100 protein-coding genes and 1 pseudogene (2 of these 101 cut by a window edge) are annotated in these 115,343 nt (G+C 62.3%); 51 read left to right on the top strand and 50 right to left on the bottom strand.

The annotated features are described in order from the left end of the window. Both VOM14_RS11355 and VOM14_RS11350 read left to right on the top strand, forming a co-directional pair. A protein-coding gene (locus VOM14_RS11355; RefSeq protein ID WP_327628800.1) for an O-antigen ligase family protein crosses the window boundary here: on the top strand, nt 1-658 show its 3' portion. The gene continues 590 nt to the left of window position 1, outside the view; the window shows 658 of its 1,248 coding nt (coding positions 591-1,248); its start codon lies beyond the left edge, outside the window; its stop codon occupies nt 656-658. A 138-nt stretch (nt 659-796) separates the two neighbouring features. Then, a complete protein-coding gene (locus tag VOM14_RS11350; RefSeq protein ID WP_327628799.1) occupies nt 797-1,432 on the top strand; it encodes a phosphatase PAP2 family protein in 636 nt (211 codons plus the stop codon). On the opposite strand, the gene VOM14_RS11345 is transcribed toward VOM14_RS11350, so the two are convergent. From VOM14_RS11345 to VOM14_RS11320, 6 genes are read right to left on the bottom strand one after another with little or no spacing between them, the layout of a single operon-like run. Continuing rightward, entirely contained in the window at nt 1,408-2,595 is a 1,188-nt protein-coding gene (locus tag VOM14_RS11345) for a glycosyltransferase family 4 protein (RefSeq protein WP_327628798.1), read from the bottom strand. The genes VOM14_RS11350 and VOM14_RS11345 overlap by 25 nt on opposite strands. A 52-nt stretch (nt 2,596-2,647) precedes the next feature. Then, on the bottom strand, nt 2,648-3,952 hold the full coding sequence (locus VOM14_RS11340) for a lipopolysaccharide biosynthesis protein (RefSeq protein ID WP_327628797.1): 1,305 nt from the start codon (nt 3,950-3,952) through the stop codon (nt 2,648-2,650). 29 nt (nt 3,953-3,981) lie between these two features. Then, nucleotides 3,982-4,992, bottom strand: a complete 1,011-nt coding sequence (locus VOM14_RS11335) for a glycosyltransferase family 2 protein (protein WP_327628796.1) — start codon at nt 4,990-4,992, stop codon at nt 3,982-3,984. Nucleotides 4,993-5,032: 40 nt separating this feature from the next. Further along, nucleotides 5,033-6,475: a hypothetical protein gene (locus VOM14_RS11330; protein ID WP_327628795.1), complete on the bottom strand. Its 1,443-nt coding sequence runs from the start codon at nt 6,473-6,475 to the stop codon at nt 5,033-5,035. A gap of 21 nt (nt 6,476-6,496) precedes the next feature. Continuing rightward, nucleotides 6,497-7,612 carry a glycosyltransferase family 4 protein gene (locus tag VOM14_RS11325; protein WP_327628794.1) on the bottom strand — a complete coding sequence of 372 codons (1,116 nt, stop codon included), beginning with the start codon at nt 7,610-7,612 and terminating at the stop codon, nt 6,497-6,499. 46 nt (nt 7,613-7,658) lie between these two features. Further along, a complete protein-coding gene (locus tag VOM14_RS11320; RefSeq protein WP_327628793.1) occupies nt 7,659-9,908 on the bottom strand; it encodes a polysaccharide biosynthesis tyrosine autokinase in 2,250 nt (749 codons plus the stop codon). Nucleotides 9,909-11,106: 1,198 nt separating this feature from the next. Between VOM14_RS11320 and VOM14_RS11315 the strand changes: the two genes are divergently transcribed. Together VOM14_RS11315 and VOM14_RS11310 are read left to right on the top strand one after the other, a co-directional pair. Then, a complete protein-coding gene (locus VOM14_RS11315; protein ID WP_327629069.1) occupies nt 11,107-11,988 on the top strand; it encodes a GlxA family transcriptional regulator in 882 nt (293 codons plus the stop codon). 111 nt (nt 11,989-12,099) lie between these two features. Beyond that, nucleotides 12,100-13,119, top strand: a complete 1,020-nt coding sequence (locus tag VOM14_RS11310; RefSeq protein WP_327629068.1) for an ATP-grasp fold amidoligase family protein — start codon at nt 12,100-12,102, stop codon at nt 13,117-13,119. A 201-nt stretch (nt 13,120-13,320) separates the two neighbouring features. On the opposite strand, the gene VOM14_RS11305 is transcribed toward VOM14_RS11310, so the two are convergent. Then, complete coding sequence (locus VOM14_RS11305) at nt 13,321-14,883, bottom strand: hypothetical protein (RefSeq protein ID WP_327628792.1); 1,563 nt, start codon at nt 14,881-14,883, stop codon at nt 13,321-13,323. Between the two features lie 629 nt (nt 14,884-15,512). Here VOM14_RS11305 and VOM14_RS11300 point away from each other — a divergent pair. Continuing rightward, the gene (locus VOM14_RS11300) at nt 15,513-15,908 is read left to right on the top strand and encodes a hypothetical protein (RefSeq protein WP_327628791.1); all 396 of its coding nucleotides are present in this window, start codon (nt 15,513-15,515) and stop codon (nt 15,906-15,908) included. Nucleotides 15,909-16,081: 173 nt separating this feature from the next. Here VOM14_RS11300 and cyoD read toward each other — a convergent pair whose 3' ends face one another. The 8 genes from cyoD to araD form a co-directional block, all read right to left on the bottom strand. Further along, nucleotides 16,082-16,414, bottom strand: a complete 333-nt coding sequence (cyoD, locus tag VOM14_RS11295) for a cytochrome o ubiquinol oxidase subunit IV (RefSeq protein ID WP_327628790.1) — start codon at nt 16,412-16,414, stop codon at nt 16,082-16,084. Then, nucleotides 16,415-17,023 carry a cytochrome o ubiquinol oxidase subunit III gene (cyoC, locus tag VOM14_RS11290; protein WP_327628789.1) on the bottom strand — a complete coding sequence of 203 codons (609 nt, stop codon included), beginning with the start codon at nt 17,021-17,023 and terminating at the stop codon, nt 16,415-16,417. A gap of 3 nt (nt 17,024-17,026) precedes the next feature. Beyond that, nucleotides 17,027-19,033 carry a cytochrome o ubiquinol oxidase subunit I gene (cyoB, locus tag VOM14_RS11285; protein WP_327628788.1) on the bottom strand — a complete coding sequence of 669 codons (2,007 nt, stop codon included), beginning with the start codon at nt 19,031-19,033 and terminating at the stop codon, nt 17,027-17,029. Between the two features lie 3 nt (nt 19,034-19,036). Beyond that, complete coding sequence (cyoA, locus tag VOM14_RS11280) at nt 19,037-19,930, bottom strand: ubiquinol oxidase subunit II (protein WP_327628787.1); 894 nt, start codon at nt 19,928-19,930, stop codon at nt 19,037-19,039. Nucleotides 19,931-20,229: 299 nt separating this feature from the next. Beyond that, the gene (locus tag VOM14_RS11275; protein ID WP_442955533.1) at nt 20,230-21,342 is read right to left on the bottom strand and encodes a LacI family DNA-binding transcriptional regulator; all 1,113 of its coding nucleotides are present in this window, start codon (nt 21,340-21,342) and stop codon (nt 20,230-20,232) included. 74 nt (nt 21,343-21,416) lie between these two features. Further along, complete coding sequence (locus VOM14_RS11270) at nt 21,417-22,745, bottom strand: MFS transporter (RefSeq protein WP_327628786.1); 1,329 nt, start codon at nt 22,743-22,745, stop codon at nt 21,417-21,419. A 106-nt stretch (nt 22,746-22,851) separates the two neighbouring features. Continuing rightward, nucleotides 22,852-23,586 (bottom strand): ribonuclease activity regulator RraA, encoded by a 735-nt coding sequence (locus VOM14_RS11265; RefSeq protein WP_327628785.1) that lies wholly within the window; start codon nt 23,584-23,586, stop codon nt 22,852-22,854. A gap of 20 nt (nt 23,587-23,606) precedes the next feature. Next, complete coding sequence (araD, locus tag VOM14_RS11260) at nt 23,607-25,448, bottom strand: L-arabinonate dehydratase (protein ID WP_327628784.1); 1,842 nt, start codon at nt 25,446-25,448, stop codon at nt 23,607-23,609. 208 nt (nt 25,449-25,656) lie between these two features. On the opposite strand from araD, the gene VOM14_RS11255 reads away from it, so the two are divergent. Genes VOM14_RS11255 through VOM14_RS11240 form a run of 4 tightly spaced genes read left to right on the top strand, consistent with a single transcriptional unit; the run spans nt 25,657 to nt 29,159 of the window. Next, a complete protein-coding gene (locus VOM14_RS11255) occupies nt 25,657-26,433 on the top strand; it encodes an IclR family transcriptional regulator (RefSeq protein WP_327628783.1) in 777 nt (258 codons plus the stop codon). 52 nt (nt 26,434-26,485) lie between these two features. Further along, complete coding sequence (locus VOM14_RS11250) at nt 26,486-27,511, top strand: amidohydrolase family protein (protein WP_327628782.1); 1,026 nt, start codon at nt 26,486-26,488, stop codon at nt 27,509-27,511. 2 nt (nt 27,512-27,513) lie between these two features. Beyond that, nucleotides 27,514-28,197, top strand: coding sequence for a 4-carboxy-4-hydroxy-2-oxoadipate aldolase/oxaloacetate decarboxylase (ligK, locus tag VOM14_RS11245; protein ID WP_327628781.1), 684 nt, complete (start codon nt 27,514-27,516; stop codon nt 28,195-28,197). 59 nt (nt 28,198-28,256) lie between these two features. Then, on the top strand, nt 28,257-29,159 hold the full coding sequence (locus VOM14_RS11240) for an NAD(P)-dependent oxidoreductase (protein WP_327628780.1): 903 nt from the start codon (nt 28,257-28,259) through the stop codon (nt 29,157-29,159). 109 nt (nt 29,160-29,268) lie between these two features. Here VOM14_RS11240 and VOM14_RS11235 read toward each other — a convergent pair whose 3' ends face one another. Continuing rightward, nucleotides 29,269-30,189, bottom strand: a complete 921-nt coding sequence (locus VOM14_RS11235; protein ID WP_327628779.1) for a LysR family transcriptional regulator — start codon at nt 30,187-30,189, stop codon at nt 29,269-29,271. Between the two features lie 148 nt (nt 30,190-30,337). On the opposite strand from VOM14_RS11235, the gene VOM14_RS11230 reads away from it, so the two are divergent. The 5 genes from VOM14_RS11230 (at nt 30,338) to VOM14_RS11210 (ending at nt 36,905) form a co-directional block, all read left to right on the top strand. Next, nucleotides 30,338-31,726 carry a M20 family metallopeptidase gene (locus VOM14_RS11230; protein ID WP_327628778.1) on the top strand — a complete coding sequence of 463 codons (1,389 nt, stop codon included), beginning with the start codon at nt 30,338-30,340 and terminating at the stop codon, nt 31,724-31,726. A 52-nt stretch (nt 31,727-31,778) separates the two neighbouring features. Further along, on the top strand, nt 31,779-33,095 hold the full coding sequence (locus tag VOM14_RS11225; protein WP_327628777.1) for an MFS transporter: 1,317 nt from the start codon (nt 31,779-31,781) through the stop codon (nt 33,093-33,095). Between the two features lie 39 nt (nt 33,096-33,134). Then, nucleotides 33,135-34,301: an aminotransferase class V-fold PLP-dependent enzyme gene (locus tag VOM14_RS11220; protein ID WP_327628776.1), complete on the top strand. Its 1,167-nt coding sequence runs from the start codon at nt 33,135-33,137 to the stop codon at nt 34,299-34,301. 132 nt (nt 34,302-34,433) lie between these two features. Next, nucleotides 34,434-35,561 (top strand): cupin domain-containing protein, encoded by a 1,128-nt coding sequence (locus VOM14_RS11215; protein WP_327628775.1) that lies wholly within the window; start codon nt 34,434-34,436, stop codon nt 35,559-35,561. Between the two features lie 162 nt (nt 35,562-35,723). After that, nucleotides 35,724-36,905 (top strand): porin, encoded by a 1,182-nt coding sequence (locus VOM14_RS11210; RefSeq protein WP_327628774.1) that lies wholly within the window; start codon nt 35,724-35,726, stop codon nt 36,903-36,905. Between the two features lie 49 nt (nt 36,906-36,954). On the opposite strand, the gene VOM14_RS11205 is transcribed toward VOM14_RS11210, so the two are convergent. The 7 genes and pseudogenes from VOM14_RS11205 to VOM14_RS11175 form a co-directional block, all read right to left on the bottom strand. Next, complete coding sequence (locus tag VOM14_RS11205; RefSeq protein ID WP_327628773.1) at nt 36,955-38,661, bottom strand: hypothetical protein; 1,707 nt, start codon at nt 38,659-38,661, stop codon at nt 36,955-36,957. Between the two features lie 426 nt (nt 38,662-39,087). Beyond that, nucleotides 39,088-40,236: a DUF1501 domain-containing protein gene (locus VOM14_RS11200; protein WP_327628772.1), complete on the bottom strand. Its 1,149-nt coding sequence runs from the start codon at nt 40,234-40,236 to the stop codon at nt 39,088-39,090. Nucleotides 40,237-40,241: 5 nt separating this feature from the next. Beyond that, nucleotides 40,242-41,723, bottom strand: a complete 1,482-nt coding sequence (locus VOM14_RS11195; RefSeq protein ID WP_327628771.1) for a DUF1800 domain-containing protein — start codon at nt 41,721-41,723, stop codon at nt 40,242-40,244. A 72-nt stretch (nt 41,724-41,795) separates the two neighbouring features. Beyond that, entirely contained in the window at nt 41,796-42,308 is a 513-nt protein-coding gene (locus VOM14_RS11190; protein ID WP_327628770.1) for a periplasmic heavy metal sensor, read from the bottom strand. After that, a complete protein-coding gene (locus tag VOM14_RS11185; protein ID WP_327628769.1) occupies nt 42,305-42,724 on the bottom strand; it encodes a hypothetical protein in 420 nt (139 codons plus the stop codon). The genes VOM14_RS11190 and VOM14_RS11185 overlap by 4 nt, the downstream gene beginning before the upstream one ends. Beyond that, a pseudogene (locus tag VOM14_RS11180) lies at nt 42,721-43,305 on the bottom strand (RNA polymerase sigma factor); the annotation flags it as partial. The gene VOM14_RS11185 and the pseudogene VOM14_RS11180, both read right to left, overlap by 4 nt. 262 nt (nt 43,306-43,567) lie before the next feature. Further along, nucleotides 43,568-43,888: a YXWGXW repeat-containing protein gene (locus VOM14_RS11175; protein WP_327628768.1), complete on the bottom strand. Its 321-nt coding sequence runs from the start codon at nt 43,886-43,888 to the stop codon at nt 43,568-43,570. A gap of 359 nt (nt 43,889-44,247) precedes the next feature. On the opposite strand from VOM14_RS11175, the gene VOM14_RS11170 reads away from it, so the two are divergent. Then, on the top strand, nt 44,248-46,719 hold the full coding sequence (locus VOM14_RS11170; protein WP_327628767.1) for a two-partner secretion domain-containing protein: 2,472 nt from the start codon (nt 44,248-44,250) through the stop codon (nt 46,717-46,719). A gap of 411 nt (nt 46,720-47,130) precedes the next feature. Next, a complete protein-coding gene (locus VOM14_RS11165; RefSeq protein WP_327628766.1) occupies nt 47,131-47,721 on the top strand; it encodes a dimethylsulfonioproprionate lyase family protein in 591 nt (196 codons plus the stop codon). Between the two features lie 48 nt (nt 47,722-47,769). Here the strand turns inward: VOM14_RS11165 and VOM14_RS11160 are convergent, their stop codons facing one another. Both VOM14_RS11160 and VOM14_RS11155 read right to left on the bottom strand, forming a co-directional pair. After that, complete coding sequence (locus VOM14_RS11160) at nt 47,770-48,549, bottom strand: SDR family NAD(P)-dependent oxidoreductase (RefSeq protein WP_327628765.1); 780 nt, start codon at nt 48,547-48,549, stop codon at nt 47,770-47,772. Between the two features lie 321 nt (nt 48,550-48,870). Next, nucleotides 48,871-49,860, bottom strand: a complete 990-nt coding sequence (locus VOM14_RS11155) for a chemotaxis protein CheB (RefSeq protein WP_327629066.1) — start codon at nt 49,858-49,860, stop codon at nt 48,871-48,873. Between the two features lie 98 nt (nt 49,861-49,958). Here VOM14_RS11155 and VOM14_RS11150 point away from each other — a divergent pair, with 98 nt between their 5' ends. Further along, nucleotides 49,959-50,207, top strand: a complete 249-nt coding sequence (locus VOM14_RS11150; RefSeq protein ID WP_327628764.1) for a hypothetical protein — start codon at nt 49,959-49,961, stop codon at nt 50,205-50,207. Between the two features lie 65 nt (nt 50,208-50,272). Here the strand turns inward: VOM14_RS11150 and VOM14_RS11145 are convergent, their stop codons facing one another. The 3 genes from VOM14_RS11145 to VOM14_RS11135 all read right to left on the bottom strand — a co-directional run bounded on the left by VOM14_RS11145 (nt 50,273) and on the right by VOM14_RS11135 (nt 57,629). Further along, on the bottom strand, nt 50,273-54,442 hold the full coding sequence (locus VOM14_RS11145) for a CheR family methyltransferase (RefSeq protein ID WP_327628763.1): 4,170 nt from the start codon (nt 54,440-54,442) through the stop codon (nt 50,273-50,275). A 503-nt stretch (nt 54,443-54,945) separates the two neighbouring features. Continuing rightward, nucleotides 54,946-56,190: a metal-dependent hydrolase family protein gene (locus tag VOM14_RS11140; protein WP_327628762.1), complete on the bottom strand. Its 1,245-nt coding sequence runs from the start codon at nt 56,188-56,190 to the stop codon at nt 54,946-54,948. 71 nt (nt 56,191-56,261) lie between these two features. Continuing rightward, on the bottom strand, nt 56,262-57,629 hold the full coding sequence (locus tag VOM14_RS11135) for an MFS transporter (RefSeq protein WP_327628761.1): 1,368 nt from the start codon (nt 57,627-57,629) through the stop codon (nt 56,262-56,264). Between the two features lie 322 nt (nt 57,630-57,951). On the opposite strand from VOM14_RS11135, the gene VOM14_RS11130 reads away from it, so the two are divergent. Both VOM14_RS11130 and VOM14_RS11125 read left to right on the top strand, forming a co-directional pair. Beyond that, nucleotides 57,952-58,269 (top strand): ArsR/SmtB family transcription factor, encoded by a 318-nt coding sequence (locus tag VOM14_RS11130; protein ID WP_013591875.1) that lies wholly within the window; start codon nt 57,952-57,954, stop codon nt 58,267-58,269. Between the two features lie 93 nt (nt 58,270-58,362). Then, complete coding sequence (locus VOM14_RS11125) at nt 58,363-59,424, top strand: alkene reductase (protein WP_327628760.1); 1,062 nt, start codon at nt 58,363-58,365, stop codon at nt 59,422-59,424. Nucleotides 59,425-59,542: 118 nt separating this feature from the next. Here the strand turns inward: VOM14_RS11125 and VOM14_RS11120 are convergent, their stop codons facing one another. The 3 genes from VOM14_RS11120 to VOM14_RS11110 all read right to left on the bottom strand — a co-directional run bounded on the left by VOM14_RS11120 (nt 59,543) and on the right by VOM14_RS11110 (nt 60,964). After that, nucleotides 59,543-60,070, bottom strand: a complete 528-nt coding sequence (locus VOM14_RS11120) for a GNAT family N-acetyltransferase (RefSeq protein WP_327628759.1) — start codon at nt 60,068-60,070, stop codon at nt 59,543-59,545. Nucleotides 60,071-60,185: 115 nt separating this feature from the next. Next, nucleotides 60,186-60,446 carry a hypothetical protein gene (locus VOM14_RS11115; protein WP_327628758.1) on the bottom strand — a complete coding sequence of 87 codons (261 nt, stop codon included), beginning with the start codon at nt 60,444-60,446 and terminating at the stop codon, nt 60,186-60,188. Nucleotides 60,447-60,742: 296 nt separating this feature from the next. Then, the gene (locus VOM14_RS11110; protein WP_327628757.1) at nt 60,743-60,964 is read right to left on the bottom strand and encodes a DUF2795 domain-containing protein; all 222 of its coding nucleotides are present in this window, start codon (nt 60,962-60,964) and stop codon (nt 60,743-60,745) included. A 200-nt stretch (nt 60,965-61,164) separates the two neighbouring features. Here VOM14_RS11110 and VOM14_RS11105 point away from each other — a divergent pair, with 200 nt between their 5' ends. The 3 genes from VOM14_RS11105 to VOM14_RS11095 all read left to right on the top strand — a co-directional run bounded on the left by VOM14_RS11105 (nt 61,165) and on the right by VOM14_RS11095 (nt 64,224). Continuing rightward, the gene (locus VOM14_RS11105) at nt 61,165-63,333 is read left to right on the top strand and encodes an ATP-binding protein (RefSeq protein ID WP_327628756.1); all 2,169 of its coding nucleotides are present in this window, start codon (nt 61,165-61,167) and stop codon (nt 63,331-63,333) included. A 50-nt stretch (nt 63,334-63,383) separates the two neighbouring features. Beyond that, nucleotides 63,384-63,599 (top strand): FmdB family zinc ribbon protein, encoded by a 216-nt coding sequence (locus tag VOM14_RS11100; RefSeq protein ID WP_327628755.1) that lies wholly within the window; start codon nt 63,384-63,386, stop codon nt 63,597-63,599. Between the two features lie 103 nt (nt 63,600-63,702). Beyond that, a complete protein-coding gene (locus tag VOM14_RS11095) occupies nt 63,703-64,224 on the top strand; it encodes a low affinity iron permease family protein (RefSeq protein ID WP_327628754.1) in 522 nt (173 codons plus the stop codon). A 20-nt stretch (nt 64,225-64,244) separates the two neighbouring features. Here the strand turns inward: VOM14_RS11095 and VOM14_RS11090 are convergent, their stop codons facing one another. The 5 genes from VOM14_RS11090 to VOM14_RS11070 all read right to left on the bottom strand — a co-directional run bounded on the left by VOM14_RS11090 (nt 64,245) and on the right by VOM14_RS11070 (nt 66,227). Next, the gene (locus VOM14_RS11090; protein ID WP_327628753.1) at nt 64,245-64,871 is read right to left on the bottom strand and encodes a ParB/Srx family N-terminal domain-containing protein; all 627 of its coding nucleotides are present in this window, start codon (nt 64,869-64,871) and stop codon (nt 64,245-64,247) included. A gap of 26 nt (nt 64,872-64,897) precedes the next feature. Continuing rightward, complete coding sequence (locus VOM14_RS11085; protein ID WP_327628752.1) at nt 64,898-65,191, bottom strand: DUF6723 family protein; 294 nt, start codon at nt 65,189-65,191, stop codon at nt 64,898-64,900. Nucleotides 65,192-65,359: 168 nt separating this feature from the next. Beyond that, the gene (locus VOM14_RS11080) at nt 65,360-65,485 is read right to left on the bottom strand and encodes a hypothetical protein (RefSeq protein WP_327628751.1); all 126 of its coding nucleotides are present in this window, start codon (nt 65,483-65,485) and stop codon (nt 65,360-65,362) included. Nucleotides 65,486-65,591: 106 nt separating this feature from the next. Further along, nucleotides 65,592-66,017 carry a GFA family protein gene (locus VOM14_RS11075; protein ID WP_327628750.1) on the bottom strand — a complete coding sequence of 142 codons (426 nt, stop codon included), beginning with the start codon at nt 66,015-66,017 and terminating at the stop codon, nt 65,592-65,594. Nucleotides 66,018-66,074: 57 nt separating this feature from the next. Further along, nucleotides 66,075-66,227, bottom strand: a complete 153-nt coding sequence (locus VOM14_RS11070) for a DUF6496 domain-containing protein (RefSeq protein WP_228881016.1) — start codon at nt 66,225-66,227, stop codon at nt 66,075-66,077. Nucleotides 66,228-66,695: 468 nt separating this feature from the next. Between VOM14_RS11070 and VOM14_RS11065 the strand changes: the two genes are divergently transcribed. Both VOM14_RS11065 and VOM14_RS11060 read left to right on the top strand, forming a co-directional pair. After that, nucleotides 66,696-67,775 (top strand): glycosyltransferase family 4 protein, encoded by a 1,080-nt coding sequence (locus VOM14_RS11065; RefSeq protein WP_327628749.1) that lies wholly within the window; start codon nt 66,696-66,698, stop codon nt 67,773-67,775. A gap of 179 nt (nt 67,776-67,954) precedes the next feature. Beyond that, on the top strand, nt 67,955-68,236 hold the full coding sequence (locus tag VOM14_RS11060) for a hypothetical protein (protein ID WP_327628748.1): 282 nt from the start codon (nt 67,955-67,957) through the stop codon (nt 68,234-68,236). A 20-nt stretch (nt 68,237-68,256) separates the two neighbouring features. Here VOM14_RS11060 and VOM14_RS11055 read toward each other — a convergent pair whose 3' ends face one another. Together VOM14_RS11055 and VOM14_RS11050 are read right to left on the bottom strand one after the other, a co-directional pair. Beyond that, nucleotides 68,257-70,602, bottom strand: coding sequence for a PAS domain S-box protein (locus VOM14_RS11055; protein ID WP_327628747.1), 2,346 nt, complete (start codon nt 70,600-70,602; stop codon nt 68,257-68,259). 428 nt (nt 70,603-71,030) lie between these two features. Continuing rightward, complete coding sequence (locus VOM14_RS11050; RefSeq protein ID WP_327628746.1) at nt 71,031-71,540, bottom strand: GNAT family N-acetyltransferase; 510 nt, start codon at nt 71,538-71,540, stop codon at nt 71,031-71,033. Nucleotides 71,541-71,828: 288 nt separating this feature from the next. On the opposite strand from VOM14_RS11050, the gene VOM14_RS11045 reads away from it, so the two are divergent. The 3 genes from VOM14_RS11045 to VOM14_RS11035 all read left to right on the top strand — a co-directional run bounded on the left by VOM14_RS11045 (nt 71,829) and on the right by VOM14_RS11035 (nt 75,101). Then, a complete protein-coding gene (locus VOM14_RS11045) occupies nt 71,829-72,353 on the top strand; it encodes a CinA family protein (protein ID WP_327628745.1) in 525 nt (174 codons plus the stop codon). Between the two features lie 47 nt (nt 72,354-72,400). Then, nucleotides 72,401-74,449, top strand: coding sequence for an NAD(+) synthase (locus tag VOM14_RS11040; protein ID WP_327628744.1), 2,049 nt, complete (start codon nt 72,401-72,403; stop codon nt 74,447-74,449). Nucleotides 74,450-74,513: 64 nt separating this feature from the next. Continuing rightward, nucleotides 74,514-75,101, top strand: coding sequence for a hemerythrin domain-containing protein (locus VOM14_RS11035; RefSeq protein WP_327628743.1), 588 nt, complete (start codon nt 74,514-74,516; stop codon nt 75,099-75,101). Nucleotides 75,102-75,171: 70 nt separating this feature from the next. Here the strand turns inward: VOM14_RS11035 and VOM14_RS11030 are convergent, their stop codons facing one another. Beyond that, complete coding sequence (locus VOM14_RS11030) at nt 75,172-77,478, bottom strand: FdhF/YdeP family oxidoreductase (RefSeq protein WP_327628742.1); 2,307 nt, start codon at nt 77,476-77,478, stop codon at nt 75,172-75,174. A 197-nt stretch (nt 77,479-77,675) separates the two neighbouring features. On the opposite strand from VOM14_RS11030, the gene VOM14_RS11025 reads away from it, so the two are divergent. The 3 genes from VOM14_RS11025 to VOM14_RS11015 are packed head-to-tail and all read left to right on the top strand — an operon-like array spanning nt 77,676 to nt 80,230. Then, complete coding sequence (locus tag VOM14_RS11025; protein WP_327628741.1) at nt 77,676-79,124, top strand: cytochrome ubiquinol oxidase subunit I; 1,449 nt, start codon at nt 77,676-77,678, stop codon at nt 79,122-79,124. Beyond that, a complete protein-coding gene (cydB, locus tag VOM14_RS11020; protein ID WP_327628740.1) occupies nt 79,105-80,121 on the top strand; it encodes a cytochrome d ubiquinol oxidase subunit II in 1,017 nt (338 codons plus the stop codon). The genes VOM14_RS11025 and cydB overlap by 20 nt, the downstream gene beginning before the upstream one ends. A 1-nt stretch (nt 80,122) precedes the next feature. Continuing rightward, nucleotides 80,123-80,230, top strand: coding sequence for a DUF2474 family protein (locus VOM14_RS11015; RefSeq protein ID WP_327628739.1), 108 nt, complete (start codon nt 80,123-80,125; stop codon nt 80,228-80,230). A 168-nt stretch (nt 80,231-80,398) separates the two neighbouring features. Here VOM14_RS11015 and VOM14_RS11010 read toward each other — a convergent pair whose 3' ends face one another. Continuing rightward, the gene (locus VOM14_RS11010) at nt 80,399-83,086 is read right to left on the bottom strand and encodes a glucose/quinate/shikimate family membrane-bound PQQ-dependent dehydrogenase (RefSeq protein WP_327628738.1); all 2,688 of its coding nucleotides are present in this window, start codon (nt 83,084-83,086) and stop codon (nt 80,399-80,401) included. Between the two features lie 154 nt (nt 83,087-83,240). Between VOM14_RS11010 and VOM14_RS11005 the strand changes: the two genes are divergently transcribed. The 4 genes from VOM14_RS11005 to VOM14_RS10990 all read left to right on the top strand — a co-directional run bounded on the left by VOM14_RS11005 (nt 83,241) and on the right by VOM14_RS10990 (nt 85,837). Then, the gene (locus VOM14_RS11005) at nt 83,241-83,648 is read left to right on the top strand and encodes an NUDIX hydrolase (RefSeq protein ID WP_327628737.1); all 408 of its coding nucleotides are present in this window, start codon (nt 83,241-83,243) and stop codon (nt 83,646-83,648) included. A gap of 49 nt (nt 83,649-83,697) precedes the next feature. Next, nucleotides 83,698-84,234, top strand: a complete 537-nt coding sequence (locus tag VOM14_RS11000) for a hypothetical protein (protein ID WP_327629065.1) — start codon at nt 83,698-83,700, stop codon at nt 84,232-84,234. 82 nt (nt 84,235-84,316) lie between these two features. Beyond that, nucleotides 84,317-84,829 carry a hemerythrin domain-containing protein gene (locus tag VOM14_RS10995; RefSeq protein ID WP_327628736.1) on the top strand — a complete coding sequence of 171 codons (513 nt, stop codon included), beginning with the start codon at nt 84,317-84,319 and terminating at the stop codon, nt 84,827-84,829. Between the two features lie 132 nt (nt 84,830-84,961). After that, nucleotides 84,962-85,837, top strand: a complete 876-nt coding sequence (locus VOM14_RS10990) for a manganese catalase family protein (protein WP_327628735.1) — start codon at nt 84,962-84,964, stop codon at nt 85,835-85,837. 51 nt (nt 85,838-85,888) lie between these two features. Here VOM14_RS10990 and VOM14_RS10985 read toward each other — a convergent pair whose 3' ends face one another. Both VOM14_RS10985 and VOM14_RS10980 read right to left on the bottom strand, forming a co-directional pair. Then, the gene (locus VOM14_RS10985; protein ID WP_327628734.1) at nt 85,889-87,133 is read right to left on the bottom strand and encodes a phosphatidylserine decarboxylase family protein; all 1,245 of its coding nucleotides are present in this window, start codon (nt 87,131-87,133) and stop codon (nt 85,889-85,891) included. A 17-nt stretch (nt 87,134-87,150) separates the two neighbouring features. After that, nucleotides 87,151-88,263: a flavodoxin family protein gene (locus tag VOM14_RS10980; protein WP_442955532.1), complete on the bottom strand. Its 1,113-nt coding sequence runs from the start codon at nt 88,261-88,263 to the stop codon at nt 87,151-87,153. Nucleotides 88,264-88,449: 186 nt separating this feature from the next. Here VOM14_RS10980 and VOM14_RS10975 point away from each other — a divergent pair, with 186 nt between their 5' ends. Together VOM14_RS10975 and VOM14_RS10970 are read left to right on the top strand one after the other, a co-directional pair. After that, the gene (locus VOM14_RS10975; protein WP_327628733.1) at nt 88,450-89,142 is read left to right on the top strand and encodes a PIG-L deacetylase family protein; all 693 of its coding nucleotides are present in this window, start codon (nt 88,450-88,452) and stop codon (nt 89,140-89,142) included. 70 nt (nt 89,143-89,212) lie between these two features. Further along, a complete protein-coding gene (locus VOM14_RS10970; RefSeq protein ID WP_327628732.1) occupies nt 89,213-90,175 on the top strand; it encodes a glycosyltransferase family 2 protein in 963 nt (320 codons plus the stop codon). 15 nt (nt 90,176-90,190) lie between these two features. Here VOM14_RS10970 and VOM14_RS10965 read toward each other — a convergent pair whose 3' ends face one another. Beyond that, nucleotides 90,191-92,869, bottom strand: coding sequence for an ATP-binding cassette domain-containing protein (locus VOM14_RS10965; protein WP_327628731.1), 2,679 nt, complete (start codon nt 92,867-92,869; stop codon nt 90,191-90,193). Between the two features lie 503 nt (nt 92,870-93,372). Between VOM14_RS10965 and VOM14_RS10960 the strand changes: the two genes are divergently transcribed. The 8 genes from VOM14_RS10960 (at nt 93,373) to VOM14_RS10925 (ending at nt 102,608) form a co-directional block, all read left to right on the top strand. Beyond that, nucleotides 93,373-94,668 carry a glycosyltransferase family 4 protein gene (locus VOM14_RS10960; protein WP_327628730.1) on the top strand — a complete coding sequence of 432 codons (1,296 nt, stop codon included), beginning with the start codon at nt 93,373-93,375 and terminating at the stop codon, nt 94,666-94,668. Nucleotides 94,669-94,773: 105 nt separating this feature from the next. Next, the gene (locus tag VOM14_RS10955; RefSeq protein ID WP_327628729.1) at nt 94,774-95,379 is read left to right on the top strand and encodes a D-glycero-alpha-D-manno-heptose-1,7-bisphosphate 7-phosphatase; all 606 of its coding nucleotides are present in this window, start codon (nt 94,774-94,776) and stop codon (nt 95,377-95,379) included. Beyond that, nucleotides 95,376-96,614, top strand: coding sequence for a lipopolysaccharide heptosyltransferase II (gene waaF, locus VOM14_RS10950; protein ID WP_327628728.1), 1,239 nt, complete (start codon nt 95,376-95,378; stop codon nt 96,612-96,614). Before VOM14_RS10955 ends, waaF begins: the two co-directional genes overlap by 4 nt. Nucleotides 96,615-96,638: 24 nt before the next feature. Further along, nucleotides 96,639-98,381, top strand: a complete 1,743-nt coding sequence (locus VOM14_RS10945) for a carbamoyltransferase family protein (protein WP_327628727.1) — start codon at nt 96,639-96,641, stop codon at nt 98,379-98,381. After that, on the top strand, nt 98,378-99,457 hold the full coding sequence (locus tag VOM14_RS10940; RefSeq protein ID WP_327628726.1) for a glycosyltransferase: 1,080 nt from the start codon (nt 98,378-98,380) through the stop codon (nt 99,455-99,457). The genes VOM14_RS10945 and VOM14_RS10940 overlap by 4 nt, the downstream gene beginning before the upstream one ends. Beyond that, entirely contained in the window at nt 99,454-100,593 is a 1,140-nt protein-coding gene (locus tag VOM14_RS10935) for a glycosyltransferase family 9 protein (RefSeq protein ID WP_327628725.1), read from the top strand. The genes VOM14_RS10940 and VOM14_RS10935 overlap by 4 nt, the downstream gene beginning before the upstream one ends. After that, nucleotides 100,583-101,539, top strand: coding sequence for a glycosyltransferase family 4 protein (locus tag VOM14_RS10930; RefSeq protein ID WP_327628724.1), 957 nt, complete (start codon nt 100,583-100,585; stop codon nt 101,537-101,539). Before VOM14_RS10935 ends, VOM14_RS10930 begins: the two co-directional genes overlap by 11 nt. Before the next feature lie 49 nt (nt 101,540-101,588). Further along, nucleotides 101,589-102,608: a UDP-glucuronic acid decarboxylase family protein gene (locus VOM14_RS10925; protein WP_327628723.1), complete on the top strand. Its 1,020-nt coding sequence runs from the start codon at nt 101,589-101,591 to the stop codon at nt 102,606-102,608. On the opposite strand, the gene VOM14_RS10920 is transcribed toward VOM14_RS10925, so the two are convergent. Beyond that, a complete protein-coding gene (locus VOM14_RS10920; RefSeq protein ID WP_327628722.1) occupies nt 102,515-104,365 on the bottom strand; it encodes a RecQ family ATP-dependent DNA helicase in 1,851 nt (616 codons plus the stop codon). The two genes, VOM14_RS10925 and VOM14_RS10920, sit on opposite strands and share 94 nt — an antisense overlap. A 207-nt stretch (nt 104,366-104,572) precedes the next feature. Here VOM14_RS10920 and VOM14_RS10915 point away from each other — a divergent pair, with 207 nt between their 5' ends. Beyond that, on the top strand, nt 104,573-104,827 hold the full coding sequence (locus VOM14_RS10915) for a hypothetical protein (protein ID WP_327628721.1): 255 nt from the start codon (nt 104,573-104,575) through the stop codon (nt 104,825-104,827). A 61-nt stretch (nt 104,828-104,888) separates the two neighbouring features. Here VOM14_RS10915 and VOM14_RS10910 read toward each other — a convergent pair whose 3' ends face one another. The 6 genes from VOM14_RS10910 to VOM14_RS10885 all read right to left on the bottom strand — a co-directional run bounded on the left by VOM14_RS10910 (nt 104,889) and on the right by VOM14_RS10885 (nt 108,576). Further along, entirely contained in the window at nt 104,889-105,494 is a 606-nt protein-coding gene (locus VOM14_RS10910; RefSeq protein ID WP_327628720.1) for a hypothetical protein, read from the bottom strand. An 89-nt stretch (nt 105,495-105,583) separates the two neighbouring features. Further along, nucleotides 105,584-106,753, bottom strand: a complete 1,170-nt coding sequence (locus VOM14_RS10905) for a zinc-dependent alcohol dehydrogenase (RefSeq protein WP_327628719.1) — start codon at nt 106,751-106,753, stop codon at nt 105,584-105,586. Between the two features lie 138 nt (nt 106,754-106,891). Then, the gene (locus VOM14_RS10900) at nt 106,892-107,194 is read right to left on the bottom strand and encodes a hypothetical protein (protein WP_327628718.1); all 303 of its coding nucleotides are present in this window, start codon (nt 107,192-107,194) and stop codon (nt 106,892-106,894) included. Then, the gene (locus tag VOM14_RS10895) at nt 107,191-107,565 is read right to left on the bottom strand and encodes a phage holin family protein (protein ID WP_327628717.1); all 375 of its coding nucleotides are present in this window, start codon (nt 107,563-107,565) and stop codon (nt 107,191-107,193) included. The genes VOM14_RS10900 and VOM14_RS10895 overlap by 4 nt, the downstream gene beginning before the upstream one ends. Nucleotides 107,566-107,682: 117 nt before the next feature. Next, complete coding sequence (locus VOM14_RS10890; RefSeq protein WP_327628716.1) at nt 107,683-107,955, bottom strand: CsbD family protein; 273 nt, start codon at nt 107,953-107,955, stop codon at nt 107,683-107,685. Between the two features lie 420 nt (nt 107,956-108,375). Further along, nucleotides 108,376-108,576 carry a hypothetical protein gene (locus VOM14_RS10885; protein WP_327628715.1) on the bottom strand — a complete coding sequence of 67 codons (201 nt, stop codon included), beginning with the start codon at nt 108,574-108,576 and terminating at the stop codon, nt 108,376-108,378. A 414-nt stretch (nt 108,577-108,990) separates the two neighbouring features. Between VOM14_RS10885 and VOM14_RS10880 the strand changes: the two genes are divergently transcribed. The 6 genes from VOM14_RS10880 to VOM14_RS10855 all read left to right on the top strand — a co-directional run. Then, nucleotides 108,991-111,030: a TonB-dependent receptor plug domain-containing protein gene (locus tag VOM14_RS10880; RefSeq protein WP_327628714.1), complete on the top strand. Its 2,040-nt coding sequence runs from the start codon at nt 108,991-108,993 to the stop codon at nt 111,028-111,030. Between the two features lies 1 nt (nt 111,031). Beyond that, entirely contained in the window at nt 111,032-111,562 is a 531-nt protein-coding gene (locus VOM14_RS10875) for a YfiR family protein (protein ID WP_327628713.1), read from the top strand. Further along, entirely contained in the window at nt 111,559-113,490 is a 1,932-nt protein-coding gene (locus VOM14_RS10870) for a putative bifunctional diguanylate cyclase/phosphodiesterase (protein WP_327628712.1), read from the top strand. The genes VOM14_RS10875 and VOM14_RS10870 overlap by 4 nt, the downstream gene beginning before the upstream one ends. Before the next feature lie 101 nt (nt 113,491-113,591). Further along, the gene (locus VOM14_RS10865) at nt 113,592-114,044 is read left to right on the top strand and encodes a MarR family winged helix-turn-helix transcriptional regulator (protein WP_327628711.1); all 453 of its coding nucleotides are present in this window, start codon (nt 113,592-113,594) and stop codon (nt 114,042-114,044) included. A gap of 30 nt (nt 114,045-114,074) precedes the next feature. Beyond that, nucleotides 114,075-114,638, top strand: a complete 564-nt coding sequence (locus VOM14_RS10860) for an isochorismatase family protein (RefSeq protein WP_327628710.1) — start codon at nt 114,075-114,077, stop codon at nt 114,636-114,638. A gap of 52 nt (nt 114,639-114,690) precedes the next feature. Beyond that, nucleotides 114,691-115,343 carry the beginning of an MFS transporter gene (locus VOM14_RS10855; RefSeq protein ID WP_327628709.1) on the top strand. It continues 688 nt past the right edge of the window, so only the first 653 of its 1,341 coding nucleotides appear in the window; its start codon is at nt 114,691-114,693; the stop codon falls past the right edge of the window.

The following is a 115,343-nucleotide window of genomic DNA, read 5'->3' as shown; positions in this document are numbered from 1 at the left end:
TCTGTTCTTTGGCCGCAAGCGCTGGATGCTGGGTGTACTGATGGGCGGCCTGATTGTCGGCTCTCTCGCGGTGGCGCAATATCACACGGCCCCGAACGTCGACTACATGGGCTACACGTTCAACATTCAGAATCAGGATGCGAAGACTGCCAACCTCGACATCCGCTATGAGTGGCTGTGGCCGCGCGCGCTCACCTATTTCGAACAGAGCCCGATCGTAGGCCTCGGCTTCGGCTCGTTCGACGATCACATCGGCACGATTACGCCGTACTTCCATCTGTTTAGCGCCGCGTCCGACGTCACCGTTGAACACAGCGATTCGCACGCGCACAACTCCTATCTGAACTTCCTTGCGGAGACGGGCGTGGTGGGTCTATTCCTCGTACTGAGCTTCTTCTGGAAGCTCGTCGACTGGAGCAAGCACGGAGCGGCCGCGGCCGCGCTGGTAGGAGGCGGACAAAACTTCGCGGCGTTCCGCTTTGTCGAAATCTCGTCCATCTGTCTGCTCGTCATGGCAGCCACCGAGCACCGGCTCGTGTCGCCTTCGAATGTACTGATCCTGTCTCTCGTCATCTCTCTTCTGCTCGCATCGCAATCGGCCAATGCGATCACGGCGGAATTCAAGCGGCGGAACTCGCTGATCCGCTCGCGCGTCTGACAGGTTCTAGCGCGATAAGCGGCGCTACAACATACGCTAGACAGACACCAGGCCGACTCCGGGCAGACACAACTACACGCGCTACTGCGGCAGGCTTTTCCGCCCGCTGTAGCGCAAACCCACAACAAAGAGAACCCTATGTGGAATGCATTCACCAACATAGGCGATGCGGCCGTTACGTTACCCGTTGCGGCTGTTTGCGCCTTCTGGCTCGCACGATTCAATTTCAAGCTGGCTTGCCGATGGGTCGCGGCGCTCGCCGTGGGCGTCGGCATTGTCGGCGCAAGCAAGATCATTTATGCCGGCTGGGGCCTATCGCTTCCGGGTTCTGATTTCCGCATGATTAGCGGCCACGCGATGTTGTCCACGTCAGTGTGGATGGTCGCGCTCGCGCTGCACGCCAAGTGGTGGCGTCTGCCGCCGTCAATCGGTATTGTGTCGGGTCTCGCAATTGGGGCGCTGACCGGCATCGCGCGCGTAATGGATCTTTCGCATTCGCTGCCTGAAGTGATTTCAGGCTGGATTCTGGGTGCGCTCGTGGGTCTGTTCTTTTTGCGTGCCGCGCTTTCCGCAGAGTTCGAGCGATTGAAACCGGTGTGGTCGAGCGCGAGTATTTTATTCGTGTGTGCGCTCTTTTATGGACATCAGGCGCCGCTTCAACGTCTGATTGAAACGCGGTCGCCTGAAATCCATAGCCATGCCCACTCGGTCATGGCTTTTGCAGGGCGTGTGAGATATCGCGTTCTAGTTCAAGAACGCACGCTCGCAAGATGACGCTCCTCGACGGCGCGTTCGCGAACAAGATACGGACGCGGCTGTTCGACCGTGCTTCGCGGAAGCCGCGCCTCGACGAACTCCGTAATGGCCGCTTTGAAGTTCTCGGTCGAGAAGCGCTCGGCGTTCTTGCGGCAATTCCACGGCTCGAATGCAGACGCATTGTGCTCAAAGCGCGTGACTGCATCCAATAGCGATTCATCCGTCTGCTCGGTGAAGAAAACGCCTGTGGGCTGCTCGGCGGGCAGTCCCACAACCGACTCAAGCGCGCCTCCCCGTCCATAGGCAATGACCGGCGTACCGCATGCCTGAGCTTCCACCACGGAAATGCCGAAATCCTCCTCCGCCGCGAACACGAATGCGCGTGCTCGCCGCAAATGGTCGACCAGAACTTCGAGAGGCTGGTGACCGAGAATCGCGACATTCGGTCCTGCAAGCGCCTTGATCTTCTTCATTTCAGGGCCGTCGCCGATCACCACGAGACGGCGCTCGGGCGTCTTTGAAAAAGCTCGCACGATCAGGTCGATGCGCTTATACGGCACCATGCGCGACGCGGTCACGTAGAAGTCTTCCTTCTGCGTGCACATCACCATGTTGTCCAGATCGACCGGCGGATAAATGACGGTGGCGTCGCGCTGATACGCTTTCCTGATACGCCGCGCGATGAACTGCGAGTTCGCGAGCAGATGATCCACGCCGTTTGCCGAGCGCGAATCCCAACCGCGAATATAGTGCAGCAGCGCACGCGCCATGATCGACTTTAGCCCTTTATTCAAGTGCGATTCGCGCAGGTACTGATGCTGTAGGTCCCACGCGTAGCGGATCGGCGAATGCACATAACTGATGTGCATCTGGTCCGGTCCGGTCAGCACGCCCTTGGCCACCGCGTGCGAACTCGAAATGACGAGGTCATATCCAGAGAGATCCAGCTGTTCGATTGCGATGGGCATCAAGGGCAGATATGCCCGATAGCGGGTACGCGCAAAGGGCATCTTCTGGATAAACGACGTGTTGACGGATTTGCCCTTCACGCAATCGCGGTCTTCGAGAAAGTCGACAATCGAGAAGATGTCCGCTTTCGGAAAGCACTCGATTATGTTCTTCAAGACCTTCTCTGCGCCGCCCGAAACCACCAACCAATCGTGAACAATAGCGACTTTCACTTCAACCTCCTGTGATTTTACGAGCCGGATGGTCAACATCCGGCAATCCGGTTCACTCGTCTTTGGTGCCGCTCGCGCCCCAGGCGAACCCCAGCATCCCCGCTGCTCGCCGCGCGCCCGGCACCAGACCCACCAGTTCCAGGCGGACCATGATGACCATCAGGATCGTCGCGAGCGTCGCTTCCCCGATAACGCGTGCGATTGCCATTCCCATGGCGCCGTAGCGCGGCGCAAGGATCAGCGCCGCAACCAGATTGGCCACACCGGAGGTCACTCCCGCAACTGCAAGCAGCCGATCTTTCTTGCGCGGCACGAACACATAAAACGCGACGAATTCACTGAAGGCGACGAACGGGAACATCCATGCAAAGCATTGAAGAACGTGCGCCGCCGGTTCGAACGCCTCGCCGAGAATCAACGGCAACACAAAGGGCGAGAGTGTCAATGCGCCGCAAAAGACGAGCAGCCCGTACCCGAGCAGCAGCGTCGCGCCTCGCCGGGTCGTGGCATGAGCGCCCTCCTTGTCACCCTGTGCGAGTTGCCGCGAGATGGTGGGCACGAACACTTGCGATGCGGGGCCCATCAAGCTCAGTCCGATCGTCGCGAAACGTTCGGCCGCGCCGAAATAGCCGACCTGCGCGGGCGTGGACAACAGCGTCAACAGATAGGTGGACGACGCCGTGAGCACAACCGAGCCCGATGAATAGCAGAACAGCATCGTGGAACTGCGAATGAGCGGCATCACGCCGTCGAGCTTGAGGCGCGGCAGTCCCACTTGCGCAGTGGTGATGCCATAGGAAATGATCGATGACGCGACGCCGGCAATGAGCAGGCTCGCAAGCACCCATACCGAATCCGAAGGCTTCTTGACGAAGCTCAGCACCAGAATGAGGCTCAATGCGAAGCCAAACACCTCGATCATGATCGGCGTGCGGAAGTGCTGACGCCCTTGAAACAGCCATCCCAGGTTCATCGCCGACACGATGCCGAGCAGCGTCGCCAGTACGCCAATGACAGGACGTTCCGACAAAATCGGCGAGCACATGGTCGCAACGAGACCAATGGCGCCACCCAACACGGCCAGTATGAGCCGTGCGCTTACATGCAACGAATAGATCGGATTGCACTCCTGTGCCGAATGTGCCTTCGCGACTTCCCGCATTCCGACGAAGGTGAATCCGTAGCTCACGAGCATCCATATCACGTTCATGAGCGACATGGACGCGAGCACGCGTCCGTATTCGGACACGCCGAGCATTCTTCCGTAAAACGGCACCACGATGATGAGGTAGATGTACCTCATCAGATAGCCGCCGTATACAAACGCAATCACGCTTGCGTTGTCTCGTCTTTCCATTCCGTTCTCCAAAGGCATTCTTCCTGACGTTAGCGTTGCGCCACGCGGCGGCGCGCAAGCGGGTTGGATATATAACGAACCACGAAGTCAGAAAGCGGCGAGTACGGAACGAGGCACAAGCCGGAAAGAACTAACGTGCCGAATTTCTTTTTTACGCTCCAGAACGGATTGGCGACGATCGCATGCAGGTAGCCGCGCGAATCGTGCATCATCCAGCTCCAGCGATGAGCCAATGTCGCGCGATACACGCTCGAACAGAAGATCGCCTTTTCGTGGCCGAAATCGTGGAATGTGGGTGGCAGCTCGATCGAAAGACGCGACCTCGCAATGTTCCTCAGGATCGCCCAGCGCATGCCCAGTGCTTTGGGCGCTTTGGAGATCTGCTCGGAGTTCGCAAACGACACCGTGCCGCCATCGGCGTTATGCACGCGATACCCTCCGAGCGATTTGCGCACGGTCGCGACGGGGCCCACCAATGCGGCCCCATAGATCGCGAAGAAGTCCGCGCCATAACGGTTGATGCCCGGTGCGGGAACGGGAAAGACGCGTTTCAGCGCGCTCACGAGATACGCATTGCCCGACGCCGGCGGCGACGGATACAGCCAGCCGGCTTGCAGAAGTTCTCCGCAATTGGTGGGCGGCTCCGTGTGCGGCACATAAGCGCCCGTGGTTGTTCCGTTCGCGTCCATCACGTCGAGTCGAAACTGCACTTTCGCCCACGGACCGCTTGCGAAGACCTGCATCACTTCCGATACGGCATTCGGATAGAGAATGTCGTCCGAATCGAGCAGGATCGCGTATTCCGTTTCGAGGGCACGGATCGCGGTGTTATAGGCGGACACCTGTCCGCCGTTTTCCTTGAAAATCGCGGTAATGCGGGAACCGTACTTCTCCATGATCGCTCGTGACCCATCGGTCGAGCCATCGTCGAGAACGATAACGCGCGTGCCCGGATAGTCCTGGTTGAGCGCGGAATCGATCGCCGCAGCGAGATAGCGCTCATAGTTGTAGTTGCAAATGACGACTGTGACCTGGTTCATGACATTCCACGCAATCTGAAGTTTTGGTAGGTCCGGATTGCTATGCAAGCGGACGGACAGCGATATACGCGAGGTGCGTGGGCGGGTCGTTTCCTGCGCCGTTGACCCGATCCGGCACCTTGAAGCCGAGTTGCAAACCGTCGTTATTCCATGTGGTCGTCAATGCGTCCGGTGCACTTACCGTGCCCGTCAACGCATCGATGAATTCGATCTTGACGGTGCCCGCCGAAGGACGCTTGAGGCCCGCCACCGTCACCGCTCTCCAGCCCGCTGCCGCATTCACCTGCAACACGATATCGTTGCCGGAACGCACGCCGCTGCCGGACGCGCCCTGCCCAAATTTCAACGGATTGGCCAAACTTGCCAGCGAGCCGGAAACCGTTTGACGAAGCACGATCAAGCTCTTGCCGGACACGTTGTAGGTGCGTGAAGGCGGACCGCGATGCGTGAGCCGGAACGGTTCATAGCCGTCCCAGTGATAGACCATGGACACATACTTATTCGGGTCGTTCCAATTGCGCTGAAGTGCCCACACCGCGAAATCGAAGAAGTACTCCGCGATGAAATGCGGATCCTTCATATAGGCATCGCCGATTTCGGTTTGCCAGATGCCGCGCGCCGGCCCGTTCTTCACATACTGGTCGTATAGCGGGTCCAGATCGGTGACGCCGAGGTAATGCGTGTCGAGATAGTCGACCCAATCCAGCATTCGCTCATTGGACGCCGGACTTCTGTACTCGAGCCACTTACAGAAATTGGACAAGCCGCCCTGATCGGGCCAGCCGCCATAGACGACATACGCGTTGTACTTGCGAATGATGCGCGCCGCCGGCAGATGGATGCGCTCGACGTAATCCTGCATCGCATGCTCGTACGGCTTCGCGCGCTTCTCATCCTCGCTGAAGTTCGGACCATGCCAGAAGGTCGCCTGAGGCAATCCGCCCGAGAGCTTGCCGGCCGCCTCATTCCAGATCTGGAAATAGCGCAGATTGAATGGCGGCGCGGTGTACTTGCGCACGACCGCCTCCACGTAACGCGTCCACGCACGCACGTCGCGCGGCGCGGAATTGGTGTCGCCAGGCACGGTGGCGTTCCAGGGCGGCGTATAGCCAAGCAGCAACAGGGAGCCGATGCCGTTGCGTTTGTTCAGGAGCAGCGCCGACGGAAGATCGCTGTCGAATTGCGATCCCGTTTTGTCGATATGCATCGCTTCCGTGGGCGAATCCGGCTGGCCGGGGCCCACCGAATCGCGTCCCCAGGTGATGCCCATTTGTCGCCACATTGCAATGTCGCGAGGTGTTCCGGCCCACCCGTTGGTACCGATCATTTCGGTGATTGTGCGGCCGCCGGCGTCGCGCGCTTGCGGGCTCTTTGTGGGAGTCGGCGCGGATCTGGCGCGCGCAAAGGGGAACGCCGCTCCGAGAAGAGCCGCGATGGTTCCCAACGCGCGCCGTCTGCCGGCACTCTTTAGAATGCGATACATAGGCTTGCCTACCGACATGCGTCAGCCCGCCGATGCGCTGGCCGGTACACCCGACAAACGCTTCCCCGCCTGCCCCTTCAGAATGCCGAGCACTGTTTCCGCCGTGACGTCCCAGCGAAATTCACGTGCTCGCGCGAGGCCCCGTTCTCTATAGCGCTGCCGCAGTTCTTTGTCTGTCATCATCACAGCAATCTTCCCGGCGATATCGTCGGCCGACATCGCGTCGCAATACAGCGCCGCCTCTCCACACACTTCCGGAATGGAGGTCCGCGACGAGGCAACGACGGGACAGCCGCAATACATGGCTTCGAGCGGCGGCAAGCCGAATCCTTCATACAAGGACGGAAACACGAGGCAACCCGCGTTTTCGTAGAGTGCTTTCAACTCGCCATCGGTCACGAAACCGGCCCACACTACGTTGTCCGACTCAGGCTTCTGCTCAGCCAGCGCGCTATTGAAAATGCGCGCGTTCTTGCCACCGACCACGACGAACTTGATCCCGTCGAGATGGCCCAGCTTCCCGATCGCTTCCAGTACGCGTTGCAGGTTCTTTCGCGGATCGAGGCTACCCACAACGACACAATAAGCGTCCTTGACGAGCTTCAACCGTTCGATAACCGACGAATCCGACGTCACACGATCGAGGTGATCCGCTGCGGGACTCACGACGGCGACGCGCGACTCGTCGATCTTGAGATGATGGCAAATGCGCGACTTCGAGAAATTCGACACAGTCAGAATCATCGGCTCCATTCGCGGCAGCAGGAAGAAGCACGCGCGATACCACAGCACGAACTTCCTGGAGAATCCGCCCGGCACGTCGAACACCGCCATGTCGTGAACCATCACGACCTGTTTTCGTTTGAGTACCGGACTCATATTGCACAAGTTGATGAGCCTGACGCCTCTCGCAGCAATCGGAAGCGCAATCTGCTCCCACAGCGTGCCGCGCAACCAGGCAACGCGTCGTTGCCATTTCAACGACGCGCCCGGCTCCATTGCATCGCGCGGAACGAATACCTCCAGTTTCTCGCCTGCAGGTACCCGCAGTTGCATTGCTCTCGTCAACTCATACGCGACTCTCTGAACACCCGTTATCGGCTGCGAAGTGAATTTCCCGTTGATTGCAAATGCCATCTGCTTCTCCGTTTTGCGAATTCATCGAACGACTGTGGCAACTCGCTCACGTCCGGACAGCTCCACCGCTTTCATCCAGGTCGCCGTAATCGCTGGCGTAATTCGTCGCATAGCCATAAGTTTTCGTACTGCGACGCAGTGGGATGCCGTTGAACACCGCGCCCGCGATGCGGCCTTCTGCCCGCTCCATCTTCCGCACGGTGTCCTCGATTTCTTCTTCGCTTTGCATGCCGGAACGCAGAACCAGCAGCGACGCACCCGCTTCACTGGCAATGATCGAAGCATCCGTGACCGCGAGGAACGGCGGCGTGTCGAAGATCACCAGGTCGAATTGGGCACTCAGGCGCTCCAGAACTTCCTTGAATCGCGGCCGCGCCAGCAAGGCGGCCGGATTGTCCGGACGTGTGCCGCACGACATGAACGACAAGCCGTCGATGCCCGTGGAACGGAGTGCATTACGCAGCGGCATGCGGTCGGACAGTACTTCGGAAAGTCCACCACGATTGCTCTGATTAAAGTGCGACGCCAGATGACCGCGACGCATATCAGCATCGATCAGAAGAACGCGTGCGCCGATTTCAGCCTGCAATGTCGCAATGTTCGCCGCGACAAAGCTCTTCCCTGCGGACGGCGTCGGTCCAATCACCATGAGAATGTTGTTGCGTGCATGAGCGAGATCGCGCGCCAGCGTCGTGCGAACCGCGCGAAGCGCTTCCACCGACGAGTCGTTCGGGAAGCGTTCGGCCAGCACCTTGCTGCCGCCGCCCGCCACCTGTATTTCCGGCACGCCTGCCTCGTTAGCGGGCTGAGGCAAGCCGGGTCGCGCGGCAGCGCCGGGCAGAGACTTCGCGTTCGGGCTCGTCCGGTCGAGCAGCAACTGCTGCTGACTGAACAGAATCTCGCCAAACACCGGCACGCTCATGCGACGTTCGACGTAACGCGGATCAGTCACGCCAGTCAGCACATGGCGACGCATGAAGACAAGCACGATTCCGGAAACGATACCGAGTCCCAGGCCGCCACCCAGCACGACAATCGGCATCGGCTTAACCGGACGATGCGGCGTGATCGCCTGGTCGACGATATGCGCGCCACCGGTCGTGCTTGCGCGCCGCACCTGCAACTGCTCGGCCTTCTGCACCATGCCCAGATAAATCGTCTCAGCCACCTTCTGCGCGCGAACCAGATCGACACTCTCACGCTCCGATGCCGGCATGCTGTTGAAGTGGCCATCGAACGTGCCCTTCGCGTTCTTCAACTGCGCGAGTTGCTGATCGACGCTCTGTACCCAGCGGCTCTGCGGCGTATAGCGCTCGAGAAGCTGTGTGCGTTGCAATTGCAGCGTTGCGATCTGCCGGTCGATGTCCAGACCGCCTTGCAAATAGGCCTGCGCTTCGGTCGTCGGCTGCATCGACTGCGAATGAGCCCGGAATGCCTTCAGGGCTTCTTCAGTCTTTCTCAAATCGCCGAGAAGACGCGGAAGTTCTCCGTTGATGAACGCGAGCGTCGTCGTGTCGTTGAGCTGGCGGCTGGCAATTGCAGTCGACAGATACTGCTGTCCCAACGCATTGGCGACTTCCGCGGCCTTCGCCGCGTTCTTGTCCGTGTACTCGATCTGAAGAAGACCGGAGTCCTTCACCTTGTCGCTCACTTTAATGAGCGCATCGAAACGCTTGATTGCATCGACTGCGTTCCAACGCACCACCGTGAACTGCGTTCCGGGCCGCGCAACGAGTTGGTCAATGCGCATTGAAATGCCATTGGCCTGAACCTGTTTGCCGACCGTGCCCTGCAGGAACAACTGATCCTGCGGGCCGCGCAATTCGTAGGTGTTGTTGTCGCGCGCGACCAACGTCATCTTTTCTTCTTCGAGATCTTTCGGGACATCGAGCGAGCCGACTTTTACCTGCTCACCGCCCCACGCGTAGGATTTGAGCCCCAGCCATGGACGTGACGGCTCGCCCGGCGTCGCGAACTTCTCCGCGATATCGCCAAGGATCGGCATGGTGTGGGGCGTCACCGACACATCGAAGCGATAGCGCTGGATCACCGGTTCCAGCACGGAACGGCTGCGCATGACACCCATTTCCGTAGTGGTCGACGGCGCGGGCGGTGGCAATTGCTCCTGATTCTGGAGCGCGAGACCCAGCGCATTCGGTTCCGGCGGATCTATACGCACAAGTACGTCTGCGGAATAGATGGGCGACGCCACGAGTAGATAGCCGGCCGCCAAAGTCAGAACGACGACCGTAGCGAGGACGATTTCCCAGATATGGTCGCGCATCAGACGCAGCATGGCACCGGCGCTGAGTTGGCCGCGCTCTGTGCTTGCGGCCGGGGGGAGCGAATTTAGAGGGTAGTAATCCACCGTTATGATCCTTCCATGTTTGATGGGGCACAGTAATGAGTCGACACCGCCTGGCTTTCCCCAATGGTTCGCATTTTCCGAGCCGTTACCGGCAAAAAACGCGTATGGCGTAGCCTGACGCTCGGTCGGAGCTACGTCATAGGTTTACCAAGCCAAGTGGCCGTCCACCTGCTGAACGATCAAAGGCTGCACCGCAAACCGCACGGCTCGCCTTATCTCCAGACTCCTCGTAACCCCCAGATGGCGAAACGACGAGTCCCACGCTGCGCTTCGCGTTGTAATTCGTACTACAAATAATTTCGTTGTGGATGCACCTTTGACGGCTGCACGGCCCACTTCGCACCACGCGATCCAGTGTCGGATTCGCACAGGCGTTGCCTCGTCGTACATCGTCAGTGCAGAGCACTTACTGGACACGGCAATTACTACGACCTAATCGGTAAATCCACGTTGAAAGGGCGAAGAAATTGCGCATTGCTGGTATTCGATAGCGCCTACCGAGGCAATCGCTATTTGTACGGATGTTGCAGTGAAGCATAGCGCTCACTCGATTCAACGGATCGGCAGCGGCAGAAATTCGGGTGCTATTGGCCGATTCCGACGAGGCGTTAACCGTTGCAACATCTTAAAAGAAAGTGTTGTAGCTATCTGCAATCGATGTAACAGAGTGATACGACAACACCCTTTTCGCGTCATAGAACTTTAGTGACAGGTCATTTTCCGCCAAACTCGGACGGCGTTCATTTTATGCCCGCTAAGCCTTGCAGGACGGGGCTTTTCCGGATAAAAACACTACATCCAGCCATAAAAACAGTAAGATCATTTCAAGCAAAAGTTGCTGATCCACGCACCGTTTTGTATGCCTTTATTCATGTTTCCGAGGTAACAATTTCGCGATTCATGACAATTGCGCCAAAACACCCGTGGATAACGGCCACGTTCGTCAGGTCCATGTGGGTACGCTAATCTCGACACGTAGACAGTGATTACCCTGCCTGGAGAACTAAGCGTGACGACTTCCACAGAATTTCTTTCGTCGTACATCGACGCACACCGCAGCAGCCCAAGATTACCGCAGCAGAAGCCTGCAAAGCATATTGGACTTCTGGTCTCTCAAGAATGCTCGATGGCGACTGCTGGAGCGATCGGCGACGCATTTCGTCTTGCCAATGAATTGTCAGAGGATCTCGCGGACGATTCTTCTTATCGCCTTTCCGTGCTCTCCGAAGGCGGAGGCCTCGTGACGAGTTCCTCAGGCATATCTATATGGACACAAAGTATTGAGCGCAACAGGCTGGGTGACTTTCACGCATTGTTTGTAGCGTGCCGGGACGCCGCCACCTTGCTCGAGTCCAACGACCGCCTTCTTTCATGGATTGCACGTCAAGGTTCTATCGCATCGTTCGACATTCAGCAAGGCGCCAACCTGGTTGTCATCTGCAAGGACCCGCTGCATTCGACGGTGCCGATCTTCCTGTTCGATGACGCACCCACGACCACGCGCGCCAGCAGCGCGACGCCAACCGACCTGGCTTTGGCACAGATAGAACGCGATCTTAACTCCGAGGTTGCGCGCAAGATTGCCGACATGCTGCAAACGACCTATGTCGAGTCCGAAAAGATCGATCTGAACGACGCAAGCATTACCACGACAACCGAGAAGATCCGCGAGTCCGCGCGCTGGATCAAGGAAAACTATAGCAATCCGATCTCGGTTGCAAAGGCTGCGGACTGCGCCGCGATGAGCAAGCGCAACTATCAGCGCCGCTTCAAATTCGAGTTCGGCATGACGCCCCTCGAGTACTTGTTGCGCACCCGATTTGAAGTCGTTCGGGCCATGCTGCGAAATACTGATCTGCCTGTCGACAAAATTGCGCGACGCTGCGGAATGGGCGACGGCAATCGCCTCGGCCGCCTCTTCAAGGAACGCTACGGCATGTCGCCCACGCAATTTCGCGCGCAACAGCGCCTCGAAGTTGCGGAACGGTGCGTAGCGGTCGAAAACTAATAACTACGCCTGAAATTGATGCAGGCAGCAGAACGCTGCGACGTACAGGTCGCGACGCCCTGCTGCGTGCGCCAATCGGGCGTCAAAAGCTATTCGATATGGACTGACAAAATGATAACGACGAAGTCTGCTCAATGTCCAAATGAAGCCGGCGCTACGAGTCCGCGGCCCAATCAGGCCGATCTGTCCGAACGCGCCATATCGGAGAACTGGTTGCCCTCTCACGACGACGCAAAAGAGCCGCGGCGCAAGGAATCGCCTGCTAGAAGACTGAAAGAAGCGGCTAAATCAATGCTGCCGGCGCCTCTTTTCCTGAGCCTCCTGCACCATAAAGAAATCGGTCGCTATCCGAATCTGCTTCGCCCCACGACTTTTAACGAGAAGATTCTTCAGAAGAATCTTCGGCCGGACCCGTGGTTCGTGGAATTGACCGACAAGCTGACCGTGCGGAACTATGTCGCGCGAAAGCTGGGTGAAGAGCATGTGATCCCATTGATCGCCGCCCCGGACACTTTCACCGAGGAAGTATTCGACGTATTGCCCAACGCGTTCGTGATGAAGGCAAATCATGGCAGCAGCTATGTGAAGGTGGTCAGAGACAAATCGGCGACCTCTTTCGCGGAACTGCAAGAACTCGCGAACTACTGGTTGTCTCTCGACTTCTACAAGATTGCCCGGGAGAAGCACTACCGTCGGATCAAACCGCAAATCTTCTTCGAGCATCTGCTGCTCGACCAGAGCGGCAACGTTCCCGCCGATTACAAGCTGCATTGCTTCGGTGGACGAACCGGACGGCCACGTATCTACATTCTGGTGATTTCGGACAGATTCGGCACCGATACACGCGGCGATGTATTCGACGTCGACTGGAATCATCTGGACATTGCGATCGGGTACTACAAGCGTAGCCCTGTGCCGGCGCCTCGCCCCGAAAATCTGGATGCCATTCTGGAAGCCGCCACGAAACTATGCGAGGACTTCGACTATGTTCGCGTGGACTTGTACGCGCCGAACAACGAAGTCTACTTCGGCGAGCTGACGTTCACACCTGGCGCCGGCGTTCTGCCGTTCACGCCGGATCAAATCGACTACGAGTGGGGAAGATTGGTGCCGGATACGTTCTGCCGTTGAGGAAGCCGCTTACTGAACATCGAAGCGGCAAAGCGGCAAAGCGGCAAAGCGGCAAAGCGGCAAAGCGGCACAGGCTACTGCGGCAAAGAACGGAGTAGATACAGATCAACGAAAAAAACCCTGGCCTCGCCGCAAAGAGCGGCGAGAGTCAGGGTCATTCACTTTAACTGAGGCAAGTGCGAACTACGAGTGCGAACTCGATCAGTTGTCAGCGTGAGCCGAGGTAAAGTTCGTGAACGCGTTGTACGGGGCGCTGATCGGCGAACCGTTGATCATAATGCCGTACGCGTTGTTGCCGCTATCCAGCACGTAGTACATCACAGACTGGATGTTGTGCGTCTTTCGGGCCGCGTAGAACGCAGCGAGCCTGTCCGAAATGTAATTTGCGCGATAGCTTTCCGTTTGCTCCGGCCCGGTGTTCCACTCGGTGACGATAAACGGCACACCGTAGCGCGCCTTGCAATACGTGGCGAGGTCGAAGCCCGGCCCTGCGCCATCGGTACCCACGTCGAACAGGTCACCATACACCTCGTAATTGTGCCAGGTGGTGATGTCCCAACGCACGGTCGGATAGCCGCCGCTGCCATCGGGCTGCATGCCGTCCCACAGCGCGTCCGCCGCGCCCACATCCGCCACGCAGAAGTTGATGCCGCACTGCGCCGACGACTGCGCCGACTTGACGCCGTCGATCATGCCGCGCATCACGCCGCGCATGATTGGCCAGTTGTCATTGTTGAAGTCGCTCGCCTTCGTGCCTGCGTACGTGAAGTCCACCACGGTGGCGTCCTGACGCGTCAGTTCGTTACCGCATTCGTAGATCGTCACGCCATACGGCTTCAACGCATTGGCAACGGTCGAGCCAGTCGAGAAACCGCGGCTGTACGCGATCGACTCGCTCGCCATCACCCTGCCGGGAGCGTCGTAGACGCCCTGGTCGATTAGCACCAGCAGCGTGAGTCCCGCCGACTGGAACGCTTTCGCGATCTTGACCACCGCATTCAACTGATCCGGATCGTCCGTCACGCCGACGCGATAGCTCGTGCAGTTCATCGCCTTCAGAATCGACACGAGTTGCGTGGGCGTGTACGTGTAATCGAAGTGGCCGTTCATGCCGTAGAAGCTGCCCGGCGCGGGCGCGACCGCGATGCGCGGATCGCTCGACGGGCGCCATTGTCCATCGACATCCGCGTTCACATAGAACTGACCGCCTGTGCCGCAGTGCCAGACCTTGCCGCCGTACCACAACACGAGCGTCACGTTATACGTGTTGCCGACAGTCTCGCCGTCGCGGTAGATCACGCCGTTCACGAGAGTCCACATCGAGTTCGATTTGTCGATGATGTACGGCGACGAAGGCAACGTGGTGCCGTCAGCGGAAACGCCGCCCATACGCGGATCGAGGCATGCGGACCAGTTGGAGCCGTTCCAGCCATAGAACTGGCCGCCCGTGCCCTCGTGATAGATGCCGCCGTTGTACCAGAGCAGAAGCGACACGTCGTACGTATTGCCTGCTTTGGAACCGTTCTTGTACACCGAACCGTTCTTGAGCGTCCACACGGCGCCGTTATTGTCGGTGATCGAGCCAGCCGGCGGAATTGTCGTGCCGCTGTCGGAGGCATTGGAGGCCTTCGCCTTCGGGTTCGCGGCAACCTTTGCCGCCGGGCTCGCGCTCCCGTCTTCCGAGCCACCGCCACCACAGGCGCTCAAAAGATAGGAGCCGGCTAGGGCCGTCAGGCCTCCAATGAATTGTCGTCGTTTGACCATGGCTAAATATTTCTCAGTGTCGAGAAGATTCTCGATAAAAGACCCAAAGGATTTTTCTTTGCAGTTTTGAAAAAAACTACATTCCTTGCTGAACAGCTTCAATTACTTCGTTATGCTTATTAATACGAAATTGCATTCGAATTTCGATCACCTTTAATAAGGTGGTCACATTGCCGGAGACAACGTGGAATCAAATTCGATTGGCGAAGACAAAGCTGCGCCCTCGCGGTGTGCGATCAACTCGACGCCGCGATCCCTCATGAATGATGTGGAACAACCGCCTGCAAACCTGCTGCCCTGCCGTGGCGACTTTCTGCCGCGCAAACGTTTTACCGAGGGTTGAAACCGTTTGCACGGTTCGGAAAATTGTTCGCTTCTGTGTCGCGACCGGGGTAAATCGTACCCGGAAAAGACCTATCGTTCATATGAGAAATAGTACTTTTCGGCCAAAAAGCAGGAATCTTTCCGATAACTTCGCGTTTGGCAAAAATTTACACTTTCACGGGATGATCAGAGGATTAGATAGGCACGAACTTTGACCATTCGACCCTAGAGAGAGAAGCTTTTTTCCAATTCGCTTTCAGTAATTTATTCTCTTTGCGACATTCTCATGACGAAAAAAAGAAAAAATGACCGTTAGCGCGCCGTCGCCCAGTGCAATGAAAAAAGCCTGTGGTGTACCGCAGATCGAATTTTCCTATTTAATTCGTCATACGAAATATCTTTTCTCGGGGTTAACTCTATTCCATCTGAAGATTGACAGCAGAAGACTGATGATTGAAGTCGACACGACTTGTCCGAGACCACTAAGGGAGCCTCGTCCGCGAGGCAAAGTTCCTCGGGAGAGAAAAAGTACGGCGGTGGCGGCGCGTCCGAAGGAAAGCGAGGAGTGGCGTCATTGCAAGGGTGGGGAGAACTTATTTGCCGCCGTGTTGTGGTCGTTAATTTATTCTTGTGGCGCTCAGCGCGCAATTTCCGGAGACATCGCGAATGATGGGGCAGTTGGCAGCGCGACCAGTGCTTAATTTTATTTATGTCGGTTAGCGCTGAAGCGGGAGTCGATCAACCTGTGAGATCGCGCGGTATTCGACAGCAAACATCGGAAATTCGCGCGGTGCCACGGCATAACCGCGGCACCGCTCAGACCGAAGGCGGACGGGCGTGAGCCTCACAGACTTGCCGTCGCCCTGCTCCACGCCTATCTGGACATCATGTTCATGCTGACGTTATGCATGACCCACACCGTGCCGCCGATCAAAAACAGCGCCGCCAACGCGGTATAGCCGAGCGCCATGACATTCCAGCGCTGCCCGGCCGACATGTCGACATGCAGGAAGAACACCAGATGCACGACAATCTGCACGAAGGCGAGAATCGACAGCGCGATGATCGCCGTCTGTGCCGGAAGCGCTCCGCGCATGACGAGCCCGAAGGCGGCCGCCGTCAGGATGACGGAGAGCAGGAAGCCACCCACATAGCCACGCAAGCTGCCGTGACTCTGCTGCGCTGGAAGTGATTGCATATGAGCCATTTACAGCACGCTCCCGAGATAGACGAACGAAAAGACGCAGATCCACACGATGTCGAGGAAATGCCAGAACAGACTGAGACACGCAAGACGCGTGAGATGGCGCTCCGACAATTTGGGGCTGCGCATGACCTGCACGGCCAGCACCGCCATCCACACGAGGCCCACGGTCACGTGCAATCCGTGCGTGCCGACCAGCGTAAAGTACGACGACAGGAACGCACTGCGAGCCGGCCCGGCGCCTTCCGCCACCAGATGCGAGAACTCCCGCACCTCCAGAAAGAGAAACGCAAGGCCGAGCACGAACGTCACAGCAAGCCAGCCCAACACAACCGCGGACTTGCCGCGCCGGGCGCCCAGCATCGCAAAGCCGTAGGTAATGCTGCTCAACAACAGCGCGGCCGTTTCCACCGCGACGCCGCCAATATCGAACAGATCCTTGCCCGATGGACCGCCCGCGAACTGCTGCGACATGACGGCGAATACAGCGAATAGCGACGCAAACAGCACACAGTCGGTCATCAGATACAGCCAGAAGCCGAATACCGTATCCGATGAACCGTGGTTGTCGTGAGCGCCTTCCAGCGAAACGGAGAGTGTTTTCTGCAACATGGATCAGGCCTCCACAGCTTCGAGTTCACGGCTCTTCGCCGCAGCGGCCGCAGGGCCTTGCTTACCTTCGATTTTCCGCACCATGTCCGCGGAAATGTAATAGCCGTCGTTGTCGCCGAAGCTGCGCACGATCAGCGTGGCCACGATAGCCACGAGCGCCACCACAGCCAGCCACGTGATATGCCAGACGCCCGCAAATCCGAGAACGAGACTGAATACACCGATGAACAACCCGGCGCTCGTATTAGACGGCATGTGAATGTCCTGATACGCCGGCACTGTTGCGGGGCCCTTTCCGGTCTCCTTCATATGCGCGAAGGCGTCGAGTTCATGCACTGTGGGAATAACCGCGAAGTTATAAACCGGCGGCGGCGACGACGTCGCCCATTCGAGCGTCCGGCCGTCCCAAGGGTCGCCGGTCACGTCGCGGTACTCAGGCTTGTTGCGGTTCGCCACGCTGACCCACACCTGCGCGACCTGGAACACCACGCCCACTGCGATCAACGCCACGCCGCACGCGGCCGCGATCAGCCAAGGTTGCCAGGCCGGATTGTCGTAGTGATTCAGGCGTCGCGTCATACCCATGAAGCCGAGCACATAGAGCGGCATGAATGAAGCATAGAACCCGACAAACCAGCACCAGAACGCGCACTTGCCGAGCTTCTCGTTGAGCTTGAAACCGAATGCCTTCGGAAACCAGTAGTGGAACCCTGCCAGATAGCCGAACACCACGCCGCCGATGATCGCGTTATGGAAGTGCGCGATCAGAAAGAGGCTGTTATGCAACACGAAGTCCGCGCCCGGAATGGCCATCATCACACCGGTCATGCCGCCGATCGTGAACGTGATCATGAAGCCGATTGTCCACAATACAGGCGCGGAAAATTCGAGGCGCCCGCGGAAGATCGTGAACAGCCAGTTGAATATCTTCACGCCGGTCGGGATCGCAATGACCATCGTCATAATGCCGAAGAACGCATTGACGTCGGCGCCCGAACCCATGGTGAAGAAGTGATGCAGCCAGACGAGGAACGCGAGCACCATGATTGCGCACGTCGCATAAACCATGGTCCTGTAGCCGAACAGCGGCTTCTTCGAGAAGGTTGCGATCACTTCCGAATAGATGCCGAACGCGGGCAACACGAGGATGTAGACCTCCGGATGCCCCCATGCCCAGATCAGATTCAGATACAACATGGCGTTGCCGCCCGCCTCGTTCGTGAAGAAGTGCATGCCCATGTAGCGATCGAGGCCGAGCAACGCCAGCGCTACCGTCAAGATCGGGAAGGTGGCCATGATCAGCACGTTCGAACAGAGTGCCGTCCATGTGAAGACCGGCATTTTCATGAGCGTCATGCCCGGCGCGCGCATCCGTACGATGGTCACGAAGAAGTTGATGGCCGTGATCAGCGTGCCCACACCCGACAGTTGCAGACTCCAGATGTAGTAGTCGACGCCCACGCCCGGACTGAATCGCAGCTCCGACAGCGGCGGATACGCAAGCCAGCCGACTTGCGCGAATTCGCCGATCACGAGCGACAGGTTCATCAGAATGGCGCTGATTGCCGTCATCCAGAAGCTGAGCGAGTTGAGGAATGGGAACGCCACGTCGCGCGCGCCGATTTGCAGCGGCACCACGAGATTGAACAGACCGACCATCAGCGCCATGGCCATGAAGAAGATCATGATGACGCCGTGGGCGGTGAAGATCTGATCGTAATGGTGCGGCGGAAGATAGCCCGGCGAGTGATACGACAGCGCGAGCTGCAAACGCATCATGACCGCGTCGACGAAGCCGCGCACCAGCATCAGCACCGCGACGACGATATACATGACGCCGATCTTCTTATGATCGACGCTCGTCAGCCATTCCTGCCAAAGCCATTTCCACTTATGGAGCCGGGTCAGTGCGACCACCACGGCAAGCACCATGACTATCATGAGCGCGCCCGCTCCCATGATGATGGGCTGATCGAATGGGATCGCGGAGAGTGTCAGTTTTCCGAACATGTGCTAACCCTTTGGACGGCAATTGCTATTCTGCAAATCGAGGACATTGCCGTTGTTGTACTTTGCAATGATGTTATTGAACAGCTTGGGATCGACCGTCGAGAAGTAGCTCACGGGCTGCTTCTCGCCAGGCTGCGCCACCGAGTGGTATTCGTTCATGTCGAGCCGGCGCGGCGAGGCTTTCACCTTTTCCACCCACGCGTCGAATTGCGCGGCACTGACGGCAAGCGCCCGAAACTTCATATCCGAAAAGCCCTTGCCGCTGAAGTTGGCCGAGATGCCGGCGTAATCGCCCGCATGATCGGCAATCAGATGCAATTGCGTCTGCATGCCCGCCATCGCGTAGATCTGGCTACCCAGTTGCGGAATGAAAAACGAATTCATGACGGAGTCGGACGTGACCTTGAAGTCGACCGGCGTGCCGACGGGAAAGGCGAGCTGGTTGACCGACGCAACACCGAGTTCCGGATAGATAAAGAGCCACTTCCAGTCGAGCGCCACGACTTCGACCTTGATTGGCTTGACCGCCGATTCAATCGGCCGGTACGGATCGAGTTCGTGTGTTGTGTTCCAGGTCAGAATGCCGAGGAACAGAATGATCAGCGTGGGCACCGTCCACACCACGACTTCAATGGCGGTGGAATGCGCCCATTTCGGCGCATAAGTCGCATTGCGATTGCTCGCGCGATAGCGCCATGCGAACACCAGGATCATCACGATCACCGGCACGACGACAATCAGCATGGCCATCGTCGCGGTGCTGATCAGCGACTTTTCAGCGACGCCCACGCTGCCTTTCGGGTCGAGCACGTCAAGATTGCCGCACCCCGACAGAGACGCGACGAGTCCTGCCCCCAAGGGTATCAACACCCGTTCAAAGGTCTTTTTGTTCACCATATTTGCCTGATTTCCATGGACCGATCTGAAACACCCCAAAAAATTCTCGCCATGAAGACCAGACCACTACTTCATGCGCCGTCGAATTTTAAAAGTGTCCAGATAAGCGGAGCATGATCTCCGACAAGCAAACCAGAACAAATGTGACGTGTGCTTTGAGGCTCGGTTTTCTGATCTGCCTCAAGTGCTCGTGTGTGAATCAGTGTCGCCATCGTTGCCTTTGCAACCATGGCGTGAGAGACGCGTGACCTTACTCGTCCAAGGTCACGGAACGAGAATGGTGCCGCGCGAAAGCGGCATCAGGTGGTTGCGCGCTCCACGATATTGAAACCGACGTCAGTCACTTTGCTGCTCCCGGCGCCAGCCAGCCGGTCGAGCAGACAGCGCGCCGCCGTGAGCCCGATGCGCGTTCCGTCGACATGCACCGACGTGAGTTGCGGGCTCGTCTCGGTCGCGAACTCCAGATCCCCGAACCCGCAAATCGACATTTGCGACGGCACGCCGATGCCCAGTTGTCTGGCCGCGCTCAACGCGCCGATTGCAAGGAGATCGGAACCGCAAAACACCGCGTCGATATCCGGCGACTGTTCGATGAGACGCGGCAACGCGGCCTTGCCGACCGCCACCGAACTCGGCGGCGCGACGAGCACCTCCGCGATGTCGTGAATGCCGGCTCGTGCGAGGCGCTCGCGAAAACCGCCGCGGCGAGCGAGCGCGCGCTCGTCGTTCGCGGATACGAGGCCGGGCTTGCGCACGTTGCGTTGCAGAAAGTGCTCGGCCACCGCGACGCCGATCTTGTAATGCGAAAAACCGACCAGCATGTCGATCGGCTGATCCGTCATGTCCCATGTTTCGACGATCGGAATGCCCACGTTGGCAAGCCGTTCGCGCAGCGACTCGGTATGCGCGACGCCGGTCAGCAGCACGCCTTCCGGACGCCGGCTCAGCACGGCGTCGAGCAACGCCTCTTCGCTCGAATCGCTGTAGCCGCTCAATGCGAGCAGCACCTGATAACCCGCGCGCGACATGGTCTCGCTGAACACCTGGATCGTTTCGGAGAAGAGCGAGTGCGCGATGGTCGGCACGATCGCCGCGATTAGCCGCGATCGCGAAGACGACAAGCCGCCCGCCAGCCGGTTCGGCACATAGCCGAGCCTTTGCACGACCTGGCGCACGCGTTCCAGCGTTTCGGGCGCGACCGTTTGCGGGCTGTTGAACACGCGCGATACCGTGATCGGCGCGACGCCCGCCTGCGCGGCGACATCGGTGATGCGCAAGCCCTTGGGGCCGCCGCGCATGCGTTTGACGGGCGCGGCCGCCTCGGGCGCCGATGCTTGCGGCGCGTCGGCGTCGGCGTCGGCGTGGACGTCGGCATCGGCATCGGCGGCAGCGGGCGGTTTCGGATTCGGCATGAGTGCTGGCAGAAAATAACGGATCGCGCGTATTCTAACCGCGCGAATCCACGTTAATTCACGGCCCGCGCGGCTTACTCGGTCACCGCCACACTGCCCTGCGCCGCGCGCGCGCCTCCTGCGCGACGCAAGACGAACAGCGTGATAACCGCGAACACGAGCAGACAGGTCGCCGGAATCAGCATCGGCGCCTTCACGCTGCCCGTCGTCTGACGCACCCACGGCACGAGATTCTGCGCGATGAAGCCGCCGATATTCCCCAGCGAATTGATCGCGGCAATGCCGGCCGCGGCGCGCGCGCCGAACAGAAACTTCGGCGGCAACGTCCAGAAACAGGGGATCAGCAGATACATGCACGGCGCGCCGAAACAGAGCGCGATGAAACGCAGCGTGTTGGTCGGCAGAAACACGGCGCTCAGGAAACACAGCACGCCGAGCAGCGCCGAAACCAGCATAGCAATAAGCGCGCGATTGCCGGCGCCGCGCAGTTTCGAAGGCAGCCACGCGAGCACGAGGGTCGCCATCAACCAGGGAATGATGTTCAGCAGACCGTTGGTCGTGTTGCTCACGCCAAAGCCCTTCACGAGCGTCGGCAACCAGTAGCTCACGCCGTACACGGAGATGGACAGCATCATGTAGTAAAGCGCCATGCCGATCACGCGCGGCTCGGCCAGCACGCTCAGCAGCGAACCGTGAGCGGCGACGCTCGACTTGATCTGCGCACGTTCGGCATCGAGCGTGTTGGCAAGCCACTGCTTCTCGTCGGCGGAAAGAAACCGGGCTTCTTTCGGCGATGCAGGCAACAGGAACAGCACGACAATCGTTAGTAGAACGGAAGGCAGACCGGTCGCGATGAACACGAGCTGCCAGCCGTCCAGACCCGCGAGACCGCCTTTGTCGAGCAGCCAGCCGCAGATCGGCGCGCCGATCATATTGCCGAGACTGCTGCCCACCGTGAAATAGCCGAGCATGCGCACGCGATGCCGCGACGGAAACCACAGCGTCAGGTAATAGATCACGCCAGGATACAAACCTGCTTCCGATGCGCCGAGCAAAAACCGCAGCACATAAAACATCGTGGCGTTCTTCGTGAACGCGAGCAGAATCGTCACTACGCCCCACGTGAACATGATGCGCGCCATCCAGCGCGGCGCGCCGTACTTGTGCAACATCACGTTGCTCGGCACTTCGAAAATCAGATAGCCGATAAAGAACAGCGACGCGCCGAGTCCATACGCGACCTCGGAAAGCCCGAGGCTGCCGAGCATTTGCAGCTTGGCGAAGCTAATATTCGAGCGGTCGATATACGCGACCAGATAAAGCAGCCCCAATAAGGGCATCAGACGAAGCGCAAGGCGATTGATCAGACGCGATTCGACGATGCCCGATGTCGTAGTGCTCACAGTGTCTCCTCCGGCCGCGTTCTATGCGCGAGCCTGTGTGTCCTGCGAAAAGTCGAAGCGCGGGTTGAAGCATGGCTTCGAGCGCGCATTGAAACCGCTCGACGGCTTATTGCCGTTTGGCCCGCCATTGCGCGTACGCGGCCAGCGTCTCTTCATTCGGCGGATAGGTGCCGCGCAACGGCCGGCCTTCGTCGATACGCTCGGCGATGAACACTTCCAGTTGCTCCTGCTCGGCGGCATCGCGCGCGACGTCGGCGGCCATCTCGCGCGGCACGATCACGACACCGTCCACGTCCGCGACGACGATATCGCCCGGATACACCGGCACGCCGCCGCAAGCGATCGGCACGTTCATATCGACAGCATGATGTTTCGCGAGATTCAGCGGCGCGCTCGCGCCGGCGCACCAGATCGGCAAGCCCAATGCCGCGATGGTCCCGCTGTCGCGCACGGGACCGTCCGACACCATGCCCGCCACGCCGCGCTTCGCGAGACGCTGCGCGAGAATCGAGCCGACCGATGCAACCGAACGCTCGCCGCGGCAGTCCTGCACGAGCACGCTGCCGGGCGGTGCGCTTTCCACTGCCTTGCGCTGCGGATGATCCGGGTCCTGAAACACGCCGACGTGGTCGAGATCTTCACGCGCGGGAATATTGCGCAGCGTGAATGCCGGACCGACGATATTCGGCGTGCCGGGCGTCGGCTTCACGAGCGGCGCGACGCCTTGCAGGAACACGTTGCGCAAGCCGCGCTTGAAAAGTTGCGTGGTCAACGTGGCCGTGCTGACGTGTCTCAGTTGTTCGAGTGTCGCTTCGCTAACGACGATTTCGGATGCGGTCATGTAGGGCTCTCCGTATTGATTTAGTGGATTTCAGGTTCGCCGCGCTTTGTGTTCGACGCAGCGGCGCCCGTCGCATCGGCGCCCGTCGCTTCCCGCGTGGCCTGTCCGCTTTGCGCCGCCTGCGTCGAGGCTTGCACAGCCGCCGTTTTCACGGGCTCTTCGAGGAAATCGAAATCGCAGCCCTTGTTCGCCTGCAACACGTGCAATTGATGCATCACGCCGAAGCCGCGTTCGAACGGAAGCTTCGGCGCTTGCCATGCGGCCTTGCGCGCGGCGAGTTCCGCATCGCTCACGTCGAGATGCAGACGCCGCGCGCTCACGTCGAGTTCGATCATGTCGCCGTCCTTCACGAGCGCGAGCGGCCCGCCGACAAACGACTCCGGCGCCACATGCAGCACGCACGCGCCGTAGCTCGTGCCGCTCATGCGCGCATCGGAAATGCGCACCATGTCGCGCACGCCCTGCTTCAGAAGCTTTTGTGGAATCGGCAACTGGCCCCACTCGGGCATGCCGGGCGCGCCGACCGGACCCGCGTGTTGCAACACGATCACCGAATCGGCGCTCACGTCCAGCTCCTCCAGATCGATGCGCGCCGCCATGTCCGCATAATCCCTGAACACGACAGCCGGGCCGCGATGCTTGAGCAGATGCGCCTCCATCGCGGCGGGTTTGATCACCGCACCGTCGGGCGCGAGATTGCCCGTCAGCACCGCGAGGCCGTCGCTCGCCACGACGGGATTGCCGCGCCGGCGGATCACGTCGTCGTTGAAAATTTCGGCGCCCGCGATGTTCTCGCCGAGCGTGGAACCGTTGACCGTCATCTGCGAGCCGTCGATCAGCTCGCCGAGTTCCACCAGCAGCGCGCGCAGGCCGCCGGCGTAGAAAAAGTCTTCCATCAGATACTGGCCGGACGGACGCAGATTGCCGATCACCGGCGTGATGCGCGACAGCTCGTCGAAGCGCGCGGTCGTCAGGTCAATGCCGGCGCGGCGCGCCACGGCCACGAGGTGAACGATCGCGTTGGTCGAACCCGACATGGCGAGCACGGTGGTCACTGCGTTATCGAATGATTTCGCGCTCAGAATGTCCGACGGCTTCACATCGGTCCACACCATCTCGACGATGCGCTGGCCCGTCAGCGACGCGAACTGCGCGTGGCGCGAGTCGACGGCGGGAATCGACGAAAAGCCGGGCAGCGTCAAGCCGAGTGCTTCGGCGGCGCTCGTCATGGTCGAGGCCGTGCCCATCGTCATGCAATGGCCCGGCGAGCGCGCAATGCCGCTCTCGATGCCCTTCCACTCGTCCTCCGTGATCTTGCCCGCGCGCAGCTCGGCCCAGTATTTCCACGTGTCCGAACCGCTGCCGAGCGTGCGGCCGTTCCAGTTGCCGCGCAGCATCGGGCCGGCGGGCAGAAAGATCGACGGCAGATTCATGCTGATGGCGCCCATCAGCAGGCCGGGCGTGGTCTTGTCGCAGCCGCCCATCAGCACGCAGCCGTCGAACGGATAGGACTTCAGGATTTCCTCGGTCTCCATCGCGAGGAAGTTGCGGTAGAGCATCGTGGTCGGCTTCTGGAACGGCTCGGCGAGCGTCATCACCGGCATTTCGACGGGAAAACCGCCGGCCTGCCAGATGCCGCGCTTCACCTCCTCCACGCGCTGCTTGAAGTGCGTGTGGCACGAGTTGATCTCGCTCCACGTATTGACGACGGCGATCACCGGCTTGCCCATGTAATCGGACGCGTGATAGCCCATTTGCGCGGTGCGCGAGCGGTGGCCGAACGAGCGGAGGTCGTTGACGCCATACCAGCGGTAGCTGCGCAGTTCTTCGGATGTCTTGCGTTTGGACACTGATGTCTCCATGGTATCGCTACCATCACGTCGCGCGGTGCGTCGACATGACAGAGCTTTCGAGAATGAATGCGATGGTAGCGATACCATCATCGGCTGTCGCTCCGGGATATTACCGAGGCGCACAAGGCCGCCGATTGACTCCGTCCGGCGATGAGACTAGCATTGTTCCATCCAATGATTATGTGTTCTATCTGATAGAACTAAACCGGAGATTGTCATGCCCCGCAGCAGCGAGACGGTGCGCACCCCGCAGGGCGTCGCACCCAGTGGAATCGACGTGCTCGACCGCGCGGCGTCGATCCTGTTCGCCTTTCGCCGCGACGACGAACCGCTCACGCTCACGCAGCTTTCGGAACGCACCGGCCTGTACAAGAGCACCCTGTCGCGACTCGCGCAGGCGCTGTGCCATCACCAGCTTCTGATTCGCCGCGAGGACGGCCGCTACTGGATCGGTTCGGCCGCGATGCATCTGAGCGCCGTGTACGAAGCCGGTTTCGATCTGCGCGACGTCCTCTTGCCCGCCATGAAGGAACTGAGCGCCGAAACCGGCGAGGCCGTGTCCTTCCACGTGCGCGAGCGCGATCACCGCGTCTGCCTGTACCGCATCGCGTCGCGTCACTCGATCCGCGCGGAAGTGCAGCAAGGCGACACGCAACCGCTCGAACGCGGCGCGGGCGGCCGCGTGCTGCTCGCCTTCGGCGGCGAACCGGGCGAGCCTTACGAGACGGTGCGCGCGCGCTACGTCTATCTCTCGATGGGCGAACGCGACCGCGAAACTGCGGGCATTTCGGCGCCGGTGTTCCGCGTCGGCCAGGAGCTGGTGGGCGCGCTCGGCATCGTCGGGCCGTCGGCGCGCATGGGCATGGAAGAAATGGAGCGCTACCGCCCGCGCCTGCTGGAATTCGCCGCGCGCGTCACGAAGGCGCTGGGCGGCGACGCCGCGCCGTTGCTGAACGCGGCATCAGTTAACGAACCGGCGCCCGCGCGAGGCTGAGCGCGCAGGCCATTCGCTTTTGCCCCACGGCACTTCAATTCGGAGCCCATTGATGATCATCGACATTCACGGTCACTACACGACCGCGCCCAAAGCGCTGGAAACCTGGCGCAACCGCCAGATCGCCGCGCTCGGCAATCCCACGGACGCGCCCAAGCCGTCCGAGCTGCATATCAGCGACGACGAACTGCGCGAGTCGATCGAAACGAACCAGTTGCGCCTGATGCGCGAACGCGGCCTCGATCTCACCGTGTTCAGCCCGCGCGCGAGTTTCATGGCGCATCACATCGGCGACTTCAACGTGTCGAGCACGTGGGCCGCGATCTGCAACGAGCTGTGCCATCGCGTGAGCCAGCTGTTTCCCGAGAACTTCATTCCGGCTGCGATGCTGCCGCAAAGCCCCGGCGTGGATGTCGCCACCTGCATTCCCGAACTCGTGAAATGCGTCGAGCAGTACGGCAATGTCGCGATCAATCTGAATCCCGATCCTTCGGGCGGCCACTGGACGAGCCCGCCGCTCTCCGACCGCTACTGGTATCCGGTCTACGAGAAGATGGTCGAGTACGACATTCCCGCCATGGTTCATGTGAGCACGAGCTGCAACGCGTGCTTCCACACCACCGGCGCGCATTATCTGAACGCCGACACGACCGCGTTCATGCAGTGCCTCACGTCCGACCTGTTCCGCGACTTCCCCACGCTCAAGTTCGTCATCCCTCACGGCGGCGGCGCGGTGCCGTATCACTGGGGACGCTTTCGCGGCCTCGCGCAGGAAATGAAAAAGCCGCTGCTCGAAGAGCATCTGCTGAAGAACATTTTCTTTGACACCTGCGTGTATCACCAGCCGGGCATCGACCTGCTCACGAACGTGATTCCCGTCGACAACATTCTGTTCGCGAGCGAGATGATCGGCGCGGTGCGCGGCATCGACCCGCAAACGGGCCATTATTTCGACGACACCAAACGCTACGTCGAAGCCGCGGACATGAATCCCGACCAGCGCTACAAGATCTACGAAGGCAACGCACGGCGCGTGTATCCGCGCCTCGATACCGCACTCAAGGCACAAGGACGCTGAACATGTACGAACTCGGAGTGGTTTATCGCAACATCGCGCGCACGGACAGCCGCGTCGCGGACGGCCTCGGCGCGCTCGGCAGCGCGACCGTGCACGAAGCCATGGGACGCGTCGGCCTGATGAAACCATACATGCGTCCGATCTATGCGGGCGCGCCGGTGGGCGGCACGGCCGTCACGGTGCTGCTGCATCCCGGCGACAACTGGATGCTGCACGTCGCCGCCGAACAGATCCAGCCCGGCGACGTGGTGGTGGCCGCCGTCACCGCCGATTGCACCGACGGCTATTTCGGCGACCTGCTGGCAACGAGCTTCAAGGCGCGCGGCGCGCGCGCGCTGATCATCGATGCAGGCGTGCGCGACGTGAGCGTGCTTGCCGAAATGGGCTTCCCCGTCTGGAGCAAGGCCATCTCGGCGAAGGGCACGATCAAGGCCACGCTCGGCTCGGTGAACATTCCGGTGGTCTGCGCGGGCGCCTGGGTCACGCCGGGCGACGTGGTGGTCGCCGATCAGGACGGCGTGGTGGTCGTGCCATCCGCCAAAGCCGAGGAGACGCTGGATAAAGCCAGCGCGCGCGAAGCCAACGAAGCGCAAAAGCGCGACAAGCTCGCCTCCGGCGTGCTCGGACTCGACATGTATCAGATGCGCGAGCCGCTCAGGCAACTCGGTCTGCGCTACATCGACTGAGCGTGGCGCGCCGGTTGACCGGGCCGCTCATTTTTCCACGCTATTTCCGGAGTTCCAGCATGGTTCAATTATTCCAGCAAGCCGCCGGTTCTATCGCGATCATCGGCTTCGGCGAAGTCGGTCCGGTCTTCGCGCACGCGTTGGCGGACGCGGGCCACACCGTGTCCATCTTCGACATCAAGCTGCACGACGCGGCCACGCGCGCGGCGATCGTCGAGCGCGCTGAGCAAAGCGGCGCTCGCGTGGCCGACGATCTCGCGTCCGCGCTGCGCGATGCGCAACTCGTCTTCTCCGCCGTCACGGCGAGCCAGGCCGAAGCGGTGGCGAGCGCGGCGGCCGCGCATCTGAAGTCGGGCCAGGTTTTCGTCGATCTGAATTCGGTGTCGCCCGCGGTCAAGCAGCGCAACAGCGTGGCGATTCAGCAGAACGGCGCGGACTATGTGGAAGCCGCGGTGATGGCGCCGGTGCCGCCCCAAGGCATTCGCGTGCCGATGCTGCTCGGCGGGCGCGTCGCCGGGAAAACCGCCGAACGGCTCAACGCACTCGGCATGCGCTGCGAAGCCGTGGCGCAGGAAGTCGGGCTCGCGTCGGCGATCAAGCTGTGCCGAAGCATCATGATCAAGGGCATGGAAGCGTTATGCGTGCAGTCGATGCTCGCCGCGCGCCAGTTCGACGTGGACGGCCGCGTGCTGGCCTCGCTCGCGGCGAGTTTTCCCGGCGTGGGCTGGGACACGGGCTACGAAGCGTATCTGATCGGACGCGTGGTCGAGCACGGTCAGCGGCGCTCGGAGGAAATGCGCGAGGCCGCGTTGATGCTCGACGGGCTCGGCATATCGAGCGCGCTCGCCATCGCCGTGGCCGACGTGCAGGAGCAGCTCGCCGCGCGCGGCGCGCCGCTCGTCGAGGCGCTCGACAGCAAAGGCAGCCTGCCCGAATGGCGCGCGTTGCTGAAGCCCGCGTAAGAGAAAACGCGGCGCGAAGCGGGCTTGCGCGAGGGCGCCGTGAAGTGGGCGACGAAGCGTGCTAAGAGGTGGGCTAAGAGGTGGGCTAAGAGGTGGGCTAAGAGGTGGGCTAAGAAGCCCGCTCCGAAGTCCGCTTCAGATCCTCGATGATCCAGTCGAGACATTCCTGCGCGAGACTGTCCAGTTGCCGGCCCGCGAGCGTGATCACCTGAAGCCGCCGCTGCGCGAGCAGCGGATTGTCGAAGGGAATCGCCGTCAGCCGATCCACGGCGAGGCGCTTCGCCACCGACACATAGCCGGACGGCATGATCGCGTCGGGCACCACTTGCGCAAAACGATAGAGCGCGGCGACATAGCGGCTCGTCATCATGGGGACGATTTCGATGCCCTCCACACTGCACGCGATGTCGAAGAGCTGCCGGTTCGTCGTGCCCTGATCCTGCAACAGCACGGGATACGCAGCGAGATCCTTCAACGCGACCTTCGCCCTGCTCGCCAGCGGATGATCGTCGTGCATCAGCGCCATCACCGGCGCGCGCTGCGTGAACTGCACGGCCACGCCCGGCTCGGGCTTGAACGTAAACGCCAGCGAAAACGATGCTTCGCCGGACAGCAGCATCTGACTCGCGCGCTCCGACGGCACGACTTCGAGCTGAATCGCGATATCCGGATGCTTCGCGCAAAACGCGCCCAGCGACACCGGCAGAAAGTCGAACGCAAAACCTTCCGTGCACGCGATGGTGAGCGTGCGCGCGCGCCGCCGCTCGTCGCCCTGAATTTCGTCGAACACGGCTTGCGCGTCGGTGAGCGCGCGCTGCGCGTGACGATAAAGCAGGCGCCCCGCGTGCGAGAGCACCATTCCGCGTGCATGACGCTCGAAGAGCGGCACGCCGACATCACCTTCGAGCTTCGCGATATGCCGGCTCAACGCGGAGACGGTCAGGCCGAGCTTGTCGGTCGCCGAGGTCAGCGAGCCCGTCTGGGCGACGACCGAAAAATAATAAAGCGAAGGTTCCAGCAGTTTGCGCATGAGGAAGCGAAAGTCGAACCGCGAGTTCGATCCGACGTGCAAAGTGAGGTTTGAGTAAACCGCAAATGTACCTTGTTTGATTGCGAATACAAAAATAGTTGCAGCGGGCTAATCTGGGGACATCCGATTCAAAAATGATCCTTCAGATATGCCTCGACACAGCGCTCTCGCCCTCGCCCGCACGCATTTCGACAGCGGCGATTTCCTTGCCACTCTGAGCCGGCGCGTCGCGCTCGCCACTGAAAGCCAACGTGCCGACGCCGCGCCGCTTCTGCGCCGCTATTTGTCGGAAGAGATCGAAGGTGCGCTCAAGGCGCTCGGGTTTACCTGCGAGATCGTGGAAAACCCTGTGGCCGGCATGCCGCCGTTTCTGATCGGCGAGCGCATCGAATCGAAGGCGCGCCCCACGGTGCTGCTGTATGGCCACGGCGATGTGATCGACGGCGACGCCGCCAACTGGACCCACGAACGCACGCCGTGGCAATTGCGCGTGGAAGGCGAGCGCTGGTATGGCCGCGGCATCGCGGACAACAAGGCGCAGCACTCGATCAATCTCGCCGCGCTCGCCGCCGTGTTCGCCGAACGCGGCGAGCTTGGCTTCAACGCGAAGATCATCTTCGAGATGGGCGAGGAAGTGGGCTCGCCGGGCCTCGACGCATTGTGTGCCACATTGCGCGAGCGCCTCGCGGCGGATCTTCTGATCGCCTCCGACGGCCCGCGCCAGCGCGCCGCCTCGCCTACCGTGTTTCTCGGCTCGCGCGGCGCATTGCACTTCCGGCTGCGCGTGGCCAATGCATTCGGCGCGCGGCATTCGGGCAACTGGGGCGGCGTGCTCGCAAATCCGGCGACGCTGTTGGCCAATGCGCTCGCGAGTCTCGTCGACGGTCACGGCCGTATTCGCGTGAACGGACTGCTGCCGCCGCCGATTCCGCCGCACGTGCGCGAGCGTGTCGCGCATCTGGAAATCGGCCGCGACGAAGGCGATCCGCCGCTCACCGCGAACTGGGGCGAGCCCGGTCTCACGCCCGCCGAACGCGTGTTCGCATGGAACACGCTCGAAGTGCTCGCGATGCAATCGGGCAACGTCGCGAATCCGGTCAGCGCGATTCCGCGCGCGGCCGAAGCGGTGTGCCAGTTGCGTTTTGTCGTCGGCACCGACTGGCGGCGCGCGAAGGAGCTGATCGACGCGCACCTCGCACGCGAAGGTTTCGAAGGCATCGAGGTCACGATCGAAGCGTCGGGCAACGCGACGCGGCTCGACCCGAACGACCCGTGGGTCGCCTTCACCGAACGCTCGATCGAGGCCTCCACGGGCAAACCCGTGACGCTTTTGCCGAACCTCGGCGGCACGATCCCGAACGAATGCTTCGCCGACACGCTCGGCCTCGCGACCATCTGGATTCCGCATTCGTATCCCGGCTGCCGGCAACACGCGCCCGACGAACACGTGCTCGCGCCCGTCATGCAGGAAGCCTTGCAACTGATGACCGGCGTGTTCTGGGATCTTGGCGAGCCCGGCGCGCCGCACGTCCGCTGACGCATTCTTTCCGCTATTTCCGCTGGTTCGGCCTCTTGAACGGAACACACTTATGAACTCGACTGTCCTCGACGAACGCGCGCAGCAGAGCGCCGCTCCGCCCGTGCGGCGGCTTATCGTCGCGACGAGCATCGGCAACGCGCTCGAGTGGTTCGACTTCGCCGCGTACGGTTTTTTCGCCGTCACGCTGTCCAGGCTGTTCTTCCCCGCGCATGACGAAACCGTCTCGCTGCTGCTGACTTTCGGCACTTTCGGTCTTTCGTATGTGTTCCGGCCGCTCGGCGCGCTGCTGCTCGGCCGCTATGCCGACCGGCGCGGCCGCAAGGCGGCGCTGCTCGCAGCGCTCGCGCTCACCACGATCGGCACGCTGATTTGCGCGGTGATTCCGACATACGCGTCGATCGGTCTCGCGGCGCCCATCGGTCTCATGGCCGCGCGCATTCTCATTTCGTTCTCGACGGGCGGCGAATTCGGCAGCGGCACCGCGCTCATGATCGAACAGAAGAGCAAGCGCAAGGCGTTCCTCGCGAGCTGGCAGTTTTCCAGCCAGGGGATGAGTACGGTGCTCGCGTCATGCGCGGGGCTCGCGCTCAGCACGCAGCTCTCGGCCGCGCAGATCGAGTCGTGGGGATGGCGCACGCCGTTCATCTTCGGTTTGCTGGTCGCGCCCGTCGGCCTGTATATCCGCAAGCATATCGACGATACGTTGCCTGCCGCCGCCAACGGAGCCACACAAAACGCAACGCACAACGTAAGCCACAACGCGCCGGTGAGTGAACTGCTCGCGCACAGCAAGGGCCGCATTCTGCTTGCCGCGGGCATCATGGCTGTGTCCACTGCCGCGAGCTATCTGATGATTCTCTACATGCCGACCTACGCGGTGAAGCAGTTGCATCTGCCGGCGTCCACGGGCTTCGCGGCAACCGTCGTGACGGGCACGATCCTGATGATCTTTACGCCGCTGATGGGCCATCTCGCCGATCGTTACGGACGCAGCCGCATGATGGTGATTTCCGCGCTCGCCACGCTCGCCACGATTTATCCGTGCTTCATGTGGCTCGTGAAAAGCCCTTCGTTTGCGGTACTGATCACGATCATGGCGCTCGCCGGCGCGTTGAAAGCGATCTACTTCGGCCCGCTCGCCGCCGTGCTCTCGTCGCTCTTTCCGACTGGCGTGCGCAGCACCGGCCTCGGCTTCAGCTACAACATCGGCGTGATGGTGTTCGGCGGATTCACGCCGTGGCTCGTGACCGCGATGATCGGCGCGACGCACGATCCGCTTTCGCCCGCGTTCTATCTGATGGCCTGCGCCGTGTTGAGCCTTGCGTGCGTCGGACTCTATCACTTCAAGCTCGTCAAATACATCTGAGCCGTGAACCGGCTGACCGAACCCATGCATACGCCCGCGATGAACCAGGCAACCCGTACCGCCGACGCAACCAATACCCCGCACGCCGACGATTTCAGCGGCTGGCTCATGTATCACTCGGTCGGCGTCTATCCAGGGCATCGTCAGGCCATGACCGAAGCGCTGGCCGCTTTCGCCGCAAGCTGGTGCGCGCCCGACGACACGCGCTGGGACGCCGCGCTCGCCGCGCGCGCGCATCTGCTGTCGGATTGGGCGGCGCTGATCGGCGCGAACGACGCGAACGTGTTCGGCGCGCAAAACGTGACCGACGCTTTTGCCCGCTATCTCGACGGTCTCGCCGACGAAACACTGCGCGATCGCACGGTGCTGGTCGCAGCGGACTGCTTCCCGAGCCTGCACTTTCTGCTTTCAGGCCTTGCTGCAAGGCGCGGATTCACGCTGCGCACGGTGGCCGTGCGCGCGGGCGAAGACTATGTGCGCGACGAGGACTTCATCGAAGCATGGACCGGCGATGTCGCATTGGCACTCGTCACGTGGGTGTCGTCGCTCACATCGAAACGCGTGAACCTCGCCGCGATGTGCGAAGCGGCGCGCCGCCGCGGCAGTCTCGTCGCGCTCGACGTGACGCAAGGCATCGGTATCCTGCCGTTCGATCTGAACGCGACGCCGTTCGACTTCGTTTGCGGCTCGACGCTGAAATGGCTGTGCGGCGCACCCGGCACGGGCCTCGGCTACATCGCGCCGCATGCGCTCGCGCACGATGCCACGCCCGCGGTGCGCGGCTGGTTCAGCCAGGACAATCCGTTCAACTGGGACATCGACGCGTTCGCGTATGCACCCGACGCGCGCCGCTTCGATACGGGCACGCCCTCCGTGCTGCCCTTCGTCGCATCGCAGCCGGGCATGACGTGGATGCGCGCGCAAGCGCCCGGCAGCGTGCGCGAACACAATCTCGCGCTGTGTCATGAGTTGATCGCCATGCTCGACGCAAAGGCTTACCGGCTGCTCTCTCCACGCGACGACAACGAACGCGGCGCGAGCATCATGGCCGAGGTGCCCGCGCATCTTGACGCCGCGCGGCTCGTCGTGCAATTGAAGGAAGCCGGTTTCTTCGTGGACTCGCGCAGCCGCACACTGCGCTTCTCGCCGGGCGTTTGCACGACGCGCGCGGGACTTGAACGGCTCGCGCAATGTCTGCCGCGATGAGGTTCGCGCGCGCCCTTTCGCGACTTTCGCGAGCGCCGCGCCGCATGGGAATCGCCTGCGTGCTGACAGGGCCGCCGGCGTGCGCGAGCATCGAGCGCCACGTCTGTCCTTTCAATTCCGCTGCGATTTCCCATGACCTCATCTGCTTCTATTCCTCCCGCCGCTGACGCCCCGATAGAAGGCGTGCAGGGCTTTCTCGTGCCCATGAGCTGCACGGATCTACCCGCGACGATGCACTTTTTTATCGCGCGGCTCGGCTTCAGGCTCGATGCGATTTTTCCCGCCGATGGCCCGCGCACCGCGATCCTCTCGCGCGACGGCCTCAGGCTCAAGCTCGGCCTCGACGTGACAGACGGCACGCGCACGCTGCACGTGCTCTGCGATCACCCTGAGCAATGCCCCGCCGATGCGCCGCGCGAACTGGTCGCGCCGAACGGCGTCACGGTGCGCCTCGTCCACGCCAATCCGCCGATGGTGCTGCCCGCCACGCGCCAGCAACTCGTGCTCGCGCATGCGGACGGCAATGCGCACTGGAGCGTGGGACGCGCGGGCATGCGATATCGCGATCTTCTGCCCGAGCGTCATGGCGGCGCGTTCATCGCCTCGCATATCCGCATTCTGGATGGCGGCCCCGTGCCCGACTATGTGCACTTTCACAAGATCCGCTTTCAGGCCATTTTTTGCCGGAAGGGCTGGGTGCGGCTCGTCTATGAAGATCAGGGCGAACCGTTCATTCTCGAAGCCGGCGATTGCGTGCTGCAGCCGCCCGAAATCCGGCATCGCGTGCTCGAAAGTTCGGCCGGTGCGGAAGTGGTCGAGCTTGGCAGTCCCGCCGAGCACATCACGATGGCCGATCATGAACTGCCGCTGCCCACGCCTTTTTTCAGGCCCGAGCGCGACTTCAACGGTCAGCGTTTCGTGCGCCACGTCGCGAAGCATGCGCAGTGGACAGCGTGGACGTCGCCGGGTTTTCTCGTCGCCGATACCGGCATCGGCGCGGCGACGAACGGGCTCGCGGGCGTGCGCGTGGTGCGCGCGCAAGGCCAGAATAACGAAGCGACACGCAGGCACGACACGGAGTTCTGCTTCTTCTTCGTGCTGACAGGCAGTCTCGAAGTTGCTCAAGGCGACAAGCGCTGGCGTCTCGCCGCCGATGACAGCATCGCGATTCCTGGTCGGTTTCCGTACAGCTTCGCGCGATGCAGCGCCGATCTCGAATTGCTCGAAGTGACGCTGCCTGCGGATTTCCCGCTCGCCTGATCGTTGTTGAAACAGCCAAGCGGCGCGGCGGCGGTTCGCGGCGCCGCTCGTATCTGGCCGCACCCAGCCGCACGATTCATTTGAAGTCAGTTCTGTTGCACCGGAAGTTCATGTTGCACCGGCACCGTCCGCTACGAAACCTCACATTCACCTTACTTCGCCATGCTAATGAATATAAAGTCACTATCCGGCGCCGCCCTCCTCGCTGCTTGCGGCATCGCGCATGCCAATACCAGTTCAGTCACGCTTTACGGACTCGTCGACTACGGCGTGAACTATCAGAGCAACAGTGGCGGCGGCCGCGTGATCGCCGGATCGAGCGGCATCATGCAAGGTTCGCGCTGGGGCTTCAAGGGCGCTGAAGATCTCGGCGGCGGGCTCTCCGCCGTCTTCACGCTGGAGAACGGCTTCGATCTCGGCAAGGGCTCCGCATTGCAGGGCGGCACGCTGTTCGGGCGGCAGGCGTTCGTTGGGCTGTCGAGCGAAAGCTACGGCGCACTCACGCTCGGGCGTCAATACGATTCGCTCGTCACCTTCGTCGAATCGCGGATGAACTCGGCGAACTATGGCGGCGGCACCACGGCGCATCCCGGCGACCTCGACAACCTGAACAACAGCAAGCGCGTGAACAATTCCGTCAAGTACATGAGCCCGAGCATGGGCGGCTTCACGGTGGGCGGCGTGTATGGATTCGGCGGACAGGCAGGCGACTTCGCGCGCAACCAGATATGGTCCGCCGGCGTGGGCTACGAATATGGAAGCTTCTCGGCGGGCGCCGCCTTCATGAACGCGCGCAATCCGAATCAGTCGTTCTTCACGAGCACGCCGACCAACGTGGCGGGCGCCAATCTCAACAACATGGGCGCGAGCCCGGTGTATAGCGGCTACGCGTCCGCGCATACGTATCAGGCGTTTGCCGCCGCGGGGCGTTACACGCTGGGGTCGGCCACCTTCGGCGTGGTCTATAGCAACGTGCAGTTCAGGAATCTCGGCGATACGTCGTCCGGCTCGAATCCGCTGCGCCTGTCGGGCACCGCGAAGTTCGATACCGCCGAGTTCAATCTCACGTATTACTGGACGCCGCTTCTGCTGAGCGAATTCGTCTATAGCTATACGCACGGTTCGGGTGTCGGCACGATCGGCAGCTCGCGTTACAACAACCTCTCCCTGTCGCTCGACTATTACCTGTCGAAGCGCACGGACGTGTATGTGATCGGCAGCACCGAATTTGCGGGCGGCACCGATTCGACCGGCAAGGCCGCGCGCGCGACGCTCAATGCACTGACGGCGTCGTCGTCGAACCGGCAGACGTTCGTTCAGTTAGGAATCCGGCATAAATTCTGATGCGCTTGCGCTGCCACGGGCCGCAGATGCTTGCGGCCCGTTCAGCGCATCAGTTGTCCGGGTGGCTCGTCGCGAAACTCACGAACGCGTTATACGGCAGATTCAGCGGCACGCCGTCGATCATCAGGCCATACGTGGCATCACCGCTATCCAGCACGTAGTACATCACAGACTGGATGTTCTTCGTCTTTCTCGCCTGATAGTAGGTCGCGTAGTGCGAAGTGATGTAATTCGCGCGATACGACTGGCTCTTCTCCGGACCCGTGTTCCACTCGGTGATGAGAAACGGCTTGCCGTAGCGCGCCTTGCAATAGGTCGGCAGATCGAAGCCGGGCCCGGAACCGTCGGTGCCGATATTGAAGATGTCGCCATACACTTCGTAGTTGTGCCACGTCGTGAGATCCCAGCGCACGGTCGGGTAGCCGCTCGTGCCGTCGGGCTGCATGCCGTCCCACAGCGCGTCGGCCGCGCCCACGTCCGCGACGCAGAAGTTGATCCCGCATTTCGCGCCCGGCTGGACCGATTTCACGCCGTCCATCATGCCGCGCATCACGCCGCGCATGAGCGGCCAGTTCGCGTTGTTGAAGTCGACGACCTGAGTGCCCGCCGTGGTCGAATCGAGAATGATGGCCGGATCACGCGTCAATTCGTTGCCGCACTCGTACATCGTGACGCCGAGCGGCGCGAGCACTGTCGCGATGGCCGCGCCGCATTGCTTACCCCGCGTGTAAGCGGCCGATTCGCTCGTGAAGAGCACGCCGTTCGTGTCGCGCACGCCGATGTCGATCAGCGTGAAAAGCGTCAGCCCTGCTTGCTGGAAGGCTCGCGCGAGATCGGCCACCGCGCTGAGTTGCGGGCCGTAGTCCGTTACGCCGACGCGATAGGTCGAGCACCCCATGTTGCGCATGATCGACACGACATCGGTGGGCGTGTAGCGGTAATCGTAATGCCCGTTGACGCCGTGGAACGTGCCGCTCGCCGCCGCGATCGACATGCGCGGATCGCTGCACGGCAACCATTGTTCGGCGTCGGAGCAAACGTAAAACTGACCGCCCGTCGAGCGACACCAGAGCTTGCCGCCGTACCACAGCAACAGCGCCACATTCGAGGTAGTGCCGACCGCCGCATTGTTACGCAGGACGACGCCGTTCGAGACGGTCCAGATCGCGCCCACCTTGTCGATGATGTACGACGCGTTCGGAATGGTCGTGCCGTCGGCGGATGTGCCGCCGAGGCGCGGGTCGTTGGTGGCGAACCAGTTCGAACCGCTCCATCCATAGAACTGTCCGCCTGTGCCTTCGTGATAAATCACGCCGCCGTACCAGATCAGCATCGACACGTTATACGTGTTGCCCTCGGGCACGCCGTTGCGATAGACCGAGCCGTTGACGACGGTCCACACGGCGCCCTGGCTGTCGGTGATCGACGTGGCCGGCGGGATCATCGTGCCATCGGGCGAACCCGGCGCGCTGTTGCTCGATCCGCCGTGGTTCGTGTTGCTCGACGAGCCCGACGTGCCGTTACCACCCGCCGACGTGACGCTGGTTTGCGTCGCCGAGCTGCCGCTGCTTGCGCCGGTGCCCGTGTTCGAGCCCGACGAGCCGGATGCCGAACCGGTGGCAGCCGCCGCATTGGTTGCGCCGCCGTCGGCACCCGAACCGCCGCCACCACCACCACCGCCGCCGCCGCACGCGCTCAGCACGAAACTACCGCCGACTGCAGTCAGCATGCCGAGAAATTCACGTCGTTTAACCATGACAAGACAATCCAACGCCGGGCGCGCCCGGACAAAAAAAGCTGCAATAGGGAATGCGGGAGGTGAGTGTTCGAGACAGCCGGCCCGGCCGCCGATTAGTTCGGCATCCTGATCGATAGATGATCTACGCAAAAAGCGAACATCTTGCGATTAGTGGGGCTCGGTAAGTTTTCCCGCCACGTCGCTTCAATCGAAGCAACTAATGTCTGGATGTCGGCAGCGAGGAGCGGCTTGCGTAGGGTTCGCGCGAAATAAAACGGATCTTCCGGAAGTGGTCATTATGGGGAAACGATCCACACGGCCGGAGAGGGAGATCAGGAAGGCGCCGCGGCCGCCGCAGAGCCGGGCAGAGGTCATTTTGACCGACACTTCGGTCGCGGCGCGTTGAATGATGTGCGCGGCGGGAGCCGCAAAAAAACGGCGAGATTATGCGCGCACGATACCCGTGAGCGGATTCGTCGCGAGCGTCTGGCCGAATAGCGCGCGAGCGGTGCGGTGAGGATCGAGGCGCAGGCTTTCGCTCGCGACGCCGGCGATGAGCGCATCGAGCGAGGTGGTCGGTTTGAGGTCGCGCGCCTCATAAAGATCGCGCTGCGCGAGGCCGGGCCAGTCGGCGATCACACGCCCGCCCGCCACCGCACCGCCCAGCACCATGGCCACGGAACCCGTGCCGTGGTCGGTGCCGCCCGTGCCATTCGCGGCCGCGGTTCTGCCGAACTCGGTCGCCACGAGCACCGTGGTTTTGCTCCACGCGGCGCCCATGCCGTCGCGCAACGCCGCGAGCAGCGTGTCGAGCGCTTTCAGTTGCGCGGCAAGACGCCCGTTCTGCGCGCTGTGCGTGTCCCAGCCGCCCGTTTCGATCATCGCGATGCGCGGACCGTCGTCGCGTGCGAGGAAACTGGCGGCCAGCTTGCCGACGCTCGCCGGGTCCTGGCGCGCGCCCGCGTCGCCCGCAAGGCCGCGCGTGGTCATCGCGGACTCCCATAGCGGACGCAACTGCGCGTCCTGCTCGTACAGTTGCGAAACGCGCATCAGCAGATCGTCGGGCGCTTGGGGCAATCCCGAGGGCGCGTACGAGGCCACCGCCGCGTTGCCGCGCAGCGCCATCGGCACGGTCGGCGCGAAGGCAATCGCGCTTTCGCGCGCGGCGGGCAGTTGCGCGGCGAGCCGGTTCAGCCAGCCGTCCCGCACCCGATACGGTGCCGCGCCGCCTGTCTCAAGCACGTTCTGTCCATCGAAATGCGAGCGGTCGCGATAGGGCGACGCGACCGCGTGCACGAACAGCGCCTGACTGTCCGCATACATCGCGCCGATTTGCGCGAGCGAAGGATGCAGCGCGAACGTGCCGTTCAGGCGCTGAGCGTTGCTCGTATCGATGGCGAGCGGGCCGCGCAACGTGGCATAGGCGGGCTCGGCGTACGGCACGACGATGTTCAGGCCGTCGGCGGCTCCGCGCTGGATCACGAACACGAAACGGCGATCCGTGACGACGCTCGCAAACGCGATGCGCGGCGACACGAGAATCGCCCCTGCGCCGGCAGCGGCGATTTGCAGAAAATGGCGGCGTGAGGACATGGGGTTCATCTCCGTTGAAAGTCGGGCGAGACCAGCAGCAGCGCGATCGCCGTGGACGCACTTTCGGCGCGCGCCACCGCCTCGGCGCTCGGCGCGCCAAGCGAGCCGGCAAGCACGATCTGGCCGAGCGCTCGCGCATCGAGCCGGTCGCCGACGCGCGACGCAAAGCGCTGCGCGACTTCCACGCGACGCACGAGCGCGTCGGGCGCGGCCCAGCTTGCGGCGATATCGTCGTAACCGGCGGGCGAGCCTGGCCGCCACACCGGTTGGCCCAGCTGCGTGAGCAAAGGCGCGGCCTGAACATTGCCGAGTTCCTGCCAGCCGAGGCCGCGCATCGACGAAATCGCCCATTCCCACGGCGTCTTGAACTTCACGGCCACGGGCGACCACGCTTGCGGCGAGTCGAGCAACGCGCGATACACGGTCGGCAGATCGCCGCCGCTGCGCTCGAAGGCGCTCGCGAGCCGCTCGCTCACGGCGGGCGGCGGATTATCGGCGATGAAATGACGCGCGAGCTTGGTGCCGATGTGCTGCGCCGTCGCCGGTGCGCTCGCGAGGTCACGCAGCACCGCGAGCGCCTGGTCCTCGCCTTGCTGGTCGTAGCGGCGGCCCATGATGGTTCGCGAACCGGGCTCGTGCAGCGCGTCGCGAAACACGAACGTGCCCGGCGCGGCGGCCGGCTGCATCGCGCGGTTGGGCTGTTTGCCGGCATTCGCGGGATTGGCGGGATTGGCGGCGAGACTCCATCCGGTCAGCGCGCGGGCAAATTCAACGACGTCGTCCTGGTTGTAGCCGCTGCGCACGCCGAGCGTATGCAGCTCCATGATTTCGCGCGCGAGATTTTCGTTGAGACCCGGTTTGCGAGCGGGATTGCGCTGCGCGGCGCGCATCGCCGCGATGCTGTCCGGTCCCACCGAACGCGACTGATCGAGAAACAGTTGCATGGCCGGATGACGCTCGACCGCGACCAGCATGTCTTCGAAACGGCCGAGCACGTGCGGACGGATCGCTTCCGCTTCGAACGCGCCCGCGAGCGCGGCCACCTCGGGTTTTTCCGTCGATATCGCAAAGTGATTCGCCCAGAAATGAACCAGCCGCTCGACGAAAGGCGTCTCCGTGGTCAAGGCGCTCGTCACTCGCGCATTCACTGACGCACGATACAGATCGCGTATTTCCACGCGAATCATTTTTCGTTCGGCTTCCTTATCTTTTTGCGCCGTTGTTTGGGATGCCGCTTGCGACGCCGCCTCAGCGTTGGCGTTGGCTTGTGCCTGCTCGCGCATCTGCATGCGCTGCTGCGCCAGTTCGCTCGACACGGCCACTGAATCCGGCTGGCTCGCCCACGCTGGCGGCTTCGGCTGATAGGGTTCGAACTGCGCGAGCAACCACGCCTTCGGATCGGCGGGCGGCGTGTCGTCCGCGCGTGCGCCGAGGCCGAAACGGTTCAGCGCGATCGCAGCGGCAGTGAGGTTTGGCGAGGCAGTCATGGCGCCCTCTTCGGCATGGGATAGTGCTTAAACGGCGGCGCCGGAAAAATCCGTCGCGCGTTTTGCGCATTTCTAATTATTCGACGATGCCGGATTGGCCGGCTTCGCGCCCTTGACCGGCGGCGGCGGTTCGCGCCACTGCCCCCGCACGCGCAGGCTCTCGGCGAATTCGACGCGCTCCTCGGGCGACAGGCTCGCCGCGAAATCCGCCACACTGCTCTCCATTTGCGCGCGCAAGCTGCTGTCGGCTGCGCGCGTGCGGGCGAGCGCCGCGTCGAGCGCCGCGCGATCCAACTGCGGCGCGGCAAGCAGACGCAACACCTCGCGACGCCCTTCGCGCGCCTCGCGTGCGAACGGCCGTCCATCGCGACGGCCATTCTTCAGGCTGTCCGCGAAGGCCTTCTGCCGCTCGGCGGAGAGCGGCTCCGCGGCGAAGCGCAGCGCGCGCTGCTGGGCAATGAGCGGAGCCGCCGCGCCGCGCTTCGCCGCGAACCATTGATAAGCGCCGCCGGCAATCGCGCCCAGCAGAAACACGTTGAGCACGAGCGAGACGATCAGCACAATTTTCCACGACCGGCTGTTCATTCACCGCTCCAGTCGGCGGACGATCCACCGAAACTCGACGTCAGATAAGAGGACTCGTGCACGGGCGGCACCGCTTCCGTCAGCACGAAAAACGACACGGCCAACGCGCCCGCGACGCCACCAAGCAAGCCGACGCCCGCAACAGCCGCCCCCGACCACCACCAGGCGCGCCGCGATGCGGGCTGCCGCCGCACCGGCGCGCCGCGCATCACGCGCTGTTGCAATGCCGCGTCCGGTGGCGCGAGCTGATCGGCGGCGAGCCATGCATCGAGACCGGACGCCTGTGCGATCCAGGCATCGGCTTCGGCGCGATGCCTATCCGCCCACGACAGCGCTGCCGCGCGCTCCTGTTGTGGCCAGCGGCGCGAATCGGCGCCATAGGCTTCGACGATCTGATGGAATCTTTCGGGGGTCATGACTTGTCCTTGCTAAGGCCGCTGCCGGCCAGTTGCGCCCTAAGCGTGCGGCGCGCGCGCGCCAACAGACTTTCCAGCGCATCGACGGTGACGCCCATGAGCGCCGCGGCGTCGATGTTCGACATCTCCTGGTAATAGCAGAGCACCAGCGCTTCGCGTTGCCGCGCGGGCAAGGCAGCAAGCGCCTGGCGAACCCGTTCGTCGCGGGCACGCATTTCGAGCCGCGCGTCCGGCAGCGCGGCGGGATCGATTTCCTCGGGCATCTCGTCGCGCACATCTTCGCGCCGGCCGCGCAGACGGTCGTAGCAGAGATTGAGCGCCACACGATGAATCCACGTGTCGAATTTCGCTTCACCTTCGCGCCAGCGCGTGGCCTGTTTCCAGATTCGCACGAACACTTCCTGCGCGATGTCTTCCGCTTCCATGCGGTCGCCCAGCATGCGCGTGGCGAGCGCGAGCAGCCGCGGCAGCTTGCGCGCGACAAGCGTGCGCACGGCGGCCGGATCGTGGCGGCCGACCTGTTCGAGCAACTCCGCGTCGGGGTCGCGTTCGCTCAAGGCGCGGCGCTCCCCGGCACACGTGTGATGCGATTCACGTCGGCTTTATCCTCGTAGTTTCGTTGCACGCGCAACGGCGGGCCGGCGGGCCGGCGGGCGCGATCGCGCGGATCGCGCCCGCCTGGCTCACGCTTCATCGCGGTCGCTCAATATAGGACGATTGCGGGGCGATAGTAGCCCGGCCGCGCCGGGTAAACCACACAGCCTGCAAGCGAGGCCGCAAGCAGCAATATCACGAGCATTTTCATGGCAGCTTTTCCGAAGGAGTCAGAGGAAGCAAAGCACTTCACGCCCAATGACCTTCGACCCAGCGCCATCCGCGAGCACGCTGCACCCAATGGCCCGGCACCCAGTGATAACCGGGGCGCACCACCTGCCAGTGGCCGGGCACCCACACATACTGGCCGTGACGCCAACGCCAGCCGCCCTGATCCCAGACATAGCCCGGACGCGGCGCCGGCACGACTTCGACGCGCGGCGGCGGCGGCGCCAGCGGCGCGACGATCACGGCTTGTGCGGAGGCGGCCGGCGCGGTCAGCGCGGCGGTGCCCGTGAGCGCGACGGCAAGCACGAAGCTTGCGCCGATAGCACGTGCGATGGATCTCATGTTGGCTTCTCCCTTTTGATACCCGAAGCTCGAAACGGCTCGGACTTCTACTTCAACGCAGCAGCCGGAAAAATCCGTCGCGTTTTTTTTAGAAATGAAGATGTCAGCCAGATGACGGGATCAGTCATGAAATCATGGGCTTGCAGTCACCTGCAAAAAGCGCCAATGCCAGGCGCAAACTGATGGGATTATTACAACGTGTCAGCCAGACGCGCTGCTAAGCTGATCTGCAAAGTCTGACGAAAAAGATGCGCCGCGTTCAAGCGCCGCAGTGCCCGCCGCACGCGAATTCAAGGCGGATTTCAGGCGAATTTCAGGCAAATTCAAGTCGATGCGCAGTCGATACCGAGGAGGCCCCCATGTCATTTCGGTTAGTACACCCATGCATTGAACAAACTCTGCGCCGATGCATCGGCACGCGGCCTCGCGCGATCGTCATCGCTTTGTCACTGGCGGGGTTCGTTCCCGCTTCCGTCGCCATCGCCGCCGGCGTGCTGCCGCAAGGCGGCCAGTATGTCAGCGGCCAGGGTTCGATCAATACGAGCGGCAACAACCTCGTCGTCACACAGCCCGGCTCGACGCGCGGCGTGATCGAGTGGGGCAGTTTTTCCATCGGCAGGAACAACGCGGTCACGTTCGAGAACGGCTCGGGCGCCACGCTCAATCGCGTGACAGGCGGCTCGCTTTCCGCGATCCTCGGCAAACTCAGCGCGACGGGCGATCTCTATCTGATCAATCCGCAGGGTGTCGTGGTGGGACCGTCGGGCATCGTCAGCACGGGCGGACGCTTCATGGCGTCCACGCTCGACGTCTGCGACAGCGCGTTCATGAACGGCGGCGCACTGTCCTTCGCAGGCGATTCGAATGCGAGCGTCGTGAATCTCGGCAAAATCAGTTCGAGCGGCGGCGACGTATTTCTGATCGCACGAGAGGCGGTGGTCAACGCAGGTTCGGTAGCGGCGCCCAATGGGACAGCGGAATTCGGCGTCGGCGCGAACGTGCTGCTACAAGATTCGTCGAGCAGCAAGCAACTGTTCGTGCAAACGGGCAGCCAGGGCACGATTGCAAATCTGGGCCCGCTGCAAGCCGCGCAGATCGACCTGCAAGCCGCGGACGGCAACATCTATGCGCTCGCGGGCGGCGGCACGCGCATGCGCGCAACCGGCACCGCGACGCGCGACGGCCATGTCTGGCTAGTTGCCGATACGGGCAGCGTGATGCAAGGCGGCACGATCGCCGCGCTCAACACGGACGGCAGCGGGGGCACTGTCGATACGCAAGCGCTCAATCTGTCGTTCGGCCGCGGCGCACGCGTGCTCGCGTCGCAATGGAACGTCGCGTCCCCTGCTTTCACGATCGACGTCCCTGCCGCCCGCGCGTTTCGCCGAAGCCTCGGCGCGGGCACATCGGTGAACGTCACGACGACGGGCGCGAATGGCGCGACCGGCGATCTCGACGTGGCATCGAATCTGAACTGGCAAGGGTCCGCCGCGCTATCGCTCGCGGCTTATCACCATGTCTTTGTCGCGCCCGGCATCACGCTGAAGAACACGGGCGCCGGCAATCTGACCTTGCGTGCGGACGCGTCGGGCATCGACAACGGCGGCAGCGTGATCAATGGCGGCACGCTCGACTGGTCCGCGAGCACCGGCACGCTCAGCGCGCTCTACGACATGAACGGCAGCTACAGCCCAGGCACGATTCTCACCAACAGTGCCTGGACAGCCGCGCCGTACAGCGGACTGCTGACCCAGGCAACGGCCTACAAGCTGATCGACTCGCTCGACGACTTGCAGCAGATCTCGACGGATCTCGCGGGCACTTATGCGCTCGGCAAGGACATCGACGCGAGCGCCACCGCGGGCTATCCGCCAGCGTTCACATTCACGTCGCTCGGCAACGGCGCGACGCCCTTCACCGGCCAGTTCGACGGCATGGGGCATGCGATCAGCAACCTCACGCCGACCGGCACGGTGCTGGTCGCGCCGGGCGCCGTCACGGGCGGTCCCGACCAGCGGGCAAGCGGGCTCTTCGGCGTGATCGGCGCGGCGGGCGTGGTGCGCAACGTCAGCGTGAATGGCCACGTGAACAACGAGGAAGACTACGGCTCGTACGGCATTCTCGCCGGCTTCAACTACGGGCTCGTCACTTACGCACGCGCGAGCGGTTCCGCTTCGACGTTCTCCGGCTTCGCTTATACGTCGAGCGTGGGCGGCCTCGTCGGCTATAACGACGGCACGATCACCCGCTCGGGCAGCAGCGTCGCCGTGTCCGCCGAAGGCATGCTCGGCGGCCTCGTGGGAATCAACGCCGGAACCATCAGGCAATCGTATGCGACGGGCTCGGTCGCGGCGCAGGCTCACACCGAGGGCGGCGGCGGTCTTGTCGGCGTCAACACGGGCCTCGTCTCCCAATCGTATGCAACGGGACAAGTGTCGTTCCAGCCGAACTATTGCGGCGGCGGTGGCGGCTCCACGTGCACCGGCGGCAGCGCCGCGCTCGTCCAACGGAATGACGGCACCATCGAGCAGTCTTTCGCCACCGGCCAGGTGATCCAGCAGATTATCCCGACGCTCGGGCCGCCTGCGCTCGGTGTGGCCAGCGCGAACAACGGCACGATTGCGGGCGACGTCTTCTGGGACACTCAAACCACTCGGGCGACGCGCGACGTATACAGCGGCACCGGCACGTCGGCAGCGCAGGGACTGACTACCGCGCAGATGAGCACGCCGTCGAGCTTCGGTCCCACGTATGACTTCAGCACGACGGGCACGTGGGCAATGCCGGCCGGCGCGACTCATCCCGTGTTGCGATGGGAGCTTGCGCAGTGAAGGCCGGTGATGCGCAATGGGCACGCGCAGCGGCGGCGTAGCGGGTTTGAATTCGCACACTGGAGGTTGTTCGCGAGAGGCACTTTCGCGAGAGGGAATGAGAGTCGATCGGATCGCGGCGGATTGCGGCGGATTGCGGCGGATCGCGGCGGGTCACGGCGCGGCATACGCGTGCGTATGCGCGTGCCGGTCGATGCGCGCACGGTTGCACAAACCGCGCGGAAAAATGACGAGACGTGGACAGAACTCGCCACGCGTGTTCGCGTGTGTTGACTTGTCCGGCCATGCGTGGCTCTTGCATAATCGGGTGCGGCCATACAGCGGTCTGACCCAGCGGCCTGACCCAGCCCCTCACACCACGGGCCTCAGAAGCCACGCCGTCACTTGATTTGCCGGATTCGCGGAGCGTCTATGTATCAGCGACATGAGAACCTGGAGAACTTCATCCGAGTGGCTCGGGTTTTGTTTCAAGCGCCAGCGCTGCCCGAGGGTGCCCGTCAGTCGGCGGCGAAGGCATTCGAGCGTCTCGAGATCCCTTCCGATAATGGCGCGCGCAATTCGACCCGATATCCAGCCTGCGAGCTTTTGGGTACCGCCCTTGCGCCCCTTCTCGATGACCCATCCAGCCTGGGTGCCGCAGCCCGCGCTATCAGGCCACTCGAACCTTTCATCGGATGGCAGCGGCGCACGTCCGGTCTGAACGGCAGCGAGAATTACGTCGAGCAGCACGTCAACGGCATGATTTGCGGCCCCGGCGGCATGGAAAGCCGCTATGACGTGCAGTTGGGGTTTGCCTTGCTGGCGCCGTTCACGCGCTATCCGGATCATCAACATGCACCGGAAGAGGCGTATGTGCTGTTAAGCCCCGGCGAATTCCGGCAAGGAGACGGAGACTGGTTCGATCCGGGCATGGGCGGCGGCCTGTTCAACAAACCCAACATGCTGCACGCCATGCGCTCGGGCGCCGTGCCGCTTTTCGCGCTGTGGTGTCTGCTGGTTTAACTTTGCCGGATCGCCGGATCGCCCGTATTCACCGGTCACAGGTGGCAGTCACAACGTGGCCGTGATCCCGCCGTCCACGTAAAGAATATGGCCGTTCACGAAGTTGGATGCATCGCTCGATAAAAACACCGCCGCGCCGACGAGATCTTCCACGTCGCCCCAGCGTCGCGCAGGCGTGCGTCCGGTCAGCCATGCGCTGAATGTTTCGTCCTTGACGAGCGCCTCGGTCAACTCGGTCTTGAAGTAGCCGGGGCCGAGACCGTTGACCTGAAGACCGTATTGGCCCCAGTCGATCGCCATGCCCTTCGTCAGCATCTTGACCGCGCCCTTGCTCGCCGTATAAGCGGCGATGTTGGGCCGCCCGAGTTCGCTTTGCACCGAACAGACGTTGACGATCTTGCCGCGCCGGCGAACCAGCATATGCCGCGCGACGGCCTGGCCGACCAGAAACACACTGTCCACATTGGTCTTCATCAGTTCTTCCCATTGAGCGTGGGAAAACTGATCGAGCGGCGCGCGGCGCTGCATGCCGGCGTTATTCACGAGAATGTCGATGGGGCCCATGTCGCGCTCGATTCGAGCAATGGCGGCTTCCACCGCTTCGGGCGACGTCACGTCGAAACTCGCGGCGTGCGCGGTTGCGCCCTCTTCGCGCAAGCTGTTCACCGCTTCGCCGAGGCGCGCCTCGCTGCGGCCATTCAGCACGACTTGCGCACCGGCGCCGGCAAGCCCCCTCGCCAGCGCAAAACCGATACCGGCGCTCGACCCCGTAATGAGCGCGCGACGCCCCGTCAGATCAAACAGCTTCAGGCTATTGTTCAACGTCATCCCCTTTCTGATCCGCTGAATGCAACGCGTCAGGACACCGGCGTGAACCAGCGCGTTGAGCTTGTTTCCGATGGCTTGTACAGAGTCGATGGCCGCTTCCGTGTGTGAGGAAGCGGCTCATGCGCACGACGTGCGTACTTCTTCGCATGGCCGCATGGCTGCGGGGACACGGACTTCCGGTATTTAACGCGTCGCACGCGTCGCACGCGTCTCACGCAATCTCACGCGCCGAAGCCGCGCAAGGACGGCTTGATTCCCGCGCGACAGTCGAAGCCGATGACAAAGATCCGATGACAGCGGCCTCATCACGGCGCGGATGGGTCAGGCTCCATGCACGCCCGCGGCGGCGCGCAGAAGTTCAGCCAGCTTTTCGTTTTCTTCGATGCGTGCCTGTTCCACGGCCACGTCCGCATCGCTGCCCACGCGTTGCGCCCAGTGCCGTCGCTCGCGCGCAAAGATGATCCGTTCGTGCACCGCGCGAATAGCGCCCCAGATGGCGTCGTCGGCACCTTGGGCGCTGGCTTCTTCCAGCGACAGCGCCGAGAAAGCGTGTCCCGTATGGCAGCGGTAGCGCAACGGCCGGTCGTCACGCAGACGCCAAAGCGCACCGTTACAGCTCGGGCACGTGAGCGCGGAGCGCTCGCCGATCTGGTCGAGTTCCTGAGGCGAAACCAGTCCGCTCTCACCAATCCGCGCTTCGCGATCAAGATCAGGCCGGTTGGTCATGGGATGCTCCTCGCGCCGTATCTCCCCTTTGATGGCCGCGTGAAGGACGTTTGCCAGGTCATTCGCCTTCACGACAGCGTCGGCTCCGCCTGCGGCAATCGCGCTTCGAGGCATCGAAGGCGCCTCGCAGTCGTCGGGGTCCTGAGCCACGCCGTATCCGCCGCGCGCCCGCACGGACGCGAGGCCCGCGGCGCCGTCGTCCAGATCGCCGCTGAGCACCACGCCGATCACGCGAGCCTGATATTCGACGGCTGCCGATCTGAAGAGCGGATCAGCCGCGGGCCGTGCGAAGTTTTCCGTCGCGGTGTCCAGGAGGCGCACCAATCCACCACGCAATATCATGTGACGATCCGGAGGCGCCACGTAGATTCTGCCGCTTTGCACCGCTTCGCCATGCACCGGATGAGTCGCCCGAAGCGGGCCCCATCGCGACAGAAGTTCAGGCAGCACGCTGCGGTGCCTGCCAATGTGCATCACAATACACAACGTGGCCTTCAGATCCGGAGGAAGATTAGAAACCAGCATCCTGAGTACGGGAAGCGCGCCACGGGATGCTCCGATAACCACAATATCTCGATGTTCCATAAAGCCTCCTCCCCAACTGAGCAGCAATTTTTGCGCCTGGCCGGGTCGGACATTTTCAGGCGCGCGTGCGCGGCTTGGGCTTACAAGGAGGGCACATCATGTTGACCTTATCCGGGGAACTGGACAAGTTGCGGCAGGCCGACACGCATATCGTGGAGGCGGTACGCCGTATCGAGCAGCAGCAGATTGCGATTGCGTCGATGCCGCCAGAAAGCGACCAGAAGACACGCGCCGAGGACTTCCTTCTCACCATGCAAACGACGCTGACGCAGTTCCAGTTCCATCGCGAGGCGATCATTGAAAATATTGCGCGCCTGCGCATGCAGAACAAGCGGGACGCCGAGTGAACGCCCCGCGATCCCGCCCTTGCACGCGGCGCATGCTTCGCGCATCGGCGTGGGTGACGACGACGTCAGTTCGTTGTGCCGTTTCTCTGTTCAGTTGTCAGGACGGCAAGCGCATCGAGTAAGCGCGTGAATTCGAGCGGCTTCGCCAGATGCACGTCGTAGCCGACTTCATGCGCCGCCTGAATGTCCTCGCCCCGATCGTGCCCGGTCAGCGCGACGCCGCGCAGCCCCGTCCATTGCGGATTCGCCCTGATCTGGCGCATCAGTTCGTAGCCGTCCATGTCGGGCAGACCGATGTCCGACACGAGCGCGTCGATCGGCGCCTCTTCCAGAATCCGCAGCGCCTCCGGCCCGCTTGTCGCCGCCCGCACGAGCGCGCCTTCGAGTTCGAGCAGGCTGGCAAGCGATGCGGCCGTCTCCTGGTCGTCCTCGACCAGCAAGATGCGCAGCCCCGCGATACTCCGGTTTTCCACGGCGATATCGGGCAAAGGCGCACGTTCGTCACTGACCGACGGCAGCCACACCGTCATCACGGTGCCCGCGCCGGGTCCATCCGACTCCGCGCTGATCCTGCCGCCGTGCATCTCGACAAGCTGCCTGACGAGAGCAAGGCCAATGCCGAGGCCGCCGCTCACGCGCGTGCGCGGGCCTTGACGGAACATCTCGAAGACATGGGGCAGGACTGAAGGGTCGATGCCCTGTCCGTCGTCGGTCACATCGAGGCGCAGCATGCGGCCCTCGTGCGCGAGCCGCAGATGAATGCGCCCGCCGGCATCCGTGAACTTCAGCGCGTTCGATACGAGGTTCCAGATGATCTGCTCGCAGCGAACCGGGTCGGCAAGCGTGATAGCCGGCTCGTCGGGCACTTCGATTTCCATGGCGATGCCCCGCGCATGCACGTCCTCCTCGCAGGTGTCGGCGATATTCGTCAGCATGGCCGACAGATCGACGCGCGACACTTCGAGCGCGAGCTTGCCGGTCTGGATGCGCGACAGATCGAGCAGATCGTCGATGATCTGGGCCTGGCTGCGCACCGCGTGCCGGATCGACGAGGCCGCTTCGCGAACCGCAGCGATATGGCGCACTTCGGGCAGGCGCGGCAGCATTTCCGCCTTCACGCCGATCAGATTCAGCGGATGCTTCAGCTCGTGCGACAGCACGGCGATGAACTCGTCCTTCAACTGGTTGGCGCTGAGCGCCTGCTCGCGCGCGGCCTGCTCGCGGGCGAGCGCTTCGCGGCTCGCGTCCTCGTGCATTTTCCGCGCCGTCAGGTCGCGCAGGATTTTCGCAAAGCCGCTGAACGCGGTGTCGGTGATCGGCGTGACGACTCCGCTGCAATAGATGCGGCGGCCGTCGCGCGTGCGGTGCCAGCGCTCGTCGTCGGCGCGGCCTTCCTTTTCCGCCGTGTCGCGCTCGCGCGCGGGCACGAACGCTTGCCGGTCGTTCTGCTCGTAGATCAGCTCGATATCGCGCCCCACCACTTCTTCTTCCGGGTAGCCGAATATCCGTTCGGCGCCCGCGTTCCAGCTCGCAATCTTGCCGGCGCGGTCCTGAATGATGATCGCGTAATCTTTAGTGGATTGCGCCACGAGGCGCAGGCGCTGTTCGCCCGCGCGCGCGGCTTCTTCGGCTTCGTGGCGGTCCGTGATGTCGATCAGCGTGATCACCGCGCCGTCGATGTGATCGTCCGCCGTGCGGTACGGCAGGAGCCGCATCAGATACCAGCGGCCCGCCTCGCTCTGAATTTCCCGCTCCGTCAGCCTGAGCGACTGGAACGATTGCCGCACGTCGTCGGCGAGCGTCGGATAGCGCAACGAATGCGTGATGTGAAAGAGCGAGCGGCCGAGGTCCGTGTCGATCAGATTGAAAATGGCCGTGGCGTTCGGCGTGAAGCGTTTGACCCTGATTTCCTTGTCCACGAAGACCGTGGCGATCTCGCTCGAAGCGATGATGTTGTGCAGGTCGTCGTTGGCCTTGGCCGTGTCCTCGATCCGCGCCTGCATCTCGGCGTTGGCGGTGGTCAACTCTTCATTGACCGATTGCAACTCTTCCTTGCTGCTTTCGAGTTCTTCACTCGTGGAGCGCAATTCCTCGTTAATCGCCTGGAGTTCCTCGTTAGAAGCCTTTAGCTCCTCCACCGACGTTTCATATTGCTCGATGATGGTCGCCAGTTGCTCGCGGCTATGTTGCAACTCCTGTTCGAGCTGGGCGAGAACGGGGTCCTGCCCGGCGGATTCCGCCAGTTCCTCGTCGGTCATGTGGCCGGCGACTTCGTCGAACACGATCAGCAGGAATGCAGCGTTGGCGACATTGTCGTGAAACGGCCGCACCGTCATATTGATCCACGAAGGACGCGGCTCATGAACCCATTTGACCCGCCGCGCCTCGACACTCGTGCCGGTTTGCAGCGCACGGAAAATCGCCGTGCGCAGATCGAGCCGGAGATCGGGCAGCACGAGCGTCATGATGTTGCTCGACAACTCGCCGCCGACATGCCGCAGGAACCGGCCGGCGTTATCCGACAGATGAACGACGTTCGAATCGCGGTCGATGATCACGCTCGGCGGCGAATAGGTTTCCAGCGCGCGCTGGTGCAACTCGGTGAACGAGAAATTGCGCTGCGCGGGACTTGCCGGCGTGCGCAGCGGCACGGCCGGCGCGCTGCGCTCGTCGGGCGAGCTGGAATCGGACTGGAAAAGCGGCGGGAAGCCCACGGTCGGCTTGGCGCGGTGCGCGACCGCGCGTGCCCGGTAAATACGCCACTTTTTATCGACCACGACGAACAGGTCGTCTGCGGCGTCGGCGGACTCGGCCGTGCCGAGGAACAGAAAGCCGTTGGGACGCAGCGCGAAGTGGAACAGTTCGAGTATCTGCCGTTGCACCGCCCGTTCCAGATAGATCAGCACATTGCGGCAGGAGATCAGATCGAGGTGCGAAAACGGCGGATCGCGCAGCAGGCTGTGCGGCGCGAACAGAATGCGCTCGCGCACCGCCTTGGCGATCACGTAATGCGCGCCCTCGCGAACGAAATAGCGTTGCAGCAGCGCGGGCGGCACATCGCTGGCAATCGAAAGCGGGTAGGAGCCGGTGCGCGCCCGCGCAATCGCGGCCTCGTCGATGTCGGTGGCGAATACCTGAATCGACCTGCCCGAAGCCGCTGCCTCGCGGGCCTGCGCGAGTTGCAACGACAGCGAATAGGCTTCCTCGCCCGACGCGCATCCTGCAATCCATACGCGCACCTGGCCGTCGCCGGGTTCCTGAGTGAAAAGCGTGGAGATCACTTCCCGTTCGAGGAAGTCGAACGCTTCGCGGTCGCGGAAGAACTGGGTCACGCCGATCAGCATGTCGCCGAGCAACGCGTTGGCTTCGTCGGGCGTGGCGCGCAGGAAATCGCGGTAGCCCATCAGATCGCGCTGCCCGTTGACCTGCATGCGCCGCTCGATGCGCCGCAAAACCGTGGCGCGCTTGTAGAGCCGGAAATCATGGCCGGTGCGCACACGCAGATGCATCAGGATGTCCGACAGCGCTCGCTCGGGATCGTTGGGATGCGGCTTGCCGCGTTCCTGGGCGGCCTCCGCCACTTCGAGATCCTGCAACTCGATGCGCTGGGCGTTCGCCCACAATTCGAGCAGCCGCTGCGGCATTTCGGAGACGGGCAACACGATGTCGACCTGACTCGTGGCAATCGCGTGCTGGGGCATTTCCGCGTGCTCGGCGTCGGCCGGCGCCTGGGCGAGCGTGATGCCGCCCGCTTCCTTGACGCGGCTCAGACCCGCGGCGCCATCCGATCCCGCGCCCGACAGCACGATGCCAATCGCGTGCTGCTCGTGGGCGTCGGCGAGCGTGCGGAAAAAATGATCGATCGCAAAACTGGGCCCAGCAGTTAATTCCTGGTCGAACGTCCTCAGGCATCCGTCTGACATTTCCAGCCGTTTGCCGGGGGCGATGACATAAACGTGGTTCTTTTCAATCGGGATGGTGGATGTCACCTGGCGCACCGGCATGCCGCTCGTGCGTTGCAGGATGTCGTCCACGTGACTGAGTTGCCCTGCCGCCAGATGCACGACAACGACGAACGCCATATCCATGCTGTTTGGCGCATTTTCGAAGAAGACTTGCAACGCTTCCACGCCGCCTGCCGATGCGCCGATGCCCACTACTGGGAAGCGCAAGGCGCTTTTCACCGTGAGCAGTGAATTCGTCGAATTCTGGGGCGTCGACTTTTGCTTTGACACTGCGCTTCTCCTCGATTGTCTCGCGACGACGTAGCTCGCCGTGCGAGCGTAGAGCCATGCTCGTCGGCGTCTATATTGTAGGACTAACGGCGCGCTCTTCATGTTCTGAGGCCGTTCCACGCGATCCGGGCGCGCCCCGCAGGGCCTTGTTTTATTAAGCCACCCGGAAGTCCACTACCAAAGAGGTATTGTCGCTGATTAAAGCTCTGCTGAGAAACGCTGCGTCATGGAGATTGACCCGCAGATCGACCGGCTGCGCCGATTCGGGTCATCGTCACGATTTCGGTGCAACCGGAACAGGCGCGTGGCGCGCAGCCGCCGCAACCAGGTTGTTCCGCGGCAAGAAGGAGAGGGGTGGACAGCGGAGTCGGCGCGCAACACGATCCCTACCGATGGCGATGGCGCGACGTCGTCATCGGTTCGCATTGTCGCTTTGATGCGCAGACGGCGGCGGACGCAAAACAGAAACGGCGGCCGCCGTCCGCAGAACAGCTCGCGCCGGTTCAATGCAATTCGTTGAACTCGACGCGCCCGCCCTTCATCACCAGCGGAATGTGCTCGCCCTGCCCGGCGAGGCAACCGAGATCGCGGAACGGATCGCCGTCGACCACCAGCACGTCGGCATAAGCGCCCGGCGTGAGGCGTCCCAGCTTGCCCGTCATGCCGAGGATTTCCGCGCCGATGGTGGTCGCGCTGCCGATTATCTCGGCGGGGCTCAGCACTTGCGCGCGGATCGCAAACTCGTCGCTTTGCATACGATGGCCCGGCCCGAGCAGATCGGAGCCAAAGCCCATCTTGACCCCGGCGCGCCTGAAAATCTCCAGCGACTTCAAGCCCGCTTCGCGCACGATGTCGATCTTGGCCGCGCTCTCCGCCGACAAGCCAAAGCGCACGCCCTCGATATGCAAGGCCTCGTAAGCCACCAGCGTCGGCACCACGTACGCGCCGCGCTCGGCCATCAGCGCGGCGGTCGGCTCATCGATCAGATTCCCGTGCTCGATCGTGCGCACGCCGCAGCGCACCGCGCGCTGCATCGATTCGGCCGTATACGCGTGCGCCATCACGTAGGTGCCCCGCGCCTCGGCTTCGGCGACGACCGCGCGAATCTCGTCCTCCGAGTAGCCGAGCGCGCCAACCGGATCGGTCGGCGACGCGACGCCGCCGGACGCCATGATCTTGATCTGGTCGGCGCCCATCTGCAGTTCCTCGCGCACCGCGCGGCGCAACGCGTCCACGCCGTCGACGACCCGGCTCAACGCGCCGACCCGCACGCAGCAGTTGCAAGGCGCGTCGCCGGGCATGAAGTCGGTGCGCGCGCGTCCGTCGCCGTGGCCGCCGGTCTGGCTGAGCGCGCGCCCGGCAACGAACAGGCGCGGCCCCTGCGCAAGACCCATTTCCACCGATTGCTTGAGCGCGAAGCCCGCGCCGCCCGCATCGCGCACGGTGGTGAAGCCGCGCCGCAAAATGCCGCGCATGATCGGCAGCGCCTTCAGCGTGACGAATACGTTGGGCATGTTCACCTGGCTCGGCAAATCGAACTGCGTCGCGACCATGTGCGCGTGCAAGTCGATCAGGCCGGGCATGATGGTCTTGCCTTTGAGATCGATGACCTGGGCGTCGCGCGCGTCAATTGGCTGCTGCGAGATGTCCTTGATCGTGTCGCCTTCCACCAGCAGATGATGGCCCGGCTGCAATGCGTGTTGCAGCGGATCGAGCAAAGCGCCGTTTTTGAACAGGATGCGGTCCATATGTTCTTCCTCGGGTTGCGGAGCGCGAGCGCGCGATGCGCCGGCTGTGAGCGGTTCAGCGTTTCAGCGTTTCAGCGTTTCAGGCGCATCGCGGCAATCTCTTCCAGCGATCGGCCGCGGGTCGGCACGCCCATGATCAGCACCGCGAGCGCGCCGATGATCAGCACCAGCGTCGTGCCGCCGAACACCCCGCCGAAGCCCAGACGCGGGTAAAGATAGCCGACCAGGATCGGCGCGGCGATGGCGCCGAGACGTCCGATTGCGGACGAGATGCCCATGCCTGTCGCGCGCACGTCGGTGGGGAACACTTCGGGCGTGTATGCATAGACGCCCGCATAAGTGCCGTTCATGAAGAACGACAGCAAAAAGCCCGAGGTCAGAATCTGGGCATCGCCGTGCGTGAGCGCGAGCCCTAACGCGGAGCATCCGCCGAGCGCCATGTACGTCACGATGGTCGCGCGCCGGCCGATCTTTTCATTGAGCCACGCGCCCGAGAAGTAGCCGGGAATCTGCGCGATGTACATGACCAGCGAATAGGAGAAACTGCGCGTGATCGTCATGCCGCTTTGCACCAGCAGGCCGGGAATCCACGTGAAGAACGCGTAGTAGCTGAAGGTGATCGCCAGCCACATCATCCAGGCCATCGCGGTGATGCCGGCCAGCCGGCGCGACCAGAGCGCCTTGAGATTGCCGAGCGGCGTGCCGCGCGCGACGGGAGCCGGCACGTTCGCGTCGAGCGGCTGCTCCGGCAGGAGCGGCAGGCCGGCGGCGTGCACCACCGCTTCCATCCGGTCGACGATCACCGCCGCTTCCGCGCTTCTGCCGCGGCTGTCGAGCCAGCGCGGCGATTCGGGCAACGCGCGCCGCCACCAGAGCAGCATGACGATCGGCAGTGCGGTGATCACCGAGACGATCCGCCAGGCGTCGGGCGACAACGGTATGACCAGATAGCCGAGTATCGCGGCGGCGACGAAGCCGAACGAGAAGAACGCCGCCAGACTGCCGGTGAATGTGCCGCGATATTTGCGCGCGCAGAACTCCGAGAGAAACGGCGCGACGATCGCGCTTTCGCCGCCGGTGCCGAACCCGGCGACGATGCGCATCGCCATGAAAAATGGCCAATCTTGCGCGGTGGCGCTGATGAGCGATGCGATGCAATAGATGATCAGCGCCCATACCATGACTTTGCGTCGGCCGATCACATCGCCGAGGATGCCGGCGAGCGCGGCGCCGAAGAAGTAGCCAATAAAGGTGCCGCTGCCGAGCACGCCGGTCTGCACGCTGGTCAGATGCCACTGGTTGCGCAGCACGGGCAGCATGAACGCCAGCACGGCGGCATCCATTGCATCGAAGACGTAGCCTAGTCCTCCCAGCCACAACAGTTTCCGATGAAAGCTCGAGTACGGCAGGCGTTCTATTCGCGCGGGAATCGTCGACATAGCTTCCTTCCAGAAAGGGGAGCGCCGTGGCGCCGGGCATCGTCGGTCGAGTATAGGGAGCCGAAATAAGCGGGTCTTGGATGGAAACCGCATCGAACATGCGGATTCCGGCATCACGGCGTGGCGCCGCGGTGAAAGCGCGCGTTCTTTTGCGGGCTTTTTTGTATGTCGATAAGTCTATTCCCCACTGTCAGTAGTGACTCGATGCATATCGGGAAATTACGATATATACTTCGAACTGTAGCGATGCAGTCACGAGGACGCAGACGAAAGGACGTCGCGCCACGCCTCGCCCTTGAAACAGTTCGACGGTAGTTGACGAATGAAACGAACCCCCATCGCACCGGACATCGACGCGATACACAAAGCGCTCGCCAATCCGGTGCGCCGCGAGATTCTTGGCTGGCTGCGCGAGCCGTACGCGCATTTCGCCGACCAGGAACTGCCGCTCGATCACGGCGTGTGCGCGGGCAAGATCGACGCGCGCTGCGGACTCTCGCAGTCCACCGTGTCGGCGCATCTCGCCGCGTTGCAGCGCGCGGGGCTCGTCACGTCGAAACGTGTCGGCCAATGGGTGTTTTTCAAACGTAACGAGCCCGTTATTCAGGCGTTCCTCGAGCATATGAACTCCAAGCTCTGACGCGTCCCGCATCGCCGCTTCCTTCGCTTTTTCGTTGCCACGCAACTATTTTTCAGGCTCTGGCGTCCGCGCCTCAGCCAAAGGTGAACACTTATGCCGACTCTTTTCGATCCGCTGCAAATTGGCGACCTCACGTTGTCGAACCGCATCATCATGGCGCCGCTGACCCGTCAGCGCGCCGAGGAAATTCGCGTGCCGAATGCGCTCATGGCGAAGTACTACGCTGAACGCGCCACGGCCGGACTGATCATCAGCGAGGCCACTTCGGTCACGCCGCAAGGCGTGGGTTACGCCGAGACGCCGGGCATCTGGTCGCAGGAACAGGTGGAAGGCTGGAAGCTCGTCACGAACGCCGTGCACGCCGCGGGCGGCAAGATCTTTCTGCAACTGTGGCACGTCGGCCGCATTTCCGATCCGCTGTTCCTGAATGGCGAACTGCCCGTCGCGCCGAGCGCCATCGCCGCGAAGGGTCACGTGAGCCTCGTGCGTCCGGAGCGTCCGTATGTGACGCCGCGCGCACTCGAACTCGATGAAATCGCCAGCGTCGTTCAGGCATTCCGCCAAGGCGCGGAGAACGCGAAAGCGGCGGGCTTCGACGGTGTGGAAGTGCACGGCGCGAACGGCTATCTGCTCGACCAGTTCCTGCAGGACGGCACCAACAAGCGCACCGACGCCTACGGCGGCCCGATTGAGAACCGCGCGCGTCTGCTGCTCGACATCACCGACGCGTGCATCGACGTATGGGGCGCGCATCGCGTGGGCGTGCACCTTGCACCGCGCCGCGACTCGCACGACATGGACGACTCGGACCCGGCAGCAACGTTCGGTTATGTGGCTCGCGAACTCGGCAAGCGCAAGATCGCGTTTATCGCCGCGCGCGAAGCGCTCGGTGAAGATCGCCTCGGCCCGCAATTGAAAAAGGAATTCGGCGGCCCGTATATCGTGAATGAAAAGTTCACGAAGGACACCGCACAGCACGTGCTCGACGCCGGTGACGCGGACGCCGTGGCATGGGGCCAGTTGTTCATCGCGAACCCGGACCTCGTGCGCCGCTTTGCGACGAATGCGCCGTTGAACCAGCCGAATCCAGCCACCTACTATGCACGCGGCGAGACGGGCTACGTCGATTATCCGGCGCTCGAAACCGTGGAATAAGCGGTGGAATAAGCGAGAAAACCGGCTGCTGTGAAGCAGCAGTCAAAGCGACGGGCGTGATCGGAGCGATATCCGGTCACGCCCGCCGCGTTCGTTTGCACGACCGCTGCCGCGCCGTTCACGCGAGATCGCGCCGCATGAACACGCGTTTCGATTCGTCGAGTCCTCGCGCAATATGCGCGTCGCGCCGCGCGATCAGAGCCGCATCGAGTTCGGTCCCGGCGATCTCGCGGAAACCGAGACGCCGGTAATACGGCGCATTCCACGGCACTTCGCGATACGTGGACAGGGTCAGTTGCATGCGCTCGCGCGAGCGCGCGAGTTGCTCGACCTGCCCGATCAACGCTGCGCCGATGCGCCGCCCTGCATGCGACGTGAGCACATCGAGTTCCTGAATATAGATGCGCGCGGGCTGCGGCTCGAACATCACGAATCCGGCACACATGCCGTCCACATCCAGCGCGAGCACGATTTCCTGTGCCGCAATCTTGCGTTCGACCAGCGCGAGATTCATCGGCGGCGCGTCAGCAATACCCGCCATGCCCACGCTCATGAAGCGCAGGCTCGCCTCGAATTCGATCGTACGAATGGTTTCGGCATCCTGAAGATCTGCAAAACGGAATGTGATGCCAACGGGTTGCTGCATGCGGATATTTTGTTCGGCAGGAAGATCGCCGCTTGCCCGCGCACTTGCTTTCGAACTTTCTTTCACCCTTGCTTTCGCCTCCTCTCAGCCTTCTGTTTTCAGCCCGGCTAACATGCTATTGACTGCCCGATGCCGCGCTCGCCGCATTGCCGGGCGCAGGCGGCATGCTCGCAGCCGCCGCTGCATCGCTCGCGCGCTTCGCTGCATCGCTTTCGCCACTCGTGCCCTTCAGGCCCGCGGAATTGCTCATCACCCCGCTGCTGCCGGAACTCATGGTGTCCTTGCTCGTGTCGTCCACCTTCTTGCAACCGGACGCACCGATTGCCAACGCGGCAATCGACACGGCCAGCACCGCGCCTTTCAGATTCCAATGCATGGTAGCACCCGTCCAATTCGTCGCGCGTGGCGCGGCAGGGGTTCATGGTTATCAAATAGAAAGCATCGACCATACCCGGCAAGCGCAATGAGCGCCCTCGGCCACGCCATCCGCGCAAGCCGACGAGTCTCGCAACACGGGTCGAATCGCGACTCCCGCGTCATACGCTGGGCGCTTTAAGCCGGCGCACGCGTGCCGCCCGCCTCGGCTTGCGGCTGTGTAGTTAGTTCCGATGCTTGCAGAATTGACCGAGGATTGACCGCGAACGGGCGCGTCGCGTAGCCGCCCTCGCGCCGTCATTCGTTGCCTACGCCCCTCGACACTTCCGCGGGACTTCCATACGTCTGGTCCGGCAGCCGCTGGAGCGCGTCGAGTACTTTGTCGTCGGCCTGGTTGGCTTTTGCCGTGTCCAGCAGGCTCGTTTTGTCGGCCGGATAGGAAACGCCCTTCAACGCCTTCTGCACATCGATGAATTTGCGGATTGAACCGCCGCTCGAATTCGAATCGGACGCTGCCATGTGTCCCTCCTTCAAGTTCGCATTCCGGTGGCAACATCGGAGCATCACGCGTTCCTTGCCGCTCAAGACGTTTTTGATTCCTCACAAAATGCAGACGCTTGCATTGACAGTATCGGGAACGATTCTGGCTCGTTGTCCAAGGGGGCCGCCTCAATGTGGGGCGGCCCGATTTCGTCAACTCATACAAAAAGGGAGTTCTCGTGCGCATTCCGGATCGCCAGGCCATCCTGCTCAACCAGCAAGCGATCCTGGCGAGGTTCGGCGAGTTCTCGCTCCGCTCCGACAATCTCGACGAAATTCTCACGGAAGCCTGCCGCCTCGTTGCCGAAGCACTGCAAACGGACATGGCCAAGGTCATGGAATTGCACGACGACCGCATCACGCTCCTCGTGCGCGCGGGCGCCGGCTGGCCGCCCGGCGTGGGGGGTCATGCCACGGCGCGCGCGGAGCGCGGCTCGTCCGAGGGCTACGCACTGCAAACAGGCCAGCCCGTCATCTCACGCGACATCGCAACGGAAAAGCGCTTTCGCTATTCGCAGTTCATTGTCGATGCCGGTGTGAAGGCGATGATCAACGTGGTCATTCTGGGCGCAAAGGGCCGGTCCGCGTATGGCGTATTGCAGGTGGACAGCCGCACGCCGCGCGACTTCAGCGAGACCGATACCGCATTTCTACGCTCGTATGCGAATCTGCTGGCCGCGGCCGTCGAGCGGCTTCGCATCGCCGCGGAAACGCGCAAGCACGCCACTTCGTTGCGCGAGAGCGAAGAGCGCTATCGCATGCTCGCGACGCAAATTCCCCAACTGGTCTTCACGTGCACGAGCACCGGCGAGCGCACATGGAGCAGTCCGCAGTGGATCGACTACAGCGGCATTCCAGAAGAGCACAGCCGCGGCTTCGGATGGCTCGACGGCATTCATCCGGACGATCGCCAGGCGACGATGGCGGCATGGAACGCGTGCGAGCCGAAAGGAGAATATGCGATCGAGCATCGCATCCGTCGCGCTCACGACGGCGCATACCGCTGGTTCCAGACGCGCGCGACGCCGGTTCGCGCAGAAGGACGCGTGGTCGCGTGGCTCGGCACATCGACGGATATCGAAGAGCAGGCGCGTGTCCGTGAAGCGCTGCAACGCGCCAGCGAAGAACTCGAAAAACGCGTCTCCGAGCGCACGGCCGAACTTCAACATGCGCTCGACACGCTGCATGGCGAAGCCCGCGAGCGCTCGCGCGCCGAAGATCGTCTGCGCCACAGCGAGAAACTGAAGGCGATTGGCCAACTGACTGGCGGCATCGCGCACGATTTCAACAACATGCTCCAGGCCATCATGAGCAGCCTCAGCCTGATTCGCGTGCGTATGCAGCAGGGGCGGCCGGCCGATGTCGTCGCGCTTGTCGAACGCGCGGAAAAAGGCGCGCTGCGCGCCGCGACGCTCACGCACAGACTGCTCGCATTCGGACGCCAGCAAACACTCGAACCGCGTCTCGTGAGCCTCGATGCCATCGCGCGCGACATGGAGGATATGATCCGCCGCGTCGTCGGCACGGGCATCGACGTCGAACTGAAACTCGGCGACGGCACCTGGCTCGTTCAATGCGATCCGAACCAGATGGAAAGCGCGTTGATGAACCTGTGCGTGAACGCGCGCGACGCAATGCCGGGCGACGGCTGGCTCACCATCAGCACGAATGAAGCGGTACTGAACGAAGCCGACGTCACGGGCTTCGAGGACGCCCAAGCGGGGCGTTACTGCTGCATTGCAGTGTCGGACACCGGCACCGGCATGTCGCCCAAGGTCATGGAGCATGCATTCGAACCGTTCTTCACGACGAAGCCCTCCGGCCAGGGCGTCGGCCTCGGCCTGAGTCAGATCTACGGCTTCGTGCGGCAATCCGGCGGCATCGTTCAAATGGAAACCACCGTGGGTAAAGGCACGACCGTGCGCCTGTGCATGCCGGCGCTCGCGCACAGAGAGGACGTCGAGAAAAGCGAGCAGGACGCCGCGAAAACCATCGTGCTCGTCGAGGACGAGCAGATCGTTCGCGAAGTCACCGCGGAGCAATTGCGGGAACAGGGCTACCGCGTGCTGGAAGCCGACAGCGGCGCTGCCGCATTGCGTCTTCTGCAAGCGGGCGCGCGCTTCAATCTTCTGATCAGCGACGTCGCGTTGCCCGGCGCGCTGAATGGCCGGCAAGTCGCGGAGACAGTGCGACAACGCTATCCGTGGATGCCCGTCATTCTCGTCACCGGTTATGCGCCGGGCGACACGCTCTCCGACATGGAAGTCATTCGCAAGCCCTTTCCGCCGGAAGTGCTCGCCGAACGCGTGCGCGCGAAACTCGAACAGTTGCGAACGGACGTCGAATAAACTATTGAGCCGGCCTTTTTGCTCTTCACCGACCACACTGATTCACAGCCATGCCAGCTTACGATTACGAATGCACTGAATGCGGCAGCTTCGAAACCCTTCGCCGCATTGCCGAACGAGACGAACCCGCGCCCTGTCCGCAGTGCGGAAAAACTGCGCAGCGCGTGGTCGTCGGCGCGCCGACACTCGGCGGCGGTTCGCCGGACGCCCGCGAAGACGCGGGAAGCTACGGCATGCGGCACCGCGGCGGCTGTTCCTGCTGTTGAAGGCGAACTGAACGCAAGCCGGGCATTGCAAAAGCGGGGTGGCACAAAGCGGGTGGCACAAAGCGTGCTGTGAGAAAACCACAGGCACTTCCCGGAGAACTTGATGCGAGAACCCAAAACTGGCTCCAGCACGGACAGCATGAACACCGTTCCGGATACGTCGAGTCCCGCGTATGCCGCGAGCAATCCGGTCACGCGCGCATTCGACACCTTCGCGACTTCCGTGACGCGGCTGGCCGGTTCGCCAATCGCATTCGGTCTCGCCGTGATCACCGTGATCGTGTGGGCCGTCACGGGGCCGCTATTTCATTTCTCCGACGCGTGGCAACTGGTCATCAACACAGGTACGACCATCATCACCTTTCTGATGGTCTTCATGATCCAGCAGAGTCAGAACAAGGACAGTGTTGCGATTCACCTGAAGCTTAACGAATTGCTCGCGTCGCATCGCGCGGCGAACAATCAGTTGATCGGTATCGAAGACGCTTCCGAAGACGATCTTCGCCGAATCGCCGCCGCGTACTTGCGGCTTGCGAATGATGTCGACGCGCAGGGCAAGGAAACCGTCGACGTCAACGCGTGCGTCGAGAAAGGCACGCCGTCGAAGCGTGAACACAACCTTTAGTTCTTCTTTTTATTCGTCTTTTAATTCTTCTTGCCGGCTTTGCGGCCGCTCTTCTCTTCGTCAGGACCGGCATAGCCGGGCAGGCCGAGCGCCGCGCCGCTCTTCGCCAGTTGAAGCGCTTTACCCACGAGCGCGTCGTATTCGGCATCGGTTGTGGGGCGAGGCAGCATCTTCCGGAACAGATCGGCCCAGCGAAACTCCTCCAGCGGCACACTCGTCTTCGCGTAGCCGCCGGCATCGCGCACCGCCGCGGCGAGACTGCGAAACTCATCGTCGATCATGTGCCACACATGCGGCGGCATGTCGGAAAATGCGACGCGTTGACCGTGCTGATCGTAGGGATACGTCCAGCGGTGATTTTCGAGCGTGAGCCAGAATTCGGCCGGTGAACAGCTGGAAAGATCGCGAACCAGCACGACCGGTACCGACTTGATGCCCGCATGCCATAACGCCGCCGCCACGTGATGATGATCGGTGGCAAACGATTCGCCGCCCGGTCCCTGCACGATCGGCACCGGCTTCTCGGCAATGGCCATGTCCAGATCGTGTCCGGACAACGATTGATAAAACTTTTTCTTCTGCTGAACCTCGCGCGCTCCGTGAGTCACTTGCGTCGGGCGCAAACGTTCGATCTCCAGGGTCTTCATCGACGTCTCCGTTCGTGAACTTTTTTTCAGGTCTCCGGATTCAGCAAATCCGCTGCGACTACTTCGCTGCCCATTCGCGCCGCCGCCTCGCGTGCTTCCAGCGCAGTGTCGAACGGGCCGATCACGGGCGCGCCGTCGTAGGGGAAGATCAGACGGTCGTCCGTGGTCCGCACCACTTTCAGGTCACCGGCAAACGCGCCGGCCGCAGTGCGCCGATAGGTCGGGTAGATCCTGTAATCGCTTGCGGTGGCTGGAATACCGCTGGGCGATGCGAGGGCTCGCAGCGAACTATTGTGAAAGTGCAACTTCCTTCTCACCATCTCTATTCCTGCAATTGCGATCTTCGACTCGATGCTGGGCCGTGCAAAAGAACGTATAACGATGGCGCAGACATGGGCACGGCGCACATCGGATGCGCGCCGCGCCCCTCCGCAAGAGGCAGATTTCAGCGCCTCAAACAAGGCGCCGGCAAACATCCCTGCGGTTAATCAAGGCTGACGTTGGCCGCCCTGATGCTGAGGCGTTTTCTGCTGATTCTGCTGTTGCTGTCCGCTCTGCTTTCCCGCGTCCTTCGGATTGGCCGGTTGCGTATTGGATTGCTTTGGATCGTTCATCTCAGCTCCTTACTTTGTGAAAATAACGCCCGCCAGTCTGTGGGTGGCTATTCAGTGGCTATTCAGTGGCTATTCAGGCGCTATTCGGTCGCTATTCGGTTTCCCGTCAGACGCTCGACGGTTCGGGCCTGTTTCTCTCGTATTCGGCACGGACACCTTTCGGCAGCCACGATTCTTTATGGCAACACCACAATTCGTCGGTCGGCTCGTAAATGTCGACCTGATCGAATGCGCCGAGCGGTATATCCAGTTCATCGCTGCTCGCATATTCCATGAATGCGACTGAGCCGCACATCGGGCAAAAATATCTGCACGCTGCCTGCGAGCTTTGCCACGCCCGGACAGGGCCGGAGAATTCCACGGCATCGCGCGAAAACATGGCATAAGCGCCGAATGCACTGCCATGCACGCGACGGCACGTCATGCAATGACACAGCGACCCTCGCCGCGGCGCTGCCTTCACACGAAACCGCACTGCGCTGCATGCGCATCCACCGGTCTGTTCGACTGGCTCTTTTCGCGCGCTTTTCATGCCTACCGTTTCCACTCTGTTCTCTCTAACCGGATGTTGCGACGCACTTCGAGCGCATTACTTGTCGCTCTTTTTCGGAATCTTCGCGCCCGATTTGCGAGCCTGATTCAATGCAATGGCGACCGCCTGTTTATGCGGCTTGCCGTGCTTCGTCTCGGTCTTGATGTTGCGCGACACTGTTTCTTTGGACGTCCCTCTTTTCAGCGGCATGATCCTCTCCTGGCAGTTGACGCGTTGATCGAAAGGCAACCCTTGCGCGCGATGGCGGCGAGCAATGGCCGCCCTCGAATTGCAGCACGCCACGTGCCACGCGTAGCGGCCCATTCACGACAGCACAGGTTGCGCCGCCGGTGATGCAGCAACACGCATGCCGCGGCGCGTCAATTCGGGGGTTTTGTTTGGCGACTTATTTGGCGACTTATTTGGCGACTTATTGGCAGGTTTCGTTAGTGGCTTTTCGAGCGATTCGACACGAGCGTGCCATGCCGCATGAAGAGCATTCGGGACCGCGTCTTGCTCATCGCCGTTGCCTTCCAATGCGACACGCGGCGCGCGTCAACGCAAGCGAGTTGGCGAAAGTGACGCAAGAGCAGCGTTGAAACACCGCATGACAGTGCGCCGTCCGCGTTCATCGCGCAGGGCGCATTGTCATCATTAACCTCCACGACCCCATCGCCCGTGAGAATCGCTCAGGTTGCACCCTTGTATGAAAGCGTCCCGCCCATTGCCTATGGCGCCACCGAGCGCGTGGTGTCGTACCTGACCGAAGTACTCGTTCAACGAGGCCATGACGTCACGCTGTTCGCCACCGCCGACTCGCACACGTCCGCGCGGCTCGTGCCCATTTGCGAGCGCGGACTGTGGCGCGATAGCGCCGTGTGGGACACGCTCACGCATCACGTGAGGCAGCTCGCGCGCGTCGCGCATCTCGCGAATGAATTCGACGTCGTCCATTTTCATGGCGACCCATTGCACTTTCCGCTCGCACGCTCGTTGCCGTGCAAGTCGCTGACCACGTTGCATGGTCAATTGCTGCCCGTGGATCATGGACCGCTCTTTCGCGAGTTCGCGTGGGCGCCGCTCGTGTCGATATCGGACGATCAGCGCAAGCCCGTCCCGTCCGCCAACTGGCAAGCGACAATCCATCACGGCCTGCCGCGCGACGAATTCGACTTTCAGCCGAACCCCGAGCCCTATTTGCTGTTTCTCGGCCGTCTGATGCCTGGAAAGCGGCCCGACCTCGCCATCGACATTGCGAAGCGTGCCGGCCTGCCACTGAAGATGGCCTGCAAACTTCACCCCGGCGAGCGAGAGTACTTTGCCCAGCAGATCGAACCGCTGCTTGCGCGTTCGCGCGACTTCACCGAGTACTTCGGCGAAGTGGGCGGCGCGCTTCGCAAGGAACTCATGGCGAATGCACGCGCGCTGCTCTTTCCAGTGGAATGGCCCGAGCCGTTCGGCATGGTCATGATCGAGGCGATGGCATGCGGCACGCCGGTGATCGCATTCGGACGGGGCGCCGTGCCGGAGGTGCTCACGCATGGCGTCAATGGCTTTATCGTCGATAACGTTGAGCAGGCTGTGAGTGCGGTAGCCAGGATTGGCGACATAGATAGAGCGCAATGCCGCCGCTCTTTCGAACAGCGCTTCACGGCTGCTCGCATGGCCGACGATTATCTGCAGGTCTATGAACGCCTGCTCGCGGAAAGCTGCCCGGCGGCGTCGGCATCGAATGCCGATGCGCACTTATGTGGCTAGAAACACGTGGCGAAAAGCAGCCGGCCAGAAGCGCCGGATTCGAAAAACAACATCACAAAGCAATCTTAAGATTTCCTTCAGCTTCACGCGGTAGATTCAATCGCACGTCCTATTTACCACGCTACCCGGCAAGCGCGGCCGTGCTCGCCGGGCAACAATAAAACTAAAAGAGAACCCGCATGCCGAAGGGAAAATCAAGCGGCTCCGCGCTTGCAAGTGCCCGTTTCGAGTACGCGCTCGAACTGGCGCGCGGCTCTTCGTATATCGGCAGTACATTGACGCCCGAAACCGAAGAGCGCGCTATCGCCGAAACATTCAAACAGTTCTGTGTATTGTATGGCGAAGCGCAAGTCACGCTATTCCAGAAGATCCTTGCAGAAGAATTGCAGCACCGCGGCAATCAGCACGCGGCGCTGGCGGTCGCCCATTTCAAATTCAACTGCACGTGTGGCGCACGCTGATACGCGTGGCGTCGTTGTCGTTATGCATCGAACCCTCGCAGCATCGCACTCAATTCGTCCATGCTATACGGCTTGCGAAGCGCTCCCCAGCGAAACGGAAGTGTATCGACGCGCGGCATTTCGTGACCCGATGCAAAAATGACGCGCAGTGTAGGCCGGATTTGCGCGGCGCGTTCCGCGAGTTCCATGCCCGGCATGCCGGGCATGGAAAGATCGGTGACCAATACGTCGAATGATTCCGCCTCCAGCATGCGCAGCGCTTGCTGCGGCGCGTCCGTGGTGAACGGATCGTGGCCGAGGAGCTTCAGCAATTCGCCGATCGCCTCGGAGGTCTCGCGATCGTCGTCAACCAGCAGGATGCGCAGCCGCGTGTCGGACGCGGCCTTCGCACGCGCTTCCGCGCTGTGGTCCGCGCGCGGCAGCGAGGGCACGCCGAGTATCTGGCGGATCTTGTACGCGAGCTGCTCGCGGCTATACGGCTTACTCAGCAACTCGACGCCAGGGTCGAGCCGGCCGCCGTGCACGATCGCGTTCTGCGTATAGCCCGACGTAAACAGCACCTTCAGGCGCGGCAACAACTGCACCGCCTGCGCAACCATGGCCGGGCTGCGCAGCGGGCCGGGCATCACCACGTCGGTAAACAGCAGGTCGATATGCACGCCGCTGCGCACCACCGCGAGCGCCTGCTCCGCGTCGTTCGCCTTTAGCACGCTATAGCCGAGACCTGCCAGCGTGTCGACTACCGTGGCTTGCACCTCGCGGTCGTCTTCCACGACGAGCACTGTTTCCGTGCCGCCGAGCAGCGTGACGGCCGGCGCGGGCGGCGTCTCCACTGCGGCTTCTGTCGAGCGCGGCAAATAGATCTTCACGGTCGTGCCATGCCCGACTTCGCTATAGATCCGGATGTGGCCGCCACTCTGCTTCACGAAGCCATAGGCCATGCTGAGCCCGAGACCCGTGCCCTGTCCTTCGGGTTTCGTCGTGAAGAATGGGTCGAACGCGCGTTGCACCACTTCCGGCGGCATGCCCGCGCCCGTGTCGGTCACGGCAAGCATCACGTATTGACCCGCGGGGATGTCCGGAACGCCCGCGACGTACTGGTCGTCGAGCATGGAGTTGGACACTTCCATCGTGAGCTTGCCGCCTTCCTTCATCGCGTCGCGCGCATTGATCGCGAGATTGAGGATCACGTTCTCCATCTGATGCACGTCGAGCAGCGTATTCCACAGGCCGCCCGCCACCACTGTTTCGATCTCCACTGTCTCGCCGAGCGCGCGGCGCAACAGGTCGTCCATGCCACGAATCGCGGCGGCGAGATTGATGACGATGGGCCGCAACGGCTGCTGGCGTCCGAACGCGAGCAGTTGCGAGGCGAGTTTCGCGCCGCGCTCGACGGCGTCGATCGCCTTGTCGAGACGCTCGCGCGTCCATCCGTCGCGCTTATGGCGGCTTTCCAGCAGTTCGAGATTGCCGCGCAGAATCTGCATGACGTTGTTGAAGTCGTGCGCGACGCCGCCGGTCAGCTTGCCGATGGCTTCCATCTTTTGCGACTGCACGAGCGCAACTCGCGTCTCTTCGAGCAGGCGGTTCGCCTCCATGCGCTCGGTGATGTCCCGCGTGATCTTTGCGAATCCGACGAGCGTGTCCTGTTCACGGATCGCGTCGATCACCACGTGCGCCCAGAAACGCGAGCCGTCTGCGCGCACACGCCAGCCTTCCGCTTCGAAGCGGCCGTCGCGGGCGGCCGCTGCGAGACCACGCTGCGGCAGGCCGCGCGCTGCGTCTTCAGGCGTGTAGAAGCGCGAAAAATGCGAGCCGATGATTTCATTGGCCGTATAGCCCTTGATGCGGCGCGCGCCCGAATTCCAGTTGGTCACCGTACCTTCCGGCGACAGCATGAAAATCGCGTAATCCGTCACGCCGTCGACCAGCAGACGAAAACGCCGCTCGCTTTCGAGCACCGCGTCGTGCACCGTTTTCTTGTCGGTCATGTCGCGCACGATTTCGCCGAAGCCGAGCAGCGTGCCGTCGCTCGAACGCAGCGCCGTGAGCACGACGCTCGCCCAGAACGCCCGGCCGTCCTTGCGCAAACGCCAGCCTTCGCCCTCGAAGCGCCCTTCGCGGCGCGCGGTGGCCAGTGCCGCTTGCGGGAGCCCTTTGGCGCGCCCTTCGCCGGAATAGAAGATGTCCAGCGGCTGGCCGATGACCTCGTCTTCGCGATAGCCGTGAATCAACTCGCTGCCGGGATTCCAGGAGCGGATATGGCCGTCTTCCGACAGGCCGATTACTGCGTAGTCGCGCAGCGACTGAACCCAGAGATTGGCCCAGTTTTGAATGATGTCATCGGGCTCGTATGCCTGCGCCATTAACCTGCTCCATGGAGAGTACGCTCTGAATCGAGTCGGCAAATTAATGCGCCTCGACCTATACATCGCGTATCTTTTGCCGTTCTTTTGCCTTCCCTCGCACTAAACCCCTCGGAAAACGGCCGCCTCGGGTTGATGCGCATAGCGCCATTTTATTAGCGAACGCCCGCGATATGAAGCGGTGATTACATAACACCGCCGCCATCCGGCGCAACCGCGCGCAAAGGCTCACAGCGCCGCGAGGCACAATAATTGCTCTATATTGCAACATGTTCGGATGTTGCGCTGCTCGCCGCACTATTTGAATTCGCGCCGTCCGCCATGCGGCCGTTTCGTTCAATCGACTCCGCTCCTCTACACGCGAAGCAATGTGCCGATGTGAATGGTACTTTATGCGGCAACGCCGTCCGCATAAAGATGACACTGCATCAGGCATCGCGCATGGTCGCCTCGCGCCGATTGTCGGGCGACTGACGATCCAGACGCTTCTCGAAGCAGCACGCGTGCGCCTTGCTCACGTACGGTCCATACGGCGGAATGCGATGAAAGCCGTGCTTCTCATAGAACTCGATGGCGCGGCGATTACCCTGATGCGTCCCGAGCCACAGCGCCTGATAGCCGAGTTCCGCCGCGTCCTGCTCGAGCCGCGCGAGGATCGCACTGCCCACTCCCTCTGTGCCGCAACGCGCGTACAGACGCTTGATCTCGGCGATATGCTCACCCAGCGGCCGGAATGCGCCGCAGCCGAGCGGCGTGGCGAAGCCGCTTCTCGCTACCAGAAATCGCGAGCGCTCCAGCGCGACGTCGCAAACTGAAAAGCGGCTCTGTCCGCCGTCGCCGGTCAGCAGGGCGAGCGTGGCGCTCAATTCGTCGAGCAGCGTTTGCGAATCGGTCGAGGACGCGTCCTCGCGGTTGATAACGATTGTCGGGAACATCATGGGCGCCGCCTCCTTTTCCGTCGCATGCCAAAGAGAAACAGCAAACGCTGTACCGATCGGCGCACACGGCACGTGCGCAGCGGCGCATGAAAAAACGGCCCGCCGATGGGCGAGCCGAACCGAACAAACAACCATGGCGTCCCGGTGAGGGGACCACTTTCTCAAGCAATCCGCGTGCCGCTGCGCGCGAAATGCGCGTGCAACGGGAATCGCACTTGCTGGCTTCTGGCTGAGTGCCTATACATGAACGATGAGCCCGGAATTTGTGCGGACAAAGTGAGGACGCCCATGAACATTCCCCGCAGCGTAGTTGGGTTTCTCTCGTCGCGAGGTCTCGTGATCGCCACCGCTGAATCGTGCACCGGCGGCCTCATCGCCTCGCTGATCGCCGACGTGCCGGGCAGCGGCGCGTGTCTCGACGTGGGCATCGTCGTGTACTCGCCGTCGGGCAAATGTCGCGTGCTGAATGTGCAAGCGCGAACAATCGAAGAACATGGCTTGACGAGTGAGGCCGTCGCGCGCGAGATGGCCGCCGGCGTGCTCGCGCTGGAAGCATGCTCGGCACAGATCGCGGTCTCGAACACGGGGCTCGCGGGGCCGCCGCCCAAAGACACCGATCCACCATCCGGCACGCAGTGCTTTGCATGGCGCTATAAACGCCGCGACGGCGAATACATGTTCAGCGAAACACGCGTATTCGACGGCGACCGCACGACCATCCGGCAACGCGCGGCGCTGTACGCGCTTTCGCGGGTCGAGCATTACTTCAATCAATTGCCGACTGCGCGGCGCAATGCTTTGCGCTCCGCCTGAAAGGGCCCGGACACATTACATCCCATCTTCTTCAGGCACGGCGCATCATGACGCGATCATTTTTCAACCTCTACAGTCACGACTTCGCACGCGTCGCGGTTGCGGTGCCGGTGTGCCGCGTCGCCGACCCGCCGTTCAACGCAAAGCAAACCCTGCAACTCGCTCGCGAAGCGGCGCAAAAAGGCGCGCTGCTGGTGGTGTTTCCCGAACTGGGCATTTCCGCTTACACATGCGACGACCTCTTCCATCAGCGCACCTTGCTCGACGCTTGCGAAGCCGCTATCGCCGAGATCGTTGCGGCGTCCACGAGTATCGCCGCGGTACTCGTCATCGGCGCGCCTTTGAAAGTGGACCATAAGCTCTTCAATTGCGCACTGGTCATTTCGAACGGAAAGTTGTGCGGCGCAGTGCCGAAGAGCTATTTGCCGAACTACGGCGAGTTCTATGAAGCCCGGCAATTCAGCGCGGCGGAGAATGCGTCGTCCACGGAAATAACGTTGTGCGGACAGCAAGCGCCATTCGGCGCGTCATTGCTATTCGACATTCCGGCCGCACCGCTATTGCGCTTTCACATCGAAATATGCGAGGACGTGTGGGTTCCCGTGCCGCCCTCCTCGTTCGCCGCTCTGGCCGGCGCGACGGTACTCGTGAATCTGTCGGCCTCCAACATCGTGATCGGCAAGTCCGGTTACCGGCATCAACTGGTCGGACAGCAATCCGCGCGATGTTTGTCCGCCTATCTGTATTCGTCGGCGGGCCGGGGCGAATCCACGACCGATCTCGCCTGGGACGGCCAGGCGCTCATCTACGAAAATGGGGAATTGCTCGCGGAATCCGAGCGATTTCTCGACACCTCTCACGTGATTTACGGCGACGTCGATCTCGAACGGCTGTCGCGCGAGCGCATGCGGCAGACCACGTTCGGCCAGTCCACACGCCGGCACGCCAACGAGGTCGGCGCATTCCGGGCGGTCAGCGTGCCGGTTTCTCTTCCGGGCGCAAGGGATTTGCCGCTTACGCGCACAATCAACCGTTTCCCTTATGTGCCGTCGAATCCCGAAACGCGCGACGAGCGCTGCGCCGAGGTCTACAACATTCAGGTGCAAGGACTGCTTCAGCGATTAGGCGCGACGAAGATTTCCAAACTCGTGATCGGCGTATCCGGCGGACTCGATTCCACGCAGGCGCTGCTTGTCTGCGCAAAAGCGATGGACAGACTGAGGCTGCCGCGCTCGAACATTCTCGCCTATACGATGCCGGGCTTTGCAACCAGCGGCCGCACGCTCGCCCAGGCGAAAGATCTCATGCAGGCTGTTGGTTGCTCGATGGAAGAAATCGACATACGTCCAAGCTGCATGCAGATGCTCGAAGATTTACACCATCCCTTCGCAGCGGGCGAAAAACAATACGACGTCACGTTCGAAAATGTTCAGGCCGGCGAACGCACGAGTCATCTTTTCAGGCTCGCGAACTATCATCAGGCAATCGTGATCGGCACAGGCGATCTGAGCGAATTGGCGCTGGGGTGGTGCACCTATGGTGTCGGCGATCACATGTCACATTACAACGTGAATGCAAGCGTGCCGAAGACGCTCATTTCTCACCTTGTGCGCTGGGGCGCCGAAACGGATCAGATAGGCGACGCGGGTTCGCGCGTGCTGGAGCGGATTCTCGCCACCGACATCAGTCCGGAACTCGTGCCCGGCGAAGTCGAGGAAGTGATCGACCAGAAAACGGAAAGCATCATCGGCCCTTACGAACTGCAGGACTTCAATCTGTATTACCTGTTGCGCTTCGGCTTTACGCCGTCGAAAGTCGCCTTTCTCGCGCTTTCCGCATGGGGCGAGCGCGACCGCGGTGTCTGGCCGGAAACCGGAAACATGGCGCACAACGAGTACACGCTCACGGATATCAAGCGCAATCTCGCGATCTTCGCGGATCGCTTTTTCCGCACGAGTCAGTTCAAACGTTCCTGCATTCCGAATGCGCCGAAAGTGGGCTCGGGTGGCTCGCTATCGCCGCGCGGCGATTGGCGCGCGCCGAGCGATAGCGAGGCAACCATCTGGCTGCACGACATCGAAAAGATTCCGGACTGAGCGCGCAGGAGCGGGTATGCCGCATGCGGGGAGTCGCGCATCCGCGTCGTCCTGGAGAACCGCCATGCCCGATACTTATTCGTCGATGTCCCCGACCATCACCGCAATGATCCGTCTCGATCATATGCATGTACTGACCGCGTTTCATCGCTATCACGCCGACAGCGCGTGGTGGCGCAAACGCGCCATTGTCAATTCGGTGTGTGCCGCACTGGAAATTCACGCGCAACTGGAAGAAGAGATCTTCTATCCGGCACTCGCCGAGGTAGTCAACGACAATCCGACACTGTCAAAGAGCCGTCCCGAACACGACGAAATGCGCGCGACAATCGCCAAACTTCGCGCAACCGGCCCCGAGGACGCCGCATACGACGCCCTGTTTCATAAGCTGATGCGCGAGGTCATGCATCACGTAGCGGATGAAGAGAGCATGCTTCTACCAACGGCGGAGCGCACATTGAAAAACGAGTTGCGTTCGCTTGGCGCGAGAATGACGCGCCGGAGATTTCAGCTTCTTGGCGAACGTCCGGGCGAAATCGCGGTGAATACAGCGGGCACATTCCCTATTGCCACATTCCTGCTCGGAGCGCTGGTGGTGATCGGCGCAACGCATTGCCTGCCGAAAACACGCAGAATGCGATACGCCGATTAACAACGAATTGACAATGAACTAACCGCTCATCGGAATCTGGATTTGCCGGGCAATTCGCCCGGCAAACCTCTCACGCCGAAACGCGCGTCGCAGGCTTCTCGACGATCCTCACAGGAATGGACTTTGCGCCCGGCACTTTGCTCTCTTTCGCGTAGTGCCAAAGCGGCAGCAGCGGATTGCACTCCGGGTAATAGCCGGCAATACAGCCGCGCGGTATGTCATACGCTTTCACGGTCAGGCCGCTCACGCGCCGCTCGAAACCATCGTCGGAAATAGTCTCCAAACCGATCTTATCGCCGTCCGACAAGCCGCTCGCGGCAATATCGGCTTCATTCATCAACACGACCATGCGCGAGCCTTTGACGCCGCGGAATCGATCGTCCAGACCATAGATTGTCGTATTGAACTGGCTGTCCGAGCGCAGCGTCATCAGCCGTAAAGCGTCCGTTTCGCGCGCGGGCATATCGGGATCTTCGCCCAGCGCATGCGGCACGAGGAACTCGGCCTTACCGCTTTTTGTCTTCCATTTCCGCTCGCGGGCAGCGAGCGGCCGGTGAAAGCCGCCTGGCGTCCACATGCGCTGATTGAAATCGTGAAAGATGTCCGGATAGGTCTTCGCAATTTCGTCGCGCACCACCGCGTAATCGTCGCGCCACGCATCCCAATCCACGGTTGACCTGGCACCGAGCGTGGCTTTCGCAATGCCCGCAATGATGGCATGCTCCGAGCGGATGTTCTCACTCGCGGGCTCCGCCATGCCATGCGAACCGTGCATGCAGCCGGTGCTGTCTTCCATGGATACCGCCTGATCCCCGCTCGCCTGCCGGTCTATTTCGATGCGGCTCAGGCACGGCAGAATGTATGAGATCTCGCCGTGCACCAGATGACTGCGGTTGAGCTTGGTCGCGACATTCACGTTGAGCCGCAAGTCTCGCCACGCCGGTTCGATCCGCAAGCGGTCGGGCACGGAGCGCACGAGATTGCCGCCGAGATTGAAGACGGCCTTCACTTCGCCCTTGAGCATGGCCTCGAATGCTTCGACGGTATTCATGCCTTTTTTACGGGGCGGTTCGAAAGAAAACTGACTGGCGAGCTGGTCGAGCGGCGCGAGTTCCGGCTTCTCCGTAATGCCGACCGTGCGCTGACCTTGCACATTCGAATGGCCGCGCACAGGAGAAGGTCCGGCGCCGGGCTTGCCGATATTGCCGCGCAGCAACAGCAGGTTGCACACCATTCGAACGTTCTGCACGCCGAGTCTGTGTTGCGTGAGTCCCATGCCGAAATGGATCATCACGGCGTTGGCTTTCATGTATTCGTCGGCTGCGGCCTGGATCGCCTCGCGCGTCAATCCGCTGACTTTTTCGATATCCGCCCACGACGCCTCGCGCGCATAGTTCGCAAAGCTTTCAAAACCGGTCGTGTGATCGCGGATGAAATCAACATCCACCACGCGTGGCCGGCCTTGCTCGACGGCGAGATCGTCGGCGGCAATGACGGCCTTGCAAATACCGAGAATCGCAGCCGTGTCGCCCCCTGTCTTCACCTGATGATATTGCGTGCTGATCTGCGTGTTCTCAGGCGTGAGCATCTGCACCGGCGACTGCGGATTCGCAAACCGTATCAGTCCTGGCTCGCGAAGCGGATTGAAAGTAATAATGGGCACGCCGCGCTTGCGCGCGTCCTGCAACTGGTGAAGCATGCGCGGGCTATTGGTGCCGACATTCTGGCCGAAGAAGAACATCAGATCGGTCTTCTCGAAGTCGTCGAGCGTAATGGTGCCCACGCCCACTCCGATCGCTTCTTTCAGCCCCACACTAGTGCTCTCGTGACACATGTTCGAGCTGTCGGGCAAATTGTTCGTGCCGTACATCCGCGCGAAAAGCTGATACATGTATGACGCTTCGAGCGACGCGCGGCCCGACGCATAGAACACCGCGCTATCCGGTTCCATCTTGCTCAACTCGCGGCCGATTTCGTCAAAGGCCTGTTGCCACTCCACTTGCACGTATTTGTCGGTGGCCGGGTCGTAGCGCAAAGGCGCCGTCAGCCGCCCCGCCTCTTCCAGATCGTGGTCGTGCCAGGACAACAGTTCCGTCACCGTGTGCAATTGAAAGAACTCCGGCGTCATTCGTTTCGAGGTGAGATCCCACGCCGTGGCCTTTGCGCCGCTTTCGCAAAACTCGAACATGTGAGGGTCGGCGGGCTTGGCCCACGAACAGCTCACACACATGAAGCCGTCCGGTTTATTCTGCTTCGCCAGCACCGCGCTGTCTTTCAGGCCGACATGCTCTTTCGCCAGAATCGTCGTTACTGCCTTGAGCGAGCCCCATCCGCCGGATGCATACGGGTAGTCCCGCGTCACGTCCTTTTCCTTCATCACCGCCTCCCCACGAACGCCAATACGGATTCACAGCAAAGGCCGTACCCGTTGACCGAAAAAGCGCATGCTCCTGACAATCGTATTTCTATTGTTTTTTTCGCACATGACGTAGGCTTGAAGTCGATGAATCGGTCATGCATTCGCTGGGTTCGCAAGCAGCCCGTTCATCTCGGTCCATTACTCGGGGTACTGCGATGTCTCCCTCGGTTGACGCTCTCTTTCTCGCCCGGACGCAATTCGGCTTCACGCTCGCGTTTCACATCATTTTTCCGGCGATGTCGATCGGACTGGCGAGCTATCTAGCAGTGCTCGAAGGCGCGTGGCTCATCACCGGGAAGCCCGTCTATCTGGCGGTTTTTCACTACTGGCTCACCATTTTCGCGGTGGTGTTCGGCGTGGGCGTGGTGTCGGGGCTCGTCATGTCGTATGAGTTCGGCACCAACTGGGCGGGCTTCGCCTACCGCGCCGGTCCGGTCGTGGGTCCGTTGATGGGTTATGAAGTGCTCACCGCTTTCTTTCTGGAATCCGGCTTTCTCGGCGTGATGCTGTTCGGCATGAAGCGCGTCGGACCGAGGCTGCACTTTCTCGCCACGGTACTCGTTGCAATCGGTACATTGACGAGTGCATTCTGGATTCTGGCCGTGAATTCATGGATGCAAACGCCACAAGGCTTCACGCTGGTCGACGGCCGTTTCTTTCCTGCCGACTGGCTGAGCATCATTTTCAATCCGTCGTTTCCCTACCGGCTCGTGCACATGGTGCTCGCGGCTTATCTGAGCGTGGCGTTCATCGTGGGCGCGGTCGGCGCATGGCATCTGCTGCGCGATTCGAGCAATGAGCCCGCGCGCCTGATGGCTTCCATGGCGTTATGGATGGCATGCATTGTCGCGCCGATCCAGATGCTCGCGGGCGACGCGCACGGCGTGAACACGTTGAAACATCAACCCGCCAAGATCGCGGCGCTCGAAGGCGACTGGGAATCAACGCCGGGACAGCCGCTCATATTGTTCGGAATGCCAAACATGCAAACGGAGACGACCGATTACGCGGTCGAGATTCCACACCTCGGCGCGCTGATTCTCACGCACACATGGAACGGCTCCATTAAAGGACTCAAGGAATTTCCTCGTGCCGATCGTCCGTTTTCACCGGTGGTTTTCTGGGCTTTTCGCGTGATGGTCGGGCTCGGCGTGCTGATGGCGCTAGCCGGCTTTGCGAGTCTCGCGTTGCGGGCGCGTCACGCGCTTTATCGTGCGCGCTGGCTGCATCGGCTCATGGTGGCGATGGGCCCCTCGGGCCTGATCGCGTTGTTATGCGGCTGGACGGTGACCGAAGTCGGCCGCCAGCCATACACCGTGTATGGCCATTTACGCACCGCCGACAGCGTCTCGCCGATCGCCGCGCCCGGTGTCGCGACATCGCTCGCAGCCTTCGGCGTGGTGTATCTGATCGTGTTTGGCGCGGCTTTAGTGTTTCTCTTGCGGCTCACGGCGAGGCCGCCCTCGCTCGACATGCCGGGGCCCGCAAAGGACAAACCGCATCGCAGCGCGGGCATTGCGCCCGGACCCGCACAACGGCATTCCGCATCGGCCGCCGACCGGACCATCGCTGAAGACAATCGCCATGACCTCCGCCACGATTGATCTGCCGCTCGTGTGGGCGGCTATCCTCGCATTCGCCGTGCTGGCCTATGTGCTGCTCGACGGCTTCGACCTGGGCGTTGGCATCCTGTTCGCAGTCGAGCACAAGCGCGACGATCGCGACCTGATGGTGAATTCCATCGCGCCAGTCTGGGACGGCAACGAAACATGGCTTGTATTAGGCGGTGGCGGACTCTTCGCGGTCTTCCCGCTCGCGTACTCCGTCATTCTGCCCGCGCTGTATCCGCCGATCATCGCGATGCTGCTCGCGTTGGTGTTTCGCGGCGTGGCCTTCGAGTTTCGTTTTCGCGCGACAGGTGCGGGCCGCGCGTGGTGGGACGTCGCATTCTTCTCCGGCTCGGCCGTGGCCGCGTTATGTCAGGGCCTGGTTCTGGGCGGGCTGCTTCAAGGCATCCATGTAGAAGGCGTTTCGTATTCAGGCGGATGGTGGGACTGGCTCACCGGCTTCACCGTATTGTGCGGGCTCGCGGTGGTCGTCGGCTATACGCTGCTTGGATCGTGCTGGCTCATCTGGCGCACGGAAGGCGCGCTGCACGAGCGTTGCCGACGACACGCGCGCACCATGGCCGTCGCGGTTCTCGCGCTGATCGTAGTCGTCACGCTATGGACGCCGATGCTGCCAGGCTCGCTCACCGAGCGCTGGTTCCGCTGGCCTGACCTTGCACTCACCGCGCCCGTGCCCGTATTGCTGATGCTTTTCGCGGTCGGCTTCTGGCGCAGCCTTTCCGCGCGGCGTCATGTACTGCCTTTGCTGTTCGCTTACGGCATTTTCATTCTCTGCTACGCGGGGCTTTTGATCAGCCTCTATCCGTATCTCGTGCCGCCTTCCATCTCTTTCCGCGATGCGGCCGCGCCTCATGCGAGCCTGCTATTTCTTCTCGTAGGCTCGGCGATCACCATCCCGATGATTCTCGGCTACACCCTCTACGCCTATTCCGTCTTCAAAGGAAAAATGCGTATCGGCGAGGGCTATCACTGATATGTGGCGGCGGATCGCATGGTTTGTCGGCTTGTGGCTGCTCGGGGTGGCGGCAGTCGGTTTCGTGGCGGCCGTATTGAAAGCCGTATTGCACGCGGCCACGCATTGAACGATCTCTCGCGCCGACACGTAAGCTTTTCAATGACCCTTTCAATGAACCCCTAATCGGCGCGCGCTCAACTCGTTCACACGCGATGCCGAGCGCGCGGCGCTGCCGGCCAATGTTCTTTCACATCGGCCGGCGCGCAATACGCCAAGCAGAACTTTTCTCTCCAGATCAAGGCAGCGAGTACGCGATCACATAGTCGCCCTGCTTCGTGCCGAGCGAACCGTGGCCGCCCGCCGTAACGAGTACATATTGCTTACCGTTGCTATCGGCGTAGGTCATCGGCGTTGCCTGGCCGCCGGCGGGCAAGCGCGCTTCCCACAAGCGATTACCAGTGCGCACATCATAGGCGCGCACATAATAGTCGAGCGTACCTGAGAGGAAGGCGACGCCGCCGGCGGTCGTGATCATGCCGCCCAGACTCGGCACACCGAGCGGCATCGGAATCGGCAGCGGCGCGCTATCGCGGATCGTGCCGTTCCTGTGCTCCCACACAATATGGTTCGTGCGCAAATCCACGCCCGTCACATAGCCCCACGGCGGCGCCTGACACGGAATGCCGAGCGGCGAAAGAAATGCATTCAACTCGAAGCCGTACGGCGTGCCGCGCGCGAGCTTGATGCCGCTCGTTTCACTGCCTTTCGACTCGCCGTTCCCGGAAGGAATCTGCGAGCGAGGCACCAGCTTCGACGTGAAAGCCATGTAGCTCGGATTCGCAATGAGAATCTGGCGAACCGGATCGACCGAAATGCCGCCCCAGTCGAATACCCCGAAATTCCCCGGAAATACGAGCGATCCTTGTTCTGACGGTGGCGTGAACATGCCGTCGTAACGCAGCGACTTGAACTTCACGCGGCACCACAATTGATCGAAAGGACTCGTGCCCCACATGTCGCGCTCGCGCACTCTCGGCGGCTTGAAGTTCAGTGCGGAGAACGGTTGCGTGGGCGATGTGTGATCGCCCTTTCCCGCGCCCTGAGGCACGGGCTCCTCGGTGATCGGCACAATCGGCTTGCCTGTTTCGCGGTTCAGCACATAGAGGCTGCCCTGTTTCGTCGATGCGATCAGCGCGGGCTGCACGCCGCTGGGCGTCTGCAAATCGATCAATGACGGTTGGCCGCCCACATCCATGTCCCATAGATCGTGGTGAGTGAACTGGTAATTCCAGCGCATCTTGCCGGTCGCGAGATCGAGTGCAACCACGCCCGCCGCCACCTTTTCCGAGGCAGGCGTGCGTACGCCGCCCCATTGATCGGGCGTCTGATTGCCGAGCGGCAAATAGACCATGCCGAGCTTTTCGTCGACGCTGAATACCGACCACATATTCGGCGAATTGCGCACATACGTTTGATTTGCACCGATCGGCTGCGTCGCATCCGGATTGCCCGCGTCCCAATTCCACACGAGATGACCGTCGTGCGCGTCGAACGCGCGCGTCACACCAGAGGGCTCGTTAGTTGATTCGTTATCGGTGACGTGGCCGCTGATAATCACGAGGTCACGCGTCACAGCAGGCGGCGACGTCGAGTAATAACCACCGGGCGTGAACGGACCGATATTCGTGCGCAGGTCGATTTGCCCGCTATTGCCGAAGTGCGTGCACGGCTGGCCCGTGTCCGCATTGAGCGCAATGAGGCGGGCATCGGCAGTCGGCAGGAAAATGCGGCGCGGGCATTCGGCGCTCGCGGCCGTGTTAGTGGCCGTGTTGGTGGCCGTGTTGGTGGCCGTGTTAGTGGCCGTGTTCTCGGCCGTGGTCGCACCTGGCTGCGTGGCCGCCGAGGAGTCGGTGGCCGCGGACGCCGCCGAAGCGGATTGCGCGGTGTTCTCCGCTGCGGAAGCGGCCGACGCGAGATCGGCAGACGGTGCGGAAGCCGCGCCATTCGAAGCAGCAGTATCGGACGCAGCAGCAGCACTGGCACCCGCGTTGGCACCCGCGTTGGGACTCGCGTTGGCACCCGATGCAGCGGCAGCGTTATCGGCCGCGCTAACCGCGGCATTCGCGGGGTACATGGCGTCATCGTGATAAGACACGCCGCGGCACGTCATATGTTCCCAATGCTTGAAACCGACAGGGCTCTGAATATGCGGATCGTACCGCCAGAGTTCCTTACCCGATGCCGGATCGAGCGCAATCACGATACTGTGCGGCGTGCAGAGAAAGAGCTTGTTGCCGACCTTGATCGGCGTGTTCTCATCCGTTGTTTCAGTGGGGTCGCCAGGGCCCGGCTTATCGCCTGTTTCGAATTGCCATGCCACTTTCAATTTCCCCGCATTTTCAGGGGTGATTTGCGTCAACGGCGAATAGCGCTGACCGAGCGGCGAGCCGCCATAATCCGTCCAGTCGCCCGGTTGGCGATTTGAATCGCCGGCAAGCGACGTGGCGGAAGCCGCCGAGGTCACGTCCAGCGTACCGGGATGATCGTAGGGATGATTGAAACCAGTGACGATGCCGAGCAGCACCGTCAACACGACGGCGCCGGCCAACGGCACCACGCCCTCGCGATGCGCGGCGGGCGGACCGAACACGAGCTTGCGCGTAACCGGCGGCAGCAGCAGCCACAATGCGAGCACGAGCCACACCCACAAACGCGGCAGCAATTGCCAGAAATCGAAGCGCGCTTCCACCACGGCCCAGATCGTCGAGCCGAACAGAATGACCGCAAAGAGCCATAAGGCGAAGCGGCGGCGCATGGCGAGCAGCAGTCCCGTGAGCGCAATCGCGAGACCCGTCACCACGTAATACCAGGAACCGCCAAGCTTCACAAGCGGAACTCCGCCGGCGGCGAGCACCAAACCGATAATGACAAATACGACTGCGGGAACCGCGAGTGCGGGGGGCACCCGATGTGGCTTCGACATATTCACCACCTTTGCAGAATGATTCGAATTGAATCGCATGAATGGCCGCGATATGCTGGCCGGAAGAGATCGCATTGGTCGTAGCATTTGCAGTTCCCGGCCATGCGCGAGACGAGGCACGCGGCATGCTCACCAAGGACGCCCCTTACACATCATGAAGCACCGAGCCACAGTACTTTGCCTGCGCGCTAATCGCATTCTGCTTGTCGCGCGAGCGAATGGAAGATGGGCGCTGCCCGGCGGCCGATGCAAGATCGGCGAGCCGGTGCGGATCGCAGCCGTGCGCGAACTTCTCGAAGAAACGCGTATGGGCGACCTCGCGCTCAAGTACATCTTCGAATTCTGGGGAGCGCGCACGCGGCACTATGTGTTCGCCGTGCGTATTCCAGACCACATGGAGCCGGTACCGAGTCAGGAAATCAGCCGGTGCCGCTGGATTCACGCCAAAGACATTCACTCGACGTGGGTCAGCGTGTCGACACGAGGCATCGTTCAGATACTGCTTGAAGAAAGCAGCCCGATGGGACCGGCGCGCAGGTCGAGTCCATTGCGGATGTTCTGATTCACTTCTTCTCGGTGTTTCGCAATGACTCATGAAGGAACTGCGGCCGATGCCCAAGACTTCTGTCACGCCGTTCAGCCTCGCCGAGCGCGCGATCATCAACCTTTATGACGGCGGCGTGCTGTCGCCTGCCGTTCTTGAACGGCTTATCGCCGCATTCGCGCTAGCGAATCCGCAGTGGGACACCGAGCCCATCGAGCGCACCGTCGACGGACGCTCGCTGCACGAAGTGGTCGCCCTCACCATGCTGCCCGGCGAATCGCTACGCTCGGCGCGCAAATCGTTTATGTCCGTGATCGAACACATTGCCGGCGCGGCGACAATGAAAAATGCCAGGCGCGGACCGGCGAAAGAAGAACCTGAAGACTCAGCAGAGGAAGAGCGCGATAGCGCCGAACTGGAGCAACAGTTGTCCGGCAGAACACGCAGTACAGGCGGCAAACGCAGTACAGGCAGCACAGGCGGTGCGGCGCGTGAGCGAAAATCAAAGGCTAAAGAAGACGAAACCTCCGCTCGCCCTCAAACAAACAGCGCCACCTTCAATCTTCTTCTGAATGCGGCGGCGCCGCGCAAAAGTAGACGCTGATCCGCTTTCCAATCAGGCACATTGCTTGCGGTCTGGCGCTCAGAGGTGCCGCCGCCAGGCGGCGTTCAACAAGGAGAGCGACATGACAGAAAAGCAAACCGGCCCCGGCAGCGAAGATGCACTCGAATTACTGATCGCAGATCATCGGGCAGTAGAACGACTTTTCGACGCATTCAAAAAAGCCCAGAACGACGATCTTGAAGCGAAGGCAACCTTGGCGCAACGCGCGTGTGAAGAGTTGACCATGCACACCATCATCGAAGAAGAACTTCTTTATCCGGCCGCGAACGAAGCGCTGCCGTCAAGCGATGTGGTCGACGTCGAAGAAGCCTATGTCGAGCACTTTCTCGTGAAAACGCTGATCCGCAAATTCGAATCGCTGAAGGCCGGCGACAAAGGCTTCGATGCGACTTTCAAGGTGATGAGCGAGATGGTGCAGCATCACATCGAAGAAGAAGAAAGCGAACTCTTTCCGGAATTGCGCAAAGTCAATCTGGATGGAAAGGCACTCGGCCAGAAGATGGCGAAGCGCAAGGTGGAATTGCAAAGCAAGCTCGATGCAGTGGGCAGCCGCGCTGTCGGCGACAAGACGTAATGCACACCGGCGAGCAAGAAACGAACAGGTCGCGCTGACTCGGCTGGAACGCTTCGCATTCTCCGGGTATGGCGAATGCGCAGGCCAGCATGCAGTGCGTAGTTTCCCTAATCTACTCAAGTGGAGAAGCCAATGTTCGTTCATAACAAGCGACTTCAATATACGGTGCGTGTCGCCACTCCCAACCCCGGTCTCGCCAATCTGATGCTCGAGCAATTTGGCGGGCCTCAGGGAGAGCTTGCGGCTGCGTGCCGGTACTTCACTCAAGCCGTCGCCGAAGAAGATCCGGGCCGCAAGGACATGCTGTTCGATATCGCGACAGAAGAACTGAGTCACCTCGAAGTGATCGGCTCCATTGTCGCGATGTTGAACAAGGGCGCGAAGGGTCAGCTCGCGGAAGGTGTCGAGAAGGAAGCGGACTTATATCGTTCGCTAACGGGCGGCGGCAATGACTCGCACACGACCGCGCTGCTGTATGGCGGCGGCCCCGCGCTGACGAATTCCGCGGGCGTGCCGTGGACGTCAGCTTATATCGACACGATCGGCGAGCCGACTGCCGATCTGCGCTCGAACATCGCGGCGGAAGCACGCGCAAAGATCGTCTATGAGCGGCTTCTCAACATCACGGACGACCCCGGCATCAAGGAAGCACTCGGCTTTCTGATGACACGTGAAATCGCTCACCAGAAGTCATTCGAAAAGGCGCTGCACTCTATTCAGCCGAACTTCCCGCAAGGTAAATTGCCTGGCGTTCCGGAATTTACCAACGTGTACTACAACATGTCGTCTGGCGAAGGCGATGCGCGCGGTCCGTGGAATGAAGGACCGGAATGGGAATTCGTGGAGTCGCCGCAACCGGCGGTGGACGGCGGCGACGGCCTGCCATCGGTCAAGGTGAGCCAGGCGGATGTCAAGGTGCTCGGCGCGTTGGCTTCGCGAACCGCCTCGAATACGGCGACCGATCCGGTGACTGGCGCGGATCTCGGATCGGGTCAACAGACGGAGTAAGTCGTACTGAGAGTCGCAGTGCGAGTCGTAATGCGCCTCGACCGCGGCGGCTTATGCCGCGGTCGCAATATGGGCATTCACTTTGACTGGCGGCGCGTGATCGAACGGCGGCCGAGGTACGAAGCCGCGAATCACGCCTGGTTCGAACACGAGACAGCACGTGGAGCCGCCGTACTGGAAAAAGCCGATTTCGTCGCCCTTCTTCACGCGCTGTCCGGGCAGCGCTTCGATCATGCATGACGACACATCGGCCATGCCGACGAACACGCAGCCCACTTGCCCAATAGCGGGATCATCGCTTTCGATCACGATAACCGCGCGCGCGGCCACGGCCGTTATATAACCTTGTGAGTCGTTCAGACCGCCGGCGTCTCGCCCTTGTGCATCCGCGTCCGAATAATACGTACCGTCGAGTGCATACGCTTTCCTGATCACGCCGCTCACCGGCGCATGCCAGCGGTGGTAGTTGAACGCGCTGAGAAAGCTCTGGTAAACCGACCCGCCGACAAAGCGCTGCGCGAGTTCGCGCTCCTTTTCCGTGAACATGTCGAGCAGCGAATAAGGCTGCGCCTTGATCCAGAACGTGTCGCACAGTTTGACATCGGTCTGGATGTTGTAGGGCGCCGCCTCGCAGGCACTGACAATGATCTTGCTGTCATGCGGCTCAGCCACCGGTCTCGCGCCTTCGCGAAAGCGGCGCGTGAAAAAGTCGTTCCATGAAGCAAATCCCCAATGCGCCTTTTCCGGATCGCAAACGAACTGTGACAGGTTGATCTTCTCGTCAGCCTCGGAGGAGAACCATCCATTCGGCGCCGACGTCGTCAAATGTTCTCGCGAATGAGGTCCGCTCAAAAACGCGCACCAGCAATTGAGCACTTTCTTGAGTTGCGCGTTCAGCGCGGGATCGCGAAAAAGCGCATAGCCCGAAGGCATGCACATGGGCCAGTCGAGCACCGCATTCAACGGGCAATGAATCAGACTACTTTCGCTGAAGGGCGGCGCATAGGTCATCATGTAATCGACGATCACCATCAATTCGTCGATCGACGAATAGCCGAGCACATAGCCTTCGTTCAACGCCTGCTCGATGGCGCGCGTCATATCCATGCGAAGAACCGGATCGCCGTTCACCAGCGCGGCCAGCGCCTCGACCGCAGTCGTTCGCGGCGCGTGCGCCGCGCGAGCGCGCGCCTTTTCGGCGAGATCCGTGCGGTATTTGGCCAGATGCGCTTCGTTGCTGGGTAGCCAGTCGCCTAGCCGGCGCCGTTCGGTTGTCGAATCCCTGTTATCTGCCATCCTGATCCTTTTTCCATTTACTTCGCGCGCGGCGTTTCCAGCGTGTCGCCGGGCTGCAGGTGCCCACTGCGAATCTGATCGATGCATTGGGCCACGGCCTCGGCCACATTCACCACTTCTTTTTGCATATCGGAGTCGCGATCCAACGTCGCGTGGCTCGTGGCATAGGGCTCGTAGTAGCCGATAAAGCGATCGAGCCGCGACTTCGGACCGGCTTCGATCAGCCCCATCCAGCCGAGCCAATCGCTCAGGGCGCGGCGCGAGCCTTCAATACCTGCAACGTCGCCGTGCACCACGACACCATATGCTCTGCCCGCCAGATGCTTGGGATAATCCCAGCCGGCCAGTTCTATCCGTTTCGCTTCGTCGGGCTTCTTGCCATGCGTTGACGAGGGGTCGGGATTGCCGCCATCGGCGCAAACCAGGCGATCCATCAGCAGCTTCAGCGGACTGCTGACCTGATACCAGTACACGGGCGTGACGAATATCACGCCATGAGCCGCGGCAAATTGCTCGTAGATATCGTTCATCCAGTCGTTGACCAGACCCAGCGAATGATTTGGATAACAACTGCACGGCCAGTGACAAAGCGGCATGGCTGTCGACACACAGCCTTTGCATGGATGAATATGCAGATCGCGATCGGAATTCAGGCGCGACAAATCGAGGAAGTCCACTTCGAAAGCGCGACGCTCCAGCGTACCTTGCATGATCTTCCCGAGCCGGAAGCTTTTCGACATTTCGCCGGGACACGTATAGTCGTTTCGCGATGAAGCATTCACGATCAGCACGCGCGACCGCGTGGCCGGATCGCGCTGCCGGGCCTGCGCGGCCTTGATCCGCTCACTGGCCGCGCGCCACTCGACGGAAAGGTCGTAGTCAGGATCGGCATAACCCGCGCCCGCCTTCTCCGTGACCGGCGATTTGCGCGCGTTCAAATACGCGTCCCACGCGATAGCCTCCAGGCGTGCGAGTGCGTCATCTTCCATGCGAAATGCCGGGTCGTAGAACCGCGCCATGAAGCGCTCGCGGAAGACATCGCGAGGAAGCTTCTCCGTGACCTGCCCTTTGCGCACTTCAACGGCTTCAATGGGTATGCGCGCCCCCGGCGGAGTTTTCTTTTCGCTCATGGCGTCGCTCGCAGGAAACAATCTAGCCATTGCGCAGCAATGCGCATTCCCGTTTCCGGGCGTGGATCAATCGCCGTCGAATAGCTCAATGGCTGAATAGCGCTTCGCGAATGCGGCCCGCGACTTGCTTCTCACTGCGTTCGTGTCCACTCATTTGCAGCACGTCAGTTAGAGTCCATTACGATAATGATGCAATCGCGCCCCCGCCTGTTCGTTGTTTCGCCCCACCTCGACGATGCCGTGCTCAGTTGCGGCGCCTTGCTCCAGGCGAACCCGGCCAGCATCGTCTGCACCGTCTTTACCGCGTCGCCGCGCGCCAACATGTCCACTGAGTGGGACCGTCAATCGGGATTCAAAGACGCATTTGAAGCCATGCGAACCCGCAAGGGCGAGGACTCGCGCGCGCTGAAAATATTGAACGCGAGGCCGGTTCATCTGCCCTTCTGCGATTCGCAATATCTCCAGTCTCCGTCGCGCGAGGAATTGACTTGCGCGCTCCGTCAAACGCTTCTGGAGTACCACCCCGAGAAAGTGCTGATTCCGCTCGGCCTTTTTCATTCCGACCACACACTGGTTTCGGACGCATGCCTCGAATTATTGAGCGACGCAGCGGGGATCGAATTTCTTGCCTATGAAGAAGTGCCTTATCGACACATAGAAGACATAGCGCCCGCGCGCATTGAAGAACTGAAGAAGCGCGGCTATCTGCTCAGTCCCGCCGAGAAGCTTTGCAGCGCGCGTGCTCACGCTGCGGAGCATGCAGAACAATCAAAGCGCGAAGCCATCGCCGCTTACGCGAGCCAGCTACGCGCATTCGGTCCGCAGAGCGAAACCACACTGTATTCCACGGAAAAGTATTGGCACCTAAAAAGAGAGTGAAGGCAAACTGAAGCCTGAAGGCACAGCGTTTGCTTGAAACGGGCATCGCCTCGTTGAAGAAAAAATCAGCATGGAAAAAAAATCACCTTCCCGGCGCATTTCGGTCGTCGTTCTGACACACAACCGCGCCGACGAACTTGTGGCAACGCTCGAACGTCTCGTCGCCCTTCCAGAAAACCCGCCCATTTTCGTGGCGGATAACGGCTCAAACGACAATACCGTCGCGCTTGTGAAGACGTTGTTCCCGACCGTATGCATCGTCGAATGCGGGGCGAACCTCGGCGCTGCCGGCCGCAATCGCGCCGCCGCCTGCGTCGGCACCGACTACGTTGCGTTCTGCGACGACGACACCTGGTGGGAACCTGGCTCGCTCGATCGTGCGGTGCAAATCCTCGACGCGTGGCCGAATGTGGGTGTGCTGAGCGCGCGCGTGGTGGTCGGAGAGGAGAAGCTCACCGATCCGACCTGCTCGGCGATGCACGCGAGTCCACTCGGCAGCGAAGGACTGCCAGGCCCTGCATTGATCGGCTATATGGCGGGAGCGTGCGTCTTTCGCACTTCGTTGTTCCGGCGATTAGGCGGTTATGAGCCGCGGCTCTTTATTGGCGGCGAAGAAGAACTCGTCGCGCTCAATGTACTCGCATGCGCTCAGTCCATTGTCTATTGCGATCAGTTGACCGTGCATCATCATCCGTCGCCCTCGCGCGATAGCGGCTTGCGCCGCCGCTCGCTCGCGCGCAATGCCGCGTGGATTGCGTGGCTTCGTTTGCCGTGGCCCGAAGCCTGCCGCGCGACCCTGCACGCGCTCGCGGCCTTCACACACGAAGGCACGCTCGCACGTGACGGTCTCTCGCTGCTGCGCGGCTTTGCATGGACCCTGAGACGCCGCAATGTGGTACCGCATCATGTGCTGGACCTGCGCGAGCGGGTGCGAACCGGCGAGCGGCATGCGGCGACGCCCGCGCCGAACACGCCGAACATGCCGAACATGCACGCGGAGCCGACGGTCAGCAAGGCCGACGTGCAGACGTGAACAGCCGAGGAAGCGTTACGCGCCCGTGCGAGCCGACGCCATCGTGAGATGGCGAATCTCGCCGATCAATTTGTCGGGCGACACGGGCTTCGTCAAATGCGCCTGAAAGCCGGCCATATGCGCGCGCATGCGGTCATCGCCCTGCGCATAGCCCGTCAACGCAATGGCCGGCACGCGGTCCTGCAACGGCAATTGCCGCTCTCCTTCGAGGCGGCGCAAACGACGCAGCACCTCGTAACCGTCTTCATCCGCAAGCACGATGTCGCATAGCAACGCATGCGGCCATTGCGTCGTGTCCGACTGCGCGAGCCAATCCAACGCCTTCTCTCCCGACGATGCGGTGCGCACGCGCGCGCCGTTCGATACGAGCACCGCTTCGAGCGCATCGAGCGCGTCTTCCTGATCGTCGATCGCCATGACGAAGAGGCCTTCGAGCGGCGTCGCGCCGTCGATGTCGGACGCCGGCGGCGGCTGTCCTTGCGAAGCCGCATCGGCCACCGGGCGCAGCGGCAGCATCGCGACGTACGCGAGCCGGCCGTTCAGCGGCAACAGCGTGAAGCTGCCGCCCGCGGCGGCCAGTGCATCTTCCATATAGCGCGCCGCCGCCTGCGAGAGTTCCGCGGGCTTCTCGCCCATGCCGAGCACAGTGACCCACGCGTGATTGTCATGGCGCTCGACACTCAGCGCGATGCGTTGCCCCGGCTTCGCGTGACCGATCTCATTGCGGCACAACTCCGCGATCAGTGGTTGCAGCACGCTGGGGTCGCCGGTCACGCGCAGATCGTTGTCGCTGATCTGGGGATACAGGGTCACGCGCCGCGCCGCGATTTCGTCGTGCAACGAATCGATCACGCCCGCCGTCAACGCCGCGAGACTCACCGACTGCGCGGTCAACTTGCGCTGTGCGTGCTCCAGTTCGCCTTGCTGCCATTGCAACGACCACATCTTCGCGTACACGCCGTCACGCGTAAGCAGTTCGCGGTGCGTGCCCTGTTCGACCACGCGGCCATGCTCCATCACGAGAATCCAGTCGGCGTCCACCACGGTGGACAGCCGGTGCGCGATCACAATCGACGTGCGGCCTTGTGCGAGCCGCGTCAACTCGGTTTGTATCGCGCGCTCGGAACGCGTGTCGAGTGCAGACGTCGCTTCGTCGAAGACGATAATGCGCGGGTCCTTGAGAATGGCGCGAGCAATCGCGATGCGCTGCCGCTCGCCGCCCGAAAGCCGCACGCCGCGCTCGCCCACGCGCGTGTCGTAGTGATCCGGCAGACGCTCGATGAACTCGTCGAGCTGCGCCGCGCGCGCCGCCCGCACCACGTCCGCGCGCGTCGCGGAAGGCCGGCCATACGCGATGTTGTATGCGATCGTGTCGTTGAACAGCACCGTATCCTGCGGCACGATGCCGATAGCTTCGCGCAAGCTCTTCTGCGTGATTTGCCCGATGTCCTGTCCGTCGATGCGAATCGCGCCGTTGCTCGGCTGATAAAGACGAAACAGCAGCTTCACGAGCGTGGACTTGCCCGACCCGCTTCCGCCAACGATCGCGAGCGTCTTGCCCGGATACGCGTGAAAATCCACGTCGCGCAGAATTTGCCGCGCGGGGTCATAACCGAAGTCCACGTGCTCGAATGAAATCTGTCCGGCGGTGACTACTAGCGGCTGCGCGGCGGGTTCGTCGATATCTTCGCCCACGCGCCCGCGCGCGGCGAGAATTTCGAACATGCGCTCCACGTTGACCAACGCGTCGTTGGTCTCGCGAAACACGAATCCGAGCGTATTCAACGGCATGCAAATCTGGATGATGTACGCGTTCACCAGAATCAGATCGCCCACGGTCATGCTCCCGGCCATCACATGCTGGGCGGCCAGCAGCATGATCGCGCCGATGCCGAGCGCGATCACCGCGCTTTGCCCCACGTGCAACGCGGTCAGCGCGTTCTGATTCGCGGTTCGCGCATGCACCCATTTTTCGAGCACGCTGCCGAGGCGCTGCGTTTCCGCCTCTTCGGTCGCGAAGTATTTGACGGTGTCATAGTTAAGCAGACTATCCACGAGACGGCCGTCCGACTGCGCTTCCAGCGCATTCACCGCGCGCTGATAAGCGACGCGCCGCCGCGTGAAGACGAAGGTATAAACGCCATAACACACGAAGGTCGCGGCAATCGCGAGCATGAATTCGCGCGCGTAGTTATGCACCATGATGGCGACGATGGTGGCGATCTCTAAAGCGGTCGGCACGATGGTGAAGAGCGCGACGCCGAGTAAAAAGCCGATGCCGTCCGCGCCCTTTTGCACATCGCGCACGATCGCGCCGGTCTCTCGCTTCGTATGAAAGCGCGCACTCAAACGATGCAGATGCGCGAAAGTCCGCTCGGCAAACGCGGCCACCGTGCGCTGCGTGACGATGCTGAACACCACGTCGCGCGCTTCGTTCAGCGCGTCGCCGAGAAATCGCAGCAGCGCATACGCCAACACGAGAAACACGGGGAAAAGCGCCTGCGCCACGGGATGCCCGAGTTCGTCGACGACATGCTTGAGCACCAGCGGAATCATCACGGTGGAGAGCTTGGCCGCGACCATCAGCAACAGCGCGATCAGCGTCTGGGTGCGAAAACGCCAGACCGCGCGCATCAGGTCGGCGGCAATGCGACGGCTCAACTGGGAACGGGGCAGCGTTGCGGAGTTCGGCATGGTGTCCTTGTGAGGACCGGCGCTAAGCGATTCATCCAGCAGCCGGGTAATGACACGAAGCGGAAATTAAATCGGTATTCAAAGGGCATTTCATCAAACAGCGCGACGAGAATGCGGAAAAAAAGCGCGCGCGCCGAGGCCAGTCACGAGCAAGTGCCGAGCCTGCTCTCCGACAAAACATAGCATGCGCCACGTGCAACCGACCACCAGGATTGCCGCTCGATCGTGAGGAATACGTCGCGTCGTCTGCGATGCGCTGCCCGATTTACATGGCCGAGTGTAGAAAAAGGGAACGCCACACCGTTTTAAACGCGTGAAAAAGGGCACGCCACAGCGCTTCTCCGTACTCCGCACGAGATTGCGCAGCGCGCCTCCCGTTCTCCGACATAGGCACACCACATGCTCTTGCCGGGAGACAGCGTCGTATTGCGCGAGATTCCAGCGGAGTGTCAGCGAAACGCGCCAAGCAGCCCTGCCCATGCCTACCTCGCGAAGGAATGTCAATGAAGATCGCCCTGATCAGCGAACACGCTTCGCCCCTTGCCGTCGCCGGAGGCGTCGATAGTGGAGGACAAAATATTTACGTCGCCAATGTCGCGCGCGAGCTGACGGAAATGGGCCATCAAGTGGATGTGTTCACGCGGCGCGACCGCGCGCTGCTGCCGCTCGTATCGGACATGGAGGGCGTGCGCGTCATTCATGTTCCCGCCGGGCCGCCGAGGCAATTGCCCAAGGAACAACTGCTGCCGTTCATGGATGAGTTCGCGGCGTTTTTGATCGAATTTTTTCGCCGCGAAAAGACGCCGTATGACGTCATGCACGCAAACTTCTTCATGTCGGGCCTCGCGGCGATGAAAGTGAAAGCGGCGCTCGGCGTGCCGCTCGTCACGACGTTTCATGCGCTCGGCCGCGTGCGCCGGGTTCATCAAGGCGCGAACGACGGTTTCCCCGACGAGCGCTTCGCCATTGAAGACGACCTCGTCGCGCAATCCGATGTCGTGGTCGCCGAGTGCCCGCAGGACGAAGCCGATCTGATCGAACACTATCGGGCCGACCCGGCGCGCATCGAAATCGTGCCTTGCGGCTTCGACGCCGACGAGTTTCATCCGATGGAGCGCGCCGTCGCGCGCGAGGCGCTCGGCTGGCAGCAGGATCAGTTCACCGTGCTGCAACTCGGCCGCCTCGTGCAGCGCAAGGGCATCGACAATGTGGTGCGCGGCGCGGGCGTGCTGAAGAAAGCGTTCAGAACCTCGGCGCAACTCTACGTGGTGGGCGGCAACTCCGACGCGCCCAATGAGATGGCCACGCCGGAGATCGCGCGCTTGCGCGGCATCGCACAGGAATGCGGCGTGGCCGAGCAGACGCACTTCGTCGGGCGGCGCGGACGCGCGCAATTGCGCTACTTCTACAGCGCGGCGGACGTATTCGTCACGACGCCGTGGTACGAGCCGTTCGGCATCACGCCGGTCGAGGCGATGGCTTGCGGCACGCCCGTGATCGGCGCCGATGTCGGCGGAATCCGCTATTCAGTGCTCGACGGCATCACCGGTTTTCTCGTGCCGCCGCGCGATCCGGCCGCGCTCGCCGCGCGTCTGGATCTGTTGCGGCGCGACACCGCGCTCGCGCGCCGCATGGGCGAAGCGGGCCTCGAACGCGCGCGCAAGGAGTTCACATGGCGTGGCGTGGGCGAATCGCTCGCGCAAATCTACATGCGCACCGCGCGCCTCGTGCCAAACCGCACCGCCGAAGAACGCGTGGCGGTTCCAATGCGGGCCGCAGCGGGCGCGTCGTTCCGTTAGGAGGCCGCGTCACGCCGCTAGCACAGCCTGGTTTTGCCGAGCCGCAGGCGCACACCCTGTTCGCCTGCGGCAATTCGCTCACGTTTTTCCGCACAGGCTCTCATCATGCTGCAACCCGCTGTGTTTCTCGACAAGGACGGCACGTTGCTCGACGACGTGCCCTACAACATCCAACCCTCGCTGATGCGCCTCGCACCCGGCGCGCGCGAAGCGTTGACGCTGCTCGCGAGCCAGCCTTTCACGCTGTTTGTGATCAGCAATCAATCAGGCGTCGCGCTCGGCAAATTCGCGCGCGCGTCGTTAAAGGATGTGGAAGCCGAACTCGCGCGCGTGTTCGCCGTGTGCGGCGCATCGCTTTCCGGCGCGTACTGGTGCCCGCATCATCCGGAAGGCACCGTGGCCCCTTACGCGACCGCGTGCGATTGCCGCAAGCCCGCTCCCGGCCTGCTGTTGCGCGCGGCCCGCGAACACCGGCTCGATCTCGCGCGAAGCTGGTTCATCGGCGACATTCTCGACGATGTGGAAGCGGGCAATCGCGCCGGCTGCCGCACGATTCTGCTCGACAACGGCCATGAAACCGAGTGGATCGAAGGGCCCAAGCGCGTGCCCACCGCGCGCGCCCCGGACCTGTACGAAGCGGCGCGGATCGTCGCGCGTAGTGTCGGCGAAGCGTCGCGCGCCGCGCCCGCCGGCGAGGAAGCCGCTCAATGAATGGGCCGCATCTGATCCCGCAACCGACGCTTGCTCACGCCCGCGTCGCCGAAGCGCCGCAGCTCGCGCATTGGGGCGAGGACGTGAAGCGCATTCTGTGCGTGCGGCTCGACAATCTCGGCGACGTGCTGATGACCACGCCCGCGCTGCACGCGTTGCGCGAGTCCGCGCCGGGGCGCCATATCACGTTGCTCGCGTCGCGCAGCGGCGTGGCGCTCACACCGTTTCTCGACGACGTCGACGACGTGATCGAATACGAAGCGCCGTGGGTCGCGAGTGCGCACACGAACACCCGTTCGCTCGCCGACGACCAGCACATGCAGGAGCGTTTGCGCCGTGGCGGCTTCGACGCGGCCGTGATCTTCACCGTCTATAGCCAGAGCCCGTTGCCCGCGGCCATGCTGTGTTATCTCGCCGGTATTCCGCGGCGGCTCGCGCATTGCCGCGAAAACCCGTATGCGCTGCTCACCGATTGGCTTCGCGAACCCGAGCCGCAACAGCGCACGCGCCACGAAGTGGAACGCCAGCTCGACCTCGTGCGCCAGGTCGGCGCGCGCGCGCCCGACACGCGCATGCGCTTCGCGGTGCGAAAGAAAGATCGCGAGACGCTCCGCGCGCAACTCGCCGCGCGAGGCGTGCACGGCGAAATGCCATGGATCGTGCTGCATCCCGGCGCCACCGCCGCGTCGCGCCGCTATCCGCCCGAGCGCTTCGGCCAGGTGGCGACGCGCCTCGCGCGCGAGACCGGCGCGCCACTGCTTATCACGGGCAGCGCGAGCGAGCGAGCGCTCGTCGAAGCGGTGCTGGCCGCCGCTTCGCCCGACGTTCGCGCGCAACTGCACGACCTGAGCGGCACGCTCACGCTCGGCGAACTTGCGGCGTTGATCGAACCCGCGAGCGTACTCGTGTCTAACAACAGCGGGCCTGTGCATCTCGCCTCCGCGCTCGGCACGCCGGTGGTCGATCTATATGCATTGACCAATCCACAGCACACGCCGTGGCAAACGCCGCAGCGCGTGTTGTTTCGCGATGTCGAATGCCGCTGGTGCTATCGCAGCGTGTGTCCGCAACATCATCACGCGTGCCTGCTCGGCGTGACGCCTGCCGAAGTCGTGCAGGCGGCGCTGGAGTTGCGCGCCGCAGCGCTGACCCGCCCGTGCAGCTTGCCCGGTCAGCCCAACGCCCATCACGGCGACGCGGTTCCGCCGCGCGCCGATGAACCCGTGGCGCCCTGAAACCCACTCTCACTGCGAACGCCCATGTACACACTCGGAATCAATGCCGTCTATCACGACAGCGCCGCAGCCCTGCTGCGCGATGGTGTGGTGCTCGCCGCCGCCGAAGACGAACGCTTCACGCACGTCAAGCATGCGAAGCGCCCCGTGCCGTTCTCGACCTGGCAACTGCCGTTCGACGCCATCGACTATTGCCTGAAAGCCGCCGGCATCACGCTCGCCGACGTCGATCATGTCGCCTACTCGTACGATCCGAGCCTCTTCGGCGGCATGCCCACGCGTCCCGGCGCGACCATCGAACTGCCGTTCGATCCGGCCACACACCTGACGAACCCGTCCGCGTCGCCGTGGGACCCGCTCTTTCTCAGCTACATTGCGAACGCCAAGGGGCAATTGCTCGACGGCGCGCCTCATCATCTGCGCAAGCGTTTTCAAGGCGTGGATCGCGAGAACGGCTTCAAGTGGCATTTCGTCGACCATCATCTCGCGCATGAGGCGAGTGCGTTTCTCGCCGCGCCTTTCGAAGACACCGCCGTGCTCACCATGGACGGCCGCGGCGAAGGCGTGACGACCAGCATGGGGCAATTCGTCGGCGGCGAATACACGCGGCTCAAACAGGTCGAGTTGCCGCATTCGCTCGGTCTGCTCTATGAAGCCGTGACGGACTGGCTCGGCTTCCTGCACTCGTCGGACGAATACAAGGTGATGGCGCTCGCCTCGTACGGCAAGCCGGAACATGTCGACGTGTTCCGCGACATCGTGCGCTATCGCGGCGACGGCAGCTATACCGTCGACGCGCCGCGCCTCGTGCAACGCTTCGGCCCGGCGCGCGAACGCGGCGGCCCGCTCGAACAGCGTCACTTCGACATCGCGCATTCGTTGCAGCGCGTGCTGGAGGAAACGGTGCTGCAACTCGCGGGCTGGCTGCACGAAAAGACCGGCTTGAGCAGACTCAGCATGGCGGGCGGCGTCGCGCTGAACTGCGTGATGAATTCGAAGCTGCGCGACGCGGGCCCGTTCGAAGACGTGTGGGTCCAACCCGCAGCCGGCGACGCGGGCACCGCGCTAGGCGCCGCGCTCTGGACCGACTATCGCGAGCGCAGCGCGCGCGGCGACCGCACGCGTCATTGGACGATGGATCACGCGTACCTCGGCCCCGACTATCCTGAAGCCGAAATCGAACAGTTTCTGCAATGGTCGAAGGTGCCGTATCGGCGGCTTCGGGACATTGCCGGCGAAACCGCCGATCTGCTGGCAAACGGCAAGGTGATCGGCTGGTATCAGGGCCGCACGGAGTTCGGTCCGCGGGCGCTCGGCGCGCGTTCGATCCTCGCGTCGCCGGTCGATCCGCACATGCAGGCCAAACTCAACGAGATCAAGGACCGCGAGGACTTCCGTCCCGTTGCGCCCGTCGTGATGGAAGAGCATGCGAGCGAATGGTTCGTGAACGGCAAGGTCGCGCCGTTCATGCTGTTCGTGTTCGACGTGCAGGCTGACAAGGCCGCGCGCATTCCCGCCGTGCGTCACGTGGACGGCACGGCGCGCGTGCAGACCGTGAACCGCTCGCAGCATCCGCTGTACTACGATCTGCTGGCCGCGTTCAACGCGCGCACCGGCGTGCCGATTCTGGTCAACACGTCGTTCAATACGCGCGGTGAGCCCATGGTGAATTCGCCGCGCGATGCCGTGGAATCGTTCTGGACTTCGCCGCTCGACGCGCTCGTGATCGGTCCGTTCCTCGTCGAGAAAGGAGGGAGCAGCGCATGAGCCCCTCCGCTACGGGACCGATCGACGTGCGAGGCAGTTTCGGCAGCCTGCACAGCGTGGCCGAACCGCTTGTCGCCGACCATCCGGGCGTGCTGCTCGCGAACCGGGACGTGTCGGTGGTCGTGCCGACTTATCGCCGCCCCGACATGCTTGCGAAGTGTCTGGGCGCGCTCGCCGAACAGGACTTTCCCGCCGACCGCTACGAAATCGTGGTCTGCGACGACGGCCCCGACGACGCGACGCGCGACTGCGTGACGCGTTTCGCCGACGAGCAGGCGCGGCGCGGCCTCTCCGTGCGCTACGTGCCGGTCACGCGCACGCAAGGGCCGGCCGGCGCGCGCAATGCGGGCTGGCAACTGGCGCGCTCGCCGGTAATCGCCTTCACCGACGACGACACGTTGCCCGATCCGCACTGGCTCGAAGAAGGACTGACCGCGATTCGCCAGGACGCGGCCGCCGCCGCGGGCAGAATCGTCGTGCCGCTGCCCGACTCGCCGACCGACTACGAAGCCGACGCGAGCGGCCTCGAACGCGCCGAGTTCGCGACCGCCAATGTATTCGTCGCGCGCAGTTTTCTGACGCTGACAGGCGGCTTCGACGAACGCTTCACGTCGGCGTGGCGCGAAGATTCCGACCTGCAATTCGCGCTGCTGCAAGCCGGTGGCAAGATCGTGCGAGCGAGCAATGCGATCGTGGTGCATCCCGTGCGTCCCGCGCGCTGGGGCGTCAGCATCTCGCAGCAGAAGAAGAGCCAGTTCGACGCGCTGCTCTACAAGAAGCATCCCGAACTGTTCAGAACACGCATTCGCTCGGCGGCTCCGCTGCTCTATTACCTGATTCTGTGCGCGGCGGTGGCCGCCGTGATTGGCGCGTCGATCGGCGACGGCAACACCTTGACGATCGCCTTGCTGGTGTGGGCCGCGCTCACGTCATGGTTCTGCGTGGCGCGTTTGCGCGGGCGGGACCGCAGCTTGCGGCATATCGCCGAAATGGCATGGACCTCCGTCCCCATTCCGTTCCTCTCGATCTTCTGGAGGCTCTACGGTGCTGTCCGTTACAAGGTGTTCTTTCTATGAATGCAGCCCCGTCTCTCGCCACGCTCGCGCCGCGTCGCATTGTCGTCTTTCGCGCGCTGCAGCTCGGCGACATGCTGTGCGCGGTGCCGGCCTTGCGCGCATTGCGCGCCGCCGCGCCGCGCGCGCATATCGCGCTGATCGGCTTGCCTTGGGCGCAAACGTTTGTCGAGCGTTACGCGGATCTCGTCGACGAACTGATCGTGTTTCCTGGCGCCGAGGGATTTCCTGAGCAGCCCGAAACAAATCGCGATCTTCCCGCGTTTCATGAGCGGATGCGCGCGCGGCGTTTCGATCTGGCAATCCAGTTGCACGGCAGCGGCGGCATCGCGAACGATCTGCTGCTTCAGTTCGGCGCGCGCGCTTACGCGGGCTTCGTGCAGCCGCACGAGCCGCGACGCGACGGTGTGTTCATCGCGTGGCCCGACGAATTGCCGGAGTCCGAGCGCTACCTTGCATTGATGAGCGCGCTCGGCGCAACGCCCGAGGACCGGCGCCTGTCGTTTCCGCTCGGCGATAGCGACGGCGACGAATACGCGGCCATCGCGGCCACGCACGGCATCGAAGCGCACCGTCTCGTGCTGGTTCATCCTGGCGCGCAATTGCCGTCGCGCCGCTGGCCCGCCGAACGTTTCGCCGAAGTCGCGGATCAGCTCGCCGCCGACGGCTGGCAGATCGCGATCACGGGCACCGCCGCCGAAGCGTCGCTCACCGGCGCGGTGCTGGGCGCGATGACGGCGCCCGCGTTGCATGTGGCCGGCACGACCTCGCTCGGCGGACTGGCCGCGCTGGTCGCGCACGCGCGGCTCGTCGTGTGCAACGACACCGGCATCTCGCACATTGCCGCGGCCATGGCCACTGCCTCGGTCGTGATCGCCTCGGGCAGCGATACCCGGCGCTGGGCGCCGCTCGACCATGCGCGGCATCGCGTGCTCGCGGACTATCCGCCGTGCCGTCCGTGCATGTTTCGCGAGTGCCCGTACGGCCATCCCTGCGCGCTCAACATCGGCGTCGATCAGGTGGTGGAGACAGCGCGCGCGCAACTCGCCGAAGTGCGCGGCGCGTGCCCTGCCGCGCCCTACGCATTGCATGCACCGGCCGCAGCCGAGCCCGTCGAGGAGTTTCATCATGCTGCGTAACTGCCGCCGCCTGCGCGTGCTGACATGGCATGTGCACGGCAACTATCTGTACTACCTGACCCAGGCGCCGCACGACTTCTATCTGGTCACGAAGCCCGGCAATCCGCCCGGCTACGCAGGCAAGGTGGGGGTGCTGCCGTGGGGCGACAACGTGCATGAAATCCACGCGGACGATGTGCCCGATCAGGAATTCGACGTGATCCTGTATCAGCACAAGACCCATTGGGAATACGACCGCGAGCATGTGTTGAGCGAAGCGCAGCGGCGTTTGCCGCGCGTGTATATCGAACACGATCCGCCGCAGGACAACCCGTTTCAGCAATGGCATTGGGTGGACGACCCGGACACGCTGCTGGTTCACGTCACGCACTTCAATCAGTTGATGTGGGATTGCGGCGTGACGCCCACGCGCGTGATCGAGCACGGCGTGGTGGTGCCCGAAGGCGTGCACTATAGCGGCGAACTGGAACGCGGCATCGTGGTCGTGAATCATCTCGCGCAGCGTGGCCGCCGGCTCGGCGCCGACGTCTTCGCCGAAGCGCGCACGCGCGTGCCGCTCGATCTGGTCGGCATGGATGCGGAGCGGCTCGACGGCCTCGGCGAAATCGGCAATCTGGAGCTGGCCGCGTTCAGCGCGCGCTATCGCTTCTTTTTCAATCCGATTCGCTGGACGAGTCTCGGTCTCGCGATTGTCGAAGCCATGACGATCGGCATGCCGATCGTCGGCCTCGCGACCACCGAACTCGCAACCGTGATTCGCAATGGCGAAAACGGCTTCGTGCACACGGACGTGAACGCGCTTGTCAACGCGATGCACGAGCTGATCCGCGATCCCGCCGAAGCGCGGCGTCTCGGCGAAGGCGCGCGGCGCACCGCGCTGGAGCGCTTTCACATCGACCGTTTTGCGCAGGACTGGCACGACGTATTGCAGCAAGTGACGACCTGAACCCGAGCGTGAGCCGAACTCCGCCGAACCCTCACAAGGACGATGCAAAATGAAAGAACTCACCCGCAAGCGGATTCTCGTCACGGGCGGCGCCGGCTTTCTCGGCTCGCATCTGTGCGAGCGGCTCGTCACGCAAGGCCACGACGTGCTGTGCGTCGATAACTTCTATACGGGCACGAAGGACAACATCGCGCATCTGCTCGACTGCGCGAATTTCGAGCTGATGCGTCACGACGTGACCTTTCCGCTTTACGTCGAGGTGGATGAAATCTACAACCTCGCCTGCCCTGCTTCGCCGATCCACTATCAGCACGATCCGGTGCAGACCACGAAGACGAGCGTGCATGGCGCGATCAACATGCTCGGCCTCGCGAAGCGCGTGAAGGCAAAGATCTTCCAGGCATCGACGAGCGAAGTGTATGGCGACGCCCTCGTGCATCCGCAGAAAGAAGACTACTGGGGCCACGTGAATCCCATCGGCCCGCGCTCCTGTTACGACGAGGGCAAGCGCTGCGCCGAAACGCTCTTTGTGGATTACCGCCGTCAACATGGACTGTCGATCCGTATCGCCCGAATCTTCAATACGTATGGGCCGCGCATGCACCCCGCCGATGGCCGCGTCGTATCGAACTTCATGATGCAGGCGCTGCGCGGCGATCCGGTCACGGTCTATGGCGACGGCTCGCAAACGCGCTCGTTCTGCTATGTGGACGACATGATCGACGCCTTCATCCGCTTGATGAATACTGCCGACGATCCCGGCGGTCCGGTCAATCTCGGGAATCCCCACGAAGTCAGCATGCGCGAGATCGCGCAACGGATCGTCGCGATTACCGGCTCGACGTCACCGCTCGAATTGCATCCGCTGCCGACCGACGACCCGTGGCATCGTCAGCCGGATATTTCGCGCGCCCGCGAGTTGCTCGGCTGGCAGCCGCAAACGTCGCTCGGCGAGGGTCTGAAGGAAACCGCGCGTTACTTCCGCGCGCGGATCGAGGCGACCTCGGCGGCGGGTTCCGCGGCGACTTCCGCCTGCAAGCCCGAAGCTCGGCGTTCCGCCCTGACGTAACTCGCGAGAAACGTGCGGGTGCTGCCGTCGGGAAACTGCACGGCCACCTGCTCGCCGCTCGCGAGCGCCACCTCGCCCGCGCCATAGCGCGGCACGCGCACCGCATCGCCGGGCGCCCAGACAGGTTGGTTTCGCAGCTCCTTTTTTTTTCCGCGCGAAGAGGCGTTGCCCGCTAAGGTTTCCCCGGCAACGATCGCATTCGGCGCGACGTCGATGTGCGGCGGATGCACGCAGTTATCGCAGACGCCGCAGCGCTCGAGAGCGGGCGTGTCGCCGTAATAGTCGAGAATCGCGCGCCAGCGGCACTGGCCGGTTTGCGCATAATCGATCATCTGTTGCAGCGTTTGCCTGTCGTGCGCGCTCATCTGTTCGAATTGCGCGGCGGCTTCGGCGATCATGTCGCGTGCGGATTTCCGAGCGCCTTCATGCGCTCGCCGCTCTCGTCGCTCTCTCCCATCACGCAGACCATAGCGGCGTTGCCGGTCGCGGCCCGCGACCCGCGCATCGACCAGCATGTTCAGCGCGACTTCCAGTTTGCCCGCGCCCACATCCGGCAAGGCCGCTTTGAGCGCGGCCAGCGTGACGCCTGCGGGTTCTTCGGCGACGTGCGCGGCCAGCGTGTCGTATACGCGTTGCGCGAGTTCGGCGCTCGGATAGCGTCCCGCGAGAAAGAACTGCTGGATGCGCCGGTCGTTCAGATCGAAGAGCAGCACGCAATCGGCCGCTTCGCCGTCCCGGCCCGCGCGGCCCGTTTCCTGATAATAAGCGTCGAGACTGCCGGGCATCTGGTAGTGAATGACAAAGCGTATATCCGCTTTGTCGATGCCCATGCCGAAAGCGTTGGTCGCGATCATCAGGCGCGTGCCGCCGGACATGAACCGCTCCTGGGCTTCCTCGCGCGCGGCGCCCCGCATGCGGCCGTGATAGCGCGACACCGACTCGCCGGCTTCCTTCATCCAGCCGTGAATCCGCTCGACATCGCGCACGGTGGCCGCGTAGACAATGCCCGCGCCCTCGAACGATGCAACCAGCTTCGACAACTGCTCGCGTTTGGCGGCCATCGCGCGCGCCGCGCCGTCCTTGCCGCCCGCCGCGCTGACCTGCACCACGCGATAGCGCAGATTCTCGCGATACGTGCCGGTTCGCACCACACACGGATCGCGCAAGGCAAGCGAATGCACGATGTCGTCGATCACACGCTGCGTCGCCGTGGCGGTCAACGCGAGCACCGTGGGTTGACCGAGCGCCTTCACCGCGGCCGCGATCTCCAGAAACGCGGGGCGAAAATCGTGTCCCCATTGCGACACGCAATGCGCTTCGTCCACCACTACCAGACCGACCCGATTCTCGGGGCGCGTGCGCAATGTCGCGATGAAAGTCGGTTGCGCGAGACGCTCCGGCGTCACGAACACAATGCCGCTCTCGCCCGCCGCGATCCGTTGCAGCGCCTCGCGTTCGGCGCGACTGCGCAGCGTGCTGTTCACCAGCGTGCAGTCGATGCCGGCCGCGAGCAGCTTGTCGGCCTGGTCCTTCATCAAGGCAATCAATGGCGAGACCACCAGCGTCATGCCGGTGAGATGCAGCGCAGGCAACTGATAGCACAGCGACTTGCCCGCGCCGGTCGGCATCGTGGCCAGCGTGTCGTGGTGCTGCAACACGCTGCGAATGATGTCCTCCTGGCCCGCGCGCAAACGCGCGATGCCGAACATGTCGCGCATGGTCTTGCGCATGCTGCGAAGCCGTTGATCGACTGTCATGATGGAATGCCGCTGTCCTTGCGGGCGCGCTCGCCCGCCGCCATGTGAAAGTGAAATGCCCGACCGCCATGCCGTGTCTCCGCGCTCACGGCTTTCGCTTCATCCTGATTCCGACGTCACGGCAGCGGATGAACCGTCCGCGATGACGCGGGTATCGCGTTTGCTCGACTCCTTGCAAGCGTGAATCAATCGTCAAAGGAGAAAACGATGAATCCCGAACCATCCGATCCCGTCGAACGCGCGGATCAGCGGCGCGAAACGCTGAAAGAGCACGACGTCACGGTGAAATCCGACGGCACCGTCAAGCAGCGCGTGCACGGCAACATGGACGCGACGCAAGTGCCCAAGGGCAAGGAGCATCCGTCGGAAGGGCCGTACACGCCGGAGCACGATCATGTCGATCCGGATCTCGAACCGGACCCGAAAGGACATCCCGCCGGCAAAGGCGATCTGTCCGCATGATGAAGAAAGCGTGTCGCGCCGTTTGGCCGATACGCTTTCGCACTCGAATGCATAGGCGCACTCACGCTTCGTTCGTGATCCTTCCGGCGCGTAGGCGCTCGCCCTTCGCGCCGGTTTGTTGCTTGCGCGTATAAGGCGCGAGCAAGTCCGGCGTGCGCATGTCGCGCGGAATGTCGAAGTCGGAAAGCGCGGCGCCGCGCATCGCTTCGGGGGAACGCGCGAAGCCGGTGCGGTCGCTATAGTCGATCGACGGCGCACGCGACGCGCTCGTCGTGCCGTTCGCGGCATAGACGTCGAGCGCGGCCACGCATGCCACATTGACGGCCGCCCTCGCCGCGCGTTGCCGCTCGCGCGCGCCGAGCCTCGCTGACGACAACGCGAGCGAGCCGAGATCGAGTGCATCGCCGCCCACTCGAGCCCACAAGAACGCCCGCGGATTGCGTGACGCAAGAATGCCGACGCCGCAGGCGATCCCGCGCAAGCCAGCGACGCGCATTGCGCCCGCGCCGCCTTCCACGCCCGCGGCCCGCGCCATCGTGCGCGGCGCGACCAGTTGCGCGACGCCGATCACGATGCTGAACCATCCGAGGCCGCGCGCGACCGAGTCCGGCTGCGGCAGTCTTTCCTTCAAAGTATGAGCGCCTTGCTGCTTCGATTCATCATCCATGTGGATCACCTTGATCTTGAAGCGCCGACGCCATCGCGCCGGCTCATAGAGCGAAAAACGTGACGCGCATGCGCCGCAATGAAAGCCGCTCAAGGCTTCAGCACGACCTTGATGCAACCGTCTTCCTTGTCGCGGAACGTCTTGTACATGCGCGGCCCTTCATCGAGCGCGACCGTGTGCGTGATCACGAACGAAGGATCGATCTGCCCTTCCTGAATTCGCCGCAACAGGTCGTCAGTCCAGCGGTTGACGTGGGTTTGTCCCATGCGCCACGTCAGGCCCTTGTTCATCGCCGCGCCAAACGGAATCTTGTCGATGAGTCCGCCATACACGCCCGGCACCGAGAGCGTTCCGGCCGGACGGCACACGTAGATCATTTCGCGCAGCACATGAGGGCGGTCCGTTTCGAGCATGACGGCCTGCTTCGCGCGGTCGTACATCGAGTCGATCGAGCGCGTTGCATGCGATTCCATGCCGACCGCGTCGATGCACTTTTCCGGGCCTTTGCCCCGCGTCAATTCCTGCAGGCGTTCGAGCACGCTCTCTTTCTTGAAGTCGATCGTGATCGCGCCGCCCGCGCGCGCCATGGAGAGCCGCTCGGGCACGCAGTCGATGGCGATGACCTGCTTCGCACCGAGCAGCACGGCGCTGCGAATCGCCATTTGTCCGACCGGACCCGCGCCCCAGATCGCGACGGTGTCGGCCGGATCGATATCGCATTGCACGGCCGCTTGCCAGCCAGTCGGGAAAATGTCGCCGAGGAAAAGCACTTGCTCGTCGGTGAGACCGTCGGGAATCTTCACGTGCGTTTTGTCCGCATACGGCACCCGCACGAATTCGGCCTGGCCGCCCGGATAGCCACCCGTCAGATGCGTGTAGCCAAACAGGCCTGCCGTGGCGTGGCCGAACAGTTTGTCGGCGATGCCCTTGTTGCGGTTACTGCGCTCGCACACCGAAAAATTGCCGCGCCTGCACTGCTCGCATTCGCCGCAAATAATCGTGAACGGCACGACGACGCGGTCGCCGACTTTCAGTGCCGTGTTCTCCTTGCCGACTTCCATCACTTCGCCCATGAACTCGTGGCCCATGATGTCGCCCGATTCCATGCCGGGCATGAAGCCGTCGTAGAGGTGAAGATCGGAGCCGCATATCGCGCAACTCGACACCTTGATGATTGCGTCGCGCGGATGCTCGATCGTCGGATCAGGTACCGTATCGCAGCGGATATCCTTCTTGCCGTGCCATCTGAGCGCCTTCATGAATTTCTCCACAATGAATGGTTCACCGCTAGCCGGTGTCCGCGGGAACGCCCGTGCGACCGCGCCACGCGACCGGCATCACGCGATAGTTGCTACATCGCGCGTGTAAATAGGCGGCGCCGCGCGCCGCATGCCGCGTTAGCGCTGGAACACGCTCCTCGCGGACTTCGTGAGCCAGGCCATCACGCCAGAGCGCGCGACCGTGCCAATCGCCTTGCGCGGTCCGACGAGCACGGCGGCCAGACCCGCCGCCAGCACGAGGGCCAGGTAGGGCGTGTCGGCAAGCGACGTCATCACCTGAACGGCGGGCACGGCCGCCTTCGTGCTTCGTCGCGGCGCGTGCAGCGCCAGATTGGCCGAGAGCAATTGCGCGCGTGTCAGGGCCATCCGTTGAAGGATGATTGCGCGGTGTTCCTGATGCCATGCCCGATCGTGTTTCATTTGAGCGCATCCTTCATGGCTTCGAGGTCGGAGGACACTTCGTCGCGCAACACGTGCAGCGGCTCGGAGGGTTTTTGCGCCTTCATCATCGCGAACGTGGCGATCGATATGAGCAGCCACGCGGCCGCGACGCCCCACGCTACCGTTACGACGTAAGGCGTATTCCACGCCGTGACGATGATGGCCACGCAAAGAAAAGAAAGGGTGAACATGGCGGCGACCGCCAGCACGACCATCGCGATGACTTCGCGCACCAGCCGGGACTTGGCCTCGTCCAGTTCGAGAGCCAGAAGTTCGGCGTAATCGACCGCGCGGCTACTGCAAAATCGCGCGACGTTACGCCATTGGCTCAGTTTTGAATGTATCGACATCCTGTATCTCCCGCAGCGATTACGCCGCCGCTAAAGGCTCGCCGCCCGATGCGTCAGCGGACGGCGAGCTTCATCGAAACGATGCAATCGGCTCTGTGCCAACCGTAACTAACGGTATTACCTGTCGCGATCGTCGCGCGCCGTTGCCGAGCGCAACGCGCCGAGAAGGAAGCCAGCGGCCGCGGCAATCGCGAGCGCGGTGAATGGCCGTTCGACGGTGGACTCACGCACGACGTCGGCGAGATCGGCCCACACCTGTTGCGCCCTGCCGCCCAGTTCGCGAGCGGTGCCGGCCATTTGCATGCCCGTATCGCCCAGCAGTTCGCCCGCCTTCTGCTGCACCTTGCCGCCAATTTCGTTCACAGTTCCTTCCACTTTTCCTGTTTCCATTTCGCTCTCCGTGGTTTTGCGCGCACGACGGTGCACTTCGCTGACCGCGCTGCCGATGCTCCGGCATGCGTTGCGGTCATGACGCAAGAAGCGCGCCGCACGAAGTGGCCCACGAGCGAGCGTGAGCACAGGAGGGCGAAAACGGAGAAAAGAACAGAAGAGAAACGACGACGCGGGAAAAGAGAGCGGCCGACAGATGCAATCTCGAACGACGCGTTGCAATGAGGACAGACGCGTCCGATCAGCACCGGCACGCCGGCATGCGTGACTGCATGCTTGATCACATGCGTGACAACGTCAAGGCACGCATGCGCGCTATGAGGGAAAACTCAGGACACGTGGCGGTGTTTGGCTAACCAGGCGCGCGAGGCGCTTTAGAAGAAGAGGCTCGCAACAAATCCGTGGAGTGCCCCAGGCGGCTCAAACCGGCGGCATCGCGCCATTCAGCAATCGCTGCAAGCTGTCGATTTTCTGAAGATGAGCGCCCCACAACTGGCCGCCATCCTTGAGGCGGCTCAGGCGTTCGTGCCAGTAGCTCACGGGAAAAGCGAGGTTTTCACGCGCGCCGGCGCGCGCAAGCATGAGGACATGCTCGATGTGGGCAAGATCGCGTTCGATCATCGCCTGTCGCATCGAGCCTAGTGCCTGGGGGGAAGAGATTTCTCGCATGATGAATAGGTTCGCAAAACGCAAAAGGAAATGCGTCCCGTGAGCAAGCCGCGTGCCTCGTCCTGGCGCGCCGTCCTGCGAATCCCGCCGAAACCCATGCCCTGCGCGCTGTTGCGCCAATTAGCAAGGCGCGTAATGGACCCGTTTTGCCGCGCGTAGCCGCGCTTTGGTGCGCCGACGCATGGCGCAAATCAACCCACGATCCGCGCCTTTTTACAACGGCGCCCCGCTCATTGAAGGCAAACCGTAAGCCTTGCCCAGCAGGGCTTGCCGCTCATCGCCCCGACTCAAGCTTCCTCGCTCGCAGCCGATAACCAGCAGATGACGATCCACTTCAAGGAGCGTTTCCGCAATCGACAAGCTGTCATGGCTCTTACTACGCGCGCCTACTTTTCCCTTTCGCATCGCCTCGTCGTGTGTTCGGTTGCGGGTCTGGCAACCTTATGCTCGTCGCCCGCGTTCGCCGATGCGGAACCGCGTGCGAGCGACGCGCCCGCTGCCGACACCGTGGACCTGGCGGCGATGCCCCTCGAAGCGCTGATGCAGGTCACCGTCAGCACTGCGTCCCGCTTCGACCAGTCCGTGACCGACGCGCCCGCGGCAGTCGTCGTGCTCACGGACGAGGACATCCGCCAGTTCGGCTGGCGCACGCTCGCCGACGCGCTCGCGTCGCTGCCCGGCCTCTACATCACGAACGACCGCTCGTACGAGTATCTCGGCGCGCGCGGCTTCCAGCGTCCGGGCGATTACAACAGCCGCTTTCTGTTGCTGATCGACGGCATGCGCACGAACGACGGCGTGTTCGACCAGGCGCCGATCGGCACGGACTTTCCGCTCGACATGGCGCTCGTCAAGCGTATCGAGTATGTGCCGGGTCCAGGCTCGTCCGTGTATGGAGCGAATGCCCTGTTCGGCGTGATCAATGTCATCACGAAGAATGGCAGCGATCTCGCGGGCGCGGAAGCGGCAGTCGCGGCGGGCAGCTATGGCGAGAAGAAAGCGCGCGCGTCATATGGATGGCATGGCGCGCACGGCGCTGACATGCTGCTTTCGGCCACATCGTATGAACGAAACGGCCAGGATCTCTATTACCCGGAATTCGACACGCCGGATCAGAACCATGGCGTCGCGAACCGGCTCGACTACGACCGCGCTCAAGACTTTCTCGCCAAGGCCGCGTATGGCGACTTCCGGTTCAGCTTCATTTACGGCAACCGCACCAAGGGCGTGCCCGACGCGCCGTACGGCGCGGTGTTCAATACGCCGACGAGCGTGACCGATACGCACAGCTATGCGGACCTCGCGTATCAGCACGCGCTGTCGTCCGGCGTCATGTTGAACTCGCAGGTGTACTGGGGCCGCTACGACTACCGGATGCCCGCGCTGACCGGTCCGGCGCCGGATGTGAGCAACGTCGATGGCGCCCACGCACTGTGGTACGGCGCGGATGTGCATGCGACCGTGTCGTCGCTCGCGCAACATCGCATCGTGATCGGCACCGACTTCGCGAGAGACGCGCGCCTCGACCAGACCAACTTCAACGTCGATCCTTATACGCAGCTTCTCGACGATCATCACAGCGGCAACCGCGCCGGCGTCTATATAGAAGACGAAATCACACTGCCCGCCAGTTTCACACTGAATGCGGGCTTGCGCTACGACGAGCAAACCGCGTCGAACGGCAACCTGAGTCCGCGCATCGGGCTTGTCTATAAGCTGACGCCGCGCGACACGTTCAAGCTGCTGTACGGACAGGCGTATCGCGCGCCCAACGCCTACGAGATGTACTACGCGGCGCCGGGCGTCGGCGGCCAGATGCAGAATCCGTCGCTGCGCGCGGAGCATATTGCGACGACCGAACTCGTCTACGAAAGAGCCCTATCCACGACGGGACGCGCCACGCTCTCGCTATTCGAGTACAGCGCGCGCGATCTGATCACCGCGACGCTGAGCGATTCCGGCCTCTATATTTTCCGCAACACTCACCGCGCAAACGCGAGAGGCGCGGAACTCGCGTACCAGCAAAATCTGGCCGGTGCGCGTTTGCGCGCGAGCTACTCGTATCAGATCGCTCACGATTCGGACACCGGCGTGGCGCTGCAAAACTCGCCGCGTCATCTCGCGAAAGCGAATCTCGCGGCGCCGTTCTTCTCGAATGCGCTGATGACGGGGCTCGAAATGCAATGCACGTCTTCGCGTCTTGCCGTGCACGGCGAAGCCGGCGGCTATTGCCTGACCAACCTCACGCTCGACACGCGCCGGCTGATTCGCGGCGCGGATCTTTCGTTTTCGATCTACAACCTCACCGACAAACGGTACGCCGATCCCGTGGGCCCCGGCTTCATTCAGGAGACTGTTGCGCAACAAAGCCGGACCTTCCTCGTCAAGGCCGTGTACGGGTTCTGACATGAAGCGCGTTCGCATCAGGCTCATGGCGGCGTGTCTCGTGTTGGCGTTGTCGCTCGCCGTGCAGAGATCCGTCGATGCGCAAGTGGACCTGCCGGCGCTCGAAGCGGCCTACATCTTCAACTTCGCGCAGTTCACGGAATGGCCATCGGGCTATACCGCCGACAACGTGCTGTCCGTGTGCGTCGATCAGGACAGCCCGCTCGGTCAGGCGCTCGCGAAGCTCGACGGCAAACACGCGGGCAAACAGGTGTGGCGCGTTCGACCGTTGCCGCGCCCGGAAAAGCCGGCGGATTGCAATCTCGCGGTGCTGACGGCCGGCACCGCCTTGACTCCAGCGATAAAGACCCTGCTCGCGTCCGACGCGCCCGTCGTGATCGTGAGCGAAGCCGGCGCAATCGGGCAGAACTGGGTGATTCGCCTCGTGCGCGAAGGCGAGCATCTGAAGTTCGACATCAACGTGAGCGAAGCTTCACGCCGGCGCATCACGCTCAGCTCGAACCTCATGCGCCTCGCGAGGACGGTCCTATGAAAATCTTCACGACGTGGTCCAGATTTGCATGGCCACGCGAGCATGTGAATCTTGTCGGCGTGGCGATTGCGCTGCTGATTTCGAGCGTCGTGCTGCTCGTCTATCAGGCGCTGTCGCTGCGCACCTCGTTGACCGACGACGTCAGCGTGCAGGCGTTGGTGCTCGCCGAAAATCTGACCGCGTCCGCGATGTTCCGCGACCGCGACTCGACCGCCGACGTCCTCAATTCGCTGCGCAAAGTCCCGCACGTGGAAAGCGCCACCGTGTACACGCCCGACGGCCAGCTCTTCGTGCGCTATGCGCGCGCGGGCCTGAACCGCCAGGAATACGAAGAACGCACGCTCAGCCATCTGCGCAACGCGCGCCGTCTCTCGCTCGACGACGTCGTGGTCGCCGCGCCGATCGTTCATAACGACCAGTTGCTCGGCAACATCGTGATCGTCGCGACGACCGGCTCGATCAAAATGCAGCTTGCTCAGTACGGCTGCTTTCTCGTGAGCGCGTCGCTGTGTTCGGTGTGGATCGCCTCGCTCGTGATGAAGCGCATGCGCGAGCGCGTGTCGCGCGCGGAAAAAGACCTCGAATATCTCGCCTCGACCGATCCGCTCACGGACCTGCCGAATCGCCGCGCGTTCTACGATCAGTTGAAGGCGCGTCTGCACAAGGCGGGGACGGCGAAAAAAAACGTCGCGCTGATGATGGTGGACCTCGACAACTTCAAGACCGTCAACGACACGCTGGGTCATGGCGCGGGCGATGAACTGCTGAAGCAGGTCGCCGACGCGCTGCGCAATGTCGTCCGGCCTCATGATCTCGTGAGCCGCATTGGCGGCGACGAATTCGCCGTGGTTCTCGGGCCCGATGCGAGCCGCGTTCGCGCGCGCGCAACCGCGAACCGCATCGCGCGTAATCTGTCGCGGCCGTTCGTGCTGCAAGGCCTCGAATCGGTCGTGACGGCAAGCGTGGGTTTCAGCGTTTATCCCGAGGACACGGTCGAAATCGCGGAACTCGTCAGCAACGCCGACATCGCGCTGTACTCCGCGAAAAGCCGGGGCAAGAGCATTGCCGTGGAGTTTCAAAGCGAGATGACCGCCGAGGCGCAGCGGCGCGCGCGCATCGAGGCCGACCTGCGCAAGGCGCTCGAACAGGACGCACTGGAGATCGCGTACCAGCCGCAATTCGACTGCCTGTCGGGCCGGCTGCTCGGCGTCGAAGCGCTGGTGCGCTGGACGCATCCTTCCGAAGGCCCTATTTCCCCGGCCGAATTCGTGCCGATCGCGGAGAGCAGCGATCTGATCGTCACGCTCGGCCGCTGGGTGTTGTGGCGCGCGTGCCGCGACGCCGCGCAGTGGAACGCGTGCAGCAAGGAGAGCATTCATGTGGCCGTGAACGTCTCGGCGCGTCAATTGCGCGCCGAAACATTCACGAATGAAGTGTGCAATGCCCTGAAAGTAAGCGGCCTGCCCGCGTCGCTGCTCGAACTCGAACTGACGGAAAGCCAGTTGATGTCGAACATGGCGGTCGGCATTCAGGCGATGCTGGAATTGCGCGCGGCCGGCGTGCGGCTCTCGCTCGACGACTTCGGCACCGGCTATTCGTCGCTCTCCTATCTGCAATCTTTTCCGGTGCACAGCATCAAGATCGACCGCCGTTTCATCTGTCCATTGCCGAATGGCGGCCAACCCATCGTCACCGCGATCATTTCGATGGCGCACAGTTTCGGGCTGCGGGTCGTCGCGGAAGGCGTCGAATATCCGGCGCAGCTCGAATGGCTGAACGACGTGCGCTGCGACGTCGTTCAAGGCTTCCTGACCGGCCGCCCGATGCCGCTCGACCAGCTGCTCGCGATCATGCGCGCGGCAGACGCCGCGCCAGCTTCGCGCGGCGCACCCGTCGCGGCGCGGACCGAGCGGCTGCCCGTTGCCTGAAGGTTCCCTAAGCTTTATGAGTGTTCATGAAGCTTAGCTTGACCGTCACGAGTTATGAAGGTAGCCTTCGCAGGTAACCTTCATAAATTTTGCGGACAAGCATGGGCAAGAACGATCTCGCGCTCGACTCGGATTCCCTCCACGCGTTAGCCGAAGACCTGCGCGTGCTCAACGGCAAACTGCGCCGCCGTCTGCGCGAAGAGGCGCATCTCGGCGATTTCACGCCGTCACAAATACAGGTTCTCGGCGTGCTGGAGCGCGACGGCCCGGCCACGGTCACCGAACTCGCGCGGGCACATGGCATGCGCCCGCAATCCATGGGCGAGACGCTTTCGGTTCTGAAATCCGCCGGTCTCGTGAGCGGCGCGCCCGATCCGAACGACGGCCGCCAGACTGTTCTGTCTCTCACGTCCGCCTTCCGCAAGAAAATCAAGGCAAGCCGCGCCGCGCGCGAAGATTGGCTCTTTCGCACCATTCAAACGCGCTTTTCGGCGGCCGAGCAGAAGCAGCTCGCCATCGGCGTCGATCTGCTCAAACGTCTGATCGACTCGTAAATCGTCCAGTACATCGCAGAAGGAACAATCATGGCACTCACCACACTCGACGCTCAAACCGCCCTGGTTGTGATCGACCTGCAGCAAGGCATCGTCGCGATGCCCGCCGCGCATTCCACCGCCGAGGTCGTCCAGCGCGCTGCCACATTGGCCGACGCGTTTCGCCGCCACGGTCTGCCCGTGGTGCTCGTCAACGTGACGGGCGGCGCCCCGGGACGCGCCGAGCAGCAGCGCCCCTCAAGCGGATTTCCCGCTGGATTCGCCGATCTCGTGCCGGAGTTGAACCAGCAACCGTCGGATCATCGGGTCACGAAACGCACGTGGGGCGCGTTCACGAATACGGATCTCGAAGCGTATCTGCGCGAACAAGGCGTCACGCAAATCGTGCTGGCGGGTGTGTCGACCAGCATCGGCGTCGAATCCACCGCGCGTTTCGCCCACGAACTGGGGCTGAATATCGCATTCGCCGTCGACGCGATGACCGACATGCATCAGGACGCTCACACGCACAGCCTCACACGCATCTTCCCGCGCCTCGGCGAAACCGGCACGACGCAGGAAGTGCTCGATCTGCTGGAAAAAACGCGCGCATGATCATGAGTTGCATGCCACGCACCGCACAACGTCTCGCGCCAAAGGAGTTCCAGTGAGCACCACGTTCCGTTCGTTGAGCAACTTCAATTACCGGATGTGGGCGAGCGGCGCGATCGTCTCCAATGTCGGTACGTGGATGCAACGCACGGCGCAAGACTGGCTCGTTCTCACCGAACTCACGCAGCACAATGCGACTTCCGTGGGCATCGTGATGTCGCTGCAATTCGGGCCGCAAATGTTGCTGTTGCCGCTCACCGGTTATGCGGCGGATCACTTCGACCGCCGCAAGCTGTTGTTCATCACGCAGGCGGCCATGGGCAGCCTCGCGCTCGGCCTCGGCGTGCTCACCATCACGGGCCTCGTGCAGCTCTGGCACGTGTATCTCTTCGCCGGGCTGCTCGGCTGCGTGACGGCATTCGACTCGCCCGCGCGGCAGACCTTCGTGTCCGATCTCGTCGGCGAAAGCGATCTGTCGAATGCGGTCGCGCTCAATTCCACCTCGTTCAACGCGGCGCGCATGATCGGTCCGGCGGTCGCGGGCCTCCTGATCGCATCGGTCGGAACGGGCTGGGTGTTTCTGATCAACGCGCTCTCCTTTGTCGCCGTGCTCGGTGCGTTGCGCATGCTGCGCGTGCGCGAATTGCACGTGAAGCCGCTTGCGATACGCACGCGTGGCAGCTTCGCCGAAGGCTTCAAGTATGTGTG

The sequence above is a fragment of the Paraburkholderia sp. MPAMCS5 genome, from assembly GCF_036016995.1.
Taxonomy (GTDB): Bacteria; Pseudomonadota; Gammaproteobacteria; order Burkholderiales; family Burkholderiaceae; genus Paraburkholderia.
This window is presented reverse-complemented; position numbering and strand designations above follow the sequence as displayed.

Bases quoted from the DNA above. Each gene is read 5' to 3' on its own strand.
- VOM14_RS11350 (WP_327628799.1), top strand. From the start codon at position 797: ATGTGGAATGCATTCACCAACATAGGCGATGCGGCCGTTACGTTACCC.
- VOM14_RS11340 (WP_327628797.1), bottom strand. From the start codon at position 3,952: ATGGAAAGACGAGACAACGCAAGCGTGATTGCGTTTGTATACGGCGGC.
- VOM14_RS11335 (WP_327628796.1), bottom strand. From the start codon at position 4,992: ATGAACCAGGTCACAGTCGTCATTTGCAACTACAACTATGAGCGCTAT.
- VOM14_RS11330 (WP_327628795.1), bottom strand. From the start codon at position 6,475: ATGTATCGCATTCTAAAGAGTGCCGGCAGACGGCGCGCGTTGGGAACC.
- VOM14_RS11325 (WP_327628794.1), bottom strand. From the start codon at position 7,612: ATGGCATTTGCAATCAACGGGAAATTCACTTCGCAGCCGATAACGGGT.
- VOM14_RS11320 (WP_327628793.1), bottom strand. From the start codon at position 9,908: ATGCTGCGTCTGATGCGCGACCATATCTGGGAAATCGTCCTCGCTACG.
- VOM14_RS11315 (WP_327629069.1), top strand. From the start codon at position 11,107: ATGGCGACTGCTGGAGCGATCGGCGACGCATTTCGTCTTGCCAATGAA.
- VOM14_RS11310 (WP_327629068.1), top strand. From the start codon at position 12,100: ATGATAACGACGAAGTCTGCTCAATGTCCAAATGAAGCCGGCGCTACG.
- VOM14_RS11305 (WP_327628792.1), bottom strand. From the start codon at position 14,883: ATGGTCAAACGACGACAATTCATTGGAGGCCTGACGGCCCTAGCCGGC.
- VOM14_RS11300 (WP_327628791.1), top strand. From the start codon at position 15,513: ATGACCGTTAGCGCGCCGTCGCCCAGTGCAATGAAAAAAGCCTGTGGT.
- cyoD (WP_327628790.1), bottom strand. From the start codon at position 16,414: ATGGCTCATATGCAATCACTTCCAGCGCAGCAGAGTCACGGCAGCTTG.
- cyoC (WP_327628789.1), bottom strand. From the start codon at position 17,023: ATGTTGCAGAAAACACTCTCCGTTTCGCTGGAAGGCGCTCACGACAAC.
- cyoB (WP_327628788.1), bottom strand. From the start codon at position 19,033: ATGTTCGGAAAACTGACACTCTCCGCGATCCCATTCGATCAGCCCATC.
- cyoA (WP_327628787.1), bottom strand. From the start codon at position 19,930: ATGGTGAACAAAAAGACCTTTGAACGGGTGTTGATACCCTTGGGGGCA.
- VOM14_RS11275 (WP_442955533.1), bottom strand. From the start codon at position 21,342: ATGCCGAATCCGAAACCGCCCGCTGCCGCCGATGCCGATGCCGACGTC.
- VOM14_RS11265 (WP_327628785.1), bottom strand. From the start codon at position 23,586: ATGACCGCATCCGAAATCGTCGTTAGCGAAGCGACACTCGAACAACTG.
- araD (WP_327628784.1), bottom strand. From the start codon at position 25,448: ATGGAGACATCAGTGTCCAAACGCAAGACATCCGAAGAACTGCGCAGC.
- VOM14_RS11255 (WP_327628783.1), top strand. From the start codon at position 25,657: ATGCCCCGCAGCAGCGAGACGGTGCGCACCCCGCAGGGCGTCGCACCC.
- VOM14_RS11250 (WP_327628782.1), top strand. From the start codon at position 26,486: ATGATCATCGACATTCACGGTCACTACACGACCGCGCCCAAAGCGCTG.
- ligK (WP_327628781.1), top strand. From the start codon at position 27,514: ATGTACGAACTCGGAGTGGTTTATCGCAACATCGCGCGCACGGACAGC.
- VOM14_RS11240 (WP_327628780.1), top strand. From the start codon at position 28,257: ATGGTTCAATTATTCCAGCAAGCCGCCGGTTCTATCGCGATCATCGGC.
- VOM14_RS11235 (WP_327628779.1), bottom strand. From the start codon at position 30,189: ATGCGCAAACTGCTGGAACCTTCGCTTTATTATTTTTCGGTCGTCGCC.
- VOM14_RS11230 (WP_327628778.1), top strand. From the start codon at position 30,338: ATGCCTCGACACAGCGCTCTCGCCCTCGCCCGCACGCATTTCGACAGC.
- VOM14_RS11225 (WP_327628777.1), top strand. From the start codon at position 31,779: ATGAACTCGACTGTCCTCGACGAACGCGCGCAGCAGAGCGCCGCTCCG.
- VOM14_RS11220 (WP_327628776.1), top strand. From the start codon at position 33,135: ATGAACCAGGCAACCCGTACCGCCGACGCAACCAATACCCCGCACGCC.
- VOM14_RS11215 (WP_327628775.1), top strand. From the start codon at position 34,434: ATGACCTCATCTGCTTCTATTCCTCCCGCCGCTGACGCCCCGATAGAA.
- VOM14_RS11210 (WP_327628774.1), top strand. From the start codon at position 35,724: ATGCTAATGAATATAAAGTCACTATCCGGCGCCGCCCTCCTCGCTGCT.
- VOM14_RS11205 (WP_327628773.1), bottom strand. From the start codon at position 38,661: ATGGTTAAACGACGTGAATTTCTCGGCATGCTGACTGCAGTCGGCGGT.
- VOM14_RS11200 (WP_327628772.1), bottom strand. From the start codon at position 40,236: ATGTCCTCACGCCGCCATTTTCTGCAAATCGCCGCTGCCGGCGCAGGG.
- VOM14_RS11195 (WP_327628771.1), bottom strand. From the start codon at position 41,723: ATGACTGCCTCGCCAAACCTCACTGCCGCTGCGATCGCGCTGAACCGT.
- VOM14_RS11190 (WP_327628770.1), bottom strand. From the start codon at position 42,308: ATGAACAGCCGGTCGTGGAAAATTGTGCTGATCGTCTCGCTCGTGCTC.
- VOM14_RS11185 (WP_327628769.1), bottom strand. From the start codon at position 42,724: ATGACCCCCGAAAGATTCCATCAGATCGTCGAAGCCTATGGCGCCGAT.
- VOM14_RS11175 (WP_327628768.1), bottom strand. From the start codon at position 43,888: ATGAGATCCATCGCACGTGCTATCGGCGCAAGCTTCGTGCTTGCCGTC.
- VOM14_RS11170 (WP_327628767.1), top strand. From the start codon at position 44,248: ATGTCATTTCGGTTAGTACACCCATGCATTGAACAAACTCTGCGCCGA.
- VOM14_RS11165 (WP_327628766.1), top strand. From the start codon at position 47,131: ATGTATCAGCGACATGAGAACCTGGAGAACTTCATCCGAGTGGCTCGG.
- VOM14_RS11160 (WP_327628765.1), bottom strand. From the start codon at position 48,549: ATGACGTTGAACAATAGCCTGAAGCTGTTTGATCTGACGGGGCGTCGC.
- VOM14_RS11155 (WP_327629066.1), bottom strand. From the start codon at position 49,860: ATGGAACATCGAGATATTGTGGTTATCGGAGCATCCCGTGGCGCGCTT.
- VOM14_RS11150 (WP_327628764.1), top strand. From the start codon at position 49,959: ATGTTGACCTTATCCGGGGAACTGGACAAGTTGCGGCAGGCCGACACG.
- VOM14_RS11140 (WP_327628762.1), bottom strand. From the start codon at position 56,190: ATGGACCGCATCCTGTTCAAAAACGGCGCTTTGCTCGATCCGCTGCAA.
- VOM14_RS11135 (WP_327628761.1), bottom strand. From the start codon at position 57,629: ATGTCGACGATTCCCGCGCGAATAGAACGCCTGCCGTACTCGAGCTTT.
- VOM14_RS11130 (WP_013591875.1), top strand. From the start codon at position 57,952: ATGAAACGAACCCCCATCGCACCGGACATCGACGCGATACACAAAGCG.
- VOM14_RS11125 (WP_327628760.1), top strand. From the start codon at position 58,363: ATGCCGACTCTTTTCGATCCGCTGCAAATTGGCGACCTCACGTTGTCG.
- VOM14_RS11120 (WP_327628759.1), bottom strand. From the start codon at position 60,070: ATGCAGCAACCCGTTGGCATCACATTCCGTTTTGCAGATCTTCAGGAT.
- VOM14_RS11115 (WP_327628758.1), bottom strand. From the start codon at position 60,446: ATGCATTGGAATCTGAAAGGCGCGGTGCTGGCCGTGTCGATTGCCGCG.
- VOM14_RS11110 (WP_327628757.1), bottom strand. From the start codon at position 60,964: ATGGCAGCGTCCGATTCGAATTCGAGCGGCGGTTCAATCCGCAAATTC.
- VOM14_RS11100 (WP_327628755.1), top strand. From the start codon at position 63,384: ATGCCAGCTTACGATTACGAATGCACTGAATGCGGCAGCTTCGAAACC.
- VOM14_RS11095 (WP_327628754.1), top strand. From the start codon at position 63,703: ATGCGAGAACCCAAAACTGGCTCCAGCACGGACAGCATGAACACCGTT.
- VOM14_RS11090 (WP_327628753.1), bottom strand. From the start codon at position 64,871: ATGAAGACCCTGGAGATCGAACGTTTGCGCCCGACGCAAGTGACTCAC.
- VOM14_RS11085 (WP_327628752.1), bottom strand. From the start codon at position 65,191: ATGGTGAGAAGGAAGTTGCACTTTCACAATAGTTCGCTGCGAGCCCTC.
- VOM14_RS11080 (WP_327628751.1), bottom strand. From the start codon at position 65,485: ATGAACGATCCAAAGCAATCCAATACGCAACCGGCCAATCCGAAGGAC.
- VOM14_RS11075 (WP_327628750.1), bottom strand. From the start codon at position 66,017: ATGAAAAGCGCGCGAAAAGAGCCAGTCGAACAGACCGGTGGATGCGCA.
- VOM14_RS11070 (WP_228881016.1), bottom strand. From the start codon at position 66,227: ATGCCGCTGAAAAGAGGGACGTCCAAAGAAACAGTGTCGCGCAACATC.
- VOM14_RS11060 (WP_327628748.1), top strand. From the start codon at position 67,955: ATGCCGAAGGGAAAATCAAGCGGCTCCGCGCTTGCAAGTGCCCGTTTC.
- VOM14_RS11055 (WP_327628747.1), bottom strand. From the start codon at position 70,602: ATGGCGCAGGCATACGAGCCCGATGACATCATTCAAAACTGGGCCAAT.
- VOM14_RS11050 (WP_327628746.1), bottom strand. From the start codon at position 71,540: ATGATGTTCCCGACAATCGTTATCAACCGCGAGGACGCGTCCTCGACC.
- VOM14_RS11045 (WP_327628745.1), top strand. From the start codon at position 71,829: ATGAACATTCCCCGCAGCGTAGTTGGGTTTCTCTCGTCGCGAGGTCTC.
- VOM14_RS11040 (WP_327628744.1), top strand. From the start codon at position 72,401: ATGACGCGATCATTTTTCAACCTCTACAGTCACGACTTCGCACGCGTC.
- VOM14_RS11035 (WP_327628743.1), top strand. From the start codon at position 74,514: ATGCCCGATACTTATTCGTCGATGTCCCCGACCATCACCGCAATGATC.
- VOM14_RS11030 (WP_327628742.1), bottom strand. From the start codon at position 77,478: ATGAAGGAAAAGGACGTGACGCGGGACTACCCGTATGCATCCGGCGGA.
- VOM14_RS11025 (WP_327628741.1), top strand. From the start codon at position 77,676: ATGTCTCCCTCGGTTGACGCTCTCTTTCTCGCCCGGACGCAATTCGGC.
- cydB (WP_327628740.1), top strand. From the start codon at position 79,105: ATGACCTCCGCCACGATTGATCTGCCGCTCGTGTGGGCGGCTATCCTC.
- VOM14_RS11015 (WP_327628739.1), top strand. From the start codon at position 80,123: ATGTGGCGGCGGATCGCATGGTTTGTCGGCTTGTGGCTGCTCGGGGTG.
- VOM14_RS11010 (WP_327628738.1), bottom strand. From the start codon at position 83,086: ATGTCGAAGCCACATCGGGTGCCCCCCGCACTCGCGGTTCCCGCAGTC.
- VOM14_RS11005 (WP_327628737.1), top strand. From the start codon at position 83,241: ATGAAGCACCGAGCCACAGTACTTTGCCTGCGCGCTAATCGCATTCTG.
- VOM14_RS11000 (WP_327629065.1), top strand. From the start codon at position 83,698: ATGCCCAAGACTTCTGTCACGCCGTTCAGCCTCGCCGAGCGCGCGATC.
- VOM14_RS10995 (WP_327628736.1), top strand. From the start codon at position 84,317: ATGACAGAAAAGCAAACCGGCCCCGGCAGCGAAGATGCACTCGAATTA.
- VOM14_RS10990 (WP_327628735.1), top strand. From the start codon at position 84,962: ATGTTCGTTCATAACAAGCGACTTCAATATACGGTGCGTGTCGCCACT.
- VOM14_RS10985 (WP_327628734.1), bottom strand. From the start codon at position 87,133: ATGGCAGATAACAGGGATTCGACAACCGAACGGCGCCGGCTAGGCGAC.
- VOM14_RS10980 (WP_442955532.1), bottom strand. From the start codon at position 88,263: ATGAGCGAAAAGAAAACTCCGCCGGGGGCGCGCATACCCATTGAAGCC.
- VOM14_RS10975 (WP_327628733.1), top strand. From the start codon at position 88,450: ATGATGCAATCGCGCCCCCGCCTGTTCGTTGTTTCGCCCCACCTCGAC.
- VOM14_RS10970 (WP_327628732.1), top strand. From the start codon at position 89,213: ATGGAAAAAAAATCACCTTCCCGGCGCATTTCGGTCGTCGTTCTGACA.
- VOM14_RS10965 (WP_327628731.1), bottom strand. From the start codon at position 92,869: ATGCCGAACTCCGCAACGCTGCCCCGTTCCCAGTTGAGCCGTCGCATT.
- VOM14_RS10960 (WP_327628730.1), top strand. From the start codon at position 93,373: ATGAAGATCGCCCTGATCAGCGAACACGCTTCGCCCCTTGCCGTCGCC.
- VOM14_RS10955 (WP_327628729.1), top strand. From the start codon at position 94,774: ATGCTGCAACCCGCTGTGTTTCTCGACAAGGACGGCACGTTGCTCGAC.
- waaF (WP_327628728.1), top strand. From the start codon at position 95,376: ATGAATGGGCCGCATCTGATCCCGCAACCGACGCTTGCTCACGCCCGC.
- VOM14_RS10945 (WP_327628727.1), top strand. From the start codon at position 96,639: ATGTACACACTCGGAATCAATGCCGTCTATCACGACAGCGCCGCAGCC.
- VOM14_RS10940 (WP_327628726.1), top strand. From the start codon at position 98,378: ATGAGCCCCTCCGCTACGGGACCGATCGACGTGCGAGGCAGTTTCGGC.
- VOM14_RS10935 (WP_327628725.1), top strand. From the start codon at position 99,454: ATGAATGCAGCCCCGTCTCTCGCCACGCTCGCGCCGCGTCGCATTGTC.
- VOM14_RS10930 (WP_327628724.1), top strand. From the start codon at position 100,583: ATGCTGCGTAACTGCCGCCGCCTGCGCGTGCTGACATGGCATGTGCAC.
- VOM14_RS10925 (WP_327628723.1), top strand. From the start codon at position 101,589: ATGAAAGAACTCACCCGCAAGCGGATTCTCGTCACGGGCGGCGCCGGC.
- VOM14_RS10920 (WP_327628722.1), bottom strand. From the start codon at position 104,365: ATGACAGTCGATCAACGGCTTCGCAGCATGCGCAAGACCATGCGCGAC.
- VOM14_RS10915 (WP_327628721.1), top strand. From the start codon at position 104,573: ATGAATCCCGAACCATCCGATCCCGTCGAACGCGCGGATCAGCGGCGC.
- VOM14_RS10910 (WP_327628720.1), bottom strand. From the start codon at position 105,494: ATGGATGATGAATCGAAGCAGCAAGGCGCTCATACTTTGAAGGAAAGA.
- VOM14_RS10905 (WP_327628719.1), bottom strand. From the start codon at position 106,753: ATGAAGGCGCTCAGATGGCACGGCAAGAAGGATATCCGCTGCGATACG.
- VOM14_RS10900 (WP_327628718.1), bottom strand. From the start codon at position 107,194: ATGAAACACGATCGGGCATGGCATCAGGAACACCGCGCAATCATCCTT.
- VOM14_RS10895 (WP_327628717.1), bottom strand. From the start codon at position 107,565: ATGTCGATACATTCAAAACTGAGCCAATGGCGTAACGTCGCGCGATTT.
- VOM14_RS10890 (WP_327628716.1), bottom strand. From the start codon at position 107,955: ATGGAAACAGGAAAAGTGGAAGGAACTGTGAACGAAATTGGCGGCAAG.
- VOM14_RS10885 (WP_327628715.1), bottom strand. From the start codon at position 108,576: ATGATCGAACGCGATCTTGCCCACATCGAGCATGTCCTCATGCTTGCG.
- VOM14_RS10880 (WP_327628714.1), top strand. From the start codon at position 108,991: ATGGCTCTTACTACGCGCGCCTACTTTTCCCTTTCGCATCGCCTCGTC.
- VOM14_RS10875 (WP_327628713.1), top strand. From the start codon at position 111,032: ATGAAGCGCGTTCGCATCAGGCTCATGGCGGCGTGTCTCGTGTTGGCG.
- VOM14_RS10870 (WP_327628712.1), top strand. From the start codon at position 111,559: ATGAAAATCTTCACGACGTGGTCCAGATTTGCATGGCCACGCGAGCAT.
- VOM14_RS10865 (WP_327628711.1), top strand. From the start codon at position 113,592: ATGGGCAAGAACGATCTCGCGCTCGACTCGGATTCCCTCCACGCGTTA.
- VOM14_RS10860 (WP_327628710.1), top strand. From the start codon at position 114,075: ATGGCACTCACCACACTCGACGCTCAAACCGCCCTGGTTGTGATCGAC.